The 111,650-nt window shown below is 59.4% G+C and carries 106 protein-coding genes and 3 pseudogenes (2 of these 109 cut by a window edge); 60 read left to right on the top strand and 49 right to left on the bottom strand.

What is annotated here, in order from left to right; all coding sequences use genetic code 11:
• The 5 genes in view from xerC to KUF73_RS17630 are tightly spaced (at most 13 nt apart) and all read right to left on the bottom strand, a layout consistent with a single transcriptional unit that may run on beyond the window.
• On the bottom strand, window positions 1–439 hold the start of the coding sequence (gene xerC / locus KUF73_RS17650) for a tyrosine recombinase XerC (protein ID WP_218439337.1). Its footprint begins 461 nt before the window's first position; 439 of the gene's 900 nt are visible here — the first part of the coding sequence; it begins with the start codon at window positions 437–439; the stop codon falls past the left edge of the window.
• Between the two features lie 2 nt (window positions 440–441).
• A complete protein-coding gene (locus KUF73_RS17645; protein ID WP_218439336.1) occupies window positions 442–1,167 on the bottom strand; it encodes a DUF484 family protein in 726 nt (241 codons plus the stop codon).
• Window positions 1,168–1,180: 13 nt separating this feature from the next.
• Window positions 1,181–2,011, bottom strand: a complete 831-nt coding sequence (dapF, locus tag KUF73_RS17640) for a diaminopimelate epimerase (RefSeq protein WP_218439335.1) — start codon at window positions 2,009–2,011, stop codon at window positions 1,181–1,183.
• Window positions 2,012–2,015: 4 nt separating this feature from the next.
• Complete coding sequence (gene lysA / locus KUF73_RS17635) at window positions 2,016–3,263, bottom strand: diaminopimelate decarboxylase (RefSeq protein WP_218439334.1); 1,248 nt, start codon at window positions 3,261–3,263, stop codon at window positions 2,016–2,018.
• Window positions 3,264–3,272: 9 nt separating this feature from the next.
• Complete coding sequence (locus tag KUF73_RS17630) at window positions 3,273–3,449, bottom strand: lipoprotein (protein ID WP_218439333.1); 177 nt, start codon at window positions 3,447–3,449, stop codon at window positions 3,273–3,275.
• A 246-nt stretch (window positions 3,450–3,695) separates the two neighbouring features.
• On the opposite strand from KUF73_RS17630, the gene cyaY reads away from it, so the two are divergent.
• The 3 genes from cyaY (at window position 3,696) to rnk (ending at window position 4,917) form a co-directional block, all read left to right on the top strand.
• Entirely contained in the window at window positions 3,696–4,028 is a 333-nt protein-coding gene (gene cyaY / locus KUF73_RS17625) for an iron donor protein CyaY (RefSeq protein ID WP_218439332.1), read from the top strand.
• A 4-nt stretch (window positions 4,029–4,032) separates the two neighbouring features.
• Window positions 4,033–4,260 (top strand): DUF1289 domain-containing protein, encoded by a 228-nt coding sequence (locus tag KUF73_RS17620; RefSeq protein WP_218439331.1) that lies wholly within the window; start codon window positions 4,033–4,035, stop codon window positions 4,258–4,260.
• A 246-nt stretch (window positions 4,261–4,506) separates the two neighbouring features.
• Window positions 4,507–4,917, top strand: coding sequence for a nucleoside diphosphate kinase regulator (gene rnk, locus KUF73_RS17615; protein ID WP_218439330.1), 411 nt, complete (start codon window positions 4,507–4,509; stop codon window positions 4,915–4,917).
• Window positions 4,918–4,923: 6 nt separating this feature from the next.
• Here the strand turns inward: rnk and KUF73_RS17610 are convergent, their stop codons facing one another.
• A complete protein-coding gene (locus tag KUF73_RS17610; RefSeq protein WP_218439329.1) occupies window positions 4,924–7,767 on the bottom strand; it encodes a class I adenylate cyclase in 2,844 nt (947 codons plus the stop codon).
• Window positions 7,768–7,961: 194 nt separating this feature from the next.
• Window positions 7,962–8,207 (bottom strand): TIGR02647 family protein, encoded by a 246-nt coding sequence (locus tag KUF73_RS17605; protein WP_092276346.1) that lies wholly within the window; start codon window positions 8,205–8,207, stop codon window positions 7,962–7,964.
• A gap of 119 nt (window positions 8,208–8,326) precedes the next feature.
• On the opposite strand from KUF73_RS17605, the pseudogene KUF73_RS31425 reads away from it, so the two are divergent.
• Window positions 8,327–8,404 (top strand): annotated as a pseudogene (locus KUF73_RS31425) (outer membrane lipoprotein carrier protein LolA); the annotation flags it as partial.
• A gap of 15 nt (window positions 8,405–8,419) precedes the next feature.
• On the opposite strand, the gene KUF73_RS17600 reads toward KUF73_RS31425, so the two are convergent.
• Window positions 8,420–8,716, bottom strand: coding sequence for a hypothetical protein (locus tag KUF73_RS17600; protein ID WP_218439328.1), 297 nt, complete (start codon window positions 8,714–8,716; stop codon window positions 8,420–8,422).
• Between the two features lie 125 nt (window positions 8,717–8,841).
• Between KUF73_RS17600 and KUF73_RS17595 the strand changes: the two genes are divergently transcribed.
• Window positions 8,842–9,501, top strand: coding sequence for a glutathione S-transferase family protein (locus tag KUF73_RS17595; RefSeq protein WP_218439327.1), 660 nt, complete (start codon window positions 8,842–8,844; stop codon window positions 9,499–9,501).
• Between the two features lie 183 nt (window positions 9,502–9,684).
• A complete protein-coding gene (locus KUF73_RS17590; RefSeq protein ID WP_218439326.1) occupies window positions 9,685–10,359 on the top strand; it encodes a glutathione S-transferase family protein in 675 nt (224 codons plus the stop codon).
• A gap of 50 nt (window positions 10,360–10,409) precedes the next feature.
• Here the strand turns inward: KUF73_RS17590 and argH are convergent, their stop codons facing one another.
• Window positions 10,410–11,804, bottom strand: coding sequence for an argininosuccinate lyase (gene argH / locus KUF73_RS17585; protein ID WP_218439325.1), 1,395 nt, complete (start codon window positions 11,802–11,804; stop codon window positions 10,410–10,412).
• Window positions 11,805–12,144: 340 nt separating this feature from the next.
• Here argH and KUF73_RS31800 point away from each other — a divergent pair.
• The 8 genes and pseudogenes from KUF73_RS31800 to rsd all read left to right on the top strand — a co-directional run.
• Window positions 12,145–12,261 (top strand): annotated as a pseudogene (locus KUF73_RS31800) (sensor histidine kinase); the annotation flags it as partial.
• Window positions 12,258–13,004: a LytTR family DNA-binding domain-containing protein gene (locus KUF73_RS17580; RefSeq protein ID WP_218439324.1), complete on the top strand. Its 747-nt coding sequence runs from the start codon at window positions 12,258–12,260 to the stop codon at window positions 13,002–13,004. The pseudogene KUF73_RS31800 and the gene KUF73_RS17580, both read left to right, overlap by 4 nt.
• A 138-nt stretch (window positions 13,005–13,142) precedes the next feature.
• Window positions 13,143–14,084 carry a hydroxymethylbilane synthase gene (hemC, locus tag KUF73_RS17575; protein ID WP_218439323.1) on the top strand — a complete coding sequence of 314 codons (942 nt, stop codon included), beginning with the start codon at window positions 13,143–13,145 and terminating at the stop codon, window positions 14,082–14,084.
• Window positions 14,081–14,848 carry a uroporphyrinogen-III synthase gene (locus KUF73_RS17570; RefSeq protein ID WP_218439322.1) on the top strand — a complete coding sequence of 256 codons (768 nt, stop codon included), beginning with the start codon at window positions 14,081–14,083 and terminating at the stop codon, window positions 14,846–14,848. Before hemC ends, KUF73_RS17570 begins: the two co-directional genes overlap by 4 nt.
• A 16-nt stretch (window positions 14,849–14,864) precedes the next feature.
• Window positions 14,865–16,019, top strand: coding sequence for a uroporphyrinogen-III C-methyltransferase (locus KUF73_RS17565; protein ID WP_218439321.1), 1,155 nt, complete (start codon window positions 14,865–14,867; stop codon window positions 16,017–16,019).
• Window positions 16,016–17,254 (top strand): heme biosynthesis protein HemY, encoded by a 1,239-nt coding sequence (locus KUF73_RS17560; RefSeq protein WP_218439320.1) that lies wholly within the window; start codon window positions 16,016–16,018, stop codon window positions 17,252–17,254. The genes KUF73_RS17565 and KUF73_RS17560 overlap by 4 nt, the downstream gene beginning before the upstream one ends.
• 229 nt (window positions 17,255–17,483) lie before the next feature.
• Window positions 17,484–18,035, top strand: a complete 552-nt coding sequence (locus KUF73_RS17555) for a disulfide bond formation protein B (protein ID WP_218439319.1) — start codon at window positions 17,484–17,486, stop codon at window positions 18,033–18,035.
• A 177-nt stretch (window positions 18,036–18,212) separates the two neighbouring features.
• Window positions 18,213–18,671: a sigma D regulator gene (gene rsd / locus KUF73_RS17550; RefSeq protein WP_218439380.1), complete on the top strand. Its 459-nt coding sequence runs from the start codon at window positions 18,213–18,215 to the stop codon at window positions 18,669–18,671.
• Window positions 18,672–18,731: 60 nt separating this feature from the next.
• Here rsd and KUF73_RS17545 read toward each other — a convergent pair whose 3' ends face one another.
• Window positions 18,732–19,397, bottom strand: coding sequence for an FKBP-type peptidyl-prolyl cis-trans isomerase (locus KUF73_RS17545; protein WP_218439379.1), 666 nt, complete (start codon window positions 19,395–19,397; stop codon window positions 18,732–18,734).
• Window positions 19,398–19,613: 216 nt separating this feature from the next.
• On the opposite strand from KUF73_RS17545, the gene KUF73_RS17540 reads away from it, so the two are divergent.
• On the top strand, window positions 19,614–20,822 hold the full coding sequence (locus KUF73_RS17540; protein ID WP_218439318.1) for an AlgP family protein: 1,209 nt from the start codon (window positions 19,614–19,616) through the stop codon (window positions 20,820–20,822).
• Here KUF73_RS17540 and KUF73_RS17535 read toward each other — a convergent pair.
• Window positions 20,819–21,283, bottom strand: coding sequence for a TIGR02444 family protein (locus tag KUF73_RS17535; protein WP_218439317.1), 465 nt, complete (start codon window positions 21,281–21,283; stop codon window positions 20,819–20,821). The two genes, KUF73_RS17540 and KUF73_RS17535, sit on opposite strands and share 4 nt — an antisense overlap.
• Before the next feature lie 50 nt (window positions 21,284–21,333).
• Between KUF73_RS17535 and KUF73_RS17530 the strand changes: the two genes are divergently transcribed.
• The 5 genes from KUF73_RS17530 to KUF73_RS17510 all read left to right on the top strand — a co-directional run bounded on the left by KUF73_RS17530 (window position 21,334) and on the right by KUF73_RS17510 (window position 27,284).
• The gene (locus tag KUF73_RS17530; protein ID WP_218439316.1) at window positions 21,334–23,244 is read left to right on the top strand and encodes an ATP-binding cassette domain-containing protein; all 1,911 of its coding nucleotides are present in this window, start codon (window positions 21,334–21,336) and stop codon (window positions 23,242–23,244) included.
• Complete coding sequence (locus tag KUF73_RS17525; RefSeq protein ID WP_218439315.1) at window positions 23,244–23,825, top strand: mechanosensitive ion channel family protein; 582 nt, start codon at window positions 23,244–23,246, stop codon at window positions 23,823–23,825. Before KUF73_RS17530 ends, KUF73_RS17525 begins: the two co-directional genes overlap by 1 nt.
• A gap of 163 nt (window positions 23,826–23,988) precedes the next feature.
• A complete protein-coding gene (locus KUF73_RS17520; RefSeq protein ID WP_218439314.1) occupies window positions 23,989–24,621 on the top strand; it encodes a LysE family transporter in 633 nt (210 codons plus the stop codon).
• Window positions 24,622–24,819: 198 nt separating this feature from the next.
• On the top strand, window positions 24,820–26,718 hold the full coding sequence (locus KUF73_RS17515; protein WP_218439313.1) for a cytochrome c/FTR1 family iron permease: 1,899 nt from the start codon (window positions 24,820–24,822) through the stop codon (window positions 26,716–26,718).
• 110 nt (window positions 26,719–26,828) lie between these two features.
• Window positions 26,829–27,284: a YaiI/YqxD family protein gene (locus KUF73_RS17510; protein WP_218439312.1), complete on the top strand. Its 456-nt coding sequence runs from the start codon at window positions 26,829–26,831 to the stop codon at window positions 27,282–27,284.
• A gap of 112 nt (window positions 27,285–27,396) precedes the next feature.
• On the opposite strand, the gene elbB is transcribed toward KUF73_RS17510, so the two are convergent.
• Window positions 27,397–28,065, bottom strand: a complete 669-nt coding sequence (gene elbB / locus KUF73_RS17505; protein WP_218439311.1) for an isoprenoid biosynthesis glyoxalase ElbB — start codon at window positions 28,063–28,065, stop codon at window positions 27,397–27,399.
• Between the two features lie 115 nt (window positions 28,066–28,180).
• Here elbB and KUF73_RS17500 point away from each other — a divergent pair, with 115 nt between their 5' ends.
• A complete protein-coding gene (locus tag KUF73_RS17500) occupies window positions 28,181–29,416 on the top strand; it encodes a sterol desaturase family protein (protein ID WP_218439310.1) in 1,236 nt (411 codons plus the stop codon).
• Here KUF73_RS17500 and KUF73_RS17495 read toward each other — a convergent pair.
• On the bottom strand, window positions 29,397–30,029 hold the full coding sequence (locus tag KUF73_RS17495) for a DedA family protein (protein ID WP_218439309.1): 633 nt from the start codon (window positions 30,027–30,029) through the stop codon (window positions 29,397–29,399). The two genes, KUF73_RS17500 and KUF73_RS17495, sit on opposite strands and share 20 nt — an antisense overlap.
• A gap of 207 nt (window positions 30,030–30,236) precedes the next feature.
• Here KUF73_RS17495 and hemB point away from each other — a divergent pair, with 207 nt between their 5' ends.
• The gene (gene hemB / locus KUF73_RS17490; protein ID WP_218439308.1) at window positions 30,237–31,250 is read left to right on the top strand and encodes a porphobilinogen synthase; all 1,014 of its coding nucleotides are present in this window, start codon (window positions 30,237–30,239) and stop codon (window positions 31,248–31,250) included.
• 18 nt (window positions 31,251–31,268) lie between these two features.
• On the top strand, window positions 31,269–33,491 hold the full coding sequence (gene ppk1, locus KUF73_RS17485) for a polyphosphate kinase 1 (protein ID WP_218439307.1): 2,223 nt from the start codon (window positions 31,269–31,271) through the stop codon (window positions 33,489–33,491).
• 201 nt (window positions 33,492–33,692) lie between these two features.
• Here the strand turns inward: ppk1 and ppx are convergent, their stop codons facing one another.
• From ppx to KUF73_RS17460, 5 genes are all read right to left on the bottom strand, one after another.
• Window positions 33,693–35,195 carry an exopolyphosphatase gene (gene ppx, locus KUF73_RS17480; protein ID WP_218439306.1) on the bottom strand — a complete coding sequence of 501 codons (1,503 nt, stop codon included), beginning with the start codon at window positions 35,193–35,195 and terminating at the stop codon, window positions 33,693–33,695.
• A 233-nt stretch (window positions 35,196–35,428) separates the two neighbouring features.
• Complete coding sequence (locus KUF73_RS17475; protein ID WP_218439305.1) at window positions 35,429–36,166, bottom strand: amino acid ABC transporter ATP-binding protein; 738 nt, start codon at window positions 36,164–36,166, stop codon at window positions 35,429–35,431.
• The gene (locus KUF73_RS17470) at window positions 36,153–36,803 is read right to left on the bottom strand and encodes an amino acid ABC transporter permease (RefSeq protein WP_218439304.1); all 651 of its coding nucleotides are present in this window, start codon (window positions 36,801–36,803) and stop codon (window positions 36,153–36,155) included. Before KUF73_RS17470 ends, KUF73_RS17475 begins: the two co-directional genes overlap by 14 nt.
• Window positions 36,800–37,468 carry an amino acid ABC transporter permease gene (locus KUF73_RS17465; protein WP_218439303.1) on the bottom strand — a complete coding sequence of 223 codons (669 nt, stop codon included), beginning with the start codon at window positions 37,466–37,468 and terminating at the stop codon, window positions 36,800–36,802. The genes KUF73_RS17470 and KUF73_RS17465 overlap by 4 nt, the downstream gene beginning before the upstream one ends.
• A 22-nt stretch (window positions 37,469–37,490) precedes the next feature.
• A complete protein-coding gene (locus KUF73_RS17460) occupies window positions 37,491–38,276 on the bottom strand; it encodes a transporter substrate-binding domain-containing protein (protein WP_218439302.1) in 786 nt (261 codons plus the stop codon).
• 257 nt (window positions 38,277–38,533) lie between these two features.
• Between KUF73_RS17460 and KUF73_RS17455 the strand changes: the two genes are divergently transcribed.
• The 5 genes from KUF73_RS17455 (at window position 38,534) to KUF73_RS17435 (ending at window position 43,135) form a co-directional block, all read left to right on the top strand.
• Window positions 38,534–39,241, top strand: coding sequence for a FadR/GntR family transcriptional regulator (locus KUF73_RS17455; RefSeq protein ID WP_218439301.1), 708 nt, complete (start codon window positions 38,534–38,536; stop codon window positions 39,239–39,241).
• A gap of 121 nt (window positions 39,242–39,362) precedes the next feature.
• Window positions 39,363–39,692, top strand: a complete 330-nt coding sequence (gene trxA / locus KUF73_RS17450; protein WP_003206727.1) for a thioredoxin TrxA — start codon at window positions 39,363–39,365, stop codon at window positions 39,690–39,692.
• A gap of 247 nt (window positions 39,693–39,939) precedes the next feature.
• Entirely contained in the window at window positions 39,940–41,199 is a 1,260-nt protein-coding gene (gene rho / locus KUF73_RS17445) for a transcription termination factor Rho (RefSeq protein WP_046039047.1), read from the top strand.
• A gap of 146 nt (window positions 41,200–41,345) precedes the next feature.
• Entirely contained in the window at window positions 41,346–42,551 is a 1,206-nt protein-coding gene (locus KUF73_RS17440; RefSeq protein WP_218439300.1) for an ISL3 family transposase, read from the top strand.
• A gap of 248 nt (window positions 42,552–42,799) precedes the next feature.
• Window positions 42,800–43,135, top strand: a complete 336-nt coding sequence (locus KUF73_RS17435; protein ID WP_218439299.1) for a hypothetical protein — start codon at window positions 42,800–42,802, stop codon at window positions 43,133–43,135.
• Window positions 43,136–43,213: 78 nt separating this feature from the next.
• On the opposite strand, the gene KUF73_RS17430 is transcribed toward KUF73_RS17435, so the two are convergent.
• Window positions 43,214–43,552 carry an FKBP-type peptidyl-prolyl cis-trans isomerase gene (locus KUF73_RS17430; protein ID WP_218439298.1) on the bottom strand — a complete coding sequence of 113 codons (339 nt, stop codon included), beginning with the start codon at window positions 43,550–43,552 and terminating at the stop codon, window positions 43,214–43,216.
• A 180-nt stretch (window positions 43,553–43,732) separates the two neighbouring features.
• Here KUF73_RS17430 and KUF73_RS17425 point away from each other — a divergent pair, with 180 nt between their 5' ends.
• From KUF73_RS17425 to KUF73_RS17415, 3 genes are all read left to right on the top strand, one after another.
• Window positions 43,733–44,806 carry a sensor domain-containing diguanylate cyclase gene (locus KUF73_RS17425; protein ID WP_218439297.1) on the top strand — a complete coding sequence of 358 codons (1,074 nt, stop codon included), beginning with the start codon at window positions 43,733–43,735 and terminating at the stop codon, window positions 44,804–44,806.
• Between the two features lie 174 nt (window positions 44,807–44,980).
• Window positions 44,981–46,273, top strand: coding sequence for an MFS transporter (locus KUF73_RS17420; protein ID WP_218439296.1), 1,293 nt, complete (start codon window positions 44,981–44,983; stop codon window positions 46,271–46,273).
• A 20-nt stretch (window positions 46,274–46,293) separates the two neighbouring features.
• On the top strand, window positions 46,294–47,070 hold the full coding sequence (locus tag KUF73_RS17415) for a substrate-binding domain-containing protein (RefSeq protein ID WP_218439295.1): 777 nt from the start codon (window positions 46,294–46,296) through the stop codon (window positions 47,068–47,070).
• Here KUF73_RS17415 and KUF73_RS17410 read toward each other — a convergent pair.
• On the bottom strand, window positions 47,060–47,974 hold the full coding sequence (locus KUF73_RS17410; RefSeq protein ID WP_218439294.1) for a LysR family transcriptional regulator: 915 nt from the start codon (window positions 47,972–47,974) through the stop codon (window positions 47,060–47,062). The genes KUF73_RS17415 and KUF73_RS17410 overlap by 11 nt on opposite strands.
• 172 nt (window positions 47,975–48,146) lie before the next feature.
• Here KUF73_RS17410 and KUF73_RS17405 point away from each other — a divergent pair, with 172 nt between their 5' ends.
• Together KUF73_RS17405 and KUF73_RS17400 are read left to right on the top strand one after the other, a co-directional pair.
• On the top strand, window positions 48,147–49,955 hold the full coding sequence (locus KUF73_RS17405; RefSeq protein WP_218439293.1) for a monovalent cation:proton antiporter-2 (CPA2) family protein: 1,809 nt from the start codon (window positions 48,147–48,149) through the stop codon (window positions 49,953–49,955).
• A gap of 104 nt (window positions 49,956–50,059) precedes the next feature.
• On the top strand, window positions 50,060–51,160 hold the full coding sequence (locus KUF73_RS17400; RefSeq protein WP_218439292.1) for a DNA alkylation repair protein: 1,101 nt from the start codon (window positions 50,060–50,062) through the stop codon (window positions 51,158–51,160).
• A gap of 107 nt (window positions 51,161–51,267) precedes the next feature.
• Here KUF73_RS17400 and KUF73_RS17395 read toward each other — a convergent pair whose 3' ends face one another.
• Entirely contained in the window at window positions 51,268–52,170 is a 903-nt protein-coding gene (locus KUF73_RS17395; protein WP_218439291.1) for a LysR family transcriptional regulator, read from the bottom strand.
• Between the two features lie 120 nt (window positions 52,171–52,290).
• On the opposite strand from KUF73_RS17395, the gene KUF73_RS17390 reads away from it, so the two are divergent.
• From KUF73_RS17390 to lldD, 3 genes are all read left to right on the top strand, one after another.
• On the top strand, window positions 52,291–53,937 hold the full coding sequence (locus KUF73_RS17390; protein ID WP_218439290.1) for a GMC family oxidoreductase: 1,647 nt from the start codon (window positions 52,291–52,293) through the stop codon (window positions 53,935–53,937).
• A gap of 643 nt (window positions 53,938–54,580) precedes the next feature.
• A complete protein-coding gene (locus tag KUF73_RS17385; protein ID WP_218439289.1) occupies window positions 54,581–56,203 on the top strand; it encodes an MFS transporter in 1,623 nt (540 codons plus the stop codon).
• A gap of 139 nt (window positions 56,204–56,342) precedes the next feature.
• Window positions 56,343–57,485: an FMN-dependent L-lactate dehydrogenase LldD gene (gene lldD / locus KUF73_RS17380; RefSeq protein WP_218439288.1), complete on the top strand. Its 1,143-nt coding sequence runs from the start codon at window positions 56,343–56,345 to the stop codon at window positions 57,483–57,485.
• 52 nt (window positions 57,486–57,537) lie between these two features.
• Here the strand turns inward: lldD and KUF73_RS17375 are convergent, their stop codons facing one another.
• Window positions 57,538–57,909 (bottom strand): DUF427 domain-containing protein, encoded by a 372-nt coding sequence (locus KUF73_RS17375; RefSeq protein ID WP_218439287.1) that lies wholly within the window; start codon window positions 57,907–57,909, stop codon window positions 57,538–57,540.
• A gap of 227 nt (window positions 57,910–58,136) precedes the next feature.
• On the opposite strand from KUF73_RS17375, the gene KUF73_RS17370 reads away from it, so the two are divergent.
• The 3 genes from KUF73_RS17370 (at window position 58,137) to KUF73_RS17360 (ending at window position 61,658) form a co-directional block, all read left to right on the top strand.
• Window positions 58,137–60,086, top strand: a complete 1,950-nt coding sequence (locus KUF73_RS17370; protein ID WP_218439286.1) for a DNA topoisomerase III — start codon at window positions 58,137–58,139, stop codon at window positions 60,084–60,086.
• A gap of 164 nt (window positions 60,087–60,250) precedes the next feature.
• The gene (locus KUF73_RS17365; RefSeq protein WP_218439285.1) at window positions 60,251–60,772 is read left to right on the top strand and encodes a GNAT family N-acetyltransferase; all 522 of its coding nucleotides are present in this window, start codon (window positions 60,251–60,253) and stop codon (window positions 60,770–60,772) included.
• A 556-nt stretch (window positions 60,773–61,328) separates the two neighbouring features.
• Window positions 61,329–61,658, top strand: coding sequence for a hypothetical protein (locus KUF73_RS17360; protein ID WP_218439284.1), 330 nt, complete (start codon window positions 61,329–61,331; stop codon window positions 61,656–61,658).
• A 132-nt stretch (window positions 61,659–61,790) separates the two neighbouring features.
• Here KUF73_RS17360 and KUF73_RS17355 read toward each other — a convergent pair whose 3' ends face one another.
• Both KUF73_RS17355 and gorA read right to left on the bottom strand, forming a co-directional pair.
• Window positions 61,791–63,293 carry an aldehyde dehydrogenase family protein gene (locus KUF73_RS17355; RefSeq protein WP_218439283.1) on the bottom strand — a complete coding sequence of 501 codons (1,503 nt, stop codon included), beginning with the start codon at window positions 63,291–63,293 and terminating at the stop codon, window positions 61,791–61,793.
• Between the two features lie 61 nt (window positions 63,294–63,354).
• Window positions 63,355–64,713 (bottom strand): glutathione-disulfide reductase, encoded by a 1,359-nt coding sequence (gene gorA / locus KUF73_RS17350; protein WP_218439282.1) that lies wholly within the window; start codon window positions 64,711–64,713, stop codon window positions 63,355–63,357.
• Between the two features lie 364 nt (window positions 64,714–65,077).
• On the opposite strand from gorA, the gene KUF73_RS17345 reads away from it, so the two are divergent.
• Window positions 65,078–65,701 (top strand): glutathione S-transferase family protein, encoded by a 624-nt coding sequence (locus tag KUF73_RS17345; protein WP_218439281.1) that lies wholly within the window; start codon window positions 65,078–65,080, stop codon window positions 65,699–65,701.
• Window positions 65,702–65,709: 8 nt separating this feature from the next.
• Here KUF73_RS17345 and KUF73_RS17340 read toward each other — a convergent pair whose 3' ends face one another.
• Window positions 65,710–66,186 (bottom strand): cupin domain-containing protein, encoded by a 477-nt coding sequence (locus KUF73_RS17340; RefSeq protein ID WP_218439280.1) that lies wholly within the window; start codon window positions 66,184–66,186, stop codon window positions 65,710–65,712.
• Window positions 66,187–66,489: 303 nt separating this feature from the next.
• Here KUF73_RS17340 and KUF73_RS17335 point away from each other — a divergent pair, with 303 nt between their 5' ends.
• The 3 genes from KUF73_RS17335 (at window position 66,490) to KUF73_RS17325 (ending at window position 68,007) form a co-directional block, all read left to right on the top strand.
• On the top strand, window positions 66,490–66,966 hold the full coding sequence (locus KUF73_RS17335; RefSeq protein ID WP_218439279.1) for a nuclear transport factor 2 family protein: 477 nt from the start codon (window positions 66,490–66,492) through the stop codon (window positions 66,964–66,966).
• Window positions 66,967–67,186: 220 nt separating this feature from the next.
• On the top strand, window positions 67,187–67,654 hold the full coding sequence (gene cynS, locus KUF73_RS17330) for a cyanase (protein ID WP_218439278.1): 468 nt from the start codon (window positions 67,187–67,189) through the stop codon (window positions 67,652–67,654).
• A gap of 104 nt (window positions 67,655–67,758) precedes the next feature.
• Complete coding sequence (locus KUF73_RS17325) at window positions 67,759–68,007, top strand: DUF2790 domain-containing protein (protein ID WP_218439277.1); 249 nt, start codon at window positions 67,759–67,761, stop codon at window positions 68,005–68,007.
• Between the two features lie 6 nt (window positions 68,008–68,013).
• On the opposite strand, the gene KUF73_RS17320 is transcribed toward KUF73_RS17325, so the two are convergent.
• The 6 genes from KUF73_RS17320 to cynR all read right to left on the bottom strand — a co-directional run bounded on the left by KUF73_RS17320 (window position 68,014) and on the right by cynR (window position 74,585).
• On the bottom strand, window positions 68,014–70,086 hold the full coding sequence (locus KUF73_RS17320) for a pyridoxamine 5'-phosphate oxidase family protein (RefSeq protein WP_218439276.1): 2,073 nt from the start codon (window positions 70,084–70,086) through the stop codon (window positions 68,014–68,016).
• A gap of 11 nt (window positions 70,087–70,097) precedes the next feature.
• The gene (locus KUF73_RS17315) at window positions 70,098–70,721 is read right to left on the bottom strand and encodes a DJ-1/PfpI family protein (RefSeq protein WP_218439275.1); all 624 of its coding nucleotides are present in this window, start codon (window positions 70,719–70,721) and stop codon (window positions 70,098–70,100) included.
• A 219-nt stretch (window positions 70,722–70,940) separates the two neighbouring features.
• Window positions 70,941–71,840, bottom strand: a complete 900-nt coding sequence (locus KUF73_RS17310) for a LysR family transcriptional regulator (RefSeq protein ID WP_218439274.1) — start codon at window positions 71,838–71,840, stop codon at window positions 70,941–70,943.
• Complete coding sequence (locus tag KUF73_RS17305) at window positions 71,840–72,760, bottom strand: LysR family transcriptional regulator (RefSeq protein ID WP_218439273.1); 921 nt, start codon at window positions 72,758–72,760, stop codon at window positions 71,840–71,842. The genes KUF73_RS17310 and KUF73_RS17305 overlap by 1 nt, the downstream gene beginning before the upstream one ends.
• 70 nt (window positions 72,761–72,830) lie before the next feature.
• Window positions 72,831–73,460 carry a glutathione S-transferase family protein gene (locus KUF73_RS17300; protein ID WP_218439272.1) on the bottom strand — a complete coding sequence of 210 codons (630 nt, stop codon included), beginning with the start codon at window positions 73,458–73,460 and terminating at the stop codon, window positions 72,831–72,833.
• A gap of 246 nt (window positions 73,461–73,706) precedes the next feature.
• Window positions 73,707–74,585 carry a transcriptional regulator CynR gene (gene cynR, locus KUF73_RS17295; RefSeq protein ID WP_218439271.1) on the bottom strand — a complete coding sequence of 293 codons (879 nt, stop codon included), beginning with the start codon at window positions 74,583–74,585 and terminating at the stop codon, window positions 73,707–73,709.
• 122 nt (window positions 74,586–74,707) lie between these two features.
• Between cynR and KUF73_RS17290 the strand changes: the two genes are divergently transcribed.
• Together KUF73_RS17290 and KUF73_RS17285 are read left to right on the top strand one after the other, a co-directional pair.
• Window positions 74,708–75,367 (top strand): carbonic anhydrase, encoded by a 660-nt coding sequence (locus KUF73_RS17290; protein ID WP_218439270.1) that lies wholly within the window; start codon window positions 74,708–74,710, stop codon window positions 75,365–75,367.
• Between the two features lie 129 nt (window positions 75,368–75,496).
• On the top strand, window positions 75,497–76,288 hold the full coding sequence (locus tag KUF73_RS17285; protein ID WP_218439269.1) for an N-acetylmuramidase domain-containing protein: 792 nt from the start codon (window positions 75,497–75,499) through the stop codon (window positions 76,286–76,288).
• A 41-nt stretch (window positions 76,289–76,329) separates the two neighbouring features.
• Here KUF73_RS17285 and KUF73_RS31795 read toward each other — a convergent pair whose 3' ends face one another.
• A complete protein-coding gene (locus KUF73_RS31795) occupies window positions 76,330–76,716 on the bottom strand; it encodes a CZB domain-containing protein (RefSeq protein WP_256345660.1) in 387 nt (128 codons plus the stop codon).
• 36 nt (window positions 76,717–76,752) lie between these two features.
• Window positions 76,753–77,202 (bottom strand): annotated as a pseudogene (locus KUF73_RS31790) (methyl-accepting chemotaxis protein); the annotation flags it as partial.
• A 738-nt stretch (window positions 77,203–77,940) separates the two neighbouring features.
• On the opposite strand from KUF73_RS31790, the gene KUF73_RS17275 reads away from it, so the two are divergent.
• Entirely contained in the window at window positions 77,941–78,456 is a 516-nt protein-coding gene (locus KUF73_RS17275; protein ID WP_218439267.1) for a DoxX family protein, read from the top strand.
• 114 nt (window positions 78,457–78,570) lie between these two features.
• Here the strand turns inward: KUF73_RS17275 and KUF73_RS17270 are convergent, their stop codons facing one another.
• Both KUF73_RS17270 and KUF73_RS17265 read right to left on the bottom strand, forming a co-directional pair.
• Entirely contained in the window at window positions 78,571–79,545 is a 975-nt protein-coding gene (locus KUF73_RS17270; RefSeq protein ID WP_218439266.1) for a nitrilase-related carbon-nitrogen hydrolase, read from the bottom strand.
• Between the two features lie 128 nt (window positions 79,546–79,673).
• Window positions 79,674–80,612 carry a GlxA family transcriptional regulator gene (locus KUF73_RS17265; protein WP_218439265.1) on the bottom strand — a complete coding sequence of 313 codons (939 nt, stop codon included), beginning with the start codon at window positions 80,610–80,612 and terminating at the stop codon, window positions 79,674–79,676.
• 203 nt (window positions 80,613–80,815) lie between these two features.
• On the opposite strand from KUF73_RS17265, the gene KUF73_RS17260 reads away from it, so the two are divergent.
• Window positions 80,816–84,307, top strand: coding sequence for a hypothetical protein (locus KUF73_RS17260; RefSeq protein WP_218439264.1), 3,492 nt, complete (start codon window positions 80,816–80,818; stop codon window positions 84,305–84,307).
• Between the two features lie 126 nt (window positions 84,308–84,433).
• Here the strand turns inward: KUF73_RS17260 and KUF73_RS17255 are convergent, their stop codons facing one another.
• From KUF73_RS17255 to KUF73_RS17220, 8 genes are all read right to left on the bottom strand, one after another.
• Window positions 84,434–85,513 (bottom strand): putative urea ABC transporter substrate-binding protein, encoded by a 1,080-nt coding sequence (locus KUF73_RS17255; protein WP_218439263.1) that lies wholly within the window; start codon window positions 85,511–85,513, stop codon window positions 84,434–84,436.
• Between the two features lie 39 nt (window positions 85,514–85,552).
• On the bottom strand, window positions 85,553–86,491 hold the full coding sequence (locus KUF73_RS17250) for a hypothetical protein (RefSeq protein WP_218439262.1): 939 nt from the start codon (window positions 86,489–86,491) through the stop codon (window positions 85,553–85,555).
• Between the two features lies 1 nt (window position 86,492).
• On the bottom strand, window positions 86,493–87,557 hold the full coding sequence (locus tag KUF73_RS17245; protein ID WP_218439261.1) for an isopenicillin N synthase family oxygenase: 1,065 nt from the start codon (window positions 87,555–87,557) through the stop codon (window positions 86,493–86,495).
• 381 nt (window positions 87,558–87,938) lie between these two features.
• Window positions 87,939–89,462: a glycosyltransferase family 39 protein gene (locus tag KUF73_RS17240; RefSeq protein ID WP_218439260.1), complete on the bottom strand. Its 1,524-nt coding sequence runs from the start codon at window positions 89,460–89,462 to the stop codon at window positions 87,939–87,941.
• A 3-nt stretch (window positions 89,463–89,465) separates the two neighbouring features.
• Window positions 89,466–89,744, bottom strand: a complete 279-nt coding sequence (locus tag KUF73_RS17235; protein WP_218439259.1) for a lipid-A-disaccharide synthase N-terminal domain-containing protein — start codon at window positions 89,742–89,744, stop codon at window positions 89,466–89,468.
• Window positions 89,741–90,481, bottom strand: coding sequence for a glycosyltransferase family 2 protein (locus KUF73_RS17230; protein ID WP_218439258.1), 741 nt, complete (start codon window positions 90,479–90,481; stop codon window positions 89,741–89,743). The genes KUF73_RS17235 and KUF73_RS17230 overlap by 4 nt, the downstream gene beginning before the upstream one ends.
• 132 nt (window positions 90,482–90,613) lie before the next feature.
• Window positions 90,614–91,591 carry an SDR family NAD(P)-dependent oxidoreductase gene (locus KUF73_RS17225; protein WP_218439378.1) on the bottom strand — a complete coding sequence of 326 codons (978 nt, stop codon included), beginning with the start codon at window positions 91,589–91,591 and terminating at the stop codon, window positions 90,614–90,616.
• 199 nt (window positions 91,592–91,790) lie between these two features.
• Complete coding sequence (locus KUF73_RS17220; RefSeq protein WP_218439257.1) at window positions 91,791–92,411, bottom strand: cell wall hydrolase; 621 nt, start codon at window positions 92,409–92,411, stop codon at window positions 91,791–91,793.
• 142 nt (window positions 92,412–92,553) lie between these two features.
• On the opposite strand from KUF73_RS17220, the gene KUF73_RS17215 reads away from it, so the two are divergent.
• The 5 genes from KUF73_RS17215 (at window position 92,554) to KUF73_RS17195 (ending at window position 99,112) form a co-directional block, all read left to right on the top strand.
• A complete protein-coding gene (locus KUF73_RS17215) occupies window positions 92,554–93,405 on the top strand; it encodes a CAP domain-containing protein (RefSeq protein WP_218439256.1) in 852 nt (283 codons plus the stop codon).
• 187 nt (window positions 93,406–93,592) lie between these two features.
• Window positions 93,593–94,492, top strand: coding sequence for a bestrophin family protein (locus KUF73_RS17210; protein ID WP_218439255.1), 900 nt, complete (start codon window positions 93,593–93,595; stop codon window positions 94,490–94,492).
• Between the two features lie 92 nt (window positions 94,493–94,584).
• Window positions 94,585–95,937 (top strand): chromate efflux transporter, encoded by a 1,353-nt coding sequence (gene chrA, locus KUF73_RS17205; RefSeq protein WP_218439254.1) that lies wholly within the window; start codon window positions 94,585–94,587, stop codon window positions 95,935–95,937.
• Window positions 95,938–96,336: 399 nt separating this feature from the next.
• Entirely contained in the window at window positions 96,337–97,701 is a 1,365-nt protein-coding gene (locus KUF73_RS17200) for a glutamine synthetase family protein (protein ID WP_218439253.1), read from the top strand.
• A gap of 127 nt (window positions 97,702–97,828) precedes the next feature.
• Window positions 97,829–99,112 (top strand): FAD-binding oxidoreductase, encoded by a 1,284-nt coding sequence (locus KUF73_RS17195; protein WP_218439252.1) that lies wholly within the window; start codon window positions 97,829–97,831, stop codon window positions 99,110–99,112.
• Window positions 99,113–99,198: 86 nt separating this feature from the next.
• Here KUF73_RS17195 and KUF73_RS17190 read toward each other — a convergent pair whose 3' ends face one another.
• Window positions 99,199–99,987, bottom strand: a complete 789-nt coding sequence (locus KUF73_RS17190; protein WP_218439251.1) for a DeoR/GlpR family DNA-binding transcription regulator — start codon at window positions 99,985–99,987, stop codon at window positions 99,199–99,201.
• A gap of 357 nt (window positions 99,988–100,344) precedes the next feature.
• Here KUF73_RS17190 and KUF73_RS17185 point away from each other — a divergent pair, with 357 nt between their 5' ends.
• The 4 genes from KUF73_RS17185 to KUF73_RS17170 all read left to right on the top strand — a co-directional run bounded on the left by KUF73_RS17185 (window position 100,345) and on the right by KUF73_RS17170 (window position 103,674).
• Window positions 100,345–101,109 carry a hypothetical protein gene (locus tag KUF73_RS17185; protein ID WP_218439250.1) on the top strand — a complete coding sequence of 255 codons (765 nt, stop codon included), beginning with the start codon at window positions 100,345–100,347 and terminating at the stop codon, window positions 101,107–101,109.
• A gap of 27 nt (window positions 101,110–101,136) precedes the next feature.
• Window positions 101,137–101,574, top strand: coding sequence for a hypothetical protein (locus KUF73_RS17180; protein WP_218439249.1), 438 nt, complete (start codon window positions 101,137–101,139; stop codon window positions 101,572–101,574).
• A gap of 109 nt (window positions 101,575–101,683) precedes the next feature.
• A complete protein-coding gene (locus KUF73_RS17175) occupies window positions 101,684–102,349 on the top strand; it encodes a response regulator (RefSeq protein WP_218439248.1) in 666 nt (221 codons plus the stop codon).
• On the top strand, window positions 102,325–103,674 hold the full coding sequence (locus KUF73_RS17170; RefSeq protein ID WP_218439247.1) for an ATP-binding protein: 1,350 nt from the start codon (window positions 102,325–102,327) through the stop codon (window positions 103,672–103,674). Before KUF73_RS17175 ends, KUF73_RS17170 begins: the two co-directional genes overlap by 25 nt.
• A 37-nt stretch (window positions 103,675–103,711) precedes the next feature.
• Here KUF73_RS17170 and KUF73_RS17165 read toward each other — a convergent pair whose 3' ends face one another.
• Window positions 103,712–104,380 carry an ATPase gene (locus KUF73_RS17165; RefSeq protein ID WP_218439246.1) on the bottom strand — a complete coding sequence of 223 codons (669 nt, stop codon included), beginning with the start codon at window positions 104,378–104,380 and terminating at the stop codon, window positions 103,712–103,714.
• A gap of 643 nt (window positions 104,381–105,023) precedes the next feature.
• Between KUF73_RS17165 and KUF73_RS17160 the strand changes: the two genes are divergently transcribed.
• From KUF73_RS17160 to KUF73_RS17145, 4 genes are all read left to right on the top strand, one after another.
• Window positions 105,024–105,317 carry a fructose-bisphosphate aldolase gene (locus tag KUF73_RS17160; RefSeq protein WP_218439245.1) on the top strand — a complete coding sequence of 98 codons (294 nt, stop codon included), beginning with the start codon at window positions 105,024–105,026 and terminating at the stop codon, window positions 105,315–105,317.
• Between the two features lie 119 nt (window positions 105,318–105,436).
• Entirely contained in the window at window positions 105,437–106,345 is a 909-nt protein-coding gene (locus KUF73_RS17155) for an alpha/beta fold hydrolase (RefSeq protein ID WP_218439244.1), read from the top strand.
• Window positions 106,346–106,473: 128 nt separating this feature from the next.
• A complete protein-coding gene (locus KUF73_RS17150; RefSeq protein ID WP_218439377.1) occupies window positions 106,474–106,902 on the top strand; it encodes a hypothetical protein in 429 nt (142 codons plus the stop codon).
• Between the two features lie 59 nt (window positions 106,903–106,961).
• Window positions 106,962–107,180: a PLD nuclease N-terminal domain-containing protein gene (locus tag KUF73_RS17145; protein ID WP_218439243.1), complete on the top strand. Its 219-nt coding sequence runs from the start codon at window positions 106,962–106,964 to the stop codon at window positions 107,178–107,180.
• A 244-nt stretch (window positions 107,181–107,424) separates the two neighbouring features.
• Here KUF73_RS17145 and KUF73_RS17140 read toward each other — a convergent pair whose 3' ends face one another.
• From KUF73_RS17140 to KUF73_RS17125, 4 genes are all read right to left on the bottom strand, one after another.
• Complete coding sequence (locus tag KUF73_RS17140; RefSeq protein WP_008011722.1) at window positions 107,425–107,973, bottom strand: cupin domain-containing protein; 549 nt, start codon at window positions 107,971–107,973, stop codon at window positions 107,425–107,427.
• 330 nt (window positions 107,974–108,303) lie between these two features.
• Window positions 108,304–109,587 carry an FAD-binding oxidoreductase gene (locus KUF73_RS17135; RefSeq protein ID WP_218439242.1) on the bottom strand — a complete coding sequence of 428 codons (1,284 nt, stop codon included), beginning with the start codon at window positions 109,585–109,587 and terminating at the stop codon, window positions 108,304–108,306.
• A gap of 54 nt (window positions 109,588–109,641) precedes the next feature.
• Entirely contained in the window at window positions 109,642–111,132 is a 1,491-nt protein-coding gene (locus KUF73_RS17130; RefSeq protein WP_218439241.1) for an aldehyde dehydrogenase, read from the bottom strand.
• 197 nt (window positions 111,133–111,329) lie between these two features.
• Window positions 111,330–111,650 carry the final stretch of a glutamine synthetase family protein gene (locus tag KUF73_RS17125; RefSeq protein WP_218439240.1) on the bottom strand. The gene runs 1,056 nt beyond the window's last position, so the window shows 321 of its 1,377 coding nt (coding positions 1,057–1,377); its start codon lies beyond the right edge, outside the window; it ends in the stop codon at window positions 111,330–111,332.

Raw genomic sequence — 111,650 nt, 5'->3', positions numbered from 1 at the left:
GGCGCAACCCGGAGGAGTAAAACAGTTCGAGAATCGCCTGATCCCGGCGTGCAAGGAAATCATCCTCCACGCCGCCTTCAAGCAATTGCAACGCGCGGTCGGTGTCGAGGGTTTTCGGCAGACGACGTTCGCCCTTGGGCGGCGCCAGGCCGTTGGCGGGGTCGTGGTCACACAGGCCTTCGCGATTCAGATAGTGATAGAGCCCGCGCACCGCCGACAGCAATCGCGCCAGGCTGCGAGAGGATTGGCCCTGTGCATGCAAACGGGCGATCAGACTGCGCAGGCGCTGGATATCCAGTGCGGCCCAGCTGCCGATGTTCTGTTTGACGCACCAGCTCAGCACCTTGTCGAGGTCACGACGGTAGGCCGAGAGTGTATGCGGCGACACTTGGCGCTCACTGCGCAGGTGTTCGCAGTAAGCGTCCAGTTGCCGTTCCATGTTCAGCGTACCGAGCGCAGGGAGCTGTTGACCCGTGGCAGCACGCGGCCCATGACTTCTGCGATGTAGCTGAGGAACAGCGTGCCCACCGAGCTTTTGTAGTGCTGCGGATCACGGCTGGCGATGGCCAGGATGCCGTGAATGCCTTGATGACTGATGGCGACAACGGCTGTGGAACCGATCTGTTTACGCTGTTCTTCGCCGAACAAAAAGTCCAGCTCGTGCTCGCGCAGGCTGCCGCTGACGCTTTTGTCTTCTTGCAACAAACCGCCAATGGCCACTTGTGCCTCGGCGTGGGTCACCCAGCGGCCCACCGGCATGGCGTTGTCGCCGAGCAGGATGAGGCTGACAAAGGGCACCTGGAAGTCCTGGCGCAGGCTGTCTTCGACGCAGATCACCACGTCCTCAAGGCTGGTGGCATCCATCAGCGCGAGGATCAGGCGGCGGGTCTTGTCGAACAGGCGATCGTTGTCGCGGGCCACGTCCATCAAGTGCGAGAGACGGTGCCGCAACTCGATATTGCGGTCGCGCAGGATGGTCATCTGCCGCTCCACCAGGGACACGGTATCGCCGCGTCGGTGGGGAATGCGCAAGGCTGGCAGCAGTTCTTCGTGCTCGACGAAGAAATCCGGATGAGCCTCCAGGTACGCGGCAATCGCCGCCGCCTCCAGGCTCTCGGACGGGGATTCGTCGGACTGTCGGGCAGGTACCTGTGGCTTATCGGTCATGGCTTTGGCTCACTCAAAGACGCACTTGTCCTTCATATACGCGTACTGCCGGGCCAGTCATCAAGACGGGTTGGCCGGGGCCTGCCCATTCAATGGACAGGCGCCCGCCAGGCAGGTCGATCAATAGCGGCGAATCCATCCACCCCTGGCTGATCGCGGCCACTGCGGCGGCACAGGCGCCGGTGCCGCAGGCCTGGGTTTCCCCGGCTCCGCGTTCCCAGACACGCAACTGCGCGCGATTGCGGTCGATGACCTGGATGAAACCGACATTGACCCGCGCCGGGAAGCGCGGGTGGTGTTCGATTTTCGGTCCCAGTTCATGCACCGGTGCATTGTTGATATCGCTGACCCGCAGCACCGCATGGGGGTTGCCCATGGACACGGCGGCCAGTTCGACCGATGTGCCGTCGACGTCGACCTGATAGCTCAACGCCTGCTCAGTCGCCTGAAACGGGATATCCGCCGGCACCTGGCGTGGGGCGCCCATGTTCACGCCGATCTGCCCGTCGCTGCGCACATCCAGTTCGATGATGCCGCTTTTGGTTTCGACGCGGATCAGCCGCTTGGCGGTCAGGCGCTTGTCGAGCACGAAGCGGGCGAAACAGCGGGCACCGTTGCCGCACTGTTCCACTTCGGAGCCGTCGGAGTTGAAAATCCGATAGCGGAAATCCACGTCCGGATTACTCGGCGCTTCGACAATCAGCAACTGATCGAAACCGATGCCGGTATGCCGATCGCCCCAAAGCTTGGCGTGCTTGGGCAGAATATGCGCGTGCTGGCTGACCAGGTCGAGGACCATGAAGTCATTGCCCAGGCCGTGCATCTTGGTAAAACGCAGCAGCATGGCCTTACTCCGGCAGCAGGCTTTCGCCAGCAAACAACTCGGCTACCGTCTCACGGCGACGCACTTCAAATGCCTGATCACCGTCCACCAACACTTCAGCGGCACGGCCGCGGGTGTTGTAGTTGGAACTCATGACAAACCCATACGCACCGGCCGAATGCACGGCCAGCAGGTCGCCTTCTTCCAGGGCCAGCTGACGATCCTTGGCGAGGAAGTCGCCGGTCTCGCAGATCGGCCCGACGACGTCGTAGGCGCGGGCCGCGGTGTTACGCGGGCGCACGGCAGTGACATCCATCCAGGCCTGGTAAAGCGCCGGGCGGATCAGGTCATTCATGGCCGCGTCGACGATGGCGAAGTCTTTGTGTTCGGTGTGCTTGAGGTATTCGACCTGGGTCAGCAGCACGCCGGCGTTGGCGACGATGAAGCGGCCCGGTTCGAACACCAGCGCCAGGTCACGACCGTCGAGACGCTCGCGCACAGCCTTGATGTAGTCGGCTGCCAATGGCGGCTCTTCGTCGCGATAACGTACGCCCAGTCCGCCACCGAGATCGATGTGGCGCAGGTAGATGCCGCAATCACCGAGGCGGTCGACCAGGCCCAGCAGGCGGTCGAGGGCATCAATGAACGGTGGCAGGGTGGTCAGTTGCGAACCGATGTGGCAATCGACACCAACCACTTCCAGGTTAGGCAGTTGCGCAGCGCGGATGTACACGTCTTCGGCGTCGGCGATGGCGATGCCGAACTTGTTTTCTTTGAGACCGGTGGAAATGTACGGGTGAGTACCGGCATCGACGTCCGGGTTCACGCGCAGCGAAATTGGCGCACGAACACCCAGCTCGGCAGCCACTACTTGCAGGCGCTCAAGCTCATCGGTGGATTCGACGTTGAAGCAATGCACGCCGACTTCCAGGGCGCGACGCATGTCGTCACGAGTCTTGCCGACACCGGAGAACACGATCTTGTCGGCGCTGCCGCCAGCGGCCAGCACGCGTTCCAGCTCGCCACGGGAGACGATGTCGAAACCGGCACCCAGACGGGCCAGGACATTCAGTACACCCAGGTTCGAGTTGGCCTTGACCGCGAAGCAGACCAGGTGCGGCATGCCCGCCAGTGCATCGGCGTAAGCCAGGTATTGGGCTTCGATGTGGGCCCGGGAGTAAACGTAAGTCGGTGTGCCAAAGCGATCGGCGATAGCAGACAGGGCAACACCTTCCGCGAACAGTTCACCGTCACGGTAGTTAAAAGCGTCCATGAGGTTCCCTTATTGGTAGACGTCGTGCTTGTGTGCCTTGGAGGCAGGCTGCTTCTGCGAGGACTGGGCCTGCGCTGCAGGATCCTGGTCTTCATCAGGCAGGTACAGCGGGCCTTTTTGGCCGCAGGCCGACACAAGGCAGGCAATCGCGACGATGGCCGCAAGGGAAGAGATCAGGCGCTTCATGGCGAAATCCTTGAAAATGCATTAATTGCGCCGGAGTATACCGGCCACCCGGCAGCTTGCCTATGCGACGGGGCTCCCGTCCGGCGGGCCTTGGCTTGATGCAGGCCTGTCAACTGCAAGCCCGCTCCATAGATACAGTGTTTGATGTAACTATGGAGCGGTTGGTCGTTATCCTTTGCAATCACCGGGGCTCGCCCGTATCTTGCGGCGCTTGAGCGTGAGTAGACACTTTTTGAGGTTCCCGCAATGAGTTTGACCGAAGCCCGTTTCCACGATCTGGTCGATGCCACCCAGCAGACACTGGAGGATATTTTTGACGAGAGCGACCTGGATATCGATCTGGAAAGCTCCGCTGGTGTGCTGACCGTGAAGTTCGAAAACGGCAGCCAGTTGATCTTCAGCCGTCAGGAACCGTTGCGGCAGTTGTGGCTGGCGGCAGTCTCCGGTGGCTTCCACTTCGATTACGATGAAGAAAGCGAGCGCTGGATGTGCGACAAAAGCGAAGAGCAGCTGGGCGAGATGCTGGAGCGCATTGTCACGCAGCAGGCCGGTGTTGAACTCGATTTCGAAGGCCTGTAACACCGTGACACAATCAGCGCCGGTCCGTCCGCCCAAGCCGCTCTACAGCAATGTCAGCCCGGCCGTGCCGTCGCCCTGCAGCGGTGTGTGTCGGCTGGACGAGCAAAAAGTCTGCCTGGGCTGCTTCCGCCATGTCGAAGATATTCGTGAGTGGCGCGCTGCGGACGATGATCGCCGCCGCGTTATTTGCGCCCAGGCCTCGCAACGCAAAGCCACCGCCAATCCCCTGTAGGAGCTGCCGCAGGCTGCGATCTTTGGATCTTCAGCAATTGCAGTCACGCAGGAAATCAGGATCAAAAGATCGCAGCCTGCGGCAGCTCCTACATGAGTAGCGGAGACTGCCGGGTGGCGACTTGTATATTTTTTGAGCTGTGATAGTGTCCGGATACGCCTCAACCCATCGAGGCTCGTGAAAACCCCGCCTTTTTCCGGCGGGGTTTTGCTTTTTTCGTGCAGAAGAAAGGAGTCTGCCCTGATCATGACCGCACCTTCCATCACCCTTACCCGTCTGGACGTACAGCGTCTGGAGCGTCTGATCGACAGCCTGGATGACACGCTGCCGGGCGTTATCGCGCTGCAAACCGAACTGGACCGCGCCGATACACTGGTCGGCCACGATGAAGTGCCCGCTGATGTCGTGACCATGAATTCCCGAGTGCACTGCCGTGAAGAAAGCAGTGGCAAGGATTATCACCTGACGTTGGTTTATCCGAAGGATGCCAATGCTGACGAAGGCAAGGTCTCGATTCTGGCGCCGGTCGGCAGTGCACTGCTGGGCCTGAAAGTTGGCCAGCACATCGATTGGCCGGCTCCCGGTGGCAAGACCCTGAAACTGACTTTACTGGCAGTCGAATCTCAGCCAGCGCATGGTGGGGACTTCCCTGAGTGACCCCCGTCAGACCTGATCGAGCGCCTCATTCAATGCGCGCTCCAGGTCGGCCTTATAGCGCAGATACAGATTGCTTGAGCTTTGCCCATCACCGAGCAGGCCTGACAGGTCCAGGTCGGTGATGTAACAGCGGTAACGCTCGGTCTCGCGGCGCTGCCCGACGATCTCCCGAGCGACCACGCTGAACAGTCGGTCGCCATGCTCCAACTCTGAAAATTCCCGCTGATTGCAATACAACGTGACCTGCACCTTGCCCGGTGCGGCTTTGCCGACGATTGCCTGCACGTCATAGAACGGCTTGTTGACCGGTGTTTGCGGTGCCGGCCGGGCTTCGACGCGGCGCGCCCGTCCCGGACCCGATGGCAGCAGTTGGGAGTACAGCGTATCCAGGCTCATTGGGTGAGCCGCATCCATCGGCAGCAAGGCGTCGCGCCGGTACTGAATCGACTGCAGGAAGCGTTGCAGCGGCACCAGCAGACTCTGCTCGTCATGCCAGGGCAAACGCTGCTGCCACAAGGCATTGAATTCATCGAGTACGTACAGTTCGGCCTGTTCTTCGTTAATCCGGTAGAACACCTGAATGCAGTCTGGCTGGCCCATGGGCAGAAGTAGCGCCAGATCCTGGTCTTCCAGTGCCCGAGGGTCCAGGTGCAGCGGGCTGTAGCTCGCCAGTTCTTCGCCCAGGTAATCGAGTAGCGCCGGCAACGAAGCCAGTGCGACATGGCTGACCTGCCCGGGAATCAATTCCAGCACGTGGTAATGCTGCTGGACCTGAAACAGATAACGGTAATTGAGGTTGCTCAACAAAAGGTTTTGCGCGGTGTCGATGATCTCTTCGACACGCTGGGCAATGAACTGCGCGCGGTTGTGGCAGAAGCAACGTACCCGCAACCTCGGCTGCTGTGGCCCCTTCGGCAAATTGTTGAGGTATTCACGCACGCAGTCGAGCAAGGCGTGAGGGCCGTCGAAGCGATTGACCAGCACTTCGTTCCAGCTGTTGAGCGTAACCTGATCGAGGGTCAACACCAGATTTTCCCGGACGCCTGCATAGCTCAGGGAATCGGTGCGCTCGGTGGTCATCAGGATGTTCAAGTCGCGGTGGTGCTTGAGTGGGTCGACACCGACGTTCACCAGAATCAGCACCTCGCTGGGTGCGCTGGCCCGCAGCAACGGCTCTTCGGCGACGGTCGCCAAGGGCAGGGCAATGCTCTGTTGCAGACTGCCGAGCAGGTTGAACAGTTCGAATTCGCTCAGGTCGCTGCTGCCGGGGTGCAGGGCCAGACGGGTGCTGCTGTCGATCACGCCGTTGCGATGGCACCACGTGAGCAGTTCGAGTAATTGGCGGCTGCGCTTGATCGGCGCGAAGTGCTCCCACTCAAGGGCGGTCAGGTTGCCGTTATACAGCCCCCACTGGCTCTGTTCTTCCTTTTTATGCGGTGCGTGCACCAGCGTCAGGGTGTCTTCGGCCAGATCCGGTGCAATGCCCGGATTGATGAATTCGACCTTGTCCGCCTTGCGTTCGAAGGCGGCGTACAGGCGTCGACCCAGCACACTGAGGTCGCGTTTGTTGATCAGGCTGGCGGTTTGGTCGTTACGGGCAAATTGGGTCAGGAAGCGATAGCTGTAATTCAGCTCGTTGACCAAGGCCCGACGCTCCGAGCTGACCTGGCGGACTTTCCACTGGGTACGGCTATCGAGCAGCGCCAGTTGCCGTGTGTCCCATTGCCATTCGTGGGCCAGGCGTTCGAGCAGCGTGCGTTGCCAGCTCTGGGTTCGTCCGCTGCTGCCCGTGAGCTTGCGATTGACCTTCAGGTACAGCGCGCGACGCACCAGCTCCAGTCGTTCCGGCTCGTTGCGGGCGATGAGGTATTCCTCGATGCGACGGTAAACCACGACGTACGGGTCCAGTTCATCGAGATCGAGCCGATTGGCGAAGACCGCCTGCTTGAAACGCAGGCTCAGGCACTGGACCCTCGGGTGTTCGCTGGCATACACCTCGGTCAGCAACAGTTTGAGCACCGACTTGTACGGTGACTCGATGCCTTTGAACAACTGCCAGAGCCCGGCGCCGATGAATTCGCCGGGCGGTATATAAGCCATGTGCCCAAGATCAAGGCTTTCATCGGCGCGGATGAAACGCTTGGAAATCAACGTGTGGGTATAGCGGTCGTAGCTCGATTCTTCATACACCGGCACTAGCCACCAGATCGGGGTGCGCCCGGCGAGCCAGATGGCCGTGCGATAAAACTCGTCCAGCAGCAGATAGTGCTGAGTGGTGCCGCAGTCTTCCGAGCTCAGTTGGGTGTCGCGCTCTCCCCGGATGAAACGGACCGGGTCGATCAGGAAAAAGTGCGCCTCGGCACCCTGGGTGGCTGCCCAGGCTTCCAGCAGTTGGCATTTTTTGCGCAGTTCGGTGAGCTCGCTTTCGCTCAGGTCCGGGCTGTGGCAAACCCACACGTCCATATCGCTCTGATCGGCCTGGGCCAGGGTGCCAAGGCTGCCCATCAAAAACAGGCCATGAATCGGACGCGGCGGATTGCTGCCGTGGCGGGGCTTGTAGGAAAACGAGCGGGTCAGCCGTTGGGCTTCGGCGAGGGCGTTGGCATCCGGCTCGAAATTCGACAGCCCGGCCGGCGTGCTGCCCGAAACGTAACCTGGTAACAGTGGATGATTGACATGAAAGAACAGCGGAAGAAGGTTCAGCACAGCCTGCTGGCGGGTCGATAACCCTTCCATGGCGCGTGCCATGCGGCCCTCGTTGAGCTTGAGAAAACGTGCGCGCAACTGGCTCAGAACCTTGCGGTCGATTCCCTCGTCCAGATCGGGGCGGATTTCATGGGTGCGGGTCATGTCAGCTCAAACCGGCTCGCAGGGCTCGGACGTGGAGGCTCTCGGGATGAGGGCAGTGTAGCGCCTCGGCCCCGGGACTTTTAAGCTGATTTTATGTTTCTGGCGTCAGATTTTTACCGTGTGGCGACAGTAGATAGCCGAGTGTGCCCGCGGAAATCCCGTGGTGGGGGTTTCCGTGGGCAATACAGTGGAATTCAGGCTGTTTCTTCGACGCTCAAAATGGTCAGCACGGTTTGTACGTTTTGCGCGGCGTCACGACCCAGGCTGGTTAGGTAACCGCCATCGGGTTGGTCGATCAGTTCTTTTTCGTGCAGACGTTTGGCGGCGGCAATGTGTTTCGGGGCAGCGGTCTGATGAATTTTCAAACCTTCCTGGGAACTGTCCAGGTTGAAGAGTGCGAGGACTTCCAGTTCGGCAACCAGCTCAGGGGTAAGCGACATAAGGACTCCAGACTTTCTAGGAATTAGACGACAGCGCCCCTAAGGTGATCCCACTCGTGCGGCATGTCCAGTGCCGGCAGCAGGGTTTTTTTCTCTCTGTAGGAACGAGCTCGCTCGCGATGGTCGCCAACGATGACGCTGGAGGCCTGACACCCCGTGGTGCCCTTGGTTTTTTCGCGAGCAAGCTCGCTCCTACAGGGGGAGGGGCGAGCTTATTTCTTCTCCGGGGGCAACTCTGGTAATGCGCGCAGTGCCGCTTCGTACCATTCTGTGTTGAACGCGCGGTCTTCTTCGAGGATCGCGTCGATTTCTACCGCCAAAACGTGGGCCATCAGGTTGAGGATTTCGTCCTTCTCGTAACCCACTAGCGTCAGCTTATTGAAGGTCGCTTTGGCCGCCGGCGGATTTTCGCTCTCGATCTGGTTTTCGATGGCTTCGATCAGCGTGTTCTCGGCGAACTCTTCTTCGTCGATGTCGTCTTGGTTGGTGTCGGGGGTTGGCGCGCTCATGGGCAGGCTCCTCAAGGAAAGGCAGCCAGTTTACCTGCATTCAGCCGCGTGATGCTGCTGGCAAGAATGCCTCCGGCGATCTATAAACAGGCACTGCCCACCCCGCACGGCCTGGAGGCTTTGTGATGATCAAGCTTTATGGATTCTCCGTCAGTAACTACTACAACATGGTCAAACTGGCGCTGCTGGAAAAAGGCCTGCCATTCGAAGAAGTGCCGTTTTATGCCGGAACCACCCCCGAGGCGCTGGCCATAAGCCCGCGCGGCAAGGTGCCGGTGCTGCACGTAGAGCAGGGCTTTATCAATGAAACCAGCGTGATACTCGAGTACATCGAGCAAAGCCAGCAAGGCAAGCCTCTGTTGCCGAGCGATCCGTTCGAGCGGGCGCAGGTACTGGCTATCGCAAAGGAAATCGAGCTGTACATCGAACTGCCAGGCCGCGCTTGTTATGGCGAAGCGTTTTTCGGTATGACATTGCCGGATGCAATCAAGGAAAAGACCAAGGCTGAATTGCTCTTGGGTATTGCGTCCCTTGGCCGGCACGGCAAATTCAGCCCATACGTGGCAGGTGACAGCTTGAGCGTGGCGGACTTGTATTTCCTCTACAGCGTGCCGCTGGCCTGTGGCGTGGCCTACAAACTGTTCGGCATCGATCTGCTGGCTGAGATGCCGGCGGCCAAGGCGCTGCTGGAGCGTCTGGAACAGAACCCGAATGTGCAGCGGATCGCGAAGGACAAGGAAGCGGCAATGCCTGCTTTTATGGCGATGGTTGCGGCCAAGAAATAAATCGGAACTTCGACCATGGCCTGTCAGCAGGAGACTCGTAATCTTTTGTCCTACATGGCCCATGCCCTTGTCGGACAGCGGCTAGAGGATCTTTCGTCGCATCCGGCAATAACCGAGCGCTTTCGGGATTTTGGTCTGCGTTTACCTTGGGCATCGAACCTTCGCGGTCAAGGAGACCCGGTGATGCTCAAACTCTACGGTTTTGCAGCCAGTAACTACTTCAATATGGTCAAACTGGCACTCCTGGAAAAAGGCGTGCCGTTTGAAACTGTGCCCTTTCACGGGTGCCAGAACCCGGACATTCTCGCTGTCAGCCCCCGGGGAAAAGTGCCGGTCCTGGAGACCGCGCAGGGCTTTTTAAGCGAAACCGATGCGATCCTCGATTACATCGAAGAGACCCAGGCAGGTATTGCGTTGCTCCCGGCAGACCCGTTTGCACGGGCAAGTGTTCGGGCGCTGGCCAAGGAAATCGAGTTGTACATCGAGCTGCCGGCGCGAGTCTGTTACGTCGAGGTGTTTTTCGGCGGCAGGCCGACACCTGAAGCGTTGAAGGCCAAGGCCGAGCGGGATTTGATCAAAGGGTTTGCGGCCCTGAAGCATCGAGCGCGGTTTGCGCCATACGTGGCGGGGGAGCAGTTCACGCTAGCCGACTTGTACTTTTTCTACAGTGTCGACCTGGCTGTGGACGTCGGAAAACGCTTGTTCGATATCGATTTCCTGTCCGAAATTCCGGGCGCGAAGGCACTATTGGAGCGCCTGGCAGACAATCCCAACGTGCAAAAAATCGCCGCTGACAGGCGGGCCGAGGCACCTGCTTTTCTGGCACGGGTGCGAGCGGTGGGTAATTCGAATAACTGAGAGAGGAGAGCCCGATGGTAATTGCCATCGGGCTTTGGTGTTGCCGTCGATTAACGGCTGGCGAGCAAAGCCTGACCGCGAGCCACCGCGGCGGTGACCTGGGCCGGCGCAGTGCCGCCGATGTGGTTACGGGCATTGACCGAACCTTCCAGAGTCAGCACAGCGAATACGTCCTGATCGATCTGGTCACTGAACTTGCGCAGTTGTTCCAGGCTCATTTCCGCCAGGTCTTTGCCACTTTCCACGCCGTACTTCACGGCATGGCCAACGATTTCGTGGCAGTCGCGGAACGGCAAGCCACGGCGTACCAGATAGTCCGCCAGGTCGGTAGCGGTGGAGAAACCGCGCAGGGCCGCTTCACGCATGATGGCGTGCTTGGGTTTGATCGCCGGGATCATGTCGGCAAATGCCCGCAGAGAATCGCGCAGGGTATCCGCGGCATCGAACAGCGGTTCCTTGTCTTCCTGGTTGTCCTTGTTGTAGGCCAGAGGCTGGCCTTTCATCAGGGTCAGCAGGCCCATCAGCGCGCCGAACACACGGCCGCTTTTGCCACGCACCAATTCCGGAACGTCCGGGTTTTTCTTTTGCGGCATGATCGAGCTGCCGGTGCAGAAACGGTCCGGCAGATCGATAAACTGGAACTGTGCGCTGGTCCACAGCACCAGCTCTTCGGAGAAGCGCGACAGGTGCATCATCGCGATGCTGGCGGCCGAGCAGAACTCGATGGCGAAGTCGCGATCAGACACGTTGTCCAGCGAGTTACCGCCCACGGCGTCGAAGCCCAGCAGTTGCGCGGTGTATTCGCGGTCGATCGGGTAGGTGGTGCCGGCCAGCGCGGCGCTGCCCAGTGGCATGCGGTTGGTGCGCTTGCGGCAGTCGACGAGACGCTCGTAGTCACGGCTGAGCATTTCGAACCAGGCCAGCATGTGGTGCCCGAAGGTCACCGGTTGCGCGGTTTGCAGGTGAGTGAAGCCCGGCATGATGCTGCCCGCTTCGCGCTCGGCCTGTTCCAGCAAGCCTTTTTGCAGGCGGGTGATTTCGCCCAGGATCAGGTCGATTTCGTCACGCAGCCACAGGCGAATATCGGTCGCGACCTGGTCGTTACGGCTGCGGCCGGTGTGCAGCTTTTTACCGGTTACGCCGATACGGTCGGTCAGGCGCGCTTCGATGTTCATGTGCACGTCTTCGAGGTCGACACGCCAGTCAAACTGACCCGCCTCGATTTCACCCTGGATGGTCTTCAGGCCATCGATGATGCTGTCGCGCTCGGCATCGGTCAGCACGCCGACCTTGGCCAGCATGGTGGCGTGGGCGATCGAGCCCATGATGTCGTGGCGATACAGGCGCTGGTCGAAGGTGACGGAGGCGGTGAAGCGGGCGACGAAGGCGTCGACGGGTTCACTGAAGCGGCCGCCCCAGGACTGATTGGTCTTGTCAGTGCTCATGAATTCGCTCGTATCGGCTGAAGAAAAATGGCGTTGAAAGTGCTGCGGATAATAACAGGGTTGCCAATCCTGTCGCTGACACTGGTCGACTGGTTTTTCACCGCAGACCCATGACCAGAGCAAGTCTTGGGTGATTTGCGCAACGATATTTTTCAAATGAGCAATATCGTCCCGGCAACCGTCTACAGTTGGACAGTAGGATTAGCGCACTTCTGGCTGCGCCAGCTGACTATAAGAAGAGGGGGTGTTCATATTGCGTATCAGCAAACCCTGTGGCGCTGTGTCGCCAATGCGAGCCTGGGCCGCCAATCGCCCGGCGGATGAAAATTTAGCCGTCGGTCGCGCGGCACTTTTTGACGCTCGCGCTAGTCTTAGCGTGGATCGCGGTGACAGACGTCACTTCACCTGTCTACGCTATCCTTGTGCGAGACTCACGCAGGAATCCAGCGCAATATGAATGTCCTGATCGTTGATGACGACCCCCTAGCCCGCGAGCGCCTGAGCCGAATGGTTGGCGAACTCGAGGGATACAGTGTCCTGGAGCCCAGCGCCACGAACGGCGAAGAGGCGTTGGCACTGATCGACAGCCACAAGCCGGATATCGTGTTGCTCGATATCCGCATGCCAGGCCTCGACGGCCTGCAAGTGGCCGCGCGATTGTGCGAACGCGAAACCCCGCCCGCCGTGGTGTTTTGCACAGGGCCCGATGAATTTGCCGTGGAAGCCCTACAGGCTAGCGCCGTAGGCTATCTGGTGAAACCTGTGCGAACTGAACATTTACATGACGCATTAAAGAAAGCCGAGCGGCCCAACCGTATTCAGCTCTCGGCCTTGACCCGCCCGGCTGCCGAAAGTGGCAGTGGCCCACGCAGCCATATCAGCGCCCGGACGCGAAAAGGAATCGAACTGATCCCGCTGGACCAGGTGGTCTACTTCATTGCCGATCACAAATACGTGACCTTGCGCCACGAAAGCGGTGAAGTGTTACTGGACGAACCGCTCAAGGCCCTTGAAGACGAATTCGGTGATCGCTTCGTGCGCATCCACCGCAATGCACTGGTTGCTCGCGAGCGCATCGAACGGCTGCAACGAACGCCACTTGGGCATTTCCAGCTGTTCCTCAAAGGCCTTAACGGTGATGCGCTGATCGTCAGTCGACGCCACGTCGCCGGCGTTCGGAAAATGATGCAACAGCTTTAATTCGCTGATCACAGGCGATTTGCACACCCAATTGCCGGGGATCCGGGGCCAGGGAGGCCGAGCAGTATCCGATACAAGTCAAAGTGGATTTGGCTGAGCTGTTATTATCCGCCGTATCTATTCAGTACGGATTGATCCATGTCCTCTCGCGAAATCCGCATCGCCACCCGCAAAAGTGCTCTCGCCCTGTGGCAGGCCGAATACGTCAAAGCCCGTCTGCAGGAGGCTCATCCGGGTCTGCTTGTGACGTTGGTCCCGATGGTCAGTCGTGGCGACAAGCTGCTCGACTCACCGCTATCGAAAATCGGCGGCAAGGGCCTGTTCGTCAAGGAACTGGAAACCGCGCTGCTGGAAAACGAAGCCGACATCGCCGTGCACTCCATGAAAGATGTGCCGATGGACTTCCCCGAGGGGCTCGGCCTGTTCTGCATCTGTGAGCGTGAAGACCCACGTGACGCGTTCGTCTCCAATACCTACACCAGCCTCGATGAATTGCCGCAAGGCAGCATCGTCGGTACGTCGAGCCTGCGCCGCCAGGCCCAACTGCTGACCCGTCGTCCGGACCTGGAAATCCGCTTCCTGCGTGGCAACGTCAACACCCGATTGGCCAAGCTTGATGCCGGCGAATACGACGCTATCATCCTCGCCGCTGCCGGTCTGATTCGTTTGGGTTTCGAAGACCGAATCACTTCGGCCATCAGTGTCGACGACAGCCTGCCAGCCGGTGGCCAAGGCGCCGTGGGAATCGAGTGCCGCACGGCCGACAGTGAGATTCACGCACTGCTGGCGCCGCTGCATCACCAGGACACGGCGACTCGCGTGACCGCCGAACGCGCCCTCAACAAACACCTCAATGGCGGCTGCCAGGTGCCGATCGCCTGCTATGCCGTGCTGGAAGGCGAGCAGATCTGGTTGCGTGGCCTGGTGGGTGATCCAAGCGGCGGCTTGCTGCTCAGCGCGCAGGCTCGCGCACCGCGCGGCGATGCCGAAACGCTCGGTGTGCAAGTGGCCGAAGACCTTTTGAGCCAGGGCGCCAATGAAATTCTCAAAGCGGTCTATGGCGAGGCAGGTCACGAGTGACGGGCTGGCGCCTGCTGCTGACGCGTCCGGCGGATGAGTCGGCGGCGCTGAGCGGCGTTTTGGCCGGGCAGGGGATTTTCAGCAGCAGCTTGCCGCTTTTGGACATAGTGCCGATTCCCGTCTCTGACACAATGCGCGAAGTGATCCGGAATGTGGCTCGCTACTGCGCGGTGATCGTGGTCAGCAAGCCGGCCGCGCGGATCGGCATCGATCTGCTTGACGGGTTCTGGCCGCAATCACCATCGACCAAGTGGTTCAGCGTGGGTGCGGCGACGGCGCAGATCCTTGAAGGTCACGGCCTCGATGTGAGTTTCCCGGCAGAGGGCGATGACAGCGAGGCGCTGCTTGAACTCGCAGCGTTGCGCGAGGCCATCGCCCGGCCAGATCCACGCGTACTGATCCTGCGCGGGGAGGGCGGTCGCGAGTTGCTGGCTGAGCGCTTGCGCGCGCTAGGTGCTAGGGTCGAGTATCTGGAGTTGTACCGCCGCGACCTGCCGCACTATCCACCGGCCGCGCTGCCAGGGCGGATTGAAGCGGAACGCCTGAACGGGCTGGTGGTCAGCAGTGGACAAGGTTTTGAGCACCTGCACCAATTGGCCGGCGATGCCTGGCCGCGATTGGCGCGGTTGCCGTTATTTGTACCAAGCCCCAGAGTCGCCGAGCTGGCACGTGCCGCCGGGGCTCAAACAGTTGTGGATTGTCGTGGCGCCAGTGCCGCGGCTTTGCTGACGGCGTTACGGGAGCATCCCGAGCCCGTTCTCTAATGCAAAGGATGGATACGTGAGCGAAACAGCCTTGCCTAAAGATGACGTCCGACCCGTGCTAGATGCGCCGGTTGAAGCACCGGTTGAAACGGCTCCACTTGCTGCTGTGCAGCGCCGAGGCAATGGGCTGGCCATCGTCGCGTTGCTGCTGGGTGCAGCCGGGGTTGCGGTGGGTGGTTGGGGAGTCTGGCAGGTACGTCACCTGCAAGCGACCAATCAACAGCAGTTGAGCCAGGTGCAGGCATTGGGCGATGAAGCGCAAAGTCTGAAGCTCAATGAGCAGCGCTTGAGCGCCCGCCTTGAGCAGTTGCCGGCGGCTGACGTGCTGGAAGAGCGCAGCCGTTTGGTGGTCCAGTTGCAGGGCGATCAACAGCGTTTGAATCAACGTCTGGAAACCATACTCGGTGCCAGCCGCAAGGACTGGCGATTGGCCGAGGCCGAGCATTTGCTTCGCTTGGCCAGTTTGCGATTGTCTGCCTTGCAGGACATCAGCAGCGCCCAGGCCCTGGTACAGGGTGCCGATGAAATTCTCCGTGAACAGAATGATCCCGGCGCCTTCGCCGCTCGCGAGCAAGTGGCTAAAACCCTGGTGGCCCTGCGCAGCACCGAGCAGCCGGATCGAACCGGATTGTTCCTGCGCCTGGGTGCGTTGCGCGAACAGGTAGTCGGTCTCACCGAACTGGCTCCCGAGTACAAGGATCGTGGCGAATCACTGCTGGGCCTGACAGCCGATGGCGACGGCGCCAGCCGTTGGGCGCAGTGGTGGGATCAGATCTCGCGCTACGTCCGCATCGATTTCAATGCGGATAAAAATGTCCGACCGTTGCTGGCCGGGCAGAGCCTCAGCCAGGTCCGTCTGGCTCTGAGCCTGACGCTGGAGCAGGCGCAATGGGCCGCGCTCAATGGCCAGGCTGCGGTCTACAGCCAGGCGCTGGACGAAGCGCGGGATGTGCTCAAGGGCAACTTCAACCCGGATAACCCGCAGAGCAAAGTGATGCTTGAACAGGTGGCCGAGTTGAGCAAGCAACCTGTCACCGTGGTGACTCCGGATCTGACTGGCACGCTGAGTGCGGTGCAGGGGTATCTGGAGCGACGTAACGTCAATGCCGAAGACTCGATCAAACCGATGGCGAAACCTGCCGCGAATACGGCGCAGGAGGCCACGCCATGAAACGCTTGTATGTGATCGTGTTTCTGGTCATCGCTGCAGCTGCCGCGCTGGGCCTTGCGATTGCCGAGCACTCCGGCTACGTGCTAATTGCCTACAAGACCTTCCGTTACGAGTCGAGTCTGTGGGCGACGCTTGCGCTGATCGCCGTGCTCTGGCTGGTGTTCTGGGGCATCAAGGCGTTGTTCGAGTTGGTGACAACGTCCAGCGGCGTGGTCAATCCGTGGTCACGGCGTAATCGCAGTCGTCGGGTGCAGGTGGCTATCGAACACGGTCAGCTGGACTTGGCCGAGGGGCGCTGGGCCAGCGCACAACGTCATCTGTCTCGGGCTGCGGAAGCCGAGCGCCAGCCGTTGCTGTACTACCTCGGCGCTGCTCGCGCCGCCAACGAACAAGGTCATTACGAAGAAAGCGACAATCTGCTGGAGCGCGCTCTGGAGCGACAACCCCAGGCCGAGCTGGCGATTGCGTTGAACCACGCGCAACTGCAAACCGATCGTGGCGATACCGAAGGCGCCTTGGCGACCCTGCAAGCGATGCACGAGCGTCACCCTCATAACGCGCAGGCTTTGCGTCAGTTGCAGCGCCTGCTTCAGCAGCGCGGCGATTGGTCAGCGTTGATTCGCCTGCTGCCGGAGTTGCGCAAGGACAAAATCCTCCCACCAGCGGAACTGGCTGAACTGGAGCGCCGCGCCTGGGGCGAGAACCTGTCCCTCGCGGCGCATCAGGAAGAGGGCGGAACCGTCGGCTTGCAAGCGCTCAATCACGCCTGGCAGCAACTGACCTCGGCTCAGCGCCAGGAGCCGAAACTGGTGCTCGCTTACGCCGAGCAATTGCGCCAGCTGGGTGCGCAGGTCGAGGCCGAAGAGGTCTTGCGGACGGCGCTCAAACGCAACTATGACAGCCACCTGGCGCGCCTTTACGGGTTGGTGCGTGGCAGTGATCCGACACGTCAGCTGCAACTTGCGGAGGGCTGGCTTAAAGATCATCCTGCCGATCCAAGCCTGCTGTTGACCCTGGGCCGGCTGTGCCTGCAAAGCAGTTTGTGGGGCAAGGCCAGGGATTATCTGGAAAGCAGTCTGCGTGCGCAGCGTAATCCGGAAGCCTGCGCCGAACTGGCCCGCCTGCTGGCGCAAATGGGTGACACCGAGCGCAGCAATCAGCTGTTCCAGGAAGGTTTGGGGTTACTGGATGAGCGCTTGCTGGCAGCGCCGCTACCGGTGCCGGCTCACGCTTGATAGATGAGTGAAGGGTCGCCCGAATGGGCGATCCGATTGCCCGAATGTTGTCGGAGTTTTACCTTCGAAATTCGTCCTCAGCAGAATCCTACAGAGGACTACACCTGATCCTCTAACTTCTGTCGGGAATTCCCTACACCCCTGCTGAAGTCTCCCTGTCAGCCTGCCTTGAAACGCCGTCGCGCTTTCCTCTACCGTAGCTGTCGGTCTCTACTGTTACGGAAAACCCATGCCTTTGGCCTGCTCACGCTCTCTGTTTTTCATGGTTTTCATTGCGGGCGCCCTGGTCCTGGGCGTGTCTTACTATCTGGAATATGTTGTTGGCCTCAAGCCGTGCGGCCTTTGCTTGTTGCAGAGGGGCTGCGTGGCGCTGCTGACAGGTGTTTGCCTGATGGCGGCGGTGCATGGCCCCGGTCACTTCGGTTTCATCCTGTATTGGCTGTTGGGTCTGATTGCGAGCCTGGGCGGCACAGTCATCGCATGGCGGCAGGTCTTGCTACAGAGCAATCCAGTGCATGAACTGTCGGTCTGTGCGACCAATCTGGGTGAACTGTTCGCAAGCGCGCCGTGGATGTGTGTCGTGCGTCAGATGTTCAAAGGCACCGTCGACTGTGCACAGATCTCCTGGACACTGTTTGGCTTGAGCATTGCGGAGTGGAGTCTGCTGTTCTTTGTCGGGATGACGATTCTGGGGATTTATCAGTTGTTGCGACTTGTCTGGATCACCTTGCAGCGACCGCTCAGCGGCGAGTCGTCGCACCGGGGTCTGGTGAGTGATTAAACACTTGTATGAACTTTATCGCCTGCGTACCTTGAAGCCACAGTCGCGCGGGCATAATCTGGCCCGCACGTGTCATTGGAATTATGTTGCTCGATGACGCTCTGCCTGGCCAACTCTTGACCTTCAAGAGTACGACGGGTGTAGGGCAGCATGACCCACAAGGGAAGAGAGATCGCCATGCTCGAAAGTTGTCAGAATGCTCAGGAACGTTGGGGTGGAGTACATCTGCTGATCGATCGCTGGTTGCAGGAACGTCACGAACTGGTTCGGGCCTATGATGCGCTCGGTGCCAAGCCCGAGGTTCTGGGTGAAAACCGCAAACCTTTGCAGGAATTCTGCGGCGTGCTGGTCGACTACGTGTCTGCCGGGCATTTCGAGATCTACGAACAGCTGACTGGCGAAGCCAAGGCGTTTGGTGACAAGCGTGGTCTGGAGTTGGCTGAGACCATCTACCCGCGCATCGATGTCATCACCGAGAAACTGCTCGCGTTCAATGATCTGTGCGATGCCGGTAAATGTATCGCTGAGGAATTCAAAACATTGGGCGGTCTGTTGCATGAACGCTTCGAACTGGAAGACTGCCTGATCGAAGTACTGCACACCGCGCACAAGGAAGCCGATCCGGTTCAGGCCTGAACCGCTTCCCGCAAGACCCCGAAACGGCGTGCCCAGGCACGCCGTTTTTCATTTCCGTTTTTAGCTGGTAGCGCCGCGCAATTCGACTTCGAACACCAACGGTGTGAACGGTGCGATCAGGTCGCCGGCACCATCGGCGCCATAGGCCTGTGCCGATGGAATCACCAGGCGCCATTTCGCGCCGACCGGCATTTGCTGCAGCGCGCTGCGCCATCCGCTGATCACGCTATCGAGACTGAACCACTGCGGTTGGCTGTTCTGGTCGAACACGGTGCCATCGGGAAGGCGACCGATATACAGCACCTGCACCTTGCCGTTGGGACCCGCCTTGGTCCCCGTTCCCGGCGTCAATTCAGTCAGCAGTATCCCGTCTGCCAGTTCACGAACGCCGGGTTTGGTTTTTTCTTCGGCGAGAAAGCGCTGTTCTTTTTCCAGTGCCACCTCGCTTTGCGGCGCAGGGGATTGCATGGCAACCCGGGCTTCATGCTCGGTCAGGATCTGTTCAATCTGCTCGTCTTTCAACGCCAGTGGTTTGCCTTGATAGGCTTGCTGCAGACCTTCGACCAATGCTTGAAGCTGCAGATCGGGAACCTCCAGTCGCAAGCGTTCCCCGAGGCTTGCGCCAAGACTGTAGGCGAGATCGTGAGCATCATTTTCCTGAGTTTTTTCGGCAGCATGAGCCGCAGAAAAAATCACGCACAGCGATAAAAAAAAGTAGCGCGACATGGACACCGACATGGACACCGACATGGACATTCTCCGACCTGAGATGCGGGCGATTATGCCAGTGTGAATGCGTTCAACGGTGAACTGCTTTTGCATCAGCGCAGAACATTTTCGCTTCGTTGCAACGCAGCGCTTTGGATACTGTCAAGATGCCCTAGCGGCGGTAGCAGCAGAGGTCTAGTATGAGCCGCACTCACGTCAGCCAGGAGGTAAACCATGTCGGCCACCAAGAAGCCAGTAAGTACTCCGTTGCATCTGCTACAACAACTCTCGGGCAGCTTGCTCGAGCATCTGGAAACCGCTTGTTCCGAAGCCCTGGCTGATGCTGAAAAACTGCTCGCCAAGCTGGAAAAGCAACGCGGGAAAGCGCAGGAAAAATTGCACAAGTCCCGCACCAAATTGCAGGACGCTGCGGCGGCCGGCAAGGCCAAGGCACAAGCCAAAGCCAAGGACGGAGTGAAAGAGCTCGAAGACCTGCTTGATGCTCTCAAGGATCGTCAATCGGAAACGCGTGGCTACATTCTGCAACTCAAGCGCGATGCCCAGGAAAGCCTGAAACTGGCCCAGGGTGTAGGTCGTGTTCAAGAGGCTGTCGGCAAGGCATTGTCCCTGCGCGCTGCCAAGCCTGCTGCGGCCCCTGCGAAGAAAGCCGCTGCCAAACCGGTTGCTGCAAAAGCACCGGCCAAGCCTGCCGCCAAACCGGTTGCCAAAGCACCGGTGAAAGCCGCAGCCAAACCTGCTGCAAAACCTGCTGCGAAAAAACCAGTCGCGGCCAGCGCGGCCAAACCGACTGCCAGAACCACCGCTGCCAAACCAGCGGCTGCCAAACCAGCGGCTGCGAAACCTGCTGCTGCAAAAACCGCTGCTGCAAAACCGGCTGTAGCGAAAACTGCTGCAGCGAAACCAGCGGCAAAACCGGCCGTAAAAACCGCCGCTAAACCAGCAGCAAAACCAGCAGCAAAACCAGCCGTAAAAGCCGCCGCTAAACCAGCAGCGAAATCAGTAGCCAAAACCGCAGCGGCGAAACCAGCTGCCAAGCCGGCCGCTAAACCTGTCGCGGCTAAAACCGCTGCCAAGCCCGCAGCAAAACCAGCAGCGAAAGCGCCGGCTAAACCAGCCGCCAAACCTGCTGCGGCGAAACTTGCCGCTGCTGCCAAACCGGCCACTGCCAGTGCAGCCAAACCAGCCGCAGCCAAGCCGGCGGCCAAGCCAGTCGCAGCCAAGCCTGCTGCTAAACCCGCTGCTAAACCAGCCGCGAAAAAACCGGTTGCCGCCAAGCCTGCCACCGCGCCAGTTGCCAAGCCAGCCGTCCCGGCTGCAGCCGCAACGCCTGCTCCGGCAGCCACCGCCTCGACAGCCGCACCGGCACCAACGCCGGCCGCTGTTCCGAGCGTAGCAACCACCACCCCAACCAGCGCTTCCTAAGTGCCCGATACCGCGACGCGCAGCTGATGCAGCGCGTCGCGGTCCAGGTGCGGGGCGTGCACCGCTACACCTTCCAGCCAGGCCGATAGATCGGTCGCCTCATCTCGCGGCCAACTTTGCGCCGATCGTTCCAGTCGCATTAGCAATTCCCGCTCGGCTTCCAGTTCCAGCGTCTTGACCTGTTCTCGCAGGGTATCCAGCTCGGCATCTTGCACGGCAGCGGCTTTCCATTGCGTGCGCAATGCTCGCAGCGGTTGCACGACATCGGCATCCCAGGGTTCAGCCACACGGCGAAGTTGTTGCAAGCGTTGCTCATTACAGGCCATTCCTCGCCGTCCCAGCCACGCCGCGCACAGCAGCAGACAGACATTGATGCCCGCCGACTGCAATTGCAGGCACGCCTGTTCCACGCCCGGTCGGGCGTAAGTTGTCAGGGAAAAGCTCCACAGGTCAGAGGACATAGTGCTACTCGCGCTAGTTGCGAGCGAAGCTGGTAGACTCCGCCGCCATTATGATCCGACTTCAGAACCTGACTTTACAGCGTGGCCCGCAACGTCTGCTAGAAGACGCCGAGTTGACGCTGCACGCCGGCCAGAAAGCCGGCCTCATCGGTGCCAACGGCGCCGGCAAATCGAGCCTGTTCGCCTTGCTACTGGGTGACCTGCACCCCGACTCGGGTGATTGCTTCCTGCCGGCCGACTGGCGTATCGCCCACATGCGCCAGGAGATCGACACGCTCGATCGTCTGGCGGTCGACTACGTGCTCGATGGCGACCTGCGCCTGCGTCAGGTGCAACGCGACCTGGCGGCAGCCGAAGCGGCCCACGACGGTGCCGCACAGGCGCGCCTGCATTCGGAACTCGACAGCGCCGACGGCTACACCGCCGACGCTCGGGCTCGCAAGTTGCTGGCCGGTCTCGGCTTTACCAACGAGCAGATGGATCGCCAGGTCGGCGATTTCTCCGGTGGCTGGCGGATGCGTCTGAACCTCGCGCAGGCATTGATGTGTCCTTCGGACCTGTTGCTGCTCGACGAACCGACCAACCACTTGGACCTCGATGCCATCATCTGGCTCGAAGAGTGGCTCAAAAGCTACCCCGGCACTTTGATGCTGATCTCCCACGACCGGGATTTCCTCGATGCCGTGGTCGATCACGTGGCCCACGTCGATCAACGCAAGATCACCCTGTATCGCGGTGGCTACAGCGCCTTCGAGCGTGCCCGTGCCGAACGTCTGGCCCAGCAACAACAGGCCTACGAGAAGCAGCAGGTGCAACGTGCGCACATGGAAAGCTACATCGCCCGATTCAAGGCTCAGGCCACCAAGGCACGTCAGGCCCAGAGCCGGATCAAGGCACTGGAGCGGATGGAAGAGCTGACCGCGGCCCACGTCGATTCGCCATTCGACTTCGTCTTCCGCGAGTCGCAGAAGATTTCCAGCCCGCTGATCGACCTGTCCGATGCCCGCTTGGGTTACGGCGACAAAACCGTGCTCGAAAAGGTCAAGCTGCAACTGACCCCCGGTGCGCGGATCGGCCTGCTCGGACCCAACGGCGCGGGCAAGTCGACCCTGATCAAGAACCTCGCGGGTGAGCTCGAGCCGCTGGCCGGCCGCTTGACCCGAGGCGAGAACACCGTTGTCGGTTACTTCGCCCAGCACCAACTGGACTCGCTGGACGCCAAGGCCAGCCCGTTGCTGCACTTGCAGCGTCTGGCACCGACCGAGCGCGAACAGACCCTTCGCGACTTCCTCGGTGGTTTCGATTTCCGTGGTGCGCGGATCGACGAGCCGGTGCTGAATTTCTCCGGCGGCGAGAAGGCGCGTCTGGCACTGGCGTTGATCGCCTGGGACCGACCAAACCTGTTGCTGCTCGATGAACCGACCAACCACCTGGACCTGGAAATGCGCCTGGCGTTGACCATGGCCCTGCAGGAATTCAGTGGCGCGGTACTGGTGGTCTCCCACGACCGTCATCTGCTCAAAAGCACCACTGACAATTTCTACCTGGTGGCCGATGGCAAGGTCGAAGAGTTCGACGGCGATCTGGAGGACTACACCCGTTGGCTGGTGGAGTACCGTCAGCGCAATGCTCCGGTCAGCAACACGCCGGTCAACCCGGACAAGACCGACAAGAAAGCCCAGCGTCAGGCCGCAGCGGCGTTGCGTCAGCAACTGGCACCGCACAAGCGTGAGGCTGACAAGCTCGAAGCCGAACTGGGCAAGCTCCACGAGAAACTGGCGAAGATCGATGCCAGCCTCGGCGACAGCGATATCTACGAGCCGTTGCGCAAGAACGAATTGCGCGATTTGCTGGCCGAACAAGCCAAGTTGAAGGTGCGTGAAGCGGAGCTGGAAGAGTCCTGGATGGAAGCCCTGGAACTGCTGGAAAGCATGCAGGCGGAGCTGGAGGCGCTGTCCTGATGGACGCGCTCAAGCTGCCGCTGCCGGCGATGTGGGTCGAGCCGATCTGGCTCGCCGTGCAGATCCTGCTGATTCTGCTGGCCGGATACTTCGCCCAGCGCTTCGTCGCCAAAGGTCTGACCCGTTTCGGTGAGCGCTACCCGTTTCCGCCGCAGTTGCTGATGCCGCTGCGTGGTGGCCTGCGCTGGCTGATCATGGGCAGCGCGCTGATCTTCGTGCTGGAGCGTCTTGGGGTTTCGGCCACGGTGCTCTGGACCGCGTTGTCCGGTTTTGTCGCAGTCGCGGCGGTGGCGTTCTTCGCCATGTGGAGCGTGCTCTCGAATCTGCTCTGCGCGATTCTGATCTTCACTGTCGGCCCGTTTCGCCTCGGCGATGTGGTCGAATTGGTGGACACCACCGACAAGCCTGGCGTCAAAGGTCGGGTGGTGGCGATCAATTTGCTCTACACCACGCTGATCGAAGCTGAAGAACTCGGTACCGGCAGTGCAATGGTGCAAGTGCCCAACAGTTTGTTCTTTCAGCGTTCGGTACGACGCTGGCGTGGGACTGATGTGTTTCCTTCGAGCGGGTTTGAGAAATAGTTTCAGGCATAAACGATCGCATTCCGATGTAGGAGCTGCCGAAGGCTGCGATCTTTTGCTTTTGGCGTTTCGCGGTCCTCGGTTCCTGCAAAAAAAACGATAGTCATCGGCCCGAAGCCGCATTAGCTTAGACGTCTGTCACGAGTCTGAGTCGAGGTGTGCAATGGAGCTTCAAACATGGCTGGCGTTTTTTGCCGCCTGCTGGGTGATCAGCCTGTCTCCCGGTGCCGGCGCCATTGCGTCGATGTCCAGCGGTCTGCAATACGGTTTCTGGCGCGGTTACTGGAACGCCCTGGGCCTGCAATTGGGCCTGGCCTTGCAGATTGCGATTGTGGGTGCCGGTGTCGGCGCCATCCTCACGGCTTCTGCCACGGCCTTCCTGGCGATCAAATGGTTCGGCGTGGCGTATCTGGTTTACCTCGCGATCAAGCAATGGCGTGCACTGCCCAGCGACATGAGCGATGACGCGGCCATACGCCAGATCGGCAAGCCGATGGCCTTGGTGTTCCGCGGTTTTCTGGTGAACATCAGCAACCCCAAGGCGCTGGTCTTCATGCTGGCGGTGCTCCCGCAATTCATCAATCCGCACGCCCCTCTGCTGATCCAGTACGTGGTGATTGGCGTGACCATGATCTGTGTCGACCTGATCGTCATGGCGGGTTATACCGGTTTGGCGTCCAAGGTGCTGCGCCTGTTGCGCACACCCAAGCAGCAAAAACGCATGAACCGTACCTTTGCCGGTCTGTTCATTGGCGCGGCGGCGTTCATGGCGACGCTGCGCAAAGCCGCGGTGTAAAACAGCAATGCATCAAAAAGGCGACCTTTTCAGGTCGCCTTTTTTATGTGCGCGAAATGGCCTCAGGGCGCCTTTTTCCCAATCCCCGGACTTGGGTTTTGTAGTGACTTGCCGAGAGGGCCAACGCAGACAAAGCTTGAGTGAAAGTGATTGGGAGGGAACAATATATTACTTCGTGTTTCCAATTGAGATTCATTCATGATTGCCCCGTCCCGTTACCTGGCCTGGCTGTTAGTGCCGCTGTTTGCCTTATGCAGTTCCAACCTGCTGGCGGACACGGTCGAAGGCACCCCGCAAGCCCTGCATTTACTCGACTATATCGGTGCGGATTACCCGGAAGCGGTGCAAGCAGGCAAGGTCGTCAACGAGGCTGAATACCGCGAGCAACTGGAATTCGTCGGGGCGCTGCAAGGCTTGGTTGCCGCGATGCCGGGCAAGCCTGAAAAGGCTGGATTGGAGCAAGGCATCAGTGCTTTACAGGTAGCAATCACTGCTCGCCAGGATGGCGCGGATGTCGCCCGTCAGGCCCGGCAACTCGGTGCGAAACTGGCCGTGGCCTATGAAGTCAGTCAGGCCCCGATCATTACCCCGGACCCGACTCGTGGGGCACCGTTGTATGCCCAGCATTGTTCGGTGTGCCACGGTGACACAGGCGCTGGCGACGGCCCGGCGGGGTTAGGCCTGACGCCGCCGCCAGCCAATCTGCGTGATACCACGCGACTGGATCACCTGAGCCTCTACGCGATCTACAACACCCTGGGTCTCGGGGTTGAAGGCACCGACATGCCAGCCTTCGCCGATCAGCTGGACGATCGTCAGCGTTGGGATCTGGCGACCTACATCGCCAGCTTCAGTGCCGATTCGGCCACAACCAATAGCGACAAAACCTACAACATTGCCGATCTGGCCCGTCAGACGCCGGCCGAAGTGCAGGCCGCTGACGGTCCGCAAGCCGCGGCAAACTTCCGCGCACAACGGGCGCAACCGCCGCAGGTCAAACGTGGCCCGGCGCAGTTGCTCGATTACACCGCCGCGACCCTGGACAAGAGCGTTGCGGCCTACCGTGCCGGTGAACACGATCAGGCTTACGACTTGTCAGTGGCGGCGTACCTGGAGGGCTTCGAGCTGGTCGAAAGCTCCCTGGACAACGTTGACGCCAACGTGCGCAAAGACACTGAAAAGTCGCTGATGGCTTACCGTCAGTCGTTGCAGGACGGCTTGCCGCTTGAGCAAGTCGAGCAGCGTCTGGATGCGGCCAAGGCGAAATTGAAGACCTCTGCCGGGTTGTTGGGCAACGACGGCTTGAGCTGGTCCCTGAGCTACATCTCCGGTCTATTGATTTTGCTGCGCGAAGGTCTGGAAGCGATTCTGGTACTGGCGGCGATCCTCGCGTTTCTGCGTAACACCGGCCAACAGTCGGCGGTGCGCAGCGTTAACGTCGGTTGGGGCCTGGCGCTGTTGGCCGGTTTGGGCACCTGGGCGTTGGCGGCGTATGTGATTGATGTCAGCGGTTCGCAGCGTGAATTGCTGGAAGGCGCGACGGCTTTGTTTGCCAGCGTCATGGTGCTGTGGCTCGGCGTGTGGATGCACGACCGTCGTCACGCAGCGGCGTGGCAGGATTACATCAAGAGCAGCCTGGTAGGCGGTGGCGGTCGTTTCGGCTTCGCGATCCTGGCGTTCTTTTCGGTGTATCGCGAACTGTTCGAAGTGATCCTGTTCTACGAAACCCTGTGGTTGCAAGCCGGTCCCGCCGGCCATGACGCAGTGCTGGCCGGGGGCGCCACGGCGTTGGTGTTGTTGGTCGGTCTGGCCTGGGTGATCCTGCGAGGTTCGGCAAAACTGCCGTTGACGCTGTTCTTCAGCATCAACGCCGCTCTACTGTGCGCGCTGTCGGTGGTGTTCGCCGGGCATGGCGTCAAGGCGCTACAGGAAGCCGGGATTTTCGGCACGCGTCCGGTACCGTTCTTCGAATTCGACTGGCTGGGGATCCATGCAGATGCTTACTCGCTAAGTGCTCAGGCAGTGGCGATCATTGCGATCATCGTGCTGTATGGCCGTAGCTGGGTGGCCGAGAAGCGGCGGGTGCAGCTTTCTTAAACAGCATTCGCTTCGCTTACATTCGCGGGCAAGCCTCGCTCCTACGGGTTTAGCGTTAACCTTGTAGGAGCGAGGCTTGCCCGCGATGTTTTTCAACAGAGGAAAACCTGATGCGTGTCTGGATCGATGCTGATGCTTGCCCTCGGGCGGCCAAGGATCTGGTGGTGAAATTCGCCCTCAAGCGCCAGTTTGAAGTGGTGCTGGTGGCCGGGCAGCCGCAAACCAAGCCGGGCCTGGCGCTGGTGAAGCTGATCGTGGTGCCAAGCGGCCCGGATGCGGCCGACGACTACCTGGTGGAACACGCGGTCCCAGGTGAGCTGGTGATCTGCAGCGACGTACCGCTGGCTGACCGTTTGGTGAAGAAGGGCGTTGCCGCGCTGGACCCGCGAGGCAAGGAGTTCGATGCGCAGAACATGGGCGATCGGCTGGCCGTGCGTAACCTGTTCACCGATCTGCGCGAACAGGGACAGATGAGCGGCGGGCCGGCGCCGTTTGGCGAGCGCGAGAAACAGGCGTTTGCCAATGCGCTGGATCGGATTTTGACTCGACTGGCGCGTAACGCCTGACAAGATCGCAGCCTTCGGCAGCTCCTACATGGATTGTGCCCGCCGCAAATTACGGTTCAACGCGAGCACCTGTAGGAGCTGGCGCAGCCTGCGATCTTTTGATCTTGCGTTTTTATGCGTCGTTTTCGTGGGTCAGTTCGAGCACGCGGTCGACCAGTTTGTTAATACCCGACGCGGCCTCACTGATTGATTGCGCCAGCATATACGCCGGCGTCGTCACCAGCCTGCGCGCCTCGTCTTCGACAATATCGCTCACCGCACAGTCCTTGTGAGTCGCGCCCATCTTGTTCAGCGCGGCGGCGGTGTCGGCGTCGTTACCGATGGTGCAGACCACGCCTGGTCCATAGATTTTTGCCGCGAGGGCCGGCGATATGCACAGCAGGCCTACCGGTTTTCCGGCCTCGGCAAAGGCTTCGGTCAGTGCCAGCACGTCCGGTTGCACGGTGCAGCCTGTACCTTCGATCGCGAAGTTGGAAAGGTTCTTCGCCGAACCGAAACCACCAGGAACAATCAGCGCATCGAAATCTTCGGCATCGGCTTCACGGATATCCTTGACCTCGCCACGGGCGATTCGCGCCGACTCCACAAGCACGTTGCGCGACTCCGGCATTTCTTCGCCGGTCAGGTGGTTGATCACATGTAACTGCGCAATGTTCGGGGCGAAACATTGAACCTGCGCGCCACGCTGGTCCAGGCGCAGCAAGGTAATCACGCTTTCGTAAATCTCGGCGCCGTCGTACACACCACAACCGGAAAGGATCACTGCAACTTTTTTGCTCATGGGCTTTTCTCCAGATTCATGGCGTTAAATGTCCACTAATTTGTCACTCGTTGCCATAGGGTTAATTCGCGGCTACACATAGCATCTGTCCTCAAGATTCCGATCAGGGCGCGTCATGGACTTCATTCTGTATGCGGTGCCGTTTTTCTTTGTGCTGATCGCCGTCGAGCTGCTGGCCGACCGTTGGCGCGGGGTGAGCAATTATCGGGTGGCGGACGCGATCAACAGCATCAGCACCGGCGTGCTGTCGACCACCACGGGCCTGTTGACCAAGGGCGTGGGGCTGGTCACCTACGCGTTTGCCCTCAAGCATCTGGCGCTGTTCGAACTGTCGGCCAACAGCATTTGGGTCTGGGTGTTTGCCTTCGTTTTTTACGACTTCTGCTACTACTGGCTGCATCGCATGGGCCATGAGCGCAACATTCTCTGGGCCGCGCATTCGGTGCACCACCAGAGCGAGGACTACAACCTCTCCACCGCCCTGCGCCAGACCAGCACCGGGTTTCTGCTGAGCTGGATCTTCTACCTGCCCATAGCCGTGCTGGGCGTGCCGCTGCTGGTGTTTATCAGCGTTGCCGCGCTCAACCTGCTGTACCAGTTCTGGGTGCATACTCGGCACATTCCCAAGCTTGGCTGGTTCGAGTGGTTCTTTGTCACGCCGTCCAATCATCGGGCTCACCATGCACAGAACGCTCTCTACATGGATCGCAACTACGGCGGCGTGTTCATTATTTGGGACCGCCTGTTCGGCTCGTTCCAGGAAGAGGACGACAACGAGCCGGTGATTTTCGGTGTGACCACGCCGCTGGCGAGTTGGAACCCGGTGTGGGCCAACGTGCAATTCTATGCGCAGTTGTGGGCGGACGCGCGGCGTGCCGAACGTCTGTGGGACAAGCTGCGAATCTGGTTCATGCGCACCGGTTGGCGGCCGGCGGACGTGGCGGCGAAATACCCGATGCACAAGCCGGACCTGAGTCAGTTCCACAAATTCGAAGTGCCGCTGGACGGACGGCAGCAGCTCTACATCCTGCTGCAGTTCTGCGTCTACATCGCACTGGGCAGCTATTTGATGAACCTGGAGCCGAGCCTGCCGACCGCCGCCCTGGTGTTGGGCTGGGGTGCGGTGGCGCTGGGGTTGTTCGTGTTGGGCGTGGCCCTGGAGAATCGCCCGTGGGCGTTGAAGCTGGAGCTGCTGCGGCTGGCGTCGAATGTGCCGTTGGTGTGGCTGGCGCCGCTGGTGGGGCTGTGGCCGGCCAGCGCGGTGGGCTGGGTCGGCCTGCTCAGCTACAGCCTGCTCAGCGGCATCGGTCTCTACTGCTGCAGAAACCGCTTTACTCGGTTGGCTTCTTAGATTCGCCAGGGTTGGCCTTGTCGGCCTTCAGTGCTTGTTCGTCGGCATAGACCTGTTTGGCCAGACGGGCATTCTTGAAGCGCCGGCGCAGCCACAGGCCCACGCCCAGAATGAGCAGGGCGCCAAGCACCCATAGCTCATATTTCTTCACACTGCCGAGCATGCCTTCGAGCACCGCACCGAAATGATAAGCGGCGGCCGCCAGCGCGGCGGCCCAGATTGCCGCACCAATCCCGTTCAGCAGCAGGTAGCGGCCCGGCGGATAGCCCGACAGGCCAATGGCCACTGGCATCACCGTGCGCAGGCCGTAGACGAAGCGGAAGCTCAGCACCCAGATGTCCGGGTGCTTGCGAATATGTTCCAGCGCCCGGTCACCCATCATTTGCCAGCGGGGTTTGCGCGCCAGCAACTTGCGCCCGTGCTTGCGTCCCAGGAAGTACCACAGCTGATCGCCGGCATAACTGCCGCAGAAAGCGACAACCACCACCAGGTTGATGTCCATGTATCCACGGAACGCGAGGAAGCCTGCGAGCACCAGAATGGTTTCGCCTTCGAAGAACGTGCCGAGAAACAAGGCAAAGTAGCCGAAGTCATGCAGAAATTGTTGGAGCATTGTCTGGGTGCTGGCGAAATGAACGCGCAGCCTAACCCTTCGTACACATTCAGGAAAGTGTCCAAATGTGTCTCGACGTGAACATTTCCTACAAGGACAATGGAATGCGGCTACCTGTCGCAGGATGCACACAACTGTAATGTGTTCGTCATAATGGCCGCTTATAACTGTCACGCTCGCCCGTCTGCGCGGGCTCAGGAGTCTGCCGTGAGCTTTACCCCCGCCAACCGTTTATTCCCTGCAACCCGCCTGCGCCGCAACCGCCGTGATGATTTTTCGCGTCGACTGGTCCGTGAAAACGTCCTGACCGTCGATGACCTGATCCTGCCAGTGTTCGTACTGGACGGTGAAAACCGTCGCGAAGCGGTGGCCTCGATGCCGGGCGTCGAGCGCCTGACCATCGACCTGTTGCTGGAAGAAGCGGCCAAGTGGGTCGAACTGGGGATTCCGGCGCTGGCGCTGTTCCCGGTGACGCCACCTGAGCTCAAGTCGCTGGACGCCGCGGAAGCCTGGAACCCCAACGGCATTGCCCAGCGAGCCACCCGCGCCTTGCGTGCGCAGTTCCCTGAGCTGGGTGTGATCACTGATGTCGCGCTGGACCCGTTCACCACCCACGGTCAGGACGGCATCCTCGACGAAGAAGGCTATGTGCAGAACGACATCACCGTCGACGCACTGGTCAGGCAAGCTCTGTCCCATGCCGAAGCCGGCGCTCAGGTCGTCGCCCCGTCGGACATGATGGACGGTCGTATCCAGGCGATCCGTGAAGCCCTCGAACTGGCCGATCACGTCAACGTGCGGATCATGGCCTACTCGGCGAAGTACGCCAGCGCCTATTACGGCCCGTTCCGCGACGCGGTCGGTTCGGCGTTGAACCTGGGCAAGGCCAACAAGGCCTCCTATCAGATGGACCCGGCCAACAGCAACGAAGCCCTGCACGAAGTGGCGGCGGACTTGTCAGAAGGCGCAGACATGGTCATGGTCAAGCCAGGCATGCCCTACCTGGACATCCTCTACCGGGTCAAAGAAGAATTCAAAGTGCCGACGTTTGTTTATCAAGTCAGCGGCGAGTACGCCATGCACATGGCGGCGATACAGAATGGCTGGTTGAGCGAAGGGGTTATCCTCGAATCCCTGACCGCTTTTAAACGTGCAGGCGCTGATGGCATCCTGACCTACTTTGCCGTTCGCGCAGCTCAATTGTTACGAGAGCAAAAATAGCCCTCCCAGGAACATTCGATGAATACCGAAGGACTCACTGAAGTTGCCGTAAAAGACGCTCAACCTGTGGTGGAGCAACTCGACGAAACCCCGCCGGAGCTGGAACCTGCTCCACCCGCGCCGGTGACCGAGGCCGCTCCGGCGGCGCCCGCGATTGCCATTCCAGGCCTGGATGACAGCAGCCTGTACATCCATCGCGAGCTGTCGCAACTGCAGTTCAACATTCGCGTGCTGGAACAGGCGCTGGATGAATCCTATCCGTTGCTGGAGCGGCTGAAGTTTCTGCTGATCTTCTCCAGCAACCTGGATGAGTTCTTCGAAATTCGCGTGGCCGGCCTCAAGAAGCAGATCACCTTCGCCCGTGAACAGGCGGGTGCCGATGGCTTGCAACCGCATCAGGCATTGGCCCGTATCAGCGAACTGGTTCACGGTCACGTTGACCGTCAGTACGCAATCCTTAACGACATTTTGTTGCCGGAGCTGGAAAAACATCAGGTCCGCTTCATCCGTCGCCGTCATTGGACGACCAAGCTCAAAACCTGGGTTCGCCGCTATTTCCGCGACGAAATCGCGCCGATCATCACCCCGATCGGCCTCGACCCGACGCACCCGTTCCCGTTGCTGGTGAACAAGAGCCTGAACTTCATCGTCGAGCTCGAAGGCATCGACGCCTTCGGTCGCGATTCCGGTCTGGCGATCATCCCGGCACCGCGTCTGCTGCCACGGGTCATCAAGGTCCCGGAAGAAGTCGGCGGCGCTGGCGACAATTACGTGTTCCTCTCGTCGATGATCCACGCCCACGCCGATGACCTGTTCCAGGGCATGAAGGTCAAGGGCTGCTATCAGTTCCGTCTCACCCGAAACGCTGACCTGGCGCTCGACTCCGAAGACGTCGAAGACCTTGCGCGCGCCCTGCGTGGCGAGTTGTTCTCTCGTCGCTACGGTGATGCGGTGCGTCTGGAAGTGGCCGACACCTGCCCGAAACATCTATCTGACTATCTGCTCAAGCAATTCAACCTGAGCGAGACCGAGCTGTATCAGGTCAACGGTCCGGTGAACCTGACGCGCCTGTTCAGCATCACCGGCCTGGACAGCCAGCGTGAGCTGCAATATCTGCCGTTCACGCCACAAATTCCGAAGCTGCTGCAGAACAGCGAAAACATCTTCAGCGTGATCAGCAAGCAGGACATCCTGCTGCTGCACCCGTTTGAGTCATTCACCCCGGTGGTCGACCTGCTGCGCCAGGCTGCCAAAGACCCGCACGTTTTGGCGGTGCGTCAGACCCTGTACCGCTCTGGCGCCAACTCGGAAATCGTCGATGCGCTGGTGGATGCGGCGCGTAACGGCAAGGAAGTCACCGCGGTCATCGAATTGCGTGCACGGTTCGACGAAGAGTCCAACCTGCAGCTGGCCAGCCGCCTGCAAGCGGCCGGTGCGGTGGTGATCTACGGCGTGGTCGGCTTCAAGACCCACGCCAAGATGATGCTGATCCTGCGCCGCGAAGCCGGCGAGATCGTGCGCTATGCGCATTTGGGCACGGGTAACTACCACGCCGGTAATGCCCGCCTGTATACCGACTACAGCCTGCTGACCTCCGACGACGCATTGTGCGAAGACGTCGGAAAACTGTTCAGCCAGTTGATCGGCATGGGTAAGACGCTGCGCATGAAGAAGCTGCTGCATGCGCCGTTCACCCTGAAAAAGGGCATGCTCGACATGATTGCCCGCGAAACCCAGTTCGCCCTCGACGGCAAACCGGCGCACATCATCGCCAAATTCAACTCGCTGACCGATCCGAAGATCATCCGCGCGTTGTACAAGGCCAGTCAGTCCGGCGTGCGCATCGATCTCGTGGTACGCGGCATGTGCTGCCTGCGGCCGGGCATCGCCGGGGTTTCGCACAACATTCACGTGCGCTCTATCATCGGTCGCTTCCTGGAGCACACCCGGGTTTTCTACTTCCTCAATGGCGGCGAAGAGCAGATGTTCCTCTCCAGCGCCGACTGGATGGAGCGCAACCTCGACAAGCGCGTCGAGACTTGCTTTCCGGTCGAGGGCAAGAAGCTGATCATGCGGGTCAAGAAAGAACTGGAGTTGTATCTCACCGATAACACCCACAGCTGGAGCTTGCAGTCGGACGGTCGCTACGTCCGCAACACGCCCACCGGCAACCAGAACCCGCGCAGTGCCCAGGCAACCTTGCTGGAGCGTTTGGGCAGCCCGATCCTGGCAGTTCGCTAACGCGAAAGTCGTGCAATAAAAAATGGCGATCCCAAGGGGTCGCCATTTTTGTCTGATTGCCGAAACCGCTCCCTGCGGATCGCTATTTCTAACTGTCGAAACCGTCCCCTGTAGGAGCTGCCGAAGGCTGCGATCTTTTGATCTTGCTTTAAAAGATCAAAAGATCGCAGCCTGCGGCGGCTCCTACAGGGGGCCGCGTGACTAGCGGATATTCAGTACGAAGTTGACGCGGGTAAGCCATTCCGCTTCCAGGCCGAAGTCGGCCTGGGTCAGCTGGTTTTCGTCCAGCCAGTTTTCCGGGAACCGCACATCGAGGCTGTCGCCATTGGCGTGCAGCACAACCTGCGGCATTTGCTGGGTGCCACGGATGTGATGAAACAGGATCGCAAAGCGCAGCAGCACGCACAGGCGAATCAGTTTGATGCCGTCGTCGCCGAACTCGGCGAATTTGTCCTTGGGTATGTTACGGCGGTGGCCACGCACCAACAGCGCAAGCATTTGCTGGTCTTCGCGTGAGAACCCGGCCAGGTCCGAGTGCTCGATCAGGTAGGCGCCGTGCTTGTGGTAGTGATAGTGGGCAATGTCCAGGCCCACTTCATGGACCTTGGCGGCCCAGCCGAGCAGCTCGCGCCAGACGCCGTCATCAAGGTCCCAATCCGCAGCCACCTGATCGAAGGCATGCAAGGCCTTGCGCTCAACCCGCACGGCTTGCTCCAGGTCAACGTGATAACGCTCCATCAACGAGCTCAGAGTGCGCTCGCGCACGTCCTCGTGGTGATGGCGGCCCAGCAGGTCGTAAAGCACGCCTTCACGCAGGGCGCCTTCACAGTGGTCCATGCGTTGCAGTTCGAGGGCATCGAAAATGGCTTCGAGAATCGCCAGGCCGGCCGGGAAAATCGCGCGGCGATCGGGCTTGATGCCTTCGAAGTCGATTTTGTCGACATCACCGAGCTTGAACAGCTTGCGCTTGAGCCAGCCCAGACCTTCGGCATTTACCTCGCCGGTGCCATGACCGCCGGCCTTCAAGGCCAGGCCGATGGCGCGGATGGTGCCCGAGGAGCCGATGGCTTCATCCCAGGTCAGGCGGTGCAGGGCATGTTCGATGCTCATGATCTCCAGCCGCGCCGCCGTGTACGCCTGGGCGTAGCGGGCCGGGGTGATTTTGCCGTCCTTGAAATAACGCTGGGTGAAGCTGACGCAGCCCATTTGCAGGCTTTCGCGCAGCAACGGCTCGAAGCGCTGGCCGATGATGAACTCGGTACTGCCGCCACCGATATCGGCCACCAGGCGCTTGCCCGGCGTGTCGGCGAGGGTGTGGGACACGCCAAGGTAGATCAGACGCGCTTCTTCACGGCCGGAGATGACTTCTACCGGATGGCCGAGGATTTCTTCAGCGCGGTGGATAAATTCGCTGCGGTTGCGCGCTTCACGCAGGGCGTTGGTGCCGACGATTCGCACGGCGCCAGGCGGCATACCGTTGATCAGTTGGGCGAAGCGTTTCAGGCAGTCGAGCCCGCGCTGCATGGATTCTTCGTTGAGCTTGCGCTCGTCGTCGATGCCGGCGGCCAGCTGAACCTTTTCCCCGAGACGTTCGAGAATACGGATTTCGCCGTTCTGGGCCTTGGCCACGACCATGTGAAAGCTGTTGGAGCCCAGGTCGATTGCGGCGATCAGGGACAGATTCTTGGCTTGGGATTGCGGCATGGTGTGGGGTCTCGGTCGATTACCTCGACATCGTGCCACGATCAAACGCTGCCGCCAACGCGTACGGCGCAAAGCCTTGATATGGCGCAACCCTGTGGCGAGGGAGCTTGCTCCCGCTGGGGTGCGAAGCAGCCCCTAATCCATCCACCTCGATTTTCAGCCAGATATCGCGTGCATGGGTTTTACGAGGGCTGCGCCGCCGAACGGGAGCAAGCTCCCTCGCCGCAGAGGCTTCAGCCGGCGGCTTCCACGGTCCCAATAAAATTCGCCAACTCCGCCGTGCGCGGATTGGCAAACAACACTTTCGGATCACCCACCTCATGCACTTTGCCCTGATGCATGAACACCAACTTGTCCCCAACCTCCCGGGCAAAGCGCATTTCGTGGGTGACCATGATCAGCGTCATGCCTTCCTTGGCTAGTTGCCGGACCACGCTCAGCACTTCATTGACCAACTCCGGGTCCAGCGCCGAGGTGATTTCATCGCACAGCAACACCTTGGGCGACATCGCCAGCGCGCGGGCAATTGCCACCCGTTGCTGTTGCCCACCGGACAACCGATCCGGGAAGGCATCGAATTTCTCTCCCAGCCCGACCCGTTCCAACATCTGACGCGCCAGTTCGGCGGCTTTGGCTTTCGGCACTTTTTGCACCACTTGCGGCGCGAGCATGACGTTCTCGCCGACCGTCAGGTGTGGGAACAGATTGAACTGCTGGAACACCATGCCGACTTTCTGTCGCAGGCTGCGCAAGTCAGCGCGGGCGGCATCGAGGTATTCGCCGTCGACTTCAATGACGCCATCGTTGATCGACTCCAGCCCATTGAGGGTGCGCAGCAGAGTCGATTTACCCGAGCCACTGCGCCCGATGATCGCCACCACCTGGCCTTCCTCGACAGTCAGGTCGATGCCTTTGAGCACATGGTGATCGCCGTAGTATTTATGCAGGGCGGAAATTCTAAGCAGAGGCATGCAGTCTCCTTTCCAGGTAGCGCGCACTGAGGGACAAGGGATAACAAAGGAGGAAGTAACCAAGCGCTACCAGTCCATAAACCATGAAGGGTTCGAAGGTGGCGTTGGCGAGCATGCCGCCGGTTTTGGTCAGCTCGGTGAAACCGATAATCGAGGTCACAGCCGTGCCTTTGACCACTTGCACAGAAAACCCGACGGTCGGTGCCACGGCGATGCGCAGGGCTTGCGGCAGGATCACGTAGCGCAGTTGCTCCAGCGGGTTCAGCGCCAGGCTCGACGAGGCTTCCCACTGGCCGTTGGGGATCGATTCGACGCAACCGCGCCAGATCTCTGCCAGATACGCGCTGGTGAACAGCGTCAGGGCAATCGCCGCCGCCATCCACGGCGAAATGTCCACCCCGGCCAGTGCTACACCGAAGAACACCAGAAACAACTGCATCAACAGCGGCGTGCCCTGGAACAGTTCGATGTAGGTGCGGGCGAAATTGCGCGGCAGGGATTTGTCCGAGATGCGCATGACCATGATCAGCAAGCCGATCAGCCCGCCGCCAATGAAGGCCACCAGCGACAGCGCCAATGTCCACTGCAAACCCGTGAGCAAGTTGCGCACGATGTCCCAAAAGGTGAAGTCGCTCATTGGCTGTTCCTTGCGATGTAGCGGCGGCCGATCCAGTTCAGCAATTGGCGGATCAGCAACGCCATGCACAAATAGATCAGCGTGGTCAGGGCATAGGTTTCGAAGGCGCGGAAGTTGCGTGATTGAATGAAGTTGGCGGCGAAGCTCAATTCTTCGGTGGCGATCTGCGAACAGACCGCCGAGCCGAGCATCACAATGATGATCTGGCTGCTCAGGGCCGGCCAGACCTTGCTCAACGCCGGCAGCAACACCACGTGACGGAAGGCTTCGAAGCGCGTCATCGCCAGCGCCGCAGCGGCTTCGAGTTGACCTCGAGGGATCGCCTGAATGCCGGCGCGGATGATCTCGGTGGAATAGGCGCCGAGGTTGATCACCATTGCCAGCACCGCAGCCTGCCACTCGGAAATCTGCACGCCCAGGGACGGCAGGCCGAAAAAGATGAAAAACAACTGCACCAGAAACGGCGTGTTGCGGATCAACTCGACATAGACCCCGAAAATCCCGGCGAACGGGCGAATGTTCCACGCCCGCACCAGCGCCCCGATGATGCCCAGGGCCACACCGAGTACCGCACCTATGGCCGTCAGCTCAAGGGTGAACAATGCACCGCGCAACAGCAGATCGGTGTTTTGCACCACCGGCAAGAAATCGAACTGATAAGCCATAACGTGTCTCCTGCGCGCCGAATCAGAGGTCGGCCGGCAGCGGTTCTTTCAGCCAGGTCAGGGCATTTTTCTCCAGCGCGCCGTCGCTCTTGGCGGCGACGAGGATCTGATTGACCTTGTCCAGCAACGCCGGCTCGTTCTTGTTTACGCCCACGTAGACCGGCGAGTCCTTGAGTTTCACTTTCAGCGCCGGCACACGTTTCGGGCTCTTCTCGCTGATCGCGACCATCACCACGTTGCCACTGGCGATCAGATCGACCTGGCCGGCGAGGTACGCGGCGATGGTCGAGTTGTTGTCTTCGAAACGCTTGATGGTCACGCCTTCGGGGGCGACCTTGGTCAGCTCGATGTCTTCGATGGCGCCACGGGTGACGCTGATGGTCTTGCCCTTGAGGTCGTCCAGGCTCTTGATATCGGCGTCTGGAGGACCAAACACGGCGAGGTAGAACGGCGCGTAGGCGCGGGAGAAGTCGATGACCTTTTCACGCTCGGGGTTTTTGCCGAGGCTGGAAATCACCAGGTCCACCTTGCCGGTGGTCAGGAACGGGATGCGATTGGTGCTGTTGACCGGGGTCAGTTCGAGTTTGACCTTGAGCTGGTCGGCCAGCAGTTTCGCGGTGTCGATGTCCAGGCCGCGCGGCTTCATGTCCGGCCCGACCGAGCCGAAAGGCGGGAAGTCCTGAGGCACGGCGACTTTGAGGACGCCGCGCTTGACCACATCCTCCAGGCCGTCGGCGTGGGCGGGTGCCTGGCTCAGCATCAGGCTGGCAAACAGGGCGGCGAGGAGGGCGCTGTAGCGCTGGGTCATGGCAAATCTCCGAATCGGCGAGGAGTAATTTCTGCGATTCGACAGAGCATGGGCCATGCCAACATCAGGTTTTGGGGGCGGCAGACCGCGGTTTTACTGGTGTGAAAAGGTATTACTGGTCTGAACAGTCAGGTTGTATTTCGCACCTCGATAGCGCACCCGCAAAAATCGCCGAACCCCCATGGGGCACGACTTGCCGGGCGCCGCGAATAGCTTTACAACTAGCCGCACATTGGCCTGGTTACGTCTGGTAAACCATGAATTCGATATCCCGCGCCGTACCTGAAGTGGCGCTGCAAGCCATCCGCAAACTGATCACCGAACAGGGTTTCGGGCCGGGGGATGCCTTGCCTTCGCAACGCGACCTGGCCGTGCAATTAGGCGTGAGTCGGGCGTCGTTACGTGAAGCGTTGTCATCGCTGAGTGCGCTGGGGGTGATCATTATCCAGCCCGGTAAAGGCGTGTTCGTACAATCGCCGGTGGATCTGCCGCGAGGCGAGGCGACTCTGAGCTGGCCGTTCGCGGCGCAGGCTTCGCCGCTGGATATCTTCCAGTTGCGTTATGCGCTGGAGGGGTTTGCCGCAGGGCTGGCGGCCGTGACGTTGAGCACCGATGAACTTGATGCGTTGGAGGACAATGTCGCCGCCATGCGCCATGAACTGAAGTCCGGCGACTTCGAAGCGGCGGCACGCCTGGACTTCGAATTTCACCGGCGCATTTTGCTGGCCAGCGGTAATCAGGCGATGCTGAGCATCCTCACGGCCAGCGCCGAGATCTTCCTGGAAAGCCAGAAGTTACCGTTCATCCGGGCCGAACGGGCCATGGAGACCTGGCAGGAACACCGCAAAATCCTTCGCGCACTGGCCCGGCGAGCCTCCGGCGCTGCGCAGAAAGCCATGCACGAGCACGTGCGCAATGCCGCGTTGCGCACCGGCATTGCCTTCGTCGCTCCCGCCACGACGTGACTTGGGCTATACCCAAACTCATGGAACACCATAGCGAGACTCAATCAACTGCGGCTTCCTGAACGTGGGAAGGGCAGCTATGATGGGCCACGTTTTTTTGCTTACAACCCTGGAGAATTCCATGAGCAGCGATCTTATCAAACACGTTAGCGACGCTAGCTTCGAGGCCGACGTACTCAAGGCTGAAGGCGCTGTACTGGTCGATTACTGGGCTGAATGGTGCGGCCCTTGCAAAATGATCGCTCCTGTTCTGGACGAAATTGCCGAGACCTACAAAGGCAAGCTGACCGTTGCCAAACTGAACATCGACGAAAACCAGGAAACCCCGGCCAAGCATGGCGTGCGTGGTATCCCGACCCTGATGCTGTTCAAGAACGGCAACGTTGAAGCGACCAAGGTCGGCGCACTGTCGAAGTCGCAACTGGCTGCTTTCCTCGACGCCAACATCTAAGCGTCGTTGTAGCGTGTCACTAAAAGGCCCCGCAAATAGCGGGGCTTTTTCGTTGTCGAGGGCTAGACGCTCCGAAACTCAGGTGTTACATTCGGCCCCGCACTGGTTTCTCCAGTGCCCCCTGCTAGCCGTCGCCGACGCTCTCCTTTTCGAATAAGTACGCGATCCTGTCGCCTTCTCCGCGGCGCGGCCTCATTAAGCCAAAAGCTTAATTTCCCCCCTCCATAAATGATTACGTCATTCCTATATGAATCTGACTGAACTCAAGCAAAAGCCGATTACCGAACTGCTCGAATTGGCCGAACAGATGGGCATAGAAAATATGGCCCGTTCGCGCAAGCAGGACGTGATTTTCTCCCTGCTGAAAAAGCACGCGAAAAGCGGCGAGGAAATCTCCGGTGATGGCGTGCTGGAGATTCTCCAGGACGGCTTCGGCTTCCTCCGCTCTGCAGACGCCTCCTATCTCGCCGGCCCAGACGATATCTACGTCTCGCCGAGCCAGATCCGTCGCTTCAACTTGCGCACCGGTGACACCATCGTTGGCAAGATCCGTCCTCCGAAGGAAGGCGAGCGTTATTTCGCGCTGCTCAAGGTCGACACGATCAACTACGATCGTCCCGAGAACGCGAAAAACAAGATTCTCTTCGAGAACCTGACCCCGCTGTTCCCGACCGTGCGCATGAAGATGGAAGCCGGTAACGGTTCCACCGAAGACTTGACCGGTCGTGTCATCGACCTGTGCGCCCCGATCGGTAAAGGCCAGCGCGGTCTGATCGTTGCACCGCCGAAAGCCGGTAAAACGATCATGCTGCAGAACATCGCGGCGAACATCGCACGTAACAACCCTGAAGTTCATCTGATCGTGCTGCTGATCGACGAGCGTCCGGAAGAAGTAACCGAAATGCAGCGCACCGTGCGCGGCGAAGTGGTTGCCTCGACGTTCGACGAGCCACCAACCCGCCACGTGCAGGTTGCCGAAATGGTGATCGAGAAGGCCAAGCGCCTGGTCGAACACAAAAAGGACGTGGTGATCCTGCTCGACTCCATCACGCGTCTGGCCCGTGCCTACAACACCGTGATCCCGAGCTCCGGCAAGGTGCTGACCGGTGGTGTCGATGCCCACGCCCTGGAGAAACCGAAGCGTTTCTTCGGCGCCGCGCGGAACATCGAAGAAGGCGGCTCGCTGACCATCATCGCCACCGCGCTGGTTGAAACCGGCTCGAAGATGGACGAAGTGATCTACGAGGAATTCAAAGGCACCGGCAACATGGAACTGCCTCTGGATCGCCGTATCGCTGAAAAACGCGTCTTCCCGGCCATCAACATCAACCGTTCCGGTACTCGCCGCGAAGAGTTGCTGACGGCCGACGACGAGTTGCAGCGCATGTGGATCCTGCGCAAGCTGTTGCACCCGATGGATGAAGTGGCTGCAATCGAGTTCCTGGTCGACAAGCTGAAAACGACCAAGACCAACGATGAGTTCTTCCTGTCGATGAAGCGCAAGTAACACGCCAAGCCGTACTGAAAAAGTGGCGCCCTGAGGGGCGCCATTTTTTTGGTTCTTCACGGAATCCCGGGAAACACAGAAACAAGAACGCCGATTTGGTTGATGATGTTCGTGCGAGCAAACACATCTAACAAACCGGCGTTCTTATGCGCGATATTAATACTTTCCTTCCGTTTTGGGAGGGCTTTTCTGTCGTCACGATCAAGCCTGATGGTGACGCCCTCCAGATTGATCTGACACCCCACGCCACCCGATTTCCTTCCTGTGGCGGGTGCCAAAAACCCTGTTCAACCACGCATGAGTATTGCGAGCGAGTCATTCGCGATTTACCCATTCTCGGTCGTGCGGTGCGCCTGAGCGTTTTACTCCGGCGCGTTGATTGCCGCGATTGCGGCAAACGCATGGAGGCCGTCAGTTGGCTGGATCGCTATGCCCGTATGACACGACGTCTGGCAGAGGCGGTCATTCAAGCCTGTGAACGCCTTCCAACGTTGCACGTGGCGCAGATGTTTGGGCTGCATTGGGAGACCGTTCGGTTGCTGGAGCGTCGAGCCTTGCAAGCCGCATTGAGCATTTTGCCAAAGGCGCAACCGAGACGTTTGGTGATGGACGAGTTCGCACTGTTCAAAGGTCATCGTTATGCCAGCGTTGTCCTGGATGCGGATACACGGCGGGTGCTGTGGATCGGCGAAGGCCGCAGCCGGGCGGCCGTCAGGCCATTTTTCGAAGAGCTGGGGCCAGAGGGTTGCGCTCGCATCGAAGCGGTAGCGATGGACATGAACACCGCTTTTGATCTGGAGGTTCGTCAGCACTGCCCACAAGCACGCGTGGTCTACGACCTGTTCCATGTGGTGGCCAAATATGGCCGAGAGGTGATTGATCGGGTGCGCGTCGACGAAGCCAATCGACTGCGTCATGACAAACCGGCCCGAAAGGTCATCAAGCAGGCGCGATGGCTGCTTCTGCGTAATCCGCAGAACCTGAAAACACCGGAACAACAGGTTCGCCTGGAGGATCTGCTGGCGGCTAACCAGGCATTGATGACGATCTATTTAATGAAGGCTGAACTCAAAACGCTCTGGACGCCGAGTACTGCCTGGAGCTGGAGAACGGCATGGAAGCAATGGCTGCGCCATGCTCATGAAAGCGAAATACCTGCTCTGATCCAGTTTGCCAAACGGCTAAAGGCTTACTGGCGGGGCATCGTGAGTCGGGTTCGCTGGCCGATGCACACCGGTCAGTTGGAAGGAATAAACAATCGAATAAAGGTCATCAAGCGGATGGCGTACGGTTACCGGGATAGCGAATTCTTTTTCATGAAGATCAAGAGCGTCTTTCCCGGCAATCCGTGATGAACCAAAAGTAAGGGCCCCACCAATGGACAGGAAGCACTGGAGAACTCAATTCAGGTGAAACCTACATCACCACGCAGAATTGGCGTCGATCCAGAAACAAATGAGTTTATTGTCTTTGACCGTACCGGAGGAGATGTCTACCACGGCCACGTCAGGCCATGGGACAAACTCCACCAAGATATGAAAAACGCGCTAATTAAGGCTAAGAAAGTAGACAACAAGGGCAATACTGCGGGAGTAAAGAAGTGAGCCTGCTCTATCAAGATCCATCAAAAAGCCACGATGAAGCGGCGGAGCTCCTTGCCAGCGGCGTGGACGAAAATGTAATTGCGGGGTTGGCTTCTATCGGTCTGAATGAAGAAGATAGGACTTGGGCTCAAAATACTTGCCTGAAGTACCTCGCCAGTGAGAATGCGTCGGTTGCAGCGTCCGCCGTGACCGCTCTTGGTCACATCGCTCGCAGGCACAGCGAATTGGATCGGGAGACGGTCCTTCCGGCACTCGAAATGGTGAAAAGAAAATTTCCTTTCCTGGAAGGAACTATTGCGGACACGCTTGACGATATTGACGCGTTCACCTGATTCGTCGAGTGGTCCGTATCGGAAATTGTGGCGGGGCTTACCACTCGCCACGTTAGCCCCAGTACTGCTCTCTCCTATTCAATCATCCCGCGTCAGCACTTCCAGCAATTCAATCTCGAATATCAGGTTCGAGTTCGGCGTGATCTTGCCCATGGTGCGTTCGCCATAGGCCAAATGCGCCGGCACCAGCAACTTGCGTTTGCCGCCGACCTGCATGCCCATGATGCCCTGATCCCAGCCCTTGATGACCCGCCCGGTGCCGATCACGCACTGGAACGGTTTGCCGCGGCTGTAGGATGAGTCGAATTCGGTGCCGTCTTCCAGCCAGCCGCGGTACTGGGTGGTGATCAGTGCGCCTTTGACAGCGGCTTTTCCGTCACCCACCTGGAGATCGATTACCTGAAGATCGTCATTCATTACTTTCACTCGTATGCTGAGTGCCCGAAGGCTTGATGGGCGCCGTTTTCCCAGATTTGCCCTCGATTGGCAACCTTTGCGCTCGCTAGCCGAAGGTTTGCAACTGTTGCCGAAGTTACCTGAACTACCCTAACCAACATCTACCCCTACGGTTAGCGATGCCATGATGGCTATTCCTGAATGAGTTTGCTTTGGGCAAGCGCTGCTCTTGGCTTGGTCGTGCTCACGCTGATCATCGTGCTGATATGGCGCGAGCGCGCATTGCGCAGGCAACTGGCCGAGTATCGCGAAATCATCAATAGCCTCTCCGAAGGCCGGAACATCCAACAGGACGGTGATGCCGAGCGTTTCAAACGCAGCCAGTACTTCGCCCGTATCGGCACCTGGGACTGGGATGTCGACACCGACCGGCTCTACTGGTCGGACGCGATCTACGGCATGTTCGGGTTCAAAATTGGCGAAGTGACCCCCTCTTACGCGCTGTTTTGCGCGTGCGTGCACCCGGACGACCGGGCCAGAGTCCGGGCTGGCGAGTTGCGGTGCCTGGAAACCGGCGAAAACCACGACGAGGAATATCGCGTGGTCTGGCCCGACGGCACCCTCCGCTGGCTGCGGGAAACCGGCAACGTGGTCAGGAACAACCGTGACGAAACCATCAAGATGATGGGCGTGGTGCGCGACATCACCGAAGAAAAAGCCTCTGCCAGTTATCTGCGGCACCTCGCCCATTTTGACCCGTTGACCGGTTTGCCCAACCGGCTGGTGCTCGAAGAGCGCCTGGCCGAGGCGCTGGAACAGGCGCGCGTCAGCGCGACAAGGGTGGCGCTGGTGTTTGTCGATCTGAACGGTTTCAAGGCGATCAACGATCATTACGGTCACGCGGCCGGCGACCGCGTCCTGATCACCACCGCAACCCGGCTCAAACACATACTGCGCGGCACCGACACGGTCGCGCGAATCGGCGGCGATGAATTCGTGGTCATCCTTCAGGGCCTGCCCCAAGGCAGTAGCCTGCAGGATGAGGCCCGCAGCATCTGCCAGAAGATCTTCATCGAACTCTCGCCGCCCGTGACCATCGGCAACGACCAACGCCACATCGGCACCAGCCTGGGCGTCGCGGTATTCCCCGACCATGCGCCGAGCATGGACCGGCTGATTCACATTGCCGATTTGGCAATGTATGAGGCGAAACGCAGCGGGAATAATCAGTATCGGCTGGGCGGACAGGTGTTGGGCCATAGTCGGGTTGAATGAGACACCACGATGTCGGTAACTGATCGGCCAAGCCCACATTGATCCGCTTTGCACATCAATACATGCCAAAAACGCACTTATCATATCAATCCCCCTGCTCCACTATCCGCCCCAATAAGAACCGTGCGCTGTGTCCAGGCAGAGCACGTCATAACAGCGGTGGAGTACTTATCTATGACAGCCTCAATTCCGCGTGGACGCTCCCGCGCCAGCGCGATTTTCCGGGTCACCTCGGGCAACTTCCTCGAACAGTTCGACTTCTTCCTCTTCGGCTTCTACGCCACGCAGATCGCGGCCGTGTTCTTCCCGGCCAGCAGCGAGTTCGCGTCGCTGATGATGACTTTTGCGGTCTTCGGTGCAGGCTTTCTGATGCGTCCATTGGGTGCGGTGGTACTGGGCGCATACATCGATGACGTGGGCCGGCGCAAAGGGCTGATCGTCACCTTGTCGATCATGGCCAGCGGCACGATTTTGATCGTGTTGGTGCCCGGCTACGAAACCATCGGGCTGTTCGCTCCTGCCCTGGTGTTGATCGGCCGGTTGCTGCAAGGCTTCTCGGCCGGTGCGGAATTGGGCGGTGTCTCGGTGTATCTCTCGGAGATCGCCACGCCAGGCAACAAAGGCTTTTTCACCAGTTGGCAGTCGGCCAGCCAGCAAGTGGCGATCGTGGTGGCCGCCGCGTTGGGCTACGGTTTGAACCAATGGATGGCGCCCGCCATGATTGCCGACTGGGGCTGGCGGATTCCGTTTTTCGTCGGTTGCATGATCGTGCCGTTCATCTTCTTGCTGCGCCGCAACCTTGAAGAAACCGAAGAATTTTCGACCCGTACACACCGCCCGAGCATGGGCGAGGTGTTCCGCACGCTCGCGCAAAACTGGGTGATCGTGTTCGCCGGCATGATGATGGTCGCCCTGACCACCACGGCGTTTTACCTGATCACCGTGTACGCGCCCACCTTCGGCAAAACCGTGCTGCACCTGAGCACGTCCGATGCGCTGCTGGTGACTTTACTGGTAGGCGTTTCAAACTTTTTCTGGCTGCCGCTGGGTGGCGCATTGTCCGATCGTATTGGTCGCCGCCCAGTCTTGATCACCATGGCTTTGCTGGCGTTGGCCTCGACCTATCCGGCGCTGTCGTATCTGGTGCAGGCACCGAGCTTCATCAACATGCTATTGGTGTTGCTGTGGCTGTCGTTCATTTATGGCTTGTACAACGGCGCGATGATTGCGGCGCTCACAGAAATCATGCCGGTAGAGGTGCGAGTCGCAGGTTTCTCACTGGCCTATAGCCTCGCCACCGCAGTGTTTGGCGGTTTCACCCCGGCAATGTCGACCTTGCTGATTCAGTACAGCGGCGACAAGGCTGCGCCCGGCTACTGGATGAGTTTCGCAGCGCTCTGTGCGTTGTGCGCAACGCTGTATCTGTATCGCCGCACCAGCGGTCGCCTGCAACCGGTTATGTCGTAAACCTTTTCGAGAACGCGCCCATGAAAAAGCTATTCAACGTTGCGGCCCTGAGCCTGCTGGTCAGCCTTGGCCCGAGTGCTGTCGCCCAGGCTGAAGAGATCCGTGTGATGACCTCCGGTGGTTTCACCGCAGCCTACAAAGTCCTCGGCCCGAAATTCGCCGCCTCCACCGGCAATACCCTCGACACGGCCCTCGGCCCGTCGATGGGCAAAGCCCCGGAAGCAATCCCTAATCGCCTGGCACGCGGTGAACACGCCGACGTGGTGATCATGGTCGGCTACGCGCTGGACGACCTGATCAAGCAAGGCAAAGTCGACCCGGCATCTCGCGTGGAACTGGCGGATTCACGTATCGGCCTGGTGGTGCGCGAGGGTGCGCCGAAGCCGGACATCAGCTCGGTCGACGGCTTGAAGAAAACCTTGCTCGACGCCAAATCGGTGGCTTATTCCGACAGCGCCAGTGGCGTGTACATCGAGCAGCAGCTGTTCAAACGCCTGGGCATCGAAGACCAGCTCAAGCCCAAGTCGACCATGGTGCCGAAAATCCCCGTGGGTTCGGTGGTTGCTACCGGCGACTATCAACTGGGCTTCCAGCAGGTCAGCGAATTACTGCCAGTGCCGGGGGTGAGTTTTGTGGCGAAGATTCCGGAGTCGGTGCAGTCGGTCACTCGTTTCGCCGCTGGAATTCCGGTAGGTGCACAACACCCGGCCGAAGCCAAGGCCCTGCTGGAATACATGGCTTCGGCACAGGCTCAGCCGGATGTGAAAGCCACCGGCCTGGACTCGGTCAGTCACTGACTGCAGGTTGCTGGACTTTCATTTCCACCACCAGGCGTTCCAGTTCCAGTGCCGCCGGGGTCAGGGTTCGGCCCCGGCGCTTGATCAAACCGACGCTGCGTATCACCTGCGGATCGGTCAGCGGCACCCGCGTCAGGATCGGGTGATCCGCTGCCGGCATCGCCATCAATGGCACCGCAGCCACGCCCAACCCCGCCTCCACCAGACCGATCATGGTCGTCACATGCCGGGTTTCACAGATGCTCGGTCGCAGCGGCACCACGCGGGTCAGCGCCTGATCCAGCAGAAAACGGTTGCCCGACGTCTTGTCCAGCGAGATGTAATCCTGCTGATAGAACTCATCCCACGTCACGCTAGTGCGCCCGGCCAACGGATGATCGCGTCGGCAAGCCACCACATAGCTTTCCTGCACCAGCGGCTCGAAATCTACTTCGGCCTCCAGGGTGCCCATGAAACTCAGGCCGAAATCCGCCTCGCCATTGACCACCGCGCTCAGCACTTCATGGGCGCTGGAATCGAGCACTTTTACCTTGATTCGCGGAAATTGCCGGTGGTAGTGCGCGATCACTCGCGGCATGAAGTAATAGGCCGCCGACGGCACACAAGCGACGGTGACGTGGCCGAGCCGGGTTGAAGCAACTTCGCTGATGCCCAGCAACGCCACGTCCAGATCATCCAGCAGGCGCTCGACACTGGGCATGAAACCGCGTCCGGCCTGGGTCAGGCTGACCTTGCGCGTGGTGCGCTCGAACAACCGCACGCCGAGGGCGTCTTCGAGTTTTTCGATACGCCGGCTCAAGGCTGGTTGCGAAATACGCACGGTGTCGGCGGCCTTGCGGAAACTGCCCTGCTCGACCACCGCACGGAAGGCTTGCAGGTCGTTGAGGTCGAAGTTGATGGCCATGGCGGGTGCTCGGATGTGGATCAGATTGATGCGCCTATTCTATGAATGTAACCAATTGATGCAAAATATTTGTCATCTGTTAGGCAACATCAATGCATGTGAAAGGCTGACTCCGCCCTTACCACCCTTTATCCTTGTCATCCCCGCCGTACCCAGTTGATGGAGTTCCCCCATGCCCCACGAAGGCAACCTATTGCAAGCCGCTGTCGTATTTCTGCTCGCGGCGGTGCTCATCGTTCCCTTGGCCAAGCGTCTGCAACTGGGGGCAGTGCTGGGATATCTGTTTGCCGGGGTGATCATTGGCCCTTCAGTGCTGGGACTGGTCGGTAATCCGCAAAGCGTCGCCCACATCTCGGAACTCGGCGTGGTGCTGCTGCTGTTCATTATCGGTCTGGAGTTATCGCCCCGACGCTTGTGGGTGATGCGCAAATCGGTGTTCGGCGTCGGTTTGGCCCAGGTGTTGTTGACCGGTTCGGTGATTGGCGTAGTGGCGCTGTTCGTGTTTGGGCAGTCGCTGAACAGCGCGATCGTATTGGGTTTGGGTCTGGCCCTGTCGTCCACCGCGTTTGGCCTGCAAAGCCTGGCTGAACGCAAGGAGCTGACCAGCCCCCACGGGCGACTGGCCTTCGCGATCCTGCTGTTCCAGGACATCGCCGCGATCCCGTTGATTGCCATGGTGCCGCTGTTGGCTGGCGTCGATCACAACACCAGCACCGCGGAAGACGTGAACCACGGACTGCGGGTGCTCGCCAGCATTGCCGTGGTGGTGGTCGGCGGGCGTTATCTGCTGCGCCCGGTGTTCCGCGTAGTGGCCAAATCCGGTTTGCCTGAAGTGTCTACCGCCACCGCGTTGCTGGTCGTGATCGGCACGGCATGGCTGATGAATCTGGTCGGTGTGTCCATGGCGCTCGGCGCCTTTCTCGCCGGCCTGCTGCTGGCGGATTCCGAGTACCGTCATGAACTGGAAGCACAGATAGAGCCGTTCAAGGGCCTGTTGCTGGGGTTGTTTTTCATGAGCGTCGGCATGGGCGCGAACCTGAGCCTGCTGCTGAGCGCCCCCGTCGCGGTGTTGGGCCTGACTTTGCTGCTGATCGCCATCAAGTTGCCTTTGCTGTTTGTCGTGGGCCGACTGGCCGGAGGCCTGGGCAAAGTCAGCGCGATTCGTCTCGGCATTGTCCTGGCGGCCGGTGGTGAGTTTGCTTTTGTGGTGTTCAAGATTGGCCGCGATCAGGGCCTGTTCGAACCGCGTCTCTACGACTTGCTGGTGCTGACCATCACCCTGTCCATGGCGCTCACGCCGCTGTTGCTACTGATTTGCGCACGATTGGTCAGCCCTAAAGTGCAACCCGTAGTGGTGCCGGAGAAATTTCGCGACATCGACACCGACGCCCCCCGCGTAGTGATCGCCGGCATGGGCCGGATGGGCCAGATCGTCGCGCGTATCCTGCGGGCGCAAAACATCAAGTTCGTCGCCCTCGATACGTCGGTGGAAACCATCGAACTGTCCCGCAGCTTCGGCGGCGTGCCGGTGTTCTACGGCGATCCGATGCGCCCGGAAATCCTGAGTGCGGCCAAGGTCGAGCAAGCCGAGTTTTTCGTGATTGCCACCGACGACCCGGACACCAACATCAAGACCGCCGAACTGGTGCGCAAGCTCTACCCGGAGATGAAAATCATCGCCCGTGCCCGTAACCGGCAGCATGTGCATCGGCTGATGGATGTCGGCGCAGTGGCGATCCGGGAAACCTTTTATTCGAGCCTGGAAATGAGCCGGCAAACACTGATCGGCCTGGGATTGACCCAGGCGCAAGCAGATGCACGGATCAAGCGCTTCAAACATCACGACGAACAGGTGCTCGAAGCCCAGCACGCGATCTACGACGATGCGGCGAAAGTGCTGCAGACAGCGCAGGAAGCACGGGCGGAACTGGCGCGGTTGTTTGAGTCGGATGAGTTGGAAGAAAACGCGAAAAAGAAATGAGTGCGGTGTTGCCCCGAAAAGATCGCAGCCTTCGGCAGCTCCTACAGGAGTAAGCGATCTTTTGATCTTTTCCAAATCGTTATCAAATTTTGAATGGAGTCCAAATGGCTGCTGAACAATCCGCCCCCGCCCTCAAGGACATCTTCAACGTCGAACGCCTGCAGCACATCGCCACCGAGATGACCGCGGTCTACCCGGCGTTCGATGCCAAGGCATTCCTGAAACTGGCAAAAATCGGCCTGGCGAACCTTTCGGTAATGCAACGCATGGCCCGCGTCAGCGAGTGCCTGCACGCGGTACTGCCGCTCGATTATGAAGCGTCGCTGGAGGTGTTGCGTGCCCTCGCCCCCCGCCTGAACAGCGGCTTCGTCAGCATGTGCCTGCCGCATTACGTCGCAACTTACGGCGCCGAGCGCTTTGACCTGTCCATGGACGCGCTCAAGTACTTCACTGCCTTTGGCTCTTCAGAGTTCGCCATCCGCCCTTTCCTGCGCAGCGATATCGAGCGCTCGCTAAAGCAGATGCACGACTGGTCGCTGGACGACAACGAACACGTCCGACGTCTGGCCAGCGAAGGTTGCCGGCCACGCCTGCCGTGGTCGTTTCGCCTGGAACAGGTCCAGGCCGACCCGCGCCTGGCCGCCAATATCCTCGACAATCTCAAGGCCGACCCTAGCCTTTACGTGCGCAAATCCGTAGCGAACCACCTCAACGACATCACCAAGGATCATCCCGAGTGGGTGCTGGAACTGATTGAGGGTTGGTCGCTGGAGAACAAACACACCGCGTGGATCGCCAAGCATGCCCTGCGCAGCCTGATCAAACAGGGCAATCAGCGGGCACTGGCCGTCATTGGTGCGGGCGGCAAGCCTGAAGTCGAGATCAACGACGTGCAGGTCAATCCGCCAGTAATTGGCCTGGGAGAGAAGATCACCTTGTCTTTTGCAGTCAAATCGACGGTGGACGCCAGTCAACGCCTGGTGATCGACTATGCCATCGACTACGTGAAAGCCAACGGCAGCACCTCGGCGAAGGTGTTCAAACTCAAGGCCCTGACGCTTGCCGGCAAGGCCACCGAGTCCATCGCCCGCGGGCAGCACATCAAGGAACTCACCACTCGCCGGCATTACGCGGGCAAGCATGCCATGCACATCCTGGTAAACGGCGAACGGCTGGCCAGCACGTCCTTCGAGATCCTCCCTTGAAACACCACCCCCTGTAGGAGCTGCCGCAGGCTGCGATCTTTTGATTTTGTTTTTTAAGATCAAAAGATCGCAGCCTGCGGCAGCTCCTACAGGGATGAGGTTTGCTGTTAAATCACGTGTGTGTTCGGGCCAAGCAATAGATCCTGCTCGTGCTCGCAAAGCTCCACCACGTAATCCCACATCACCCGCAGCCGTACGGATTTGTGCAGCTCGCGGCGGGTGCTGATCCAGTAGCTGCGCAGGATGCTTTCCTCCGGAAAAAGTGGCACCAGCCCCGGATCGGAATTAGCCATGTAGCACGGCAACACGGCAATGCCCAGGCCCGCACGCGCCGCCTGTTGCTGGGCGATGACGCTGGTGCTGTGGAACACCACTCGGGGGTTGCGACAGAAACTGTTGAGGAACATCAACTCCTGACTGAACAGCAAATCGTCGACGTAACCGATCCAGGCATGTCGCCCCAGGTCTTCGCGACTGCGCAGCGCTGGCGAACGGTCGAGGTAGTCCTGACTGGCATAGAGCGCCAACCGATAATCGGTGAGTTTGCGCGTGACCAGCATGTCGGCTGACGGACGTTCGAGGTGGATGCTGATTTCCGCTTCGCGGTTGAGAATGCTGACGAAACGCGGCACCGCCACCAACTCCACTTCCAGCCCCGGATAACGTTCGAACAAGCCGTTCATGCGACAGGCGAGAAACATGATGCCCAGCCCTTCCGTTACCCCGACGCGAATCTTGCCCAGCGGAGCCGTGGACTGAGTGATTTCCTCCTGGGCCAGCAGCGCGACGTTTTCCATGGCTTCGGCGTGTTTAAGCAGCGCTTCACCCGCCGGGGTCATTTCATAACCCTGGGCATGCTGCACGAACAGTGCGGTGCCGAGGCTCTTTTCAATGGCCTCGATGTGCCGCGCCACGGTGGCGTGGGTGGTGTTCAAACGGCGGGCCGCCGTCAGCAAACGCCCGCTACGCTGCAACTCGAGAAAAAACCGCAGGTCATTCCAGTCAAACATGTTTCATCCTTGGGTGCAGGTGTTTAAAAACGCACAGCAGCTGGGTAAAAACTAACATTCTTTTACCGAAAGCTAACAACTAGGATGACCGACAACAAGAACAACAAGATGAGGTCAGGGATGCCATCTTCCCTTGATGAATACGACTACATCGTGGTCGGGGCCGGGCCGGCCGGTTGTTTGCTGGCCAATCGGCTGTCGGCCAACCCGCAACACCGCGTGCTGCTGCTAGAAGCCGGCGGTCGCGATAACTATGCGTGGATTCACATTCCCGTCGGTTACCTGTTCTGCATCGGCAACCCGCGCACTGACTGGTGCTTCAAGACCGAAGCGCAAACCGGCCTGCAGGGCCGCACCCTGAGCTACCCGCGCGGCAAAGTGCTGGGGGGCTGTTCCTCGATCAACGGCATGATCTACATGCGCGGCCAGGCCGGCGACTATGACGGCTGGGCGGCTGACGGCAATCCAGGCTGGAACTGGCAAGACGTGTTGCCGCTGTTCAAGAAAAGTGAAAATCACTTTGCCGGCGATTCGCCGTTTCACAGCGGTGCCGGCGAATGGCGGGTCGAACGCCAGCGTCTGTCATGGCCGATTCTCGATGCCTTCCGCAGCGCCGCCGAACAGAGTGGCATCGCCAGCATTGATGACTTCAACCAGGGCGACAACGAAGGGTGTGGCTACTTTCAGGTCAATCAGAAGGCCGGCATTCGCTGGAATGCGGCCAAAGCGTTTCTCAAGCCGATCCGCCATCGGCCCAACCTGGCCGTATTGACCGGCGTCGAAGTTGACCGCGTGCTGCTGGAAAACGGTCGCGCCTCGGCGGTTAGCGCCCGTTGGCAAGATCAGCCCAAGGCCTTCAAGGCGCGCAAGGAAATTGTCTTGTGCGCAGGCTCCGTCGGTTCACCGAGCATCCTGCAACGGTCGGGGATTGGCCCTCGTCCATTGCTGAAACGGCTGGGCATCGGCGTCGTTCATGAGCTGACCGGCGTTGGCGCGAATTTGCAGGATCACCTGCAACTGCGGCTGATCTACAAACTGGAAAACGCCCGCACCCTGAATCAGATCGCCGGCAGCCTGTGGGGCAAGATGGGCATGGGCCTGCGTTACCTGTACGACCGCAGCGGGCCGCTATCGATGGCGCCAAGTCAGCTCGGTGCTTTTGCCCGTTCCGGGCCGGAGCAGACGTCGGCGAATCTTGAGTACCATGTGCAGCCGCTTTCGCTGGAGCGCTTCGGCGAACCATTGCACGCTTTCCCGGCGTTCACCGCGTCAGTCTGCGACTTGCGCCCGCAAAGCCGTGGCCGCGTGGAAATTCGCTCGGCCAATCCGCAGGAAGCACCGCTGATTCAACCCAATTATTTGAGCCATCCAGAAGACTTGCGCGTCGCTGCCGATGCCATTCGCCTGACCCGGCGCATCGTCGCCGCACCCGCGCTGAAGGCGTTCAAACCGGTCGAATACCTGCCCGGCGACAACCTGCAAAGCGAGGAAGATCTACACGAAGCCGCCGCACGGATCGGCACCACCATTTTCCATCCGGTCGGCACCTGCCGCATGGGCAACGACGCCGACGCGGTAGTCGATGCCGAACTGCGCGTGCACGGCATCCCGGGGCTGCGTATTGCCGACGCTTCGATCATGCCGCGCATCACTTCGGGCAACACCTGTTCGCCTACGCTGATGATCGCGGAGAAAGCCGCGCAAATGATCCTCACCCCCACCACAAGGAGCATCACCCCAGGAATGGAACGCTTCACAATCGCCTGAATCACACCGGTAGGAGCTGTCGAGTGCAACGAGGCTGCGATCTTTTTATCTTGAAAAAGAAAAATCAAAAGATCGCAGCCTGCGGCAGCTCCTGCAGAGGATTTTTGTTCGACGCGGTCAATGTAGGAGCTGGCGCAGCCTGCGATCCTTTGGCGCCTTCAACGGCTTAGGATCGAGATCAAAAGATCGCAGCCTGCGGCAGCTCCTACAGGGGGTTTTTGTTCGACGCGGTCAATGTAGGAGCTGGCGCAGCCTGCGATCTTTTGGCGCCTTCAACGGCTTAGGATCGAGATCAAAAGATCGCAGCCTGCGGCAGCTCCTACAGAGGATTTTTGTTCGACGTGGTCAATGTAGGAGCTGGCGCAGCCTGCGATCTTTTGGCGCCTTCAACGGCTTAGGATCGAGATCAAAAGATCGCAGCCTGCGGCAGCTCCTGCAGAGGATTTTTGTTCGACGCGGTCAATGTAGGAGCTGGCGCAGCCTGCGATCTTTTGCTCTTGAAAAAGAAAAATCAAAAGATCGCAGCCTGCGGCAGCTCCTGCAGGGAATGGTTACACCCGATGCATGGAAAGTAGCGGCACTCGCCCACAAGGCAGTTGCCGACAGTGGAACAACAAAAACAATCACTGTGAGGGATACCGATATGTCAGAACATGTTCAGCCACTGGAAGCCGTGCGTAGCGCGGGCACCAGCCGGGAAACCCAGAAAGTCATCTTCGCCTCGTCGCTCGGAACGGTCTTCGAATGGTATGACTTCTTCCTCTACGGCGCCCTCGCGGCGGTGATCAGCAAGCAGTTCTTCGCCGGGGTCAACGACACCACGGCGTTCATCTTCGCACTGATGGCCTTTGCCGCCGGCTTCATCGTGAGGCCGTTCGGCGCTCTGGTATTCGGTCGGCTGGGGGACATGATCGGACGTAAATACACCTTCCTCGCCACCATTATTCTCATGGGGCTTGCGACCTTCTGCGTCGGTTTGCTGCCGACCTACGCGAGCATCGGCATTGCCGCGCCGATCATCCTGGTGCTGTTGCGCATGCTTCAAGGCCTGGCCCTGGGCGGGGAATACGGCGGTGCGGCGACTTACGTGGCGGAGCACGCGCCCATCGGCAAACGCGGTTTCCACACCAGCTGGATTCAGTCCACCGCCACCCTCGGCCTGTTGCTGTCGCTGCTGGTGGTACTTGGTTGCCGTTACTTCACCGGTGACCAGTTCGAAGTGTGGGGCTGGCGGATTCCGTTCCTGTTTTCGATCATTCTGCTGGGTATCTCGACCTGGATTCGCCTGAGCCTGCACGAGTCGCCGGCCTTCGTGAAAATGAAAGAGGAAGGCAAACTCTGCAAATCTCCGATCCGCGATTCCTTCGGCAAATGGGAAAACCTCAAAGTCGTATTGATCGCCCTGTTCAGCATCAATGCCGGGCAAGCCGTGACCTTCTACGCGGCGCAGTTCTACGTTCTGTTCTTCCTCACCCAGTTCCTGAAAATGGACCCGGCCGTGGCCAACGGTTTGCTGATCGTCAGCGTGACCATCGGCGCGCCGTTCTTCATCTTTTTCGGCTGGCTGTCGGACAAGGTCGGGCGTAAACCGGTGCTGATGCTCGGCCTGTTGCTGGCCACTGCGCTATATTTTCCGATCTTCAAGACTCTGGCCCACTACGCCAACCCGGCAATCGACCTCGCCAGCCGTCAGGCACCGATCACGGTACTGGCGGACCCAGCCACTTGCACGTTCCAGTTCGACCCGGTGGGCAAGGCGAAATTTGATAGCCCGTGCGACAAGGTCAAAACCTTCCTGGTCAAACAGGGCCTGCCTTACAGCAGTGCCGTTGCACCCGCTGGCAGCGCCGTGCAGGTGAGCGTCGGCGACGTGAAGATCGATGGTTTCGACGAAGCCGCACTGCGCGGCGCCGTGACCCTCGCCGGCTACCCGCAACAGGCCGACATGCAGCAGATCAACAAACCGATGATCGTGGCGCTGATTGTCGCACTGATCATCATCTCCGCCATGTGCTACGGCCCGCTGGCAGCGCTGATGGTCGAACTGTTCCCGACCCGCATCCGCTACACCTCGATGTCCCTCCCCTACCACATCGGCAACGGCTGGTTCGGTGGTTTCCTGCCGACAGTGTCGTTTGCCTTGGTGGTGTACACCGGGGACATTTTCTACGGCCTGTGGTACCCGGTGCTGATTACCGGGGTGAGTCTGGTCGTGGGGATGATCTGCCTGCGTGAAACCCGCAACGTAGACCTCGACAAAAACTGACAGCCAGCTCACATGCTGGATATTGTAGGAGCGAGCTCGCTCGCGAAGGTCTCAAGAGCGCTGTGTTTAGCCCGAAGACGCGCGCTATTGTTAACAACCATCGCGAGCAAGCTCGCTCCTACATCGACCGAGGCACCGCATGATCATTTCTTCTGCATCCGACTATCGCGAGGCAGCACGTCGCAAACTTCCGCGTTTCCTGTTCGACTACATCGATGGCGGCGCTTATGCAGAACATACGCTGAGGGCCAACAGCGCCGACCTCACGGGCATCAGCCTGCGCCAACGCATTTTGAAAAACGTCGAAACCTTGAGTCTGGAAACCACCCTCTTCGATCAAAGACTCTCGATGCCGATCATCCTGGCGCCGGTAGGACTGACGGGCATGTTCGCCCGTCGCGGTGAAGTGCAAGCGGTCAGAGCGGCGCAAAACAAAGGCATTCCGTTGTGCCTTTCAACGGTGTCGGTGTGTTCGATCGAGGAGGTCTCGGCGCAAAGCGAACAATCGATCTGGTTCCAGCTGTATGTGTTGAAGGACCGCGGCTTCATGAAAAATGCCCTGGAGCGCGCAAAAGCCGCCGGGGTCAAGAACCTGGTGTTTACCGTCGACATGCCCACACCGGGTGCCCGATACCGGGATGCTCACTCGGGTATGTCCGGGCCCTTCGCGTCATCGCGGCGAATTCTGCAGGCCATGACCCGGCCCGACTGGGCCTTCAACGTCGGGGTCATGGGGCGTCCGCACGATCTCGGGAACATTTCGAAGTACCTGGGTAAAGCGGTCACGCTCGAAGACTACATGGGCTGGCTCGCCAACAACTTCGACCCGTCAATCAGTTGGAGCGATCTGGAGTGGATTCGTGACTTCTGGCAAGGCCCGATGATCATCAAAGGCATCCTCGACCCCCAGGATGCCAAGGACGCGGTCAGTTTTGGCGCGGACGGGATTGTCGTGTCGAACCACGGCGGCAGGCAACTGGACGGCGTGCTCTCCACCACCAAGGCGTTGCCGCCGATCATGCAAGCGATCGGCAATGACCTGACGGTGCTGGTCGATTCGGGTATCCGCTCGGGGCTGGACGTGGTGCGCATGTTGGCGCTGGGGGCAAAAGGCGTATTGCTGGGGCGCTCCATGGCCTACGCATTGGCTGCCGACGGTCAACGCGGGGTGGAAAACATGCTGGATATTTTCGCCAGGGAAATGCGCGTGGCCATGACCTTGACCGGGGTGACATCAATCAACCAGATTGATGAAAGCACGCTGGTACAAGGGCTTCGCTGATTAAAAAAGCCCCAACACCCAGAGGTGATTGGGGCTGTCTGGAGCAGGATCTTCAGACTTCCGCATCGAGTAGCTCAAACTTGACTTGATCAGGGTAGAACGCCATATAGCCGCGGATCTGATCCACCGATATCTTCGGACTTTCATAGCTCCATACCGCATTGGCACCCTCGTGCCCCGGTACTTGCAGGCTGAAGTAGCTCGCATCGCCCTTGTAAGGGCAATAACTGGTGTGATCGGTGCGCGCAAAATACTGCTCGTCGATGTCCTCGCGTGGGACGTAATAAACCGGCGGGTAATTGGCCTCCAGCAACACTAGCGCCCGTGCGGACGCAGCCACCTGGATGCCGTGAAATTTGATTAGCAGGCAGCCGGGCTGCTCCGCGATGGTGATGACTTGGGGGGGACCGGAGCTTTTTGTCATGGAAAACGTTCCTCATGATGCTGATGGCCGCAGTGGTCTATTCAGGTATAACCCATGTTCCGTATTCGCGACTGCTGCGCAGCCGAACGGAGGCCCCTTTGCGCAACGCATCATTGCCTTGCGCGCCTCGACACACAAAGCTGTACATCCATACAGATAAAGATTGCCCCCGCGCGCATCACCGGCCATTCTGTGCACCTTCCGGACACTGATTGACGATGGTGGTTATGCGGCTGTACCTCTGTGAAAAACCTTCCCAGGCCAAAGACATTGCGGCCGTGCTCGGCGCCAAACGACGCGGCGATGGCTGTTGGCTGGGTACGGACGTCACGGTGACCTGGTGCATCGGCCACCTGCTGGAAACCGCGCCTCCAGATGCGTATGACGCGCGCTACAAGCGTTGGGTGCTGGCAGATCTGCCGATCATCCCGGACAAATGGAAAATGACCGTCAAACCACGCACGGCCAGCCAGTACAAAGCGGTCAAACGACTGCTCGGCGAGGCCGATGAGCTGGTCATCGCAACCGACGCCGACCGTGAAGGCGAGATGATTGCCCGAGAACTGGTGGAGCATTGCCGTTATCGCGGGCCAATCCGCCGCTTGTGGCTGTCGGCGCTGGACGATGCCTCCATCCGCAAGGCCCTTGCCGCACTCAAGCCGGGAGCCGAAACCTTCAGCCTGTACCATTCGGCACTGGGTCGTTCCCGGGCCGATTGGCTGATCGGCATGAACATGAGCCGTCTCTTCACCCTGCTGGGGCGTCAATCCGGGTATCAGGGCGTATTGCCAGTCGGTCGCGTGCAAACGCCGACCCTGCGGCTGGTGGTGGATCGCGACCGTAGCATCGCCGACTTCGTCCCGGTCGCCTATTGGGCCATCGATGTGCAACTGCTGCACGACCGCACCGCGTTCACCGCCCATTGGCGAGCGGCCTCCGACGTGTGCGACGACCAGGATCGCTGCCTGAATCAGGCGCTGGCCGGACAAGCAGCGGCGGCAATGGCGGGTGCGGCGAGCGCCAGGGTGATCAAATTGCGCACCGAACGCATGCGCGAAGTGGCGCCGCTGCCGTTTGACCTGGGCACCTTGCAGGAAGTCTGCTCGAAGAAGCTCGGGCTCGGCGCCCAGGAAACCCTCGACATCGCCCAAGCCCTCTACGAAACCCATAAAGTCATCACCTACCCGCGCAGTGACTGCGGCTACCTGCCTGTCAGCCAGCACAGCGAAGCGCCGGGTATTCTCGCAGCGTTGCGCCAGGCCGATCCGGCGCTGAACGCCTTGCACGATCACCTGGAACCCCAACGCCGCTCACGGGCCTGGAACGATGCCAAGGTCAGTGCGCACCACGGCATCATTCCTACCGCTGCGGCGAAAAACCTCGATCGATTGGTCGGCAAGCAGCGCGCGGTGTACACCCTGATCCGCGCGCGGTATCTGGCGCAGTTCCTGCCCAATCACGAATACGACCGCACCCAGGCCGATTTCGATTGCGCCGGTGAAGCCTTGCGCGCCGTCGGCAAGCAGATCATCGAGCCGGGCTGGAAACGTGCGTTGCCCGAAGCGCTTGCCCCGGCCAAGGGCCGCGAAGCCCCGGCCCCGCAAACCCTGCCGAACCTCAGGGAAGGAATGGATTGCGCCGTGGCTGACGTGCTGCTCAAAGACCTCTGGACGCAACCGCCAAAACCCTTCACCGAGGGCGATCTGATCAAGGCAATGAAGAACGTTGCCAAACTGGTGGACGATCCGCTGCTCAAACAAAAGCTCAAGGACACCACCGGCATTGGTACTGAAGCCACCCGTGCCTCGATCATCCAGGGCCTGCTCGATCGAGGTTACCTGATCAAGAACGGCAAGGCACTGGCCGCCACCCCGGCCGCTTTCAGCTTGATCGATGCGGTCCCGCGCGCGATTGCCGATCCGGGCACTACAGCCATCTGGGAGCAGGCGCTGGACATGGTTCAGAGCGGGGAAATGAGCCTGGAAGAATTCGTCACCAAACAAGCCGCGTGGATGAGTAAACAAGTCAGCCGTTGCGCCGGCCTGAGCCTGACCATCAGCGGCCCGGCAAGCCCTGCCGGTCGTGGCACCACGCCGTGGAAAAACAAACGCAAGCCAGCCAAACGCAAACCATCGACTGGCGGTAAGCGCACGGCAAAACCGACGATCAAGGCGTGAAGGTAACACCACCCCTGTGGCGAGGGAGCTTGCTCCCGCTGGGGCGCGAAGCGGCCCCCTTATCCCCAACTGCTGCACCATCCAGCGGGAGCAAGCGCCCTCGCCACAAGTCATTTGTCGTTCGAACTATTCTTGACTGACCAGGCCATCAGGAAGCAGCCAGCATGCCCTCGATAGAATTGCACCCTGCACAGCGCGACGACCTGGAAACCATTGAATGCCTGATGCAGTTCTACACCTATGACTTCAGCGAGTGGTTGCCACTGAACCTGGGTGAACATGGTTTTTTCAACATCGTGCCACTCACGGAATACTGGCGAGCGCCCGCAACCCGGCCGTTTCTGATCAGGGTAGACGGAGAACTGGCCGGTTTCGTAACCGTTGATGCTGAAACCCATCTACCCGGCGCCCAGCACAACATTGGCTACCTGTTTGTCAGCAGACGCTTTCGTGGCCAGGGTGTCGCGAAGTTTGTGGTTTCCACCCTCTTGAGCCAGTTCCGCGGTCAATGGCAAATTTTCCATATCGAGGCGAATCAACCGGCACGGTTGTTCTGGGCTGCCGTAATCCCTGAACTATCGGGCGATGACTTCACCCAGCACAACCTGTCAATCGGCGGTTTTCCGTGCACGGTCTACCGCTTTAAAAGATCGCAGACTTCGGCAGCTCCTACACCCATCCTGTAGGAGCTGCCGCAGGCTACGATCCTGGCGATCTCTAAGACAGCGCGGTCCCCCTTTCCTAATGCCAAATCAGCTTTGTCCGACAATATGTAGTGCCTGAAAATAATCACTACAAAACCGTTGACGCCTTCGATTTGCCCTTGCATGATGCAGACGTCTCCCCGATCGGGAGTACACGCAACACGCTTGAGCAAGCTCGTCTGACCGCCGAGCTGTTTTTTCCGGATACACGCTGCCCACAAGGCAGATTGAAGAAGCTGACCTGGCCAGAACGTCCAGTACAAGGACCAGAAGCGCTAGCGATCCATCCTCATGAAGCTTGTGGCCGACCCTGAAAACGTCGGCAGTGGCCTGAAGGTTATCGCTGCTTCTCTTCGTTGTGACGCTATTGCGTAGCAGTTATTCAACACGACTACATGCAACAGATGCGGGACCCCGCCGATGACGGCGAACGACTGCTGACGTCCTGGTTTCGGTGCCAGGGATCAACTAACCGATGGGCTACTTGTATTAGCGAATCAACTTTGAAAGATCACCAAATGGTCAAGGGGGCTTTATCATGAATCTGAACAATCAACCAACTATCGAAGAACTGGCTCGTATGTTCGCTGCGCAAAAAGACAGCCATGACAGCCATATCCTGTGGATCAGCAAGTCGGGCCAGGTTCATATCGACTGCCTGGCGCCACATGCCCACGAATCGGAATTTGACCAGAACAACCAGAACCTGCTGGCCCGGCTGAAGATGTACCGTCGCGGCCATGGCTACGTCGGCAAGAAAGCCGCAGCCGACAAGGACTTCATCGGTAATGTTCTGCAAACGCTGAAACAGGCCTGGGACTCGATGCAGAACCAGAACGAAGTTCGGGTGATTGACCGGTTCTACTAATTAAATGCGTCATTACTGACTCACCTATAAAAAGGGCCTGCTCCCAATAAGGAGCAGGCCCTTTTTTATGCCTGACTTTCCAGATACTACATACCCTTTGTAGGAGCGAGCCTGCTCGCTCCTACAGGTTTTTCAGCGTTTAACGCCCAGATCGGTTTGGGTCATGCGACTACGGATGGTGAATACACCATCTCCCGAGAGAATCGCGCTACGCGCAAACAGGCGCCCGCTCTCCCAGTTCGACAGGCCCAGTTCCGGTTTATTGAGTGCGTACTGGCCGTCGACCCAACGGGTGATCCCGTTACCGACAAAAGGCGCGTTGACCGCGTTGTAGAAACGCTCCTGAGTCTGCGCATCTTCACTGAGCAGCGACACCGTGAATTGCGGGCTGTAGCGGTTGAACAAAGCGATGGCGCTGTCCAGGTCGTCGACGATATTCAGGCTGACTTCCGGGGTCTCTTCCCACTCCCACTCGCGGCCCAGTTGAGCTTCCGGCAGTGGCTCCGCCAATGCTTCGGTCTGGTAGCCTTCGGCGCGATAGACCTCAACGGTCGCAGATTGCCAATCTGCCGGCAGGAACGACTCGCTGCCCTCGACGATGTGCAACTTGCAGCCCTGGCCCCGTGCCTTGCCGGCCTGCTGCAAAGCGTCGAGAAACAGCGGCACCAGTTCGGCAGCGCGGTCGCGGTGGATCAAGCAGACGTTCAGGGTGTTGCAGACTTTGCGGTCGAGGGAGTTGCGCACCACGGCGGCAAAACGCGTGGCATCGGCGTCAGCGTGGGCGATCAGCCAGGCACCACCGGTGCCGTGCAGGCTGACGGCGGTGCCGGCTTGTTGTGCGATGCTGCCGAGTTGGCTGACGGCGCGACCCGAACCACGGGCCACCGCCAGCGACAGACGTCGATCGGCGAACATCGCCCAACCGGCGGCGTGGTTGACGCTTTCCACCAACGACACCGCGCCGGTCGGCAACCCGGCATCGGCCAATGCCGGATTCAGTGCGTGTGTCACGATAGCCTGGGCGGTGCCCAACGCGTCGCTGCCAATGCGCAATACAGCCGTGTTGCCCGTGCGCAATACACCGGCGGCATCGGCGAAGACATTCGGCCGACCTTCGAAGACAAACGCAACGATGCCCAACGGCGATACCACTTGCTCGACTTTCCAGCCGTCGTGTTCGACACAGCTGACGACTTTGCCGCGCGTGGCGGAGGCGTCGCGCCAGGCGCGCAAGCCGGCAACCATGTCGCGGCGCATGCGCTCATCGGCCAGCAAACGCGTAGTCGAACGACCGCGAGCCTTGGCCCGTTCGATATCAGCCTGGTTCGCCGCTTCGATCAACGCCCAGCAGTCCGGGGTTTCCAGACGTTGGGCAAACACATCGAAGAAGGTGCTGATCGCCTGATCCGACACCGCTGACATCGCGGTAAATGCCGCTTCGGCACGTTCAATTGCCACGGCTGCCGCTTGCTGGTCAGCCACCGGGATCAACAACAACTCGCCGCTGACCTGTTCCACCAACAGGTGGTCCCCGGGCTGAAAGCGTGCCGCCAGTTCGGGGCTGACCACAGTGACACGATTACCGGCGAAAGGGATCGGCGTGCCAGCGACTAGACATTCGAGCGCAAGAGACATGAAGCGGTTTCACCATGCAATGGGCGGCCGGAAAATGTATAGGAAAAGCCGCCCACCGTCATCAGCCGCTCACCGGCGTGCGCAGGGTCACGAACTCTTCCGCCGACGTCGGGTGCACGCCTATGGTTTCATCGAACAGGCGCTTGGTGGCGCCAGCCTTGAGGGCAATCGCCAACCCTTGAATGATGTCGCCGGCATCCGGGCCGACCATATGCGCCCCCAGGACCCTGTCGGTCTGCGCATCCACCACCAGCTTCATCAAGGTCTGCTCCGACGACTCGGTGAGGGTCAGTTTCATCGGGCGGAAGCGGCTCTCGAACACCACCACGTCATGGCCTTGTTCCACTGCCTGCTCCTGGGTCAGACCCACGGTGCCGATGTTGGGCTGGCTGAACACTGCGGTCGGAATATGCCGGTAGTCCACTGGACGATACTGCTCGGGTTTGAACAGGCGACGGGCAACCGCCATCCCTTCTGCCGTTGCTACCGGAGTCAACTGCACCCTGCCGATCACATCGCCCAGCGCCAGGATCGACGGTTCGCGAGTCTCGAAATGTTCGTTGACGGCAATGTAGCCCGCCTCATTCAGCTCGACGCGGGTATTTTCCAGCCCCAGGTTGTCGAGCATTGGCCGCCGGCCCGTGGCGTAGAAAATGCTGTCGGCTTCCAGTTGCCGGCCATCCTTGAGCGTCGCCAGCAGGCTGCCATCTGCCTGTTTATCGATCCTGGCGATGTCCGTGTTGAACTCCAGTTGCAGGCCGCGTTTGGTCAGTTCCTCGGCCAGATGCGTGCGCACCGACTGGTCGAAGCCGCGCAGGAACAAGTCGCCGCGATACAACAGCCGCGTTTCGGCCCCCAAACCGTTGAAGATCCCGGCGAACTCGACAGCAATGTAGCCACCGCCCACCACCAATACCCGCTTGGGCAGTTGCGCCAGAAAGAACGCTTCGTTCGAGGTGATCGCGTGCTCACGACCCGGGATGTCCGGAATCTGTGGCCAACCGCCCGTTGCAAGCAAGATGCGTTCGGCGCTGAAACGCTGACCATTGATTTGCACATGGTGGGCATCGGTCAGCTGCGCGTGACCTTCGAGCAAGGTGACGCCGCTATTGAGCAGCAGGTTGCGATAAATACCGTTGAGGCGTTCGATCTCGCGGTTTTTGTTGGCGATCAGCGTTGCCCAATCGAACTGCGCCTTGCCGGCCGTCCAGCCAAAACCCTCGGCCTGTTCGAAGTCGTCGGCAAAATGAGCGCCGTAGACCAAGAGCTTTTTCGGCACACAGCCGACATTGACGCAGGTGCCGCCGAGGTAGCGGCTTTCGGCAACCGCTACCTTGGCGCCAAACCCGGCAGCAAATCGCGCCGCGCGCACGCCGCCGGAGCCGGCACCGATAACAAACAGATCGAAGTCGTAGGTCATTTCAATTCTCTGGTGAAGGCAGACATAAGGTGCGCGCGAGTCTGCGAGCTATCAAAACCGCGCATTGCTGATGCCATCAGTCTCGCTATGAAACCGGGATTGGAGAATGAGCACGGATGTCATGGCTTAATTGTGTGGGGTGAAACAATGCCGTAAGCCTCCCGGATGATGACGACCACCGGCGCGTTCGCGCCCATTCACACGTTGGCGTATTGGTCTAAATTGAATGGGCTCGCCCAGGGATACGTCATCAGCAATCGCGGTCATGACAGCGTCAAACGGCTGCGGGCCTATCTTGCAGCCCTTAGCCAGCCACTGAAACGTCAGCCTCCCGATCACGTCCTTCTATGATGGAGCAATCGACATGAGCCTCACTCTCTACGGTTTTGATGGCAGTGCGTATGTGCGCACGGTGAAGATGCTGCTTGTGGAAAAAGCTGCCGACTTTGACCAGGTCCAGGTCAATGTGATGAAAGGTGAACCGCATCTGCCGGAACACCTCGCACGTCATGCCTTCGGCAAGGTCCCGGTAATCGATCACGACGGATTCAGAGTGATCGAAACCGGCGCGATCACCGCCTACCTGGATGAAGTCCTGCCCGGAACTTCACTGACGCCAGACAATGCCCGCGACCGTGCCCGATCGCGCATGGCACAAGGGATTTACGACTCCTATGGCTATGGCTCACTAGTCTCGGTCTTTGGTTACCACCTGTTCCCCGACTTCATTGGTGGACAGAACGAGGACTCCCGCCGCCAAGGCATCGAGAAGTCGAAACTGGTGCTACGCGAGCTGATGAAAATCAAAGGCAACGATCCATTTATTGCTGGCCAGGCGCTAAGCATTGGTGACCTTTACCTGGCACCGGGATGCGCTTACATGTCGATGACTCCGGATGCACAGCAAGTCTTCGCCATCGAAGGTTTCGGCGACTGGTGGGAAAGGATTCAGGCGCTGCCAAGCTACAAGGCCACACCGCCGCAATAAAACATCGCCTATTTTTCCAGAACCACCAGCGGCTTGTCTTTCTGCACGATGTAAGTCGCCAGCTCCGAGCCCGTGGTGGTGCCGACGTTTGTCGCGATGTGCGGCGTGCCGGCCGGGATGTACAGGGAGTCGCCCGTTTTGAGTGTGACTGCGGGTTGACCGTCGAGTTGGTATTCGAACGTCCCGCTGATCACGTAGGCCACTTCCACCCCAGGATGGGAGTGCCTGGGTGCTGCGACACCGGGCTCGAAGTCGACACGCACCTGGATGACTTCACGGTCGGAGACGCCGAGGTCCCGGCGCACCAGATCGGTACGATGGAGTCCCGTTTGCCAGCTTTTGGCCGCAGGTGCCTCGTGTGCCGGTTCGGCGGACGAGTTCACTTCTTGAGCGTGTGTCACGCTCGCGAATGTGGCGAGTGCCACGGCAGCAGCAAGGGCAGCGCCCAGCATGCCTTTAGTATTGCGGGTGTTGAAACGGGGCATTGTTTTTCTCCAGAGAGTGCACAGCCAGGGCCGAATACGGGGCCGTTGTGCGGTGACGCCATTTCAAGGCCGCCGTGTGTCTCGCACGTGTCGAGCCCACCGAGGTTTTGTAAGCGAAGTTGGCTGGCGACGCGGCAGATACAGTGCGATACAGGCAACCACCATGTGCTGATTTTCTACTCGCTCACCGCCCTTGCGATTCAGCCGCGCGTACTGGCAACTGCACTACAATTTATCTTCTGCGCGCTGGCTCAAACGATGTAAATCCGATCCCTGACGGATAATTCAACCGGAGTATTTAGCATGGCTGACTCTGAATCGCGTCCCCCGCTCCCTCCTTTCACCCGTGAGACGGCAATCCTCAAAGTCCGGCTGGCTGAAGACGGCTGGAACACTCGAAACGCGGAAAAAGTTGCGCTGGCTTATACCCCCGACACCCGATGGCGCAATCGGGTCGAGTTCGCCGTCAACCGGGCAGAAGCCCAGGCATTCCTGACGCGAAAATGGCACAAAGAGCTGGATTATCGACTGATCAAAGAGCTTTGGGCTTTCACCGAAAACCGCATCGCCGTGCGTTATGCCTATGAATGGCATGATGACTCGGGCAACTGGTTCCGTACCTATGGCAACGAGAACTGGGAGTTCGCTGACAATGGCCTGATGGCGCACCGCTTTGCATGCCTCAACGACATGCCGATCCAAGAGTCAGAACGCAAATTCCGCTGGCCGCTGGGACGTCGCCCTGACGATCATCCAGGCTTGTCCGAGCTGGGTCTGTAACCCCAACAGCGCGGGGCAAGATCAAAAGATCGTCCGAAGGCTTGGGCCGCGTTCGGACGATCTTTTTGATTTGCCTTTTTTTCTGCTGAATAAACCCTCCACCATGTATAGGCACTGCTTATACGCAGCATTGTTTATCGGTCTTGGACGCTATCGATCAATCGGCAGAAGATTGCTTCACACCAAGCAACTAACCGGCAACCTCGATAGGAGATACACCATGCAACAGTCCCACGCTTATAACGATGCCAGTCTGGCCCTGACCACTGAAATCCTGGACGCGAAAGCACGCAAGAACCTGTCCTGGCAGGACCTGACTGACGGCACTGGCCTCGGTCTGGCGTATGTCACCGCCGCCCTGCTCGGTCAGCATCCGCTGCCGGAAAGCGCCGCTAAAGTGATTGGCGAAAAACTCGATCTGGACGCCGACTCGGTCGCTCGTCTGCAAATCATCCCGCTGCGCGGCAGCCTCTCGGGTGTCCCGACTGATCCGACCATTTACCGCTTCTACGAAATGATCCAGATCTACGGCACCACGTTGAAAGCCCTGGTTCATGAGCAGTTCGGCGACGGCATCATCAGCGCGATCAACTTCAAGCTCGACATGAAGAAGGTCGAAGATCCAGAAGGCGGTCACCGTGCCGTGATCACCCTCGACGGCAAGTTCCTGCCCCTGCGCCCTTTCTAAGTGTGCAAGTGACTGTGTGATAAGGCCCGCAATTCTGCGGGCCTGTTCCAAAACTTCTTTGAACTGATTTCAAGCACTCAACCATTCTCGATGGAGGATTCCCCATGAAAAAAATTCTGCTGCTGGCCCTGTCGTTGACCGCCTCGCTGTCGGCTTATGCCCAGCAAAATGTGGTGACGCCGGACGCTGTTTCTTTCGCATACGGCATGCACCTGGACGTCGCTCAAGTGCTCAGCATTTCCCCGACTGCCGATGTCTGCGGCCCGACACCCGTGCAAATGACTTACCGCGATTCTCACGGTGATACCCATGTTCTGGAATACAGCGTGATCGGCACCGGTTGCAGCAATTGATCGCAGTCACAAGTCCAGCACCAGTGGCGCATCGCCCTCCCCGGCTTGCGCCGGCACTGCACAGCAAATCAGCACTTCGCCTGCTGCCGGCATTTCGGCAGGCAGATTCAGATAGTGCACCTGGCCGCTGACCAGTCGGGTGCGACAGGTGCCACACGATCCGCCCCGACAGCTGAACTCCGGGTTGAGGCCACGGCTTTCAGCCAGTTCCAGCAAACTGCCGCCGCCAGGCTCCCAACGTGCTTCTTTGGCCGAAGTTGCAAACAGCACTTTCACCGAACTGCTCGCTGCCGGCACCTGCTCAACGTCTGGGGTCAGATGATCGCGTAGACGCACCAGGGTCGAAGGACCGAAGGTCTCCGCATGAATACGATCATCACCGATGCGCAATTCGCGCAAGCCGTCGTACAACGCCTGGGTAAATGCACCGGGCCCGCACAGGTAAAAATCGTAATCGTCCAGGGGCAGCAACGATTTGAGCAGTGCTATGTCCACGCGTCCCGCCACTTCGAAATCCTCGCCTTCGCGAGCCTGATCTTCCGGCTGACTGAGCAGGCGCAGCGCGCGAATTTTATCTTTGGCGCGGGTCGCGAGTTCATATAACTCGTCACGAAACCCTAGCTCGGCCAGGCTGCGTGCACTCTGAATAAACCAGGTGGGACGCGTGCGGCGTATACGTTCCCCTTCATAAATTACCTCGCGCAGCATCGAAAGCATCGGTGTCACCCCGACCCCGGCAGCCAACAGCACCAGCGGTCGACGCTCATCGGCTTGCACAGTGAAGCGCCCCTGAGGTGCGCGAGCCTCAATGAGATCGCCCACCTGGATACGATCATGCAAATGCGATGACACGCGCCCGTCGCGTTTGACGCTGATGCGGAAAAAACTGTCCGAAGGTGCGCTCGACAGGCTGTAAGTCCTGACCAGCGGGGTCTGCCCTTCGCTCAGGCAAAACCGCACAGGCAAGTGCTGGCCCGCCTCGTATCGCGGCAACCCCGCGCCGTCATCGGGTTCAAAATAGAAGGAGCGAATGGTGCTGCTTTCGTCAACAATGCGCGTCACCCGCAGTTGTCGCCATTGATCGCGCAAGGCGTCGGCCTGCAAGCGACCCTCGGCTTGCTGCCAGCTGCCGGTCAACAGGCTATTGGGTGAAAAACCTTCGAACTGCCAACGCAAGGCCAACGCGGCTTTGCGTCGAACGACGTGTTCCACCGTCAACGTCCACAGTCGCTCGGCACCCTGGAACGCGGCGATTTCCGGGCCGTCGAGAATGATCTCGGTACGCCCGGCGACTTGCAGCATATCGCCTGATGCAAAGTCGACGAACAGCAATCCGGCCAGGGGATTGAGCAGCAGGTTGCCCAAGGTATTGAAATGCAGGTTGCCGGCGAAATCTGGAATCGTCAGCACGTTGCCTTCGAGCCGAACGAACCCCGCATTGCCGCCACGGTGCGAGACATCCACCGAGCGTTTTGCCGGGTCGCCGTCCAGGTCAACGTAGCTTGTGATGAAGAAGGTATCGGCCTGGTTGATCGTCGCCTGCGCGGCCTCGTCGAGCTCGTTGAAGCGTTCGACTTCAACGCTCGTCGAGGACTGTCCCAGGCTGACCGGTTCGACGCTACGCAACTGGATGTACTGCGGGCAGTTGCCGAAAGCGTGCACCACAGAAACGGAAAAACCGCCGGAAGTGGCGGTGCTGATGTGGCCGTTCATACGGTTGCGCCTTCGGGTCTTCAGGTCGATGCCCAGCAGTCCCACGGCGGCGCCTTTTTGCAGTGCCGCTTTGACCGGGTCACCGTCGGCGGGCAGGCGCTCAAGTTGCAACACCTTCGGATCAGGGGAATGGACAAAGCCCGGCGGCCCTTCCAGCATCGTCGCCCAGGGAAGGCCCTGTTCATCGACGGCACCTAACAACAGATAAGGCAACTGGCTGTAGAACAATCGATGCTGATCCGGCATGTAATCGCGCACGACCCTGCGCCCGTTTCTCTCCATCTGTTCCACAACTCCGACGGTCTCCTGCAACCGCCGCTCACCCGCATGCCAGGGCGATACTCCCGACTCGTCCGACTGATTCATGCTCACCTCCTCTAGGGCACTTGTGGCGTTTCGTACCAATCACGATCTGGTGTCGCAAAGCGCATTTTTTTACGAATATGGGCGGCGTTTTCGCTGCTGGTCAGTTGCTCCAACAATACAAACGCGACTTCGGTGGCGGTGCCTGGCCCGCTGGAGGTAATGAGGCGGCCATCGACGACCACAGGCCGATCGACAAACCGGGCACCGGTCTCAAGCAACTGGTTTTTGCGTTTGCCGCCCACCTGGTGATAGGTCGTTGCGTTGCGGTCTCGCAACACGCCGGCTGCACCCAGGCACACCGACGACACACAGACACTGGCCACCGGCTTGCCGGCTTCGACAAAGTGACGGATGGTCGCCAGGAAGGGTTCGCTCAAGGCTTCTTCATAAAACCCTGCCGGTTCAAAACCACCGGGCAACGCCAAGGCATCGAAGGTATTCAGGTCCAGTTCGCTCAACAAGTGGCTGGGGTTGAGGGACAACCCGAACGTTGTGACGATATGCGCGCGAAGGCCCGCGTTGACTAACTCTAGCGGATGATCGCCGAGTAAGTCGGCCCAACCAAGCACGTCGGTGAAGGCCGCCATTTCCAAGGGTTCGACGCCGTTGGCCAGTAACATGAGCACGCGTTTCATCGGAAAAGAACCTCTGTGGTCAGGCGTGATGATCGAAGGATTGCGTGGGGCTCATGCTCTGCCCTGACAGCCATCGAGAGAATCACCAAAAAATACAATCCACTGTTTCGTCCGCTGAAATGGCCAAACAACTGTAGGAGCTGCCGCAGGCTGCGATCTTTTGATCTTGTTTTTGAAGATCAAAAGATCGCAGCCTGCGACAGCTCCATAGCGTCGTGTTCAGTTCATGGCCGGGTGCTGGCGCAGGCCATCGACGATGTAGTCGACAAAACTGCGCACCCGCATAGAGGCTTTGCGCCCTTCGCGATAAACCACATGCACCGGCAGCGCCGGCAATTCAAACGATCGCAAGACCGGAAGCAAGCGCCCGCTGGTCAAATAGTCGTACAACGGATAGCTCGGGCAGCGAGTCAATCCGGCGCCCTGCGCCGCCGCCTCGATGGCCGCCTGCACCGTGGCGCAACTGAGCCGCGTACGGACCTTGACGCTGGTCGGCTCGCCCTGCCGTTGAAAGTCCCACTGAACCCTGTCTCGATAGGCTTTGTTGGCGACTAATCGATGATGCTTAAGGTCTTCTGGCACCTCTGGTTCGCCATGCCCGGCGAGATAACCGGGACTGGCGCAAACGATTGATCGTACGTGGCCAACCGGCCGGGCAATCAATGATGAACTGGGCAGGTGACCGACCAGCACCGCGACGTCCAGCCCCTCCTCATTCATGTTCGGAAATCGATCGTGGTAGTGCGTGAATAACCGGACCTGGGGATACAGATCCATATAACCCACGAGCAAGGGTGTCATGACATGGCGGCTGAACAGCAGCGGCAGCAGGACGGTCAGATTGCCATGCGCCTGGACATGCAAGCCTTTCGCCGACGCCTCGGCTTCTTCGATCCCCTTGAGGATGCGCGAACAGTCGGCCATGAACGCTGCGCCGGCCTCGGTCAGAACCACGCCTCGGGTACTGCGCAACAATAGCGTCACACCGAGACGCGCCTCCAGCCGGGCAATGGCACGCACCACCGTCGGGCCGGACACATCAAGGCGACGAGCCGCCGACGCGAGACTCGGTCGCTCCGACAGCGCTTCGAACATCACCATTTCGTGGTAGCGATCCATCAGGTGCTGACCTTCACAATCGGTTTGAGCGCGACGTTATTTCGCAGCCGTTCAGTAAGGAAATCCACGAAAGTGCGAACCTTTGCCGGCACACGGTTACTCTTCTGGTACACCACCTGAATCGGCAGCGCGGGCGGTTCATAGGCCTGGAGCACTACCTCCAGTTCGCCGGTCGCAACCTGGCTGGCGACCTGATAGGACAACACCCGCGTAATGCCCCAGCCCAGGCAGGCAACATTGATAGCCGCCTGATTCGCACTGACTACCAAACGCGGGTCAAAGCGAAAGCTCAAGGCATGGCCGTCATTCATGAACTGCCAATCGCTTAACAGATGACTGGCCGAAGACATGACAATGTTGGCCGAACTTAACTCTCCGGGGTGATGCGGCCTGCCGTACCGCTCAAAATAAGCGGGCGCGGCGCAGATGACTTGCCGTACCTCCCCCACCTTGATGGCGTGCTGATTATTGTCGAGCAAATGGCCGATGCGAATGGCCACATCAATACCTTCGTCCGCCATGCTCACCACACGGTCGACCAGCAAGGCGTTGACATGCACGGAAGGAAACTGGTCCAGGTATTCAGCCAGCAGCGGCGCGATGTACAACTCTCCGAACAGGACCGAAGCCGTCACCGTCAAATGCCCACAGGGTATTGAGTAGCTACCGGCGGCGGCTTCCTCCGCTTCCTCAATCTCACTGAGGATTCGCCGGCAATCTTCCAGATAGCGTTGCCCCGCTTCGGTCAGGTGCAGGCTGCGGGTCGTTCGCGACAGCAGCTGTGTGCCGATTCGCTCCTCCATGGCAGCGATGGCACGGGTCACGCTGGGTGGCGAAATATTCAGACGCCGGGCGGCAGCTGCAAAGCCTTCGTCCTCGGCCACCGCCATAAATATCTGCATCTCTTGAAAGCGATCCATGGGCGACCCTGTCTTGGTGAAACAACGGCGCTTGCCGCAAACGCCCGCGACAAGCACCAAAAGGGTTGAATCAAGCTTGCTGCAGGCCTGTTGCAGTACGTTGCATGCCGACGAAGTTCGGCAAGGCTTCGATGCTGTTCAGCCAGGCACGGACATGAGGATAGTCAGTCAGTGCGACATTGCCCTCGGGTGCGTGGGCCACATAGGTATAAGCCGCAACATCGGCGACAGTCGGCTTGTCGCCCGCCAGAAATTTGCTGTGCGCCAACTCTTGCTCCATGACCTTGAGCAAGGCGTGGGACTTGCTGATCGCGTCTTCAGCGTTGTAACCGGCACCAAACACAGTGATCAGTCGAGCAGTGGCGGGCCCCGAATTGATCTGCCCCGCAGCCACCGACAGCCAGCGCTGGACCTTTGCCTGGGTTAACGGATCGCTCGGCAGCCATTGGCCGTCGCCATACTTGGCGGCAAGGTAAACCAGAATGCCGTTCGAATCGGCCAGTATCTTTCCGTTGTCATCGATAACAGGCACTTGGCCAAAACTATTGATGGCCAGAAATTCCGGGGTTTTGTGGGCGCCTTTCATCAGGTCCACGAATACCAGTTCGGTAGGCAGGCCAAGCAGGGACAACATCAATTCGACCCGATGGGAGTGGCCGGACAGCGGGTGACGATAAAGTTTGATCGCTTGCTGGGACATAACATACTCCGGATCTTATGGGGTTCGACGCGGTCATCGCGTCGATGCGGGGCCATCTTCCACCCCACTCCCAAATAGAGGAATGACCAGCTTTTACAATCCAGCATTTCACGGTACGAAATGATCAGCGCCTGTACACCCCTTGTGGAAGCGAGCCTGCTCGCGATAGCGGCCCCTCGGATAACACAAAAGCTGGCTGTGCAACCGCCATCGCGAGCAGGCTCACTCCCACAGGTTTTTGGTGTGTTAACTCACCGTTCCCAGCACCAGATTCATAAAGGCCATCGAGGCCGCACTGTGATAGTTGTTTTTGCGCCGAAGCAGCGCCGCATCGCGTCTGGGCGCTTCCCCCACCAGCGGAATCTTGCGCAATGCTCGATCCTGGGTGGCGATGGGTTCCGGCAGGATCGTGGCAATCGCGGTGTGCCGAATGACTTCGAGCAAGGTGTTCACCGAATTGACCTCAATGGCCACCTTGGGCGTGATCTGCGCGTGGGCAAAGTACTCATCAATGCGGGTGCGAGTGACAAAGTCCGAAGTCAGCAGCGCAAAGTCCAACTGCGCCACTTCTTCATCGGTCAGCGCATCCTGACGCTGGTAAAACGGGTGGTCGCGCCCGACCATCACCCCCAGCGTTTCGGTAAATACGGTGATTGACTCGATGTCGGCACTTCTCACCTGATCAAAGGCAATGGCGATATCCAGCGAATCGTCCGCCAGCCCGGCTTCGATGTCGTCCATCGATAACTCGAAAATCTGCAGATTGATGTGCGGAAACTGCGCCACGTAATCGCGCACCAGCGGCCCCACCAAATACGCCATGAAGGTCGGGGTCATGGCCAGGCGCAAGGAACCGCGGGACAAATCCTTTACGTCATGTAACGCACGCTTGCCTGCCGCCAGTTCCACCAGCACCCGCCGGGCGCATTCGATGTAGGCCTCTCCCGCATCGGTCGGTTTGATCGTGCGCGACGTGCGGTCGAACAGGCTGACGCCAAGGGTTTCTTCCAGTTGCCGGATCTGTTGCGACAGGGTTGGCTGGGACACGTGCAGCGCCTCGGCAGCACGGGTGAAGCCGCCGTGGTCGGCGACGGCCAGCAAGTAACGCAGATGACGCAGCAGCATGGGATCACCTTCTATAGGCAGCACTTATGCGCCGCATTGTATATCGGTCTTGGACGCTATGGATTGATCGGCAGAAGATGGCTTCACACCCAAGTAACCCGTCTCAACCAAGAGGACTCACCATGAAAGCGCTCATCGAAGGTTTTTTGAAGTTCCAGAAAGAAGCATTTCCACAACGCACCGATCTGTTCAAACACCTGGCCACCACGCAACACCCCGGTACGCTGTTCATCACTTGCTCCGACAGCCGTGTCGTGCCGGAACTGCTGACCCAGCAAGAACCCGGTGAACTGTTCGTGATCCGTAACGCCGGCAACATCGTGCCGTCCTACAGCCCCCATCCTGGTGGTGTCTCGGCTACGGTCGAATACGCCGTCGCGGTGTTGGGCGTGACTGATATCGTGATCTGCGGGCATTCCGATTGTGGTGCCATGACCGCTGTTGCCAAGTGCAAATGCATGGATCACCTGCCTGCCGTCGCCGGCTGGTTGCAACATTCCGAGTCGGCAAAAGTCATCAACGAATCACGCACCCACGCCAATGAAGCAGCCAAAGTCAGCTCCATGGTTCGCGAAAATGTCATCGCGCAACTGGCCAACATCCAGACCCACCCGAGCGTGCGCCTGGCCCAGGAAAAAGGCCTGCTGAACCTGCATGGCTGGGTCTACGACATCGAGACCGGTTCGATCGATGCACTGGACGCCGGCAGCCGCCGCTTTGTCTCGCTGGCCGAGCACCCAGCCACCTGCGCCGTCTATGGCAAAGCTGTCGAAGCCGCTTGAGTAAGACAATAGCGACCGCCATCGGGGCGGTCGCTGGCCTGCACCGATGATCGCAAAAGCGTCTGCAAAGGCCCGGCCCACCTACGCTTAAACCGTACCCCCCGCGTTTCCTGTTCGAAGGAGGCCGTCATGAGCGATGAATTCACCAGCCATGGCGCAGCGCTTGATGATGAAGGTCTGGAAAATGCCCTGGACCTGGCCAACGTCAGTGCTGCACAACTCTGGGCTGTTCTGGCAGTAGAAACCTCAGGCAACGGATTTTTTTCCGATCGTCGCCCCAAAATCCTGTACGAGCGTCACGTGTTCAGTCGTTTGACCCACCAGACGTTTGACGCGCAACACCCTGATATCAGCAGCAAGATGCCCGGCAACTATGGCGCATCGGGGGCGCACCAATATGATCGGTTGAATCAGGCCCTTAGCCTGAACCGTAACGCGGCGCTGCAAAGTACGTCGTGGGGGCTGGGCCAGACGATGGGCTTCAATTTCGCCACCACGGGTTCGGTGGATGTCGAGGCGATGGTCAAGCGCATGGTGGTGTCCGAGAACGAACAACTGCTGTGCACCGTAGGCGAGCTGATCGGCGGCGGTTCGGTGGCGGCGCTGCGGGCCAAGGATTGGGCAAACTTCGCTCGTCGTTACAACGGCCCCAATTACGCCATCAACCATTACGACTTGCGCCTCAGTGCCGCGTATCAAAAGTTCTCTTATGGCGGGACGCCGGACCTGCGGATTCGCATGGCGCAAACCTACCTGATCTACCTGGGCTGGTTTCCCGGTACGGTCGACGGCATTGTCGGCAAACAGACCCGCGACGCCATGAACCTGTTCCAGGCCAAAGAAGGTCTGGACCAGACCACGGTGCTAAACGATGAAACGCTGGAGCACTTGCGCAACCGAATCCTGGCGTTGTCGCTCTGACTCATTAGCTATTGCCCCGAATGGACCCGGGGCATTAGGCCTCAGACCGTCGATTGCAACCGCGAATGGAGCAATCCCTTGACGGTGCGCATGACCGCGGCATTCGCCTCTTCCATCTGCGCGACCTGCTTCAGCGCCTCTTCCAGCTCACCTCGGGCGTGCGCTTCAAGTGCGGCCTGCCCGCTGCTATGCACCAACTGATGCGGTACTTCCATGCGCCGAAAATCGGCGTCGCGCTGTTGTGTCTGGCTCGCTTCGCCGTAGTACCACTGGCCGAACAGGCACTCGGTTTCGTCCGGCAGGGTCAGCGGTGAATGGGGTTTGGGATTGAGCAGGCGGTCGTACACCGTGACCTTGAGTGTCAGCTCTTGCAGGTTGGCCAGTTCGACGTTGGACAGCAGGTGCGACTGGTCGATTTCACGTTGCATCTGCTGTGCTTCGCCGTACATGCCGGCCATGGCCTCGGCGGTTTTGTCGATCACCGCACCGAAGGCGTTGGAGACCTGATTCTGTTGCGAAATCGCCTGTTTGGCCTGGCTGATTTCCTGCTGGATGGCCGAGGTTTCCTTGACGATTTCCCGAGTCGCTTCGGCGGTTTTTTCCGCCAGCAGCCGCACTTCACCGGCGACCACCGCAAAACCGCGCCCGGTGTCCCCGGCGCGCGCCGCTTCAATGGCCGCGTTGAGCGCCAACAGGTTGGTCTTGCGGGCGATGTCGCTGATCAAATCGACGATGCGGTCAATCTCGCTGGCGCGGCCGACCAAATGGGTGATCACGTCTTCCAGCGCATCGAGCCCGGCGGCCATGACCCGCGATTGCTCTTGCAGGTGACTGACTTGTTCGCGGTTGTCGATGGCGGCCCGGGCCACGGTTTCGGCCCGTTGGTGGTTGAGCTTGAGGCGCTGGTTGAGCATCGAGAAAGATTCACTCACCGGCGACAACGAGTTGCCGCAAGTCAGCAAGTGCTGCGCCAGTCCACGAAAGAAATCACGGTCGCGCAGTTCGGCCTTGCGTTGGGTCAACAGGGCGTCATCCACTTTCTCCGCGATTGCCGGCGGGCTCACCGGCACCGGCGGCGCAGCGTTGTACTCGGCGGTTTTCCTGCGCCATGTGAAATTCATCCCACTCCCCTCCGCCCTGACGCAGCGCGTCAAAAGCGCGGACGATACGAATGATCGAGACCGGGTGAAAGATCCAATTCGACGAATTAAGCACACACCAGCCGTACTCAACCTCAACCATACCGGTGATCCACTTCGGGAATACTGTTCACTTAAGGACTACATTGCACCTGTGGCGAGGGAGCTTGCGCCCGCTGGACTGCGCAGCAGTCCCCTTCTTTTCAAGGATAAGGGGCCGCTTCGCGCCCCAGCGGGAGCAAGCTCCCTCGCCACCGGTTGTTTACTGCTTGCCCTATCTCTTAACTGAACAGCATTACGCTCCCACAGGGGATTTGTGAGGGCTTGGGATGGCTACGTATCACAGTGTGTACAGCCCCGCCCCAGACACACCACGCACTTAAAACCCCGCGCCAGAGACACATCGCAGATACACCCGATTGGTCAAATGTGCCTGTCGATTGGCCAAGCCGATCCTTGCGCTAAACGGGCACAGCGTAGCCCGGCACCCTGACTTGAAGGAGACCAACGTCCATGAGCACTTCGATTTCATCCGCCGTCAAAGGCCTGCACCTGAACCTGGACCGCGCCGGCAACTGGATCGCGCCACTGACTCTGCGGATTTTCCTCGCCTGGGAATTCTTCGAGTCAGGCCTGGAAAAATTCAATGGCGAAAACTGGTTCGCCGATATCCAGGACCGCTTCCTGTTTCCGTTCAACCACCTGCCGGCCACACTGAACTGGGAACTGTCGATGTGGGTGGAATTGATCTGTGCCCTCGCCTTGCTGGTGGGGTTGGCCACACGTTTCTCGGCGATCAGCCTGATCGTGGTGACCATCGTCGCCACTGCCGCCGTCCACTGGCCCGCCGATTGGTCGACCCTGAGCGATCTGGCCCAAGGCTACTCGATCACCAATAAAGGCTATGGCAACTTCAAACTGCCGCTCATCTACCTCGCCGCCCTGGTGCCAATGGTGTTCTCAGGTCCAGGCAAGTTCAGCCTCGATGCGTTGCTGGCCCGATTCTTCTGGCGTCGCAACAGCCAGTGAAACCAAAACCTGTAGGAGCGAGCTTGCTCGCGATGGACTCAAGGGCGCCGCGTGTAACCAGATGCGAGCGTTATCGTTGAGGTCCATCGCGAGCAAGCTCGCTCCTACAGAGTTCTAGCGAACGGTTTCCTCCGCTGCCTCGATTCCGACCTGCTTCGGATGAGCACTGCGCTCATGCACATGGGAATGCGGTGTGCGGTCGATCAGCAGGCTCAGCAGTTCCGGGCGGCTGTAGTGCCCGCGCGAGTCCATCATGCGCTTGCGCTTGTCGATCAGGCCCATGTCGAGGTCGACGATGACCTCGCCCTCGCCTTCGGTCAACGCGCCCAGCACCACGCCGTCCGGGCTGATGATCGCCGTGTAGCAACCACCGGAAATCGGTTCGATCGGGCAACCGGTGTCGGCCATGATTTGTGCCTGTTGCTCCGGATTGAGCCAGGCCGTGGAGTTGACCACGAAGCAGGCGGCTTCCAGTGCGTGCTGACGAATGTTGACTTCCATTTGCGAGGTAAACAGCGGGCCGGCAAATGAGCCTGGGTACATCGAGGCATGGATCTGTTCGCCATCGGCCATCAAGGCGTAACGGGCCAGCGGATTGTAATGTTCCCAGCAGGCCAGTTGGCCGATGCGCCCTACTGCACTGTCGGTGGCACGCAGGCCGGAACCGTCGCCCATGCCCCAGATCATCCGCTCATGGTAAGTCGGCGAAATCTTGCGGCGATGCTGGATCAGCGTGCCGTCGGCGTCGAACAGCAACTGCGCGTTGTACAGGGTGCCGCCGTCGCGTTCATTGACGCCGATGGAAACGACCATGCCGGCCTGCTTGGCGGCGGCACCGATGGCGTCGGTAGCATCCGACGGCACAGTAACCGCCTGGTCCAGCAGCTTGTAGTGTTCAGAACCCATTTCAAACGGCGACTGCACAAAGGAGAAATACGGGTAGTACGGCACGATGGTTTCCGGAAACACGGCGAACTGCACACCCTGCTCACCGAGTTCGAGGATCTTCTGCACGACTTTGTTGACGGTGCCTTCACGGCTGTAAAGAACGGGACTGATTTGTACGGCGGCGGCTTTGACGAGGGTCATGGCGGTGATCTCATTAGGGGATTGGGTTCCAACGAGATCAAGATTACGGCAATAATATTCAGTCTTAAATGTCGTATACACCACCTTTTAGGACATACCAAACCTGTAGGCGCAGCCTGCGCCAGCGCCTACATGGGTCCTCGGTTGGCGCGCTGGATGACTTGGGGCGGCTGGCCGAATGCGCGAAGAAATGCCCGACGCATCCGCTCCCGGTCGCCAAAACCGGTTTCGGTCGCCACCACATCGATGGAGTGCCGACCCGTTTCCATCATCAGCCTGGCCGACTCCACCCGAAGGCTTTCGATGGCCTTGGCCGGCGATTGACCAGTTTCGGCATGAAACACCCGACTGAACTGGCGAGGGCTGAGATGGGCAGCGTTGGCCAACTCCTCGACCGATAACTCGGCCTTGAGGTTTTGCTTGGCATAGCTGAGCGCAGCCTGGATGCGGTCGGTCTTGGGCTCCAGTTCGAGCATCACCGAAAACTGCGACTGCCCGCCGGCCCGGCGGTGATACACCACCAGTTGTCGAGCCACCCGCCGCGCTACTTCGGCACCCAGATCTTTCTCCACCAGCGCCAGCGCCAGATCGACACAGGCACTCATGCCCGCAGCGGTCCAGATGTGGCCATCGTTGATAAAGATGCGATCTTCTTCGACCTTCACCTTCGGATATGTGCGCTGCAAAGACGCGGCATGGCACCAATGCGTAGTCGCCCTTCGCCCATCCAGCAAACCGGCTTCGGCCAAGGCAATGGCGCCGGTGCAGATCGAACCCAGGCGTCGGGTGGATTGGCCGGCGTGGCGCAGAAAATCCACCATCCCCGCCGATGTCGGACAAATCAGGTTATCGCCCATCACCAGCAGCGTATCGAACGGCTGCTGATCAAACGCTTTGGTTTCGACCGAAAATCCGGCGGAGGTCTGCACCATGCCGCCGTGTTCGGACAGCAAGGCGATGCTGTACACCGGCTCTTCCATGGCACTGTTGGCCAACTCGAACGTGGCGCACATGGCCAGGCCCAGCACCTGGAAACCGGGGTAAACGATGAGTCCGATGGGGTGCATGGCGGTTGTCTCAAATGACCGTAAACGCTGCATGACCGTTTATGAAGTCATGGAGCCGCAGTGTACGCCGACCGTTAGCGCACCAAACAAATAACCGGCAGACGGCAAATCGGGCAGACCATCGTTCATATACGCCAGCCCCATTCACTAATCAGGTCTATACATAACTGTACACAGTTGGCCGAAATCAAGAGGCACAGGCCATGGACAGCAAGGGTTCGGGCACCAATCTGGCCTTCTGGTTGCCAGGCAGTGCGGTCATCCTGAGTCTGGTGATATCGATGTTCGCCCTCAACCGCGATCCCTTCCTTGAACCGCGCCCCGTCGGTGCACAGTTCCAGGCACAACTGCCCATCGAAGCACGGCTGTGGCAGGACCCTTTCGATGCCGTGGAGCGCTATCGAAAAAAACTCATCGACAGCAAAAACCCGGATGTCGAGAACGTTTGCAGCCCCGAACTCTCGCCCCTGTCCGGTGCCAAACCGGCACCCGACATCATGGTCGCGCTGGTCGAGGGCGGCCCTTATGCCGATGAGGTCGAACGGCGGCGACGCATTCGTTATGCGTTGCTGGCAGGCTTCAAGAATTCCCACCGGGTGCCGGACCAGGAGCAGTACATCCACTGCTTGCGGCTTGCCGACAACCTGTCGCTCGATGCACCGCAAAAAACCGGCTTCGTCGATGCGCCCTATGAAGTGTTCGTGTCCAACCCCTTCGATCCGCCGACCGCACTCGAAGGCATGTCTGCGCCCCCCGACCGCACCATTGTGTTCTGGCTGAAACAGGACGCCCTCGGCCCGACACCACTGCAACAACTGGAAACCCTGCGCCAGACGCTGACCCATAAAGTCGCCTCGGCCTGCACGCCAACAGCCTGCTCCGAGCCTGCGGCCAATGCCGTCCTGAAAGTCATCGGCCCTTCCACGTCGACGGTTTTGCGGGACATGTTCCAGGACCAGGACATCGGCAAAGCGACGCCGACCGTGGAAATCTACTCGCCGCTGGCCACTGCCGATAACGAGACGCTGGATCGCGGTTACCAAAAGCTATCGCCGCCGCTGGCAACCCGCGAATCCATGAAGTTGCTGCGCACGGTCAGCGACGACGGCACCATGACCCAACTGATGCTGGAGGAACTGAAATTACGCCGCGTAGACCCGGCCGCCGGCGTGCGTTGCAGCGATGGCACACTGCAACGGATCGGTTCCCCCTGTCGCCGCAACTTGCGCCGCAATGGCAACCGCATCGCCTTGATTTCCGAGTGGGACAGTTTCTACAGCCGCGCACTGATCGAAAGCTTCAAGTTGCAAGTAGCCAAAGACGCGCATCTGGGCGATGGCGAAAAAAACCAGCGCGCAGCGGTGGATCAATGGATTTTGCGCTTCAGCTATTTACGCGGTCTGGACGGACGCCTGCCTGATGAATCGGCGAGCACCGATAAACCTGCCAGCGCTGATGCGACCAAGAACGCCACGGGCAATGCCCCAATCGACCTCAGCCCGCTGGAGAAATCCGACGGCAATTCCCAGCTCGACTATCTGCGACGCCTCGCCGATCACATCGCCAGCGAAGACGAAACCTATCGCCGCAACGGCGAAAGCGGCATCGGAGCCATTGGCATATTGGGTGTCGATGCCTACGACAAACTCCTGGTGTTGCAGGCGCTGAAGAGCCGGATGCCGTACAAGCTGTACTTTTCCACCGATCTCGACGCCCGCATGTTGCAACGGGGCCAGGCGCAAACCACGCGCAACCTGATCCTTGCCGCCCCGTACGGCCTGACCCTGACTCGCGCCCTGCAACAGGATGTACCGCCGTTTCGCGACAGCCTGCAAAGTGCCGTGTTTATCTCGGTGCTGGCCGCGTTGGCACCACAATCCTTCGAAGCCAAGCGCGCGAAGTTCGACTATTCCAAGTCGGAGCTGCTCTCGCCGGGCATCTATGAAATCGGCATCAGCGGCTTCATCCCGCTGGCAACCCGGCTGAGCGCAACACGCCCCTCCAGTTGCGAAGCCCCGACACTGTCGCAGTCCGAGCGCGGCATACGCCCTCACGACCTCATGGCCCTGCGCTGCCTTCAGGACCCGTCGCCACCGCCGTACCCCGAACCGTCCCAGTCAATTCGCGAGCGCTTCAAACAGACCCAATCGTTTTTCTGGGCAGGACCGCTGACATTCACGCTGCTGTTGATCGCCGGTTTTATTGTCTGGTGGCGAATCGAAGGCCCGCAGGATGATCACGACACCCGGCTGGCGTGGGTGCGTGGCGTGCCGATTACCTTGTTCATGGTCGCGGCGGGCTGCGCCTTTATCGCCACGCGGTTCTGGCACGCGGAATTCCTCTGGTTCACCTTCGTGCTGATTTTGCTGGGCATCATTTCATCCAACCTGACCCGACGCTCCACGAGAAAACTGGCCCTTGCCCAGGACCCGATGACCAGCGTGAGCCCTGGCCCCTACGACTCCCGCACGTGGTACATCGTGGTGCCGTTGGTGGTGTTCATTCTGGCGTTGATGCTCGCCTACCAAATGCGCAGCACTTTGACCGACAACGGCCTCGGCGAGCCCATGTTTCTCTTCGAAGGCATCAGTGCCTGGCCGACCGTGGCACTGCGGCTGTTGGCGGCACTGATATCGCTTTCGGCGTTGGCCTGGGGCTGGCGCAAGTTGCGCGTCAACCGCGCCGAAATCGAAACCGCCTTCCATTTGCGCCTGCACATGCGCAAATACGAGATGACGTTAGGGGGCCAGGTTCGCCGGTTGATTCGCCGTGGCAAAGGCTGGAGCGTGCGGCGCTGGTGCAACGAACTGGGCCACTGGTTACTGCTGATTTTCTTCCCGCTCATGAGCGCCAGCGAAGACTGGTCAAAACCCTGCGCATCGGCCCAGGTCAATTGCGCAGACGGACGCAAGATGATCTCCATAGCGCGCTTCTGGGGCGAGCATTGCATCTGCGGTTCATTCGGTGCGCGAATGCTGCGGGCGATACTCGCTACCTGGCTGTATGTGGTGGTGACCAGCGTGCTGTATGTGGTCTGGCCAATGGAGGGCATGCCCGTTCGTGGCGAATCGATGTGGTGGATGGTGAGCTGGCTGATCCCGACCCTGACGTTCCAGGTGCTGGTGTTCTGGGTCATGGACGCCAATCTTTTGCTGACGCGCTTCATCCGTCATCTCAGCGAGCACCACGCGATCTGGCCGGGAACGTTGCAGGCCGAGCACAAAAAAATCTTCGGCACGCTCAAGCATCCCTGCATCGATGAGTGGGTGGATTTGCAACTGATCGCCAAGCGCACCTCGGCGGTCAACCGGCTGATCTATGCGCCGACGGTGGTGATGTTGATCCTGCTGGCCTCGCGCAGCAGCCTGTTCGATAACTGGCCGACACCGCCCAGCATGATGATTTCCTATTTACTGACGGCGTTGCTGCTGCTCACCTCCGCGCTGTCACTGCGACGGGCTGCGGAAAAAGCCCGCACCCTGGCGTTGCGGCGACTCGATGATTACCTGCTGGAAACTGCCGAAACGACGCCCTGCTACGGCAAGTTCAAAATGATCCGCGAGCGCGTGGCGACGCTCAATACCGGCTCGTTTTCGCGTTACTCCGAAGATCCGCTGATCAGGGCGCTGCTGTTGTCACTGACCGGTATTGGCGGCTCGGCGATTGTTGATGCGTTGAATTATGCGAAGTTTTAACAGCAAGCCCCTGTAGGAGCGAGCTTGCTCGCGATGGGCGTTAACGATAACGCGTGCTTTGTGAATACACGCGTCGCCCTAGAGTCCATCGCGAGCAAGCTCGCGCCTACATTCCCCGCAACCGTTTCAGAGCTGGTTGGCCATCGCCATGTTCACGTATCGGGTGTCGAAACGCAGTTTGATGTTGTTCTTGTCGCCCAGGGTCGAGCCATCGGCGAACTGCATGCCCACCGCATCCGCACTGGTGGCTGCCTGCCCGAGTAAGCCCTTGGCGAAGGAGAAGGAACGCACCTTGTCCATGGTGTGGCGGATGGCATCGGAGTTGGCGAAATCGAAGGCCGTAGCTGGCGTATAGAACAGCATGGTTTGCGTGAGTTGATCCTCATACCCCTTCAAGTCAGTGCCCGAGCGCTCGGCCATTGAAGTGCGTGCAGCGATGGCCTGGCCATTGTCGCCAGACATCAATTGCAAGGTCTCGAACCATGCCCCTACCAGAGCCTTGCCCAGTTCCGGGTTAGCCGCAAGTGTTTCGGTGTTGACCGCCATCATGTCGATGATTTCCCCCGGAATTTCCCTGGAGGTAAAGACCTGCACCGCCGTCGGTGATTGTTTCATCACCATGCTCAGCTGCGGGTTCCACAGCGCCGCGGCTGTCACGCCCGAGGTGCCGAAAGAGGCCACCGCGTCGGCATCCGAGGTGTTCATGATCTTGATGTCGCGCTGGCTCAGCCCATGAATATCCAGGGCCCGGGACATCAAGTAGTCAGAGACCGACAGTTCCACCAGATTGACTTGCTGGCCCTTGATGTCAGCAAAGGTCTTGCCGTGCTTGAGGACGATCGCGTCGTTGCCGTTGGAGTAATCACCGAGAATCAGCCCCGTGGTGTCCACGCCATTGGCGCTCGGAATGGTCAAGGCATCCATGTTGGTCATGCCGCAAGCATCGAAAGCGCCAGCGGCATACTGGTTGATGGATTCGATGTAGTCATTGAGCTGAACCAGCTCGATTTTGATCCCGTACTTTTTCGCCCATTTGTCGATGATTCCATGTTCACTGGCATAGCCCCACGGCATCCAGCCGGAATAGATCGACCAAGCCACCTTGAACTCCTGTTTTTTCTCGGCCGCAGAGGCACCGAAAGCGAGACAGGACAGCGCCAGCAACACGGCTGCAAAACGATAAAACACGCACGAGAATGCCTTCATGGAAACCTCACGGGTTATGAATGGGGTGACACGTTCAGTTCAAACGAGCGGCTGGGTGTAGCGGCTCAATGTCGGGGATTCGCGCTCATACCATTGCGCGGCACTGCTGCTGAATCCGGTGGCCTGGGTGAAGCTGATACACGGTTCCAGCGTATCAATGATGAACAGGCGTTCGCAGGCCATGCCGTCGACCAGCAATCGCTGGATGACATGAATGCCGTCAGCCTGGCGTTCGAAACCATCCAGCGGGATCAGCGGCTGGCCCACCCGCGCGGCACAGGTCGAAAGCGTGATCTGGTAGCCGTCATCGAGTGAACCCTGGGCCACCGACGTTTCGAAGTTGAACGCACCGTTGAGCCATTGCGGATCATCGACGTGGCGCGAGACCAGCTCTCGCAGGGGCAAACCGCTCTCAAGTGGATCGGCGCGCCCCAGCACCATTGCCGCGTATCCACCACAGACGATCAGGCCGCCACCGCGATGGCGCACGCTGCCCGTTTCGAGCTGCTTTTCCTCCAGCAGCCGCAAGCCGATCAATGCGCCAGGTGCTGACAATTGCAGACGCCAGTCTTCGACATAAGCACCGCTGGGCGCGAACTCGATCATGCAGTTACCAATACGCTTCAACACTGCAGGTTCCGGCCAGCGGTTGTGCACCTGCAAGGACGTGTCGGTGTGCCAACTGAGGGTTTCGCCCTCCCATGAACACAAGGCTTCCCAGCCCTCATAGTTGGCAAGAATCTGTAAGTCCTGGGCGCTGTGTGCCGATAACGGTTTGGCCGGCACTTGGCGATCTTCAAGGGGCAGGCGTAAATCGATGGTGAAGTTACGGCTTTGAAACCAGCACACGTGAGTCTGTGTATCAGTCAGGCCGTTGGCAAAGCTGATTGCCCGGCGCTTGTAAAAGCCGAGCATCCAGTCAGGAACGCCTTGCGCCGGTCGTTGCGCGTACTGCGCGACGAGTTCAGTGAGGTGCATATCAAACCTCCATGGCGTTGGCAGAGCGACCATAGGAGGACAAACCTTTTGCCCCTTCTGGCAAGCGCAATTCACCACAGGCCACCCGCTGCTTGAGGTAGCGAAACGTCTGCAGGGTTTGCGCGTACAGATGCTCGCCACAGGACATCGGGCTGTAGCGGCTGGGCGTTGCCGGATCGACCAGCGTCGCGACAGGCTCGATGATCGTGTCGTAATCACAGGTACAAAACATCGGGAACGAGTAACGCTCCTCGGCGACTTTACGCACCCTATGTGCCGTAGCGACATAGTTGCCGTTGCTCAGCACTTCCATCATGTCGCCGATGTTGATGACAAATGCCCCCTCCACTATCGGCACATCGATCCACTGCCCTGCGCCGTTCAACACTTCAAGTCCCGGCGCGGTCGGCAGCAGAATGGTGAAGCACTCATAGTCGGTGTGAGCGCCGATACCAGGACGATCCACTGGCGCATCCGGCGCGAACGGATAATGGATCAAGCGCAGTTGACTGGGCGGATTATTGACCCATCGGCTGAAGGTGTTTTCCGCCAGTCCCAAGGCCAGTGCGAAGCCTCGAAAAAGCGTTAGGTTGAGGCTGAATACCGCGTCGTAGTAGGCCTTGATGTCTTGCTTGAAGCCCGGCAACGCCGGCCAGCGATTGGCACCCAGCATCGGTCGCGTTCCTTGCGACAACAGGTAATCGAAACCGACATCGAACGCTTCCTTGTGATCAATACTGCCCTCGACGAATTGTTCCTCGCCTTCCGGCACATAGCCGCTGTGATTGCTCGATAGCCCGATGTAATCCTGCATCTTTTGTTCCGGCGACTGCGCGAAATACTCGATTGTTCGCTGCTTGAGGCGGCTGATGATGGTCGGGTCGATGCCGTGCCCAGTGACATACAGAAAACCCGCTTGCGAAGCCGCCCGTCCCAATTCGGCGGCGGTTTCGATACGCTCGGTTTCACTGGCCGAAGACAGACCCTGTATATCCACGAGGGGCAATGTTTTGAATGCTGAGTGCGCACTGGCTATATGAGGGACGGTGCGGGGCGTGGGCGCCATAAGTAACCTCCTGATGTTTAGTCAAAATGTCACCTGGTCGTCCAGATATCGCAGAGCCAAGAGGCCTCCGGGTCGTCCCGGATCAATCGCACCAGAACAGGTGCAGTAAGGATGCAGCAATGTGCGTGCCACGTTTGAGCTGGCGCACAGGCGCACGGTTATCTGTTTGATTTAAAAAGGACAACGCTGATAGAAGCCCATGACACGGCTTCACCCTGAAGCCAATAAAAGCACCACGATGGAGCCACCGCACACCCTGTAGGAGCGAGCTCGCGATGGGCTCAAGGGCAACGCGTTTATCCTTCAAACACGCGTTATCGTTAACCTCCATCGCGAGCAGGCTCGCTCCCACAGCGACAGCGCTGGCTGAACTGCCCTTGATCAATTCACGGCGAATGGCGTCCAGATGAATCGATAGGCCTTGGCTGGCATCTGCGGATGGCATTGGCCGTTATCCGCATCCGCACCCACGATCGACCATTGCGCCCGAGCGTTTTCACCCAGCTCATGCGCCGCCTCGGGGTTGAAGCACTGGCCAAGGATTTCGTTCGCCACCAATGCGTAAGCCTGCGGGTGTTGACGCAGCCATTGCGCGGCTTTCTCGACCGTTGAGTTGTCCATGCCGAAATGCACGATCGGTTGGCGGGCGAACAACCAGTGCCCCTCTTCCCAATTGACCAGCACCAGATCCGCGCCGTGGGTCATGGTCGCGGCCTGCGCCATGATCGCCTGATCAGGGTTGGCGCCGTCCTTGACCGGTTCGATAAAACCCCGGGCGAACCAGAGTACGAACCAGCTGGCGATCAGCACTGCAAGTACGCGGCGCAAGTGCGGTCGCTGATGGAACCAGCGTTTGAGCAGCCAGGGCATCAACGGCGCGGCTGCCAGCACCAATGCCGGCAGCGCCGGGTAGATATACAACTTGCGCTTGCCGGCACTGATGCAAAAGAACAGCACCACCAGTGTCACCCAACCCAGCAGCACCAGCACCCGGCCATCGCGCTTTTGCAGCTGCCGGCGCCAGGCCGGCACGAGCCACGGCAAGACCAGCACCAACGGCAGCCAGTATTGCGGAATGACGTTGGTGAAGAAGTACCAGAACGGTTCCCGGTGATGCCACGCGTTTGCGTAGCGCCCGGCGGTCTGGCGCAAAAGGATCTCCCGCGCGTAAGCCACCTCGTCCGCAGCGCCATTGAGCGCGATGGACACGGCCAGGGGCAGAAGCCAGATCGCGATGGCCGCCAACATCACCAGCAAGCCGAGTAGCCACTTTCGCGCTTCACCCGGCATCGCCACCACGCCCGGCCAATCCTTGCGTACCGCATAGGCATACGGGATCAGCATCAGCGCCGGGAGAAAGCCCACGCCTTTGGTGATCACCCCGATGCCCATCGCGGCGCAACCCACGTAAAACCAGCGCCAGGCCGGCCCCAGCAACAAATGACGGGCCAAGCCGTACAGGCCCAGCGTGGAGAACAGAATCAAAAAGCTGTCGATCTGCCCGGTGCGCAGAATGCTATAGGTCTGATAGGTGGCCAGGTACAACAACGCAGCCGTGCGCCCGATGCGCTGGTGCCACAGCCGGCGACCCAGGTCGTAGACCATCGCCGTGACCGTCACCGCCGAAAACAGCCCCGGAATGTACAACGCGATGTTGGGCTTGCCGGTAAGCCAGACAAAGAACGCCACCGTCCACATGAAAATCGGCGGTTTGTCGCCGTAGATCTCGCCAGCGCGATGGGGAATCAGCCAGGAACCGTTCTGCAGCATCTCCAGCGCCACGCCAAGAAAACGTTCCTCATCGACGTTCTGCGCCTGACGCAGTCCCAGACCCGCGCCGATCAACAGCAAGGCAAGCAGCATCAACCCGAGGCATTCAACCCGGGGCGACAGGGTTCGGCGCATGATTTATTCCTTGAGATGTTTGCTTTTGGCGATCAGTTGCAGGTTGCGCAAATACACGATGGAACCAAAGGCCTGACCGGCGATGAACACCGGGTCCTGGCGGTAAATGGCGTAGGCGAACAGCAAGGTGCTGCCGACAATGCTCAAGTACCAGAAGCTCACCGGAATCACGCTGCGCTTTTTGTATTCGCTGTACAGCCACTGCAGGACAAAGCGCCCGGTAAACGCGATCTGGCCCGCAAAGCCGATCACCAGCCACAGAACCTCGCGAGACATGATCATCCGTCGAGCTCCTGGGCGTGGGTGTTCAAACGGGTGCGTTTGATCAGCCACCAGACACCGATCAGGTCGAGAATGCCGACCAGCGCACGGTCGAGGTTGCCGTATTTGGATACCCCGGCGGTGCGGTGCCGGTGGTTGACCGGGTGAACAACCATTCGGCCGTTATGGCGCTGAATCAGTGCAGGAATGTATCGATGCATATGATCGAAGTACGGCAGGCGCAAGAATGCCGCGCGCTGAATCAGTTTCAAGCCGCAGCCCGTGTCAGGCGTGGCGTCTTTGAGCAGACGGCTGCGCAAACCATTGGCGAAGCGCGACGCCCAGCGTTTGCTCGCGGTGTCGCGGCGATTGACCCGGTGACCGGCCACCAGTTGCAGGTCGGCGTTCCCCGGCTCCCGGCGCACCAGTGCCAACATACCCGGAATGTCCGCCGGGTCGTTTTGCCCGTCGCCATCAAGGGTCGCCAGCCATTGCCCACGCGCCTCGCGCGCAGCGTGGTAGAGCGAGGTGCTTTGCCCCAGCGAGCGCTCGTGATGCAGGATGCGCAACGCATTCAGCCCGCTGTTTCTGATCTGCCGCAGTTCGTGCAAGGTCGCATCGGTGCTGCCATCGTCGACGACGATAATTTCGTAAGACTCGTCGGCCAACGCCACGCGAATTTCTTCCAGCAAAGGCTTGAGGTTGTTCGCTTCGTTCTTTGCTGGAATCAGTACCGATACAAAAATTTCATTGCTCATAGAAGCCCTCTTTTGCCCAATGCTGATCAGTTAAAACACTAAACCTGAGGGAGCGAGCTCCCCACAGGGATTGCTGTGTGCCCAGGTTTAACTGAGCATTACCCTCTGCTTTTTTTATCAATGGCCAATGGTTCATAACTGATAGAACTGGCGATACCAATTAACAAACTCTCCAACCCCGGTTTCAACCGCCACCTGCGGGCGAAAGTCGACCCATTCGGCTAGCGCTGACACATCGGCCCAGGTCTTGACTACGTCACCGGCCTGCATCGGCATGAAGTTGCGCCGGGCCTGTCTGTCCAAAGCCGATTCCAGGCACTCGATGAAATCCAGCAACGCCATGGGCTCACCGCGACCGATATTGAACAGGCGGTTGCGCCCCTCGCCCGATGCGCCCACCACCGGCGGACGCGTGCGCAAGCGGACGATGCTTTCGACGATGTCGTCGATGTAGGTAAAGTCCCGCGCCATGTGGCCCTGGTTATAAACGTCGATGGGCAAGCCTTTAAGGATGGCCTCGGTAAATTTGAACGGTGCCATGTCCGGCCTCCCCCACGGTCCATAAACCGTAAAGAAGCGCAGGCCACTCGCCTTGAGGCCGTACAAATGGCAATAGCTGTGGGCCAGCAGTTCATTGGCGCGCTTGCTGGCGGCATACAACGAAACGGGATGGTCGACCGTATCTTCGACCTTGAACGGCATTTTGCTGTTGCTGCCGTACACCGAACTGCTCGATGCGTAGATCAAATGTTCAGGGCGATGATGCCGGCAGGCTTCCAGCACATTGAGGAAACCCACCAGGTTCGATTGCGCATAGACATCGGGGTTGTCCAGCGAATAACGCACCCCGGCCTGGGCCGCCAGATGCACTACTTGAGTAAATCGCTGATCGTCAAACAACGCCATCAAGGCCGGTTTATCGACGATGTCCATTTTCAGAAAACGAAAACCCGGCAGGCGTTCCAGCTCGTTAAGCCGCGCCTGCTTGAGCGCCACGTCGTAATAGTCGTTGAGGTTGTCGATCCCGACTACTTGATGGCCGTCCAGGCACAAACGCCTGGCGGTGTGAAAGCCGATAAAGCCGGCGGCGCCGGTGACCAGGACGGTCACCGGATAGTTGCCCGAGCAACGAATATCCGCCGATGCGCCTTGATCGACGGCGTGTTCCTGACCTTCACCCAACTCATGTTTTGTCCCTGCCCATGACGTCTCTGCGCTGTTGCGCTGTCATGAAGCTTGTAGAACAAAAACATTTCAGTTTTGGGTCTGGATTAATTTCTTTAAGCAGGCAGGCCTTGAATCAACGCCGTTACTTCGCGTCCCCATCATGGGGTTTGTAAAACCGGAACATGCCGATGTCCACCGTATTGATGTACTCCTTGGCCCAGACCGGCTTCACCGTCCGATCGTGGAAATACAGGGCGCCATGGGTGTGATCCGGCAGTTGCTTGTTGAGTGCCTTGCGCGCAATTTCCTTGGCGATGGCGTAATGCGCCTCTTCCTGAGCCGTATCGGGTTTGCCATCACACCACCAGGAAAACTGACAGCTCTTGGTCTCGGAGCCTTGCTTGACCACCTTGCACACCGTGTCCGGAAAACCCTCGTGCCCCAAGCGGTTCATCACCACGTTGGCGACGGCTTCCATGTCGGTGGGCTCTTTGCCTTTGGCTTCCCAGTAAATGGAACGCGCCAGGCAGGTGATCGCGTCGTCCATCGGTGCGGTGCCGGATGGGTCCACGGCCTGGACTTCAGACTGGGTAATGGCTTCAGACTTGGGCGCGGGTGCCTGGCTCGGGTCTTCGGTGGCTTTTTTCTCAAGCACCTGGGCCTTGTCTTCGGCCACTTTCTGTTTTTGCTCTTGATCCTCGGCAAATGCCGGACCGGCAAGCAGCGTTACAACGAGGCAGGTTGCAATCCAGGACAGGCGCATGATCGGCTGAACTCAATGGGCAGTGTCGCTTCAGTGTAGTAGTGAAATGATTGCACCCCCCCCACAACATTCTGGAAAATCCATTGCCTTAGAGGGTACAACTTCGCGCATCATGGGCGCAGTCAGCTCAAGGGGGATTTCCATGCGTTTTTCATCAGCCGCAATGCGCTTTGCCGGGTTGTCACTGGGCCTGCTGTTCGCCGCCAGCGCGGTGGCCAGCGACGAGTCACAGCTGATCGAATCGATCAATGTCTACCGCAGCCAGTTGCAGCGTTGTGCCGGTCAGGTTTCGTCGGAACTGCCGCCGCTGTCGGCTGATCCGCGACTGGCGTTGTCCGCCACCAGCATCGGTAATCTGCAACAGGCCATGGCGACTGCGGGTTACCCCATGAAAAATGTGCAGGCGATCAGCCTGACCGGGCCGCGTGATGCCGCTTCGGCGATGAAAGCGATCCAGGAAAGTTTTTGCCAGATCGTGCTTGACCCGCAATTCGTCGATATCGGTGTCAGCCGACAGGACCGCGACTGGCGCATCGTCGTGGCCCGCCCACTGTTGAGCGCACGCCTGGGCGACTGGCAGGCCGAAGGCCAGAAACTGCTGGCCGAACTCAACGCCGCCCGCAGCCGTCCACGCCAGTGCGGCACGCAATCCTTTGCCGCTGCCACGCCGCTGACCTGGAACGCTACATTGGGAAGCGCCGCTGAAAGCCAATCCCGGTCCATGGCCAACAACAATTACTTTGATCACAAGGACCGCGATGGCCGCACACCGGGTGACCGCGCGGAACTGGCCGGTTACGACTTTCAGCAAATCGGCGAAAACATCGCCGCCGGGCAAGACACCGTGCGCAAGGTGGTCGACGGCTGGCTGGCCAGCCCCGGTCATTGCGCCAACCTGATGAACCCGCAGTTCCGTGATGCGGGCGCAGCCTATGCGACGGATCCGAAGAGTGATGCGGGGATTTACTGGACGGTGATGTTTGGGGCGCAGTGATTGGGTCAATCACCCGGGACAGAGCGATACTGTTCCGGGGTAAGCATTCTTCATAGATTGCGTCGATCATGAGGTCATTAATAACGATTGGACGCGATGATGTGTAACTCCTAGTCTGCGCCGCTTCAAGAACCTGACTGGCGGTTGAACGCCTTACTCATCACCGCTCTCGCTCAGGCCGAACACCATGATCGTCAGACCCAAACCCAACCTGATCGGCATCCTGACATCCCTCAAGGGCTCGATTGCCAAGCGGATCGCCTGGCGCACCCTGATGGTCACACTGCTCGCCTCGGCTATCGTGCTGGTCGAAATTTCTCACCCGAGCTATTTCTCCAAGGTCAGTGCAACGCCCTTCACGCTGCTGGGTTTGTCGCTGTCGATCTTCATGAGTTTTCGCAACAACGCCTGCTACGACCGTTGGTATGAAGCCCGCAAAGCCTGGGGCGACATGCTGGTGGAGATTCGCTCCATGGCGCGCGAAACACAGGTCCTCAAGGACCAGAATGAGCGCCACAGTCTCCTGAACAACCTGTGTGGTTTCGCTCATGCCCTCAATGCCAGGCTGCGCAAGGAAAATGAACTGAAGGCCAGTGCTGCCTGGGTCACTGCGACGCTCGACGACAATGCCGGCGATCTCTGTGGGCGGATTTTGATGCAGGCCGGTCATCAGTGTTCGGCGCTCGCCGAGTCCGGCGCGATCAATGAATGGCGCTACATGCTCCTGGCCAACCATTTGACCCGCCTGACCCAAGTCCAGGCCATCTGTGAGCGGATCAAAAATACGCCGCTGCCCTTCCCCTATACCTTGCTGCTGCACCGAACCATTTACCTGTTCTGCATTTTGCTGCCCTTCGCCATGGCCGAACCGCTGGGTTGGATGACCCCGGTTTTCACCGCCATTGTCAGTTATACGTTTTTCGGTCTGGATGCGATTGCCGATGCACTGGAAGACCCGTTCGGCGGTGATGAAAACCAGCTACCCACAGATGCTTTGGTGCGCACCATCGAGCGCGACATTCTGGCAGCGCAGGGTGTGACGCCGTTGCCGCCGCCACTGGAGCCCGTGGATTTTGTGCTGAACTGAGCAGTCTGAATCGAATCGACGGCTGACTACCCAAACCGTCCGGGCATGGCTACAGTCACTGACTCAAAACGACTCGCCATAAGGAACTCCGCTTGAGCCCCACGCCATCGCCGGTCGGAGAACAATCCAAGCCTGAGGCCATCAGTCTGCGCGAAGCCTTTCGCTTCTGGCTCAAGCTCGGCTTCATCAGTTTTGGCGGGCCGGCCGGACAGATTTCGATCATGCATCAGGAACTGGTCGAGCGCCGACGCTGGATCTCCGAGCGACGCTTTCTGCATGCGCTCAACTATTGCATGTTGCTGCCCGGCCCCGAGGCCCAGCAACTGGCGACTTACATCGGCTGGCTGATGCACCGCACCTGGGGCGGCGTGATCGCCGGCGTGCTGTTTGTGCTGCCGTCGCTGTTCATCCTGATTGCCTTGTCGTGGGTGTACATCGCCTTCGGTGAAGTGCCAGCGGTGGCCGGTCTGTTTTATGGAATCAAGCCTGCGGTGACGGCAATTGTGGTGCAGGCGGCGCATCGAATTGGATCACGAGCGTTGAAAAACGGCTGGATGTGGGGCATCGCCGCCGCGTCATTCGTGGCCATTTTCGTGCTGAACGTGCCGTTTCCGTTGATCGTATTGAGCGCGGCGGTCATGGGTTATTTTGGCGGACGACTGGCCCCCGAAAAATTCAGGGCTGGCGGCCACGGCGCCGCGAAAAAAACATTCGGCCCGGCGCTGATCGACGACGACACACCGCCTCCCGAACACGCCCGTTTCAACGCCTGGAAACTCGCGCGCCTGGCCCTGATCGGCGCGGTGTTGTGGGCGCTGCCGATGGCTACGCTCGCCGCGTTGTTCGGCTGGGAAGGCACGCTGACGCAGATGAGCTGGTTCTTCACCAAGGCGGCGTTGCTGACATTTGGCGGCGCCTACGCCGTGCTGCCGTATGTGTATCAGGGTGCAGTCGGCCACTATGGCTGGCTGACGCCGACGCAGATGATCGACGGCCTGGCCCTCGGCGAAACCACCCCAGGCCCACTGATCATGGTCGTCGCCTTCGTTGGTTTTATCGGCGCCTATGTCCATCAAGTGTTCGGCCCTGATCAGGCTTTTGTCGCCGGCGCTCTCGCCGCCACGCTGGTGACCTGGTTCACTTTCCTGCCTTCTTTCCTGTTCATTCTTGCCGGTGGCCCGCTGGTGGAATCGACCCACAACGAGATGAAATTCACTGCACCGCTGACCGCGATTACGGCGGCGGTGGTCGGTGTGATCCTTAATCTGGCGTGCTTCTTTGGCTACCACGTGCTGTGGCCCAATGGCTTCAGCGGCCATCTGGATTGGCCCTCGCTGTTGATCGCCATCGCGGCCGCCATTGCCTTGCTTCGGTTCAAGCGCGGAGTGATCGAAGTGTTGATCGGTTGTGGGTTGATCGGACTGAGCGTTTACCTGCTGCGCTGAATCAAAGATTTACATGTGTAACATTCACCCCTAGTATCCAGTCACCCACGGATGGCTGTTCACCGGCCACCGACGTTTTCCATCTGGAAACATGAGTCATGCGTACATCACCGTCAGAGCACTCCATGCTGGACGCCTCACCCCTGATCACCTCCCTGCTGATCGTGGACGGCATTGCCTGATGAAACGCATCGTCAACCTCCCCATGGCCCTGCGCCGCTCAAAACTGCGTCACTCCGCACGCCCGCCGGATAGCTCCCTGCTCGCCTGATTGCGTCTTCGACGCATCGAGCCCCCAGCCTTTTTGCTATCGCTGCCAGCACGCTCCGGATCTTTATCCGTCGTCGTGCGCTGGCCGGAATCCGCGCGTCCACGGGACGCCAACGTGAGTGACGAACTATGAAATTTGCAGCCCTTGAAGATGCCCAACGTTTTCTGGCGAACAACCCCGATATCGACATGATCGAGCTGTTCATCCTCGATGCCAACGGTGTGCCGCGCGGCAAACTGCTACACCGCGAAGAACTGTTGGCGGTGTATGAAAGCGGTCGTCCGCTGCCGAGCACCATCCTCGGCCTGACCTTGCAGGGCGACGACGTCGAAAACTCCGGGCTGGTCTGGGAAGTGGGCGATATCGACTGCCGCGCCTACCCACTGGAAGGCAGCCTCGTGCGCTTGCCTTGGCGGCAGATTCCAACCGCTGCGGTGCAAGTCAGCATGCACCCGCAAGAAGGCATGCCAGCGAGCATCGCCGACCCGCGCCATCTGCTGATCAAGGTGATCGATGGCCTGAAAGCCGAGGGTTACCACCCGGTGATGGCGTGCGAGCTGGAGTTCTATTTGCTCGATGCCAAGCGCGATCACAACGGACGCCCGCAACCGGCGCTGGATGCTGACGGTGGCCGACCGCGACACACTCAGGTCTATGGCTTGCGCGAGCTGGAACAGATCGAACCCTTCCTCGCCGACCTTTATGCAGCGTGCAAACTCCACGACATTCCGGCGCGCACGGCGATCTCCGAATACGCCCCGGGCCAAGTCGAAATCACCCTCGAACACGGCGATGCCTTGCAGGCGATGGACCAGGCTGTGCGCTACAAACGCCTGGTGAAAGCCGTCGCCCACAAGCACGGCATGCAGGCCACATTCATGGCCAAACCGTTCGATCATCTGGCGGGCACCGGCATGCACATGCACGTCAGCATTGCCGATGCCGAAGGTCGTAACCTGTTCGCCTCCGAGGACCCGGCCGGTACGCCACTGCTGCGCACCGCGATTGGCGGCATGCTCGCCTCGTTGCTGGATTCGCTGTTGCTGTTCTGCCCCAACGCCAACTCCTACCGACGTTTCCAGGCCAACAGCTACGCACCACTGGCACCGACCTGGGGCGTGGATAACCGCACCGTGAGCCTGCGCGTTCCCGGTGGCCCGGCCAACAGCCGTCACATCGAACACCGCATTTGCGGCGCCGATGCCAACCCGTATCTGGCGGCGGCGGCGATTCTGGCCGGCATTCATCGTGGCATCAGCGAAAACCTCGATCCGGGCGAACCGGTGCAAGGCAACGGCTACGCGCAAGCCACGCAATTGCTGCCGACCGACTGGCTGACGTCGCTGACGGCGCTGGAAAACTCGGCATGGGCGCGGGATGCGTTGGGGCAGGAATTTCTTGGGGTGTATCTGGCGGTCAAGCGTGCCGAGTATCGGCAGTTCATGGCTGAAGTGGGTGAGCAGGATTGGCGTTGGTATTTGACTGAGGCCTAAGCCTTACCGATGCCAGTAGGAGCTGCCGCAGGCTGCGATCTTTTGATTTTGCTTTTTCAAGATCAAAAGATCGCAGCCTGCGGCAGCTCCTACAGCCCTCTCCTCCCAATTTTGCCTGGATACTCCCATGACTCAACGTTGCAATTCCTACTACACCGCCACCCTCAATCACGAAACCGATTACCCGACGCTGCAAGGCTTGCACCGAGTTGACGTGGTGATCATCGGCGGCGGTTTCACCGGCGTCGCTACTGCCGTCGAACTGGCTGAAAAAGGCCTGAAAGTCGCCATCGTCGAAAGCAACAAAATCGGCTGGGGCGCCACTGGACGTAACGGCGGACAAGTCACCGGCAGCCTCTCGGGCGACGAAGCCATGCGCAAACAAATGCGCCGAACCATTGGCGATGAAGTCGACGATTTCATCTGGCACCTGCGCTGGCGCGGGCATCAGATCATCAAGCAGCGCGTGGAAAAATACGGCATCGCCTGCGACCTCAAGCATGGCCACTTGCACGCAGCCTACAAGCCGAGCCACATGGACGGCTTGCGCAAGGATTACGACGAAGCGGTACGTCGTGGCATGGGCGATGAGGTCAGCCTGCTCGACCGCAGCCAGGTACGCGACCTGCTGCAAAGCGACCTCTATCACGGCGCGATCAAGAACACCCGTAACATGCATTTGCACCCACTCAACCTGTGCATCGGCGAAGCCCGTGCGGCGGAAAGTCTCGGTGCGCTGATCTTCGAAAACAGCGAAGTGCTGGAAATCATCCACGGCGACACACCCGGTGTGCGCACCGCCCACGGACGTATCGACGCCAATCAGGTGCTGTTGGCCGGCGACGTTTATCACAAACTGGAACCGGGCAAGCTCAAGGGCAAGATTTTCCCGGCCATGGGCGGCATCGTCACCACCGCGCCGCTGGGCGACCTCGCCAAACAGATCAACCCTGAAGACCTGGCGGTCTACGATTGCCGCTTCGTGCTCGACTACTACCGCCTGACCGCCGACGGGCGCCTGCTGTTCGGCGGTGGTGCCAACTACAGTGGCAAGGATTCACGGGACATCGCCGCCGAACTGCGCCCGTGCATCGAGCAGACATTTCCGGCACTCAAGGGCGTGGCCATCGATTACCAGTGGAGCTGCGCGATGGGCATCGTGATCAACCGCATCCCGCAACTGGGCAAACTCTCGGACAACGTCTGGTACTGCCAGGGCTACTCCGGCCACGGCATCGCCACCACCCACATCATGGGCGAAATCATGGGCCGTGCGATCACAGGCCAACTGGAGCACTACGACACCTTCGCCGCATGCCAACACATCCGCGTCCCCATGGGTGACCTGCTCGGCAACCCGATGCTGGCGGCCGGCATGTGGTACTACCAAATGCTTGAAAAACTGCGCTGAGTCATAGGTGGATGTTGTCTGTGCCGGCCTCTTCGCGAGCAAGCTCGCTCCCACAATTTGATCGTCGGTGAACGCGAAAAATGTGGTCAAGCATCCACCTGCACCACCTCGATCCCCAGCGTGCGGTAATCCTCGACATTGCCTGTCGCCACATGACGCTCGGTAATCAACGTGTGCACCCGCGAACACGGCGCAACCACAAACGGCTCCACCGCGCCCAGTTTGTCCGCCGTGGTGACGGCGATCACGTGGGAAGCACAGTCGAGCATGGCCTGTTTCACCGGCACTTCATCGAAATGCGGTGAGGTGATGCCGATGTCCGGGTGAATCGCACAGACGCCGGTGAACAGCAGATCAGCCTTGATGCCCTTGAGCAACCGCAGGGCTTCATGCCCACCGGCGGACATCGTTGCAGAATTGAGTTGCCCGCCGGCCAGAATCACCTTGATGCCTTTGTATTCAGTCAGGGCGACCGCTGTCATCGGTGACGCGGTAATGGCAGTGATCGAGATGTCCAGAGGCAGCGACCGCGCGATCTGCAAGATCGTGGTCCCGGAGCCGAACATCACGATCTGGCCATCCTGAATCAGCTTCACCGCCAGTCGAGCCAATCGTGTTCTGGTCTCGTCGGTTTCGCCGATCCGGGTGAAGTAATCCTTGCCCGTGTCTTTAGGTCGCGGCAGCGCACCGCCGTGCACGCGCTGCACCAGCCCGGCGCTGTCCAGCTCGGCCAGATCGCGGCGAATGGTGTCTTCGGAAACCGCGAAATGCTGACTCAATTCGGAGGCCATGACCTTGCCGTCACGTTCAAGAATCAAGAGAATTTTCTGTCGACGCAGATGAGGGAATTCAACCGCGGAGTGCTGGTCGTGCATGGTTATGCCTGTTTGTGCGTGAAGATACGCGTTCGTGCGAGATTAGCCAAACAGCGCAACAAACACAAACCGCCCAAGTATCATTTCTCTCGATCTTTCAAATCACCACGCCGAATTTTTTATTTTTCCCCCGCCTGTTCAAAATAGCGCCACCTTCAAGCTTCGGATGAGCCGGCCATGAACCTCAATTTTGCCTTTGTCTGCATGATCGTGGTCTCGTTCACCATTGCGTTGGTCCATACCTGATACCCCGCTTTCGGTAATCATGGATTCTGCCTTCGCTCAGTCCCAGCTAAGTTTCGGTCGGTAGCCTTACTCCTGCGCACTTTATAGCGCTGCTCAGGAGAATTGACCGACATGAACCCGACCCTAGCCGGCTGGCTCAACAAAGTGCCCGAAGTGACGCTGTCCTTCTGGGTGATCAAGATCATGTCCACCACGGTGGGCGAAACCGGCGCCGACTTTCTTGCCGTCGACGCCGGCCTCGGCGCGGTCTGGACAAGCATCGGCATGGCCATCCTGCTCGCCATCGCCCTGACCTGCCAACTGCGCACCAAAACCTACACGCCCTGGATCTACTGGCTCACCGTCGTTCTGGTGAGCATCGTCGGCACCCAGATCACCGACATTCTCACCGACATGCTGGACGTCAGTCTGTACACCAGCACTGCCGTGTTTTCGGTATTGCTCATCGTCAACTTTCTGGTTTGGTATCGCTTCGAACACAACCTGTCCATCCGCGAAATCGACACGCCACGACGTGAGTTGTTCTATTGGGCCACGGTGCTCTGCACCTTTGCCCTGGGCACGGCAGCGGGCGACCTTGCCACCGAAGCACTGGGCCTGGGCTTCACCGTTGGCGCGGTGATTTTTGGTGCATTGATTGCCGCGACACTCATCGCCTGGCGCCTGGGCGGCAATGTGGTGCTCACCTTCTGGATCGCCTACATCCTGACCCGTCCTTTCGGTGCCTCCCTCGGCGACCTGCTGACGCAAGCCAAAACCTATGGCGGCCTCGGCATGGGCGCAACCTGGACCAGCGCGCTGTTCCTGTGCGTCATCATCATCCTCGTTGCGGTTGCGCAAATCAGCGTCGGCAATCGCAAACAAATCACTCCGTAATCCTTCAAAAGCCATCAAGGAATCGCCATGCGCTATTTTCAAAACGTCATTCGCCATATCGCCATTATCTCGTCGATTGCCCTGCTGAGCATCGCGACCGGTTGTTCAAAACCTGCCGACAAACCCGGTGCCGGTGCCAACTCGGGCGCGGCAAGCAGCCAGACCAATGCGGGTTCGAAACTGGGAGACTTGTCGCCGTTCCGCAACATCGCCGCCGACGTCGCGGCGATAGTCGACAAAAATGATCTGCCGGCGGCGAAAACCCGGATCAAGGACCTGGAGACCTCCTGGGACGAAGCCGAAGCCGGCATCAAGCCCCGCGCCGCCAGCGACTGGCATGTGGTAGACAAAGCCATCGATCATGCATTGTCCGCGCTGCGCAAAAGCAGCCCGAACCAGGCCGACTGCAAAGCGGCGATGGATGACTTGCTCAAAGCGTTTGATTCGATGAAAGCCAAGGCCTGACCGATAGCCGCGTCATGCATGGAGGCCGTGGCGGACAAACCCCGGCACAGGTGCTTCAATACAGGCGCGACGGTTATCACCATCGCGCCTATTTTTATCGGAGCGGAACATGCGGATTCTGTTGGTCGAGGACGACCCGATGATCGGCGATGCGATCCAGGGCGCTCTCAAAGATGCGAGCTACGCCACCGACTGGGTGAAGAACGGCCTGTTGGCCCTCGCCGCGCTGGACACCCAGCACTACGACTTGGTGCTGCTGGACCTCGGCCTGCCGGGCAAGGACGGCCTCGAAGTGCTCAATAACATCCGTGGGCAAAACAACCCCGTGCCCCTGCTCATCATCACCGCCCGGGACAACCTCGATGATCGCTTGCGCGGGCTCGACGGCGGTGCCGACGACTACCTGCTCAAACCCTTCGACATGGCCGAACTGCTGGCGCGAATGCGTGCCGTTCTGCGCCGTCACGGCGGCAGCGCTTTGTCGCGGCTCGACAATGGCGTGGTGTCACTGGACCTGATCTCCAAAGAAGCCAGCACCGAAGAAAACCCCGGCATTCTGCTGTCCAGCCGCGAGTTCGCCTTGCTCCAGGCGCTGCTGATCCGCCCCGGCGCAATTCTCTCGCGCAGCGAACTCGAAGACCGCCTCTATGGCTGGGGCAATGAAGTGGAGAGCAACGCGGTGGAGTTTTTGATTCATGCGCTGCGCCGCAAACTGGGAAGCCATGTCATTAAGAACGTCAGGGGAATGGGATGGATGGTTTCAAAAAACGTTTGAGTGAGTCGATCCAGCTCAGGCTCTCGGTAACGTTGTCGCTGGCGATCCTGGTCGTCGCCGTCGTGGCCGGGATTTTCGCCTACGTGTCGGCCTTCGATGAAGCCCACGAGATGCAGGACGACACCTTGCGCGAAATGGCCGAGCTGTTCGACCGCCAGCACATGACACTCAAGTACCCGGAAACCGTTGCAGAGGACGATGACGAATCGCGGATCATTCTTCAGTATCTGGCCGATGGCAGTAAAGCCACGGGCAAGGGTGACGCCGGCACGCCGCTGCCCTTCCCCACGACACTGGCCGACGGCTTGACGACCGTGCCCATCGCCGGCGAGGCGTTCCGCGTATTGGTGAAAACCACCGCCCAAGGCGAGCGCATCGCCGTCGCGCAGGAAACCGGCGCCCGCGACAAGGACGCCCGCGCCAGTGCCTTGCGCAGTGTGCTGCCGTTCCTGGTTTTATTGCCCGTCCTGCTGCTGGTCGTGGGCGATCTGGTGCGCAAATTGTTCCGTCCCATCGCGACGCTTTCTTCTGAAATCGACCGGCGCGACGAACAGGAACTGCACCCGATTGAAGAACACCACCTGCCCGTGGAAATCCGCCCATTCGTGGTGGCGATCAATCGCTTGCTCACCCGCGTGGCGCAGTCGATGGAAACCCAACGCCGCTTCGTCGCCGATGCCGCCCACGAACTGCGCTCACCGCTGACGGCCCTGTCCTTGCAGGCCGAACGCCTGGCCGCCGCCGACATGCCACCGTTGGCCCGTGAGCGCCTGGTGCCGTTGCGGCGCGGCATCGAGCGCGGCAGAAACCTGATCGATCAACTGCTGACACTGGCCAAGGCGCAATCGGCCTCGAACCCAGCGGTGTCGACGGTTTCCGTACACGACGTCTATCGCCGTGTCCTGGAAGATCTGATGCCGCTGGCCGAGATCAAGCACCTCGACATTGGCGTGGAAATCGAAAAAGACCTGCAGGTGCGCATTAACGCAATCGACCTGATTGCCGTGGTGAAAAACCTGGTGGACAACGCCATCCGCTACACCCCGGAACATGGGCGCGTGGACCTTTCGCTGGTCATGGACAAAGGCGAGGCGCTGTTGCAGATCAAGGATTCGGGGCCAGGCATTGCACTGGAGGAACAGGGGCGCGTGTTCGACCCTTTTTATCGCAGCCTGGGCACGGATGAATCGGGGTCGGGACTTGGGCTGTCGATCGTCAAGGCAATCGTGGACCGCACCGGGGCGCGGGTGCGATTAGGCTTTACCGATGAGCAGGCACAGCGGGGATTGTGTGTGTCTTTATGGTTGAGCGTGAGCAAGGCTTAGCCTGCAGGCGCTGCCGAAGGCTGCGCCTACAGGTGCATCAATTGCTTGCAACATGGTCAGCGTTACCGGATGTCAACAGCGCCTTCAACGACACATCGAACTGTTTCAGCGCGTTCTCTTGCAACACGGTTTGCTGATTGATTTGCGCGGCGATCTGCGGCGCGGCTTTGCCATGCACCCACACCGAAGGCATCTTTTCGGCACGCGAGCCTTCAGCCTGACCGATGTATTGCAGGTTGGCATCGTAGAACTTGGCGACAAACCGCGCTTCAACCTGATTGTTGCGCTTGGACACCAGACGGCTATAGGTGTCGAGCATCACCACCACATCAGGATGCGCCTGCACCGCCGCGTCGAGGTTGTCGTAGACGGTCACCGAGGTGAATTGTTTTTGCAGCGAAGCCATCAACCCGTTGATCGCCCGTTGCGGATCAGAACTGTCAACGAACGCCTTGGCGATGCGTGAATCCATTTCAGGGTTCTTCGCACCATTCACCGCAACGGCGTGGTAGCTCTCAAGGTATTGCTGCGTGTTGAGGGTGTTTTCGCTGTAGAGCACCGCCACGGATTGGGCGTGCTGCAGGCTGGCGGCGCTATCGCTGATCGGCGGGAAGTGGCAGGACAGGTCAGCCGAATAGGCAGGCACGGCGACGGCAATGCTGCCGGTTAATACGGCGACAAAAGCCAACACAGTTGAAATTCTCATCGCACTGATTCCTTCAAAGGCGAGATCGGTATGTGCCTATCCTCCTCCCTTGGCGAAAAAACAGAACTTGCATTCTTTAATGATGAGTATCAAGCAAATGAATGGTCGCTATGACGCAGCTCGCCTTGAGGTCTGCAAATCGCGTAGGACTTTTCTCATTGTGGCGAAGGAGCTTGCTCCGGCTGGGCAGCGAAGCGCTCCTGCCCCCTGATAGCCCATTTCCTCAGGCCTACCCTGCTCCCCCCGCCCAAAAACCGGCTCCCCCAACAAAACCGGCCCGTCACTTCAAAAAGCAGCGCCTACACCGTCCTGTAGGAGCTGCCGAAGGCTGCGATCTTTTGACCTTGATCCCCAAAAACCAGTCCTACACCCCCAATTGCAGCCACCAAAATCACTGCCTATATTCGATCCGTCGCTGACATCTGTTGGCGATAGGGTTTCGCAGCCCTAGCGTGCTAAGTCCACAATCGTCAAAATACGACGCGGCATATTCGCCTGTGTTCTGTTTTATGGCGGCTGTGCGTGGGAGATCTTCGGGTCTGCCGAGTCTTAGCTCCTCGGTCTGCGAACCCACGCATAGCTGCCACCCAATTTGTTTCGCAGCAATCGGTGGCAAATTCATTACTTGAGCTAAGGATTTCCAATGATCAATTCACTTCCGCCACGCCGCTTCACCCCCCTGACCCAATTCGGCACCAGCTACCCTGTCCTCCTGATTGACAGCGACGCCCCACTGCGCGAACTCCACAATTGCGTCAGCGAACGCCTCAACGCCGTCCTGCCCTACCTGAGCCTCATGGCCTGCACCAGCCTCCCCGACTACGCCGAGAACGACATCAACACCGTCGCCAACATCGCGAAAATCCTGCTCCAGGACGTTACCGATGTGTTTCGGGTAATAGAGCAACGCGGGTTTGATACGCCTAAAGGCCAATGACCCGTTGTCAGTCATAAAAAACCCGCATCGCTGCGGGTTTTTACTGCCTGCCCCGTCTACGCTCTCCGACAGATAAAGCGCACCTCAGCGCTTCCCTGCGCACACTTGGAGACATCGTCATGTTCCGCACTCTGCTGACTGCTTTGACGTTATTGGCGCTTAGCCTTCCAGCACACGCAGCGGTGACGCCGTTCCCTGCCGCCTTCCGCACCCAGGACATCAAAGTCGAAGGCGCCACAATCCACGTGCGCGTTGGCGGCAAAGGTCCCGCCGTGGTGTTGCTGCACGGTTTCGGCGACACCGGCGACATGTGGGCGCCACTGGCGGCGGACCTGGCCAAGGATCACACCGTCGTGGTGCCGGACTTGCGCGGCATGGGTTTGTCGTCGCTCCCGGAAAGCGGCTATGACAAAAAGACCCAGGCCGGCGACATCCGAGGCGTGCTGGCCGCACTGGGGATCGAGCATTCAGTGGTCGTCGGCCACGACATCGGCACCATGGTCGCCTTCGCCTACGCCTCGCGTTACCCGCAGCTTACTGATCGCCTGGTGGTGATGGATGCGCCGGTGCCTGGCATTCCACCCTGGAACGACATCGTGCGCTCCCCGATGCTCTGGCACTTCGACTTCGGCGGGCCGGACATGCAGCGGCTGGTGGCCGGTCGGGAGCGCATCTACCTGGACCGCTTCTGGAACGAGTTCGCAGGTAACCCGGCCAAGATCGACGAAGAGACCCGCCAACACTACGCCAAACTTTACGCCCGCCCCGGCAACATGCAGGCGGCATTCGCCCAGTTTCGCAGCATTCGTCAGGATGAAGTGGACAACAAGGCGTCAATGGCAACACGCCTGACCATGCCGGTACTGGCAGTCGGCGGTGAAAAATCCTTCGGCGCCAATGAAGCGATTGTGATGCGCAACGCGGCGGATAACGTCACCGAGGTTGTGGTGCCGGGGGCTGGGCATTGGTTGATGGAAGAAGCACCGGTGCAGACGATCAAGGCCATTCGGGACTTTATTGAAAAGTGACAGCGCAAGCAGAAGAGGTCAGCTCGCGTACTCGTCAAACGGATTGAACCGTGAGCGACATCGTGTTTCGAAACTCTTATAAGCGCCGCTCATTGAGCAAGCAAGGCGCCATTGGAGAGGAAATTCCGATGAACAGTAGACGTCTGCTTCTGATCGCCTGTTTCATTCCCACCTTGGCCGCCGCTGAAGGCTGCGACGTGCTGACCCGCTCTGAAAGCCCTTCCGTACCCGTGGTCGAAACGCACAGCTGCTACGAGTACGAAGGCATGCCGGTCAATTCCATCGACTGGTCATGCAGTAATGAAAGCAAAGACATGCTGACCAGCGCCAAGAAAAAGGTCGAACATTGTGCCGATCACTATCAAGCCACCTGCATTGCGACTCTGACCCAGGAATCGCTGGCCAATCCGCATTCCACCAGCAAGGACAAGAACAGCAAGTCGCTCAACATTCCCAACAATGCGCAGGTCACGACTTACTACTACGGTGCAGAGCACATTGATCAAGCCAGGATTGATTGCGAATCGGGCGGAGGTCACTGGAAAGCGACACCTTAAATTTAATGAACCCTGCGTGCGGGAGCTCACCTAACTGAATGACTATCAGGAGGTGACTCATGCCAAACGAAACGACGTGGATCGTACTCGCAGCCGTGCTTCTGCTGATCGAGTTATGGGCGATTAACCGGGTGCGTAAAAGCGAGGGGAAAGCGAGCACCAAAGGGGTATGGATGGTAGTGATCGTGTTTGTGCCACTGATTGGGCTGATACTTTGGGCGTTGGTGGGACCGAAACATATTGCTCACAGCCCGAATTCAGCGCAGGCAAGACAATAAGCGGCTCATCGCTGCGCGATTTCAAACAAAAGAGCTCACATGAATTCCAATGCTTTTCACTAAAAGATAGAACGAACAATAAGTAACCTGTGGCGAGGGAGCTTGGTCCCGTGGACTGCGCAGCAGTCCCGTTTTTAGGGCCGCTTCGCGCCCCGGCGGGAGCAAGCTCCCTCGCCACAGCCACAGTGTTCGAGTTTGTGAACCGCATCACCGATAAATCGGGCTTTTTAGCTGGCGTTTACTGTTAGAAGTTCGCCGGCGTGTTAGCGCTAATAATCTCCGCCTCATCCGCCCCAATGTTGCGAAACCGATGCGGCAACGTCGTCGGGAAGTAATAGCCATCCCCGGCATTCAATACGCTGATCTGCCCATCGACTGTGAGCTCAACCGTCCCCCGGGTCACCAACCCGCACTCCTCACCTTCGGCGTGCACGATCGGCTCTTCCCCGGAACTGGCCCCAGGCGCGTATTGCTCGCGCAGCAGACGCATTTGCCGGCTCGGCACAGAGGCGCCGATCAGCAGCAGGCGCAGGCCATGGCGGCCGAGGTCTGGTTGTTCGTTGGCGCGGAACACGTATTGATGCTCGCGCGGGGGTTGATCGAAGGTGAAGAAGTCCGCCAGGGACATGGGAATGCCTTCGAGCAGCTTTTTCAATGAGCTGACGGAAGGACTGACGCGATTCTGTTCGATCAGGGAAATGGTGGCATTGGTGACGCCGCTACGCCGGGCCAGCTCGCGCTGGGACAATTTGTAGCTTTCGCGTACTAATTTGAGTCGAGAACCCGTATCCATGACAGCCTTATGTGAGAACGACTTAAGGGTAATGGGGGTGGAAAACAGGCGCAGATCCTGCCGTTTCCCTGTCCCTGAACCGTGAAAGGCGGCTATTAAATCACGTTTGTTGGTGTTGCTCAGCAGGTTCGATAAACGGCGGTAAAAATCAGCTTCGTCAAACAATCCACAAACCTGTAGGAGCTGCCGCAGGCTGCGATCTTTTGATCTTGATCTTACAAACAAGATCAAAAGATCGCAGCCTGCGGCAGCTCCTACAGGGGGTTGCGGTGATTCCAGTATTTAAAAAACCGGCGGCCCCTTTTGGGGGAGGCGCCGGCGAGGTAAAGCTTAGATGCCGAAACGGTCGCGCAGCGCGTAATACGCGGCACCCATGGCGGTCAGCGGTGCCGAGAACGTGCGGCCTCCGAGCATCGGCATGTGCGGCAAGGATGCGAACGCGTCGAAACGCTCGGCGTCGCCACGAATCATTTCCGAGATCAATTTGCCCGCCAGGTGCGAACAGGTGACGCCGTGGCCGCTGTAGCCCTGCATGTAATAGGCGTTTTTCTCGATTCGGCCGAATTGCGGCATGCGCGACATGGTCAGCAGGAAGTTGCCGGTCCAGCGGTAGTCGATCTTCACGTCCTTCAATTGCGGGAAGGTTTTGAGGATTTTTGGCTTGATCAGCTGCTCGATGTCGTTCGGCTCACGCGCGCCGTAGACCACACCACCGCCGTAGAGCAAGCGGTTATCTGCGGTCAGGCGGTAGTAGTCGAGCAGGTAATTGCAGTCTTCGACGCAGTAGTTGTTCGTGATCAGGCTGCGGGCCTGCTGCTCCGACAATGGCTCGGTGACGACGATCTGCGAACCGCACGGCATGCTCTTGCTGGTCACACGGTTGTCGAGGCCTTGTGGCAGGTAAGCGTTGCCAGCGATCAGCAAGTACTTGGCGCGGACCACACCTTTGGCAGTGCGCACGGTGATCGGTTCGCCGTAGGTGATTTCCACCGCCGCCGACTGCTCGTAAATCTTGCCGCCCAGGCCAATGATCGCCGAGGCTTCGCCGAGGGCCAGGTTCAGCGGATGAATGTGGCCGCCCTGCATGTCCAGCAGGCCGCCGACGTAAGCGTCGGAACCGATTTCGCGCTTGATCTCAGCCGCGTCGAGCATCTTCAGGTTCTTGTTGCCGTAGCGTTCCCAGCTTTTCTTCTGCTCGCCCAAGCCTTTGAGCTGCTTCTTGTTCATTGCCGCGAAGATGCCACCCGGACGGTAATCGCACTGGATGTCGTAGTGCTGTATGCGCTGACGAATGATGTCGGCGCCTTCGAAAATCATGCTACCGAGAACTTCGGCAGTCCTGTCGCCATAGCGCTCTTCGATGACATCGACGTCGCGGCTGTAGGAGTTGACCAGTTGACCGCCGTTGCGACCGCTGGCGCCGAAGCCGACCTTGGCGGCTTCCAGCACGGTCACGCTATAACCCGCTTCGGCGAGGAACAGCGCCGAGGACAGGCCGGTGTAGCCGGCGCCGATCACGCAGACATCGCATTCGACCAGTTCTTCCAGAATCGGGAAGTCGCCAGTGAAGTTGCGAGTGGCGGCGTAGTAGCTGTTTACATGTGTCTGCTTCATAGGTTTCTCCGATGGCCGAAGGCAGCGTGCCGGCGACCGTCGTTGTAAAAAGTATTAGAGCTTGATCCAGGTCGCTTTGAGTTCGGTGTACTTGTCGAAAGCATGCAGCGATTTATCCCGACCGTTACCCGACTGCTTGAACCCACCGAACGGCGCGGTCATGTCACCGCCGTCGTACTGGTTGACCCAGACGCTGCCGGCGCGCAAGCCACGGGCAAAGGTGTGGGCCTTGCTCAGGTTGCTGGTCCACACGCCTGCCGCCAGGCCGAAGATGCTGTCGTTGGCGATTTGCAAGGCTTCTTCAGCGGTGTCGAAGGTGATCACCGACAACACAGGGCCGAAGATTTCTTCCTGGGCGATGGTCATGGCGTTGGTCACGCCGTCGAAAATCGCCGGTTCCACGTACAGGCCACCGGTGTCTTCGAGGGTGCGCTGGCCGCCAGCAATCAGCTCGGCACCCTGCTCTTTGCCAATGCCGATGTAGCGCAGCACGTTGTCCAGTTGACGCTGATCGACGACTGCGCCGACGGTGGTCGCAGGGTCAAGTGCATGGCCCGGTTTCCACGCTTGCAGTGCTTCCACCAGCAGCGGGATGAATTGCTCACGAATCGAACGCTCCACCAGCAAGCGCGAGCCGGCGGTGCAGACTTCGCCCTGGTTGAAGGCGATGCCGCTGGCCGCAGCTTGTGCAGCCGCGCGCAAATCCGGCGCATCGGCGAACACCACGTTCGGGCTCTTGCCCCCTGCTTCTGCCCAAACGCGTTTCATATTGCTTTGGCCGGCGTAAATCATCAGTTGCTTGGCAATCGTCGTGGAGCCAGTGAAGGCCAGCACGTCGACGTCCATGTGCAACGCCAAGGCCTTACCGACGGTGTGACCGTAACCCGGCAGGACGTTGAACACGCCTTTCGGGATACCGGCGTCCAGTGCCAGTTGCGCAATTCGGATTGCAGTCAGCGGCGACTTTTCCGACGGCTTGAGGATGAACGAGTTACCCATCGCCAAGGCAGGGGCGAATTTCCAACTGGCCATGATCAGCGGGAAGTTCCACGGCACGATGGCAGCGACCACGCCGACCGCTTCGCGCGTCACCAGGCCCAGTTGATCACGCGGCGTAGCGGCGACTTCGTCGTAGATCTTGTCGATGGCTTCGGCGGTCCAGCGGATCGCGTTGGCGGTGGCCGGAATGTCGACGTTCATCGAGTCGCTGATCGGCTTGCCCATGTCGAGGGTTTCGAGCAGCGCCAGTTCTTCCTGGTTCGCCAGGATCAGGTCGGCAAAACGGATCAGGACACGCTTGCGCTCGGCCGGGGCCAGGTTGGCCCAGACGCCGGATTCAAAGGTGCGACGGGCAACGGCTACGGCCGCGTTCGCATCGGCTTCATCGGTGCTGGCGACGTTCGCCAGAAAACGACCGTCCACCGGGCTGATGCATTCGAACGTGGCGCCGCTGGCGGCCGCGCAATACTGGCCGTCGATGAAGGCACGGCTTTCTATTGTTAGGGACTGGAAGCGTTGCTCCCAATCGCTGCGAGTAATTGTCATTGTTGTGACTCGACGCAGGGGATTAGATGATCGTCGGGCTGAATGCCTTTAATCAAAAATTTGAAACCCGATCCCTGTAGGAGCTGCCGAAGGCTGCGATCTTTTGATCTTGAAAACAAAAGTCAAAAGATCGCAGCCTTCGGCAGCTCCTATAGGGGCAGTCACCCGCCATCAAGGGTGTGGCGGGTAGCTGCCAATCAGACCGTGTGCAAGTACCAGTTGTACTCAAGGTCGGAGATGGAGTTCTCGAACTCCGCCAGCTCGCTTTCCTTGCACGCCACGAACACGTCGATGTACAGCGGGTCGATGTATTTGGCCATGACTTCGCTGTCGTCCAGTTCGCGCAGTGCATCGCGCAGGTTGTTCGGCAGGCTCTGCTCGTTCTGCTCGTAGCTGTTGCCTTCCACCGGAGCGCCCGGTTCGATCTTGTTGGTCAGGCCGTGGTGAACACCGGCCAGAACCGACGCCATCAGCAGGTACGGGTTGGCGTCGGCACCGGCTACACGATGCTCGATGCG

The sequence above is a fragment of the Pseudomonas sp. PD9R genome (assembly GCF_019200975.1).
Lineage (GTDB): Bacteria > Pseudomonadota > Gammaproteobacteria > Pseudomonadales > Pseudomonadaceae > Aquipseudomonas.
The sequence above is the reverse complement of the archived record's forward strand: the minus strand, read 5'-3'. Positions and strand labels throughout refer to the sequence as shown.

What these genes read in the sequence shown, in the direction of transcription:
- KUF73_RS17645 (WP_218439336.1), bottom strand. Translation starts at nt 1,167, where the DNA reads ATGACCGATAAGCCACAGGTACCTGCCCGACAGTCCGACGAATCCCCG.
- dapF (WP_218439335.1), bottom strand. Translation starts at nt 2,011, where the DNA reads ATGCTGCTGCGTTTTACCAAGATGCACGGCCTGGGCAATGACTTCATG.
- lysA (WP_218439334.1), bottom strand. Translation starts at nt 3,263, where the DNA reads ATGGACGCTTTTAACTACCGTGACGGTGAACTGTTCGCGGAAGGTGTT.
- KUF73_RS17630 (WP_218439333.1), bottom strand. Translation starts at nt 3,449, where the DNA reads ATGAAGCGCCTGATCTCTTCCCTTGCGGCCATCGTCGCGATTGCCTGC.
- cyaY (WP_218439332.1), top strand. Translation starts at nt 3,696, where the DNA reads ATGAGTTTGACCGAAGCCCGTTTCCACGATCTGGTCGATGCCACCCAG.
- rnk (WP_218439330.1), top strand. Translation starts at nt 4,507, where the DNA reads ATGACCGCACCTTCCATCACCCTTACCCGTCTGGACGTACAGCGTCTG.
- KUF73_RS17610 (WP_218439329.1), bottom strand. Translation starts at nt 7,767, where the DNA reads ATGACCCGCACCCATGAAATCCGCCCCGATCTGGACGAGGGAATCGAC.
- KUF73_RS17605 (WP_092276346.1), bottom strand. Translation starts at nt 8,207, where the DNA reads ATGTCGCTTACCCCTGAGCTGGTTGCCGAACTGGAAGTCCTCGCACTC.
- KUF73_RS17600 (WP_218439328.1), bottom strand. Translation starts at nt 8,716, where the DNA reads ATGAGCGCGCCAACCCCCGACACCAACCAAGACGACATCGACGAAGAA.
- KUF73_RS17595 (WP_218439327.1), top strand. Translation starts at nt 8,842, where the DNA reads ATGATCAAGCTTTATGGATTCTCCGTCAGTAACTACTACAACATGGTC.
- KUF73_RS17590 (WP_218439326.1), top strand. Translation starts at nt 9,685, where the DNA reads ATGCTCAAACTCTACGGTTTTGCAGCCAGTAACTACTTCAATATGGTC.
- argH (WP_218439325.1), bottom strand. Translation starts at nt 11,804, where the DNA reads ATGAGCACTGACAAGACCAATCAGTCCTGGGGCGGCCGCTTCAGTGAA.
- KUF73_RS17580 (WP_218439324.1), top strand. Translation starts at nt 12,258, where the DNA reads ATGAATGTCCTGATCGTTGATGACGACCCCCTAGCCCGCGAGCGCCTG.
- hemC (WP_218439323.1), top strand. Translation starts at nt 13,143, where the DNA reads ATGTCCTCTCGCGAAATCCGCATCGCCACCCGCAAAAGTGCTCTCGCC.
- KUF73_RS17560 (WP_218439320.1), top strand. Translation starts at nt 16,016, where the DNA reads ATGAAACGCTTGTATGTGATCGTGTTTCTGGTCATCGCTGCAGCTGCC.
- KUF73_RS17555 (WP_218439319.1), top strand. Translation starts at nt 17,484, where the DNA reads ATGCCTTTGGCCTGCTCACGCTCTCTGTTTTTCATGGTTTTCATTGCG.
- rsd (WP_218439380.1), top strand. Translation starts at nt 18,213, where the DNA reads ATGCTCGAAAGTTGTCAGAATGCTCAGGAACGTTGGGGTGGAGTACAT.
- KUF73_RS17545 (WP_218439379.1), bottom strand. Translation starts at nt 19,397, where the DNA reads ATGTCGCGCTACTTTTTTTTATCGCTGTGCGTGATTTTTTCTGCGGCT.
- KUF73_RS17540 (WP_218439318.1), top strand. Translation starts at nt 19,614, where the DNA reads ATGTCGGCCACCAAGAAGCCAGTAAGTACTCCGTTGCATCTGCTACAA.
- KUF73_RS17535 (WP_218439317.1), bottom strand. Translation starts at nt 21,283, where the DNA reads ATGTCCTCTGACCTGTGGAGCTTTTCCCTGACAACTTACGCCCGACCG.
- KUF73_RS17530 (WP_218439316.1), top strand. Translation starts at nt 21,334, where the DNA reads ATGATCCGACTTCAGAACCTGACTTTACAGCGTGGCCCGCAACGTCTG.
- KUF73_RS17525 (WP_218439315.1), top strand. Translation starts at nt 23,244, where the DNA reads ATGGACGCGCTCAAGCTGCCGCTGCCGGCGATGTGGGTCGAGCCGATC.
- KUF73_RS17520 (WP_218439314.1), top strand. Translation starts at nt 23,989, where the DNA reads ATGGAGCTTCAAACATGGCTGGCGTTTTTTGCCGCCTGCTGGGTGATC.
- KUF73_RS17515 (WP_218439313.1), top strand. Translation starts at nt 24,820, where the DNA reads ATGATTGCCCCGTCCCGTTACCTGGCCTGGCTGTTAGTGCCGCTGTTT.
- KUF73_RS17510 (WP_218439312.1), top strand. Translation starts at nt 26,829, where the DNA reads ATGCGTGTCTGGATCGATGCTGATGCTTGCCCTCGGGCGGCCAAGGAT.
- elbB (WP_218439311.1), bottom strand. Translation starts at nt 28,065, where the DNA reads ATGAGCAAAAAAGTTGCAGTGATCCTTTCCGGTTGTGGTGTGTACGAC.
- KUF73_RS17500 (WP_218439310.1), top strand. Translation starts at nt 28,181, where the DNA reads ATGGACTTCATTCTGTATGCGGTGCCGTTTTTCTTTGTGCTGATCGCC.
- KUF73_RS17495 (WP_218439309.1), bottom strand. Translation starts at nt 30,029, where the DNA reads ATGCTCCAACAATTTCTGCATGACTTCGGCTACTTTGCCTTGTTTCTC.
- ppk1 (WP_218439307.1), top strand. Translation starts at nt 31,269, where the DNA reads ATGAATACCGAAGGACTCACTGAAGTTGCCGTAAAAGACGCTCAACCT.
- ppx (WP_218439306.1), bottom strand. Translation starts at nt 35,195, where the DNA reads ATGCCGCAATCCCAAGCCAAGAATCTGTCCCTGATCGCCGCAATCGAC.
- KUF73_RS17475 (WP_218439305.1), bottom strand. Translation starts at nt 36,166, where the DNA reads ATGCCTCTGCTTAGAATTTCCGCCCTGCATAAATACTACGGCGATCAC.
- KUF73_RS17470 (WP_218439304.1), bottom strand. Translation starts at nt 36,803, where the DNA reads ATGAGCGACTTCACCTTTTGGGACATCGTGCGCAACTTGCTCACGGGT.
- KUF73_RS17465 (WP_218439303.1), bottom strand. Translation starts at nt 37,468, where the DNA reads ATGGCTTATCAGTTCGATTTCTTGCCGGTGGTGCAAAACACCGATCTG.
- KUF73_RS17460 (WP_218439302.1), bottom strand. Translation starts at nt 38,276, where the DNA reads ATGACCCAGCGCTACAGCGCCCTCCTCGCCGCCCTGTTTGCCAGCCTG.
- KUF73_RS17455 (WP_218439301.1), top strand. Translation starts at nt 38,534, where the DNA reads ATGAATTCGATATCCCGCGCCGTACCTGAAGTGGCGCTGCAAGCCATC.
- trxA (WP_003206727.1), top strand. Translation starts at nt 39,363, where the DNA reads ATGAGCAGCGATCTTATCAAACACGTTAGCGACGCTAGCTTCGAGGCC.
- rho (WP_046039047.1), top strand. Translation starts at nt 39,940, where the DNA reads ATGAATCTGACTGAACTCAAGCAAAAGCCGATTACCGAACTGCTCGAA.
- KUF73_RS17440 (WP_218439300.1), top strand. Translation starts at nt 41,346, where the DNA reads ATGCGCGATATTAATACTTTCCTTCCGTTTTGGGAGGGCTTTTCTGTC.
- KUF73_RS17430 (WP_218439298.1), bottom strand. Translation starts at nt 43,552, where the DNA reads ATGAATGACGATCTTCAGGTAATCGATCTCCAGGTGGGTGACGGAAAA.
- KUF73_RS17425 (WP_218439297.1), top strand. Translation starts at nt 43,733, where the DNA reads ATGAGTTTGCTTTGGGCAAGCGCTGCTCTTGGCTTGGTCGTGCTCACG.
- KUF73_RS17420 (WP_218439296.1), top strand. Translation starts at nt 44,981, where the DNA reads ATGACAGCCTCAATTCCGCGTGGACGCTCCCGCGCCAGCGCGATTTTC.
- KUF73_RS17415 (WP_218439295.1), top strand. Translation starts at nt 46,294, where the DNA reads ATGAAAAAGCTATTCAACGTTGCGGCCCTGAGCCTGCTGGTCAGCCTT.
- KUF73_RS17410 (WP_218439294.1), bottom strand. Translation starts at nt 47,974, where the DNA reads ATGGCCATCAACTTCGACCTCAACGACCTGCAAGCCTTCCGTGCGGTG.
- KUF73_RS17405 (WP_218439293.1), top strand. Translation starts at nt 48,147, where the DNA reads ATGCCCCACGAAGGCAACCTATTGCAAGCCGCTGTCGTATTTCTGCTC.
- KUF73_RS17400 (WP_218439292.1), top strand. Translation starts at nt 50,060, where the DNA reads ATGGCTGCTGAACAATCCGCCCCCGCCCTCAAGGACATCTTCAACGTC.
- KUF73_RS17395 (WP_218439291.1), bottom strand. Translation starts at nt 52,170, where the DNA reads ATGTTTGACTGGAATGACCTGCGGTTTTTTCTCGAGTTGCAGCGTAGC.
- KUF73_RS17390 (WP_218439290.1), top strand. Translation starts at nt 52,291, where the DNA reads ATGCCATCTTCCCTTGATGAATACGACTACATCGTGGTCGGGGCCGGG.
- KUF73_RS17385 (WP_218439289.1), top strand. Translation starts at nt 54,581, where the DNA reads ATGTCAGAACATGTTCAGCCACTGGAAGCCGTGCGTAGCGCGGGCACC.
- lldD (WP_218439288.1), top strand. Translation starts at nt 56,343, where the DNA reads ATGATCATTTCTTCTGCATCCGACTATCGCGAGGCAGCACGTCGCAAA.
- KUF73_RS17375 (WP_218439287.1), bottom strand. Translation starts at nt 57,909, where the DNA reads ATGACAAAAAGCTCCGGTCCCCCCCAAGTCATCACCATCGCGGAGCAG.
- KUF73_RS17370 (WP_218439286.1), top strand. Translation starts at nt 58,137, where the DNA reads ATGCGGCTGTACCTCTGTGAAAAACCTTCCCAGGCCAAAGACATTGCG.
- KUF73_RS17365 (WP_218439285.1), top strand. Translation starts at nt 60,251, where the DNA reads ATGCCCTCGATAGAATTGCACCCTGCACAGCGCGACGACCTGGAAACC.
- KUF73_RS17360 (WP_218439284.1), top strand. Translation starts at nt 61,329, where the DNA reads ATGAATCTGAACAATCAACCAACTATCGAAGAACTGGCTCGTATGTTC.
- KUF73_RS17355 (WP_218439283.1), bottom strand. Translation starts at nt 63,293, where the DNA reads ATGTCTCTTGCGCTCGAATGTCTAGTCGCTGGCACGCCGATCCCTTTC.
- gorA (WP_218439282.1), bottom strand. Translation starts at nt 64,713, where the DNA reads ATGACCTACGACTTCGATCTGTTTGTTATCGGTGCCGGCTCCGGCGGC.
- KUF73_RS17345 (WP_218439281.1), top strand. Translation starts at nt 65,078, where the DNA reads ATGAGCCTCACTCTCTACGGTTTTGATGGCAGTGCGTATGTGCGCACG.
- KUF73_RS17340 (WP_218439280.1), bottom strand. Translation starts at nt 66,186, where the DNA reads ATGCCCCGTTTCAACACCCGCAATACTAAAGGCATGCTGGGCGCTGCC.
- KUF73_RS17335 (WP_218439279.1), top strand. Translation starts at nt 66,490, where the DNA reads ATGGCTGACTCTGAATCGCGTCCCCCGCTCCCTCCTTTCACCCGTGAG.
- cynS (WP_218439278.1), top strand. Translation starts at nt 67,187, where the DNA reads ATGCAACAGTCCCACGCTTATAACGATGCCAGTCTGGCCCTGACCACT.
- KUF73_RS17325 (WP_218439277.1), top strand. Translation starts at nt 67,759, where the DNA reads ATGAAAAAAATTCTGCTGCTGGCCCTGTCGTTGACCGCCTCGCTGTCG.
- KUF73_RS17320 (WP_218439276.1), bottom strand. Translation starts at nt 70,086, where the DNA reads ATGAATCAGTCGGACGAGTCGGGAGTATCGCCCTGGCATGCGGGTGAG.
- KUF73_RS17315 (WP_218439275.1), bottom strand. Translation starts at nt 70,721, where the DNA reads ATGAAACGCGTGCTCATGTTACTGGCCAACGGCGTCGAACCCTTGGAA.
- KUF73_RS17310 (WP_218439274.1), bottom strand. Translation starts at nt 71,840, where the DNA reads ATGGATCGCTACCACGAAATGGTGATGTTCGAAGCGCTGTCGGAGCGA.
- KUF73_RS17305 (WP_218439273.1), bottom strand. Translation starts at nt 72,760, where the DNA reads ATGGATCGCTTTCAAGAGATGCAGATATTTATGGCGGTGGCCGAGGAC.
- KUF73_RS17300 (WP_218439272.1), bottom strand. Translation starts at nt 73,460, where the DNA reads ATGTCCCAGCAAGCGATCAAACTTTATCGTCACCCGCTGTCCGGCCAC.
- cynR (WP_218439271.1), bottom strand. Translation starts at nt 74,585, where the DNA reads ATGCTGCTGCGTCATCTGCGTTACTTGCTGGCCGTCGCCGACCACGGC.
- KUF73_RS17290 (WP_218439270.1), top strand. Translation starts at nt 74,708, where the DNA reads ATGAAAGCGCTCATCGAAGGTTTTTTGAAGTTCCAGAAAGAAGCATTT.
- KUF73_RS17285 (WP_218439269.1), top strand. Translation starts at nt 75,497, where the DNA reads ATGAGCGATGAATTCACCAGCCATGGCGCAGCGCTTGATGATGAAGGT.
- KUF73_RS31795 (WP_256345660.1), bottom strand. Translation starts at nt 76,716, where the DNA reads ATGCAACGTGAAATCGACCAGTCGCACCTGCTGTCCAACGTCGAACTG.
- KUF73_RS17275 (WP_218439267.1), top strand. Translation starts at nt 77,941, where the DNA reads ATGAGCACTTCGATTTCATCCGCCGTCAAAGGCCTGCACCTGAACCTG.
- KUF73_RS17270 (WP_218439266.1), bottom strand. Translation starts at nt 79,545, where the DNA reads ATGACCCTCGTCAAAGCCGCCGCCGTACAAATCAGTCCCGTTCTTTAC.
- KUF73_RS17265 (WP_218439265.1), bottom strand. Translation starts at nt 80,612, where the DNA reads ATGCACCCCATCGGACTCATCGTTTACCCCGGTTTCCAGGTGCTGGGC.
- KUF73_RS17260 (WP_218439264.1), top strand. Translation starts at nt 80,816, where the DNA reads ATGGACAGCAAGGGTTCGGGCACCAATCTGGCCTTCTGGTTGCCAGGC.
- KUF73_RS17255 (WP_218439263.1), bottom strand. Translation starts at nt 85,513, where the DNA reads ATGAAGGCATTCTCGTGCGTGTTTTATCGTTTTGCAGCCGTGTTGCTG.
- KUF73_RS17250 (WP_218439262.1), bottom strand. Translation starts at nt 86,491, where the DNA reads ATGCACCTCACTGAACTCGTCGCGCAGTACGCGCAACGACCGGCGCAA.
- KUF73_RS17245 (WP_218439261.1), bottom strand. Translation starts at nt 87,557, where the DNA reads ATGGCGCCCACGCCCCGCACCGTCCCTCATATAGCCAGTGCGCACTCA.
- KUF73_RS17240 (WP_218439260.1), bottom strand. Translation starts at nt 89,462, where the DNA reads ATGCGCCGAACCCTGTCGCCCCGGGTTGAATGCCTCGGGTTGATGCTG.
- KUF73_RS17235 (WP_218439259.1), bottom strand. Translation starts at nt 89,744, where the DNA reads ATGATCATGTCTCGCGAGGTTCTGTGGCTGGTGATCGGCTTTGCGGGC.
- KUF73_RS17230 (WP_218439258.1), bottom strand. Translation starts at nt 90,481, where the DNA reads ATGAGCAATGAAATTTTTGTATCGGTACTGATTCCAGCAAAGAACGAA.
- KUF73_RS17220 (WP_218439257.1), bottom strand. Translation starts at nt 92,411, where the DNA reads ATGCGCCTGTCCTGGATTGCAACCTGCCTCGTTGTAACGCTGCTTGCC.
- KUF73_RS17215 (WP_218439256.1), top strand. Translation starts at nt 92,554, where the DNA reads ATGCGTTTTTCATCAGCCGCAATGCGCTTTGCCGGGTTGTCACTGGGC.
- KUF73_RS17210 (WP_218439255.1), top strand. Translation starts at nt 93,593, where the DNA reads ATGATCGTCAGACCCAAACCCAACCTGATCGGCATCCTGACATCCCTC.
- KUF73_RS17200 (WP_218439253.1), top strand. Translation starts at nt 96,337, where the DNA reads ATGAAATTTGCAGCCCTTGAAGATGCCCAACGTTTTCTGGCGAACAAC.
- KUF73_RS17195 (WP_218439252.1), top strand. Translation starts at nt 97,829, where the DNA reads ATGACTCAACGTTGCAATTCCTACTACACCGCCACCCTCAATCACGAA.
- KUF73_RS17190 (WP_218439251.1), bottom strand. Translation starts at nt 99,987, where the DNA reads ATGCACGACCAGCACTCCGCGGTTGAATTCCCTCATCTGCGTCGACAG.
- KUF73_RS17185 (WP_218439250.1), top strand. Translation starts at nt 100,345, where the DNA reads ATGAACCCGACCCTAGCCGGCTGGCTCAACAAAGTGCCCGAAGTGACG.
- KUF73_RS17180 (WP_218439249.1), top strand. Translation starts at nt 101,137, where the DNA reads ATGCGCTATTTTCAAAACGTCATTCGCCATATCGCCATTATCTCGTCG.
- KUF73_RS17175 (WP_218439248.1), top strand. Translation starts at nt 101,684, where the DNA reads ATGCGGATTCTGTTGGTCGAGGACGACCCGATGATCGGCGATGCGATC.
- KUF73_RS17170 (WP_218439247.1), top strand. Translation starts at nt 102,325, where the DNA reads ATGGATGGTTTCAAAAAACGTTTGAGTGAGTCGATCCAGCTCAGGCTC.
- KUF73_RS17165 (WP_218439246.1), bottom strand. Translation starts at nt 104,380, where the DNA reads ATGAGAATTTCAACTGTGTTGGCTTTTGTCGCCGTATTAACCGGCAGC.
- KUF73_RS17160 (WP_218439245.1), top strand. Translation starts at nt 105,024, where the DNA reads ATGATCAATTCACTTCCGCCACGCCGCTTCACCCCCCTGACCCAATTC.
- KUF73_RS17155 (WP_218439244.1), top strand. Translation starts at nt 105,437, where the DNA reads ATGTTCCGCACTCTGCTGACTGCTTTGACGTTATTGGCGCTTAGCCTT.
- KUF73_RS17150 (WP_218439377.1), top strand. Translation starts at nt 106,474, where the DNA reads ATGAACAGTAGACGTCTGCTTCTGATCGCCTGTTTCATTCCCACCTTG.
- KUF73_RS17145 (WP_218439243.1), top strand. Translation starts at nt 106,962, where the DNA reads ATGCCAAACGAAACGACGTGGATCGTACTCGCAGCCGTGCTTCTGCTG.
- KUF73_RS17140 (WP_008011722.1), bottom strand. Translation starts at nt 107,973, where the DNA reads ATGGATACGGGTTCTCGACTCAAATTAGTACGCGAAAGCTACAAATTG.
- KUF73_RS17135 (WP_218439242.1), bottom strand. Translation starts at nt 109,587, where the DNA reads ATGAAGCAGACACATGTAAACAGCTACTACGCCGCCACTCGCAACTTC.
- KUF73_RS17130 (WP_218439241.1), bottom strand. Translation starts at nt 111,132, where the DNA reads ATGACAATTACTCGCAGCGATTGGGAGCAACGCTTCCAGTCCCTAACA.